Raw genomic sequence first — 115343 nt, 5'->3', positions numbered from 1 at the left:
ATTAGGCACGCTGGGCAATGCAGTACAAGCAACAGGCTTAGTTGATGAAACCATTGATACAAGCAACGAGTATTCCAAGTATGGTTTAAATCATTATCAGCTTGATTATTATGTGGACAATAGCTGGGGCTGGCTGCCGTGGAATTGGAGTGACGGCATAGGGCAATCAGTGATGTATGGACTGTATGCCATTACCAATTTCATTTGGACGATTTCTCTTTATCTTTCCAACGCCACAGGCTATTTGGTCAAAGAAGCCTACGCCTTGGATTTCATTAGTCAAACGTCTCAAGCGATTGGTGAGAACATGCAGACCATTGCAGGGATTACACCGAATGGCTTTTCCAGTTCGGGTTTTTATGTCGGCTTCCTTCTTCTTTTTATTCTGATTGTTGGAATCTACGTTGCCTATACAGGACTGGTGAAACGAGAAACGACCAAAGCTATACGAGCTGTGTTAAATTTTGTGGTGGTGTTTATTCTATCAGCTTCCTTTATTGCGTATGCTCCCGATTATATTGCGAAAATCAATGATTTTTCCAAAGATGTGAGCACTGCCAGTTTAGATATTGGGACAAAGATTGTCCTTCCCGATACGGATAGTCAAGGCAAAGACAGTGTGGATATGATACGTGATAGCCTATTTTCTGTTCAAGTCAAGCAACCGTGGTTATTACTTCAATATGGCTCAACCGATATAGAAACCTTAGGTGAAGACCGTGTGGAAAAGTTATTGGCTACCAGTCCAGATACAAACAATGGTGAAGATAGAGAAAATGTAGTGATTGAAGAAATTGAAGATCATGACAATACCTATTTAACACTCCCGAAGACCATTTCCCGATTAGGAACGGTCTTCTTTTTGTTTGTATTCAATATTGGTATCTCGATTTTTGTTTTCCTTCTAACAGGAATCATGATTTTTTCGCAAGTGCTATTTATTATTTTCGCTATGTTTTTGCCAATCAGTTTCCTATTAAGTATGTTGCCGAGTTTTGATGGCATGGGCAGGCATGCCATTACCAAGTTATTTAATGTGATTATGACAAGGGCTGGTATTACCTTGATTATTACCGTTGCCTTTAGTATTTCCACTATGCTTTATTCGCTGTCAGCAAGTTCTCCCTTTTTCATGATTATGTTTTTACAAATTGTGACCTTTGCAGGGATTTATTTTAAACTGGGCGATTTAATGAGCCTATTCTCTTTACAAAGCAACGACTCTCAAAACATGGGCAGACAAGTGTTTCGCAGACCTCGTCAAATGATGAATCGACAAACCAGAAGATTTCAACGCAGTATGAGTAAGATTTTTCGTGGAAAAGCAGGGTCAACGAAGCAAAAGACAATGACAACAAAGCAGAATCAAACCAATAAAGCTAACCATACTCGTCAAAATGAACGGACTACACCAAAGAAAGAAACAGCACTTTCCAATGTGAAAAAGCAACAAGGCGGTATCGGGCAACGATTAGGTGAAAAGACAGCCCATGTATTGGACACGAAAAATCGTCTAGTCAATAAAAGAAAGCAGGCTAAACAACAGATACAGGCGACACCAACCCATGTCAAATATGCCCTTCATCAAGGAAAAGAGAATGTCACTCATAATGTAACAGACTTTAAACAATCTATGGCAGATACCAAAGCTCAACGCAAACAACAGCGTATGAACCAGCAGGAGCAAAAACGAAAGAACATTGCTCAAAAGCGTTTGGAGCTGGATAAAGCAAAAGAAAAAAGACGAAAAGAAAACCCATCATCTCCTGTTCAGAATAACCAGCAGCATGTTCGCAAGCGTCAGCAAACCGTCACGCCTGTTTTGTCACAAAACACTAAACGTGAAAATCATCAGCGACCATTGAAAAAAGAGCAAAAACAAAAGACACCACCGAAGCAATTCAATCAGAGGAAGCTAAATAAAAGAACGGATAAGCGAGGACAACAAACATGAAGCTAAAAATAACAGTGATTTGTAGTGTGGTCTTCTCTCTCTTCTTTTTTCTCTTATTATTCCTAGTCATTTTCTTTGCAGATGATACGGACAGTGGCGAAAACAACAAGGATTCTTCTATTTCACAAGGCGGTGTGACCGTTTCACCAGAAGTGTTGGCACACCGTCCGTTGATTGAAAAATATGGTAAGGAATATGGGATTGAAGACTATGTTTCTTATATCTTAGCCATTATGCAAGTGGAATCGGGCGGTACAGCAGAAGATGTTATGCAAAGTTCCGAATCTTTGGGTTTACCGCCCAACAGTTTGAGTACCGAAGAGTCCATCAAACAAGGGGTTAAATATTTCAGTGAATTATTAACCAGTGCAGAACAACAAGGAGTGGATATAGATTCTGTTATCCAATCTTATAATTATGGCGGTGGCTTTTTAAATTATGTGAGGAGTCATGGGAAAAAATATACCTATGAATTAGCCGAACAGTTTTCTAAAGAGAAGTCGGGTGGTCAAAAAGCAGACTATCCCAATCCCATAGCCATACCTGTGAATGGTGGTTGGCGATATAACTATGGAAATCAGTTTTATGTTCAGTTGGTTTCACAATACCTAACCGACACTTCCCCAACAGAATTTGATGATGAAACCGTGCAAGTCATTATGGACGAAGCCTTGAAATACGAAGGGTTTCCCTATGTCTTTGGAGGGGCGTCGCCTACCACCTCTTTTGATTGTAGTGGCTTAATACAATGGGTGTATGACAAAGCTGGCATTTCTCTCCCTCGTGTCGCCCAAGATCAGTATGACGCTACGCAAGAAATCTCTATGGAAGAAGCCCAAGCAGGCGACCTTATCTTCTTTCATTCAACCTATAATGCAGGCACATATGTGACTCATGTGGCGATATATTTAGAGGGAAATCGCTTTTATCATGCAGGCGACCCAATCGGTTATGGCGACTTAAGCAGTCGTTATTGGCAAGACCATCTGATTGGGGCTAGACGTGTTATTCATAACTAAGAAAGGAATGAATCAAATGATTATAAAAATCGAGCGAAAAGAAAAGAAGGAGAAACCAAAGAAATCTAAAAAACCGAGCAAGCAAAGAAAAGTTCCGATGATTAAAGTTGGCACGCATAAGAAATTAACCTTTGTTTTATGGGTTTTATTGATTGGTAGTGTCGGATTTGGAATCTATAAAAATTTTACTGCCATTGACACTCATACTGTCCGTGAAACAGAAATCATTAAACAGCAGATTGTCGATACCAACCAAGTAGAAAGTTTTGTGAAATCCTTTGCGAAAGACTACTTTTCGTGGCAACAATCCCAAGAAGCCATTGATAAACGAAATGAAAAATTGACCCATTATTTGACGGAAGAATTGCAGGTATTAAATGAAGAAATGATTCGTAAGGATATTCCTACTAGTTCTAGTGTGAACGATATACAGGTGTGGCAGGTTTCTCAAGTGAATGAGAACACCTTTGAGGTACTGTTTTCTGTTGAACAAGTTATTACCGAAGACAAAGACAAGGAAACTATATCGTCTAGCTTTCATGTGGTTGTCCATATAGATGAATCAGATAATATGGTTATTATCAAAAATCCGACAATGAGTAAGAAACCTCAAAAATCGGACTACCAACCCAAACAGCTAGAAAGTGACCATACAGTAGATACAGAAACGATGGACGAAATCACTAGCTTTTTAGAAACGTTCTTCCAGCTCTATCCTACCGCCACAGAAAAAGAATTGACTTACTATGTAAGTAATCATGTGTTACCTATGATTAACAAGGAATATGTTTTCGAGGAATTGGTGAATCCTATCTTTACCAGAAAAGATAACCAAGTAATCGTGAATGTCGCTGTGAAATATTTAGATCAAGAAACAAAGGCAACCCAAATCTCGCAATTTGAGTTGATATTAGAAAAACAAGATAATTGGAAGATTGTAAAATAACAAATATTGGTACATGATTACAGATACTTTGTAATCATGTACTCTTTTTGATAAAAAATTGGAGATTCCTTTACAAATATGCTCTTACGTGCTATTATTTAAGTGACTATTTAAAAGGAGTTAATAAATATGCGGCAAGGTATTCTTAAATAAACTGTCAATTTGATAGCGGGAACAAATAATTAGATGTCCTTTTTTAGGAGGGCTTAGTTTTTTGTACCCAGTTTAAGAATACCTTTATCATGTGATTCTAAAGTATCCAGAGAATATCTGTATGCTTTGTATACCTATGGTTATGCATAAAAATCCCAGTGATAAAAGTATTTATCACTGGGATTTTTATGCCCTTTTGGGTTTTTGAATGGAGGAAAATCACATGAAAATTATTAATATTGGAGTTTTAGCTCATGTTGATGCAGGAAAAACTACCTTAACAGAAAGCTTATTATATAACAGTGGAGCGATTACAGAATTAGGAAGCGTGGACAAAGGTACAACGAGGACGGATAATACGCTTTTAGAACGTCAGAGAGGAATTACAATTCAGACAGGAATAACCTCTTTTCAGTGGGAAAATACGAAGGTGAACATCATAGACACGCCAGGACATATGGATTTCTTAGCAGAAGTATATCGTTCATTATCAGTTTTAGATGGGGCAATTCTACTGATTTCTGCAAAAGATGGCGTACAAGCACAAACTCGTATATTATTTCATGCACTTAGGAAAATGGGGATTCCCACAATCTTTTTTATCAATAAGATTGACCAAAATGGAATTGATTTATCAACGGTTTATCAGGATATTAAAGAGAAACTTTCTGCCGAAATTGTAATCAAACAGAAGGTAGAACTGTATCCTAATATGTGTGTGACGAACTTTACCGAATCTGAACAATGGGATACGGTAATAGAGGGAAACGATGACCTTTTAGAGAAATATATGTCCGGTAAATCATTAGAAGCATTGGAACTCGAACAAGAGGAAAGCATAAGATTTCATAATTGTTCCCTGTTCCCTGTTTATCACGGAAGTGCAAAAAACAATATAGGGATTGATAACCTTATAGAAGTGATTACGAATAAATTTTATTCATCAACACATCGAGGTCCGTCTGAACTTTGCGGAAATGTTTTCAAAATTGAATATACAAAAAAAAGACAACGTCTTGCATATATACGCCTTTATAGTGGAGTACTACATTTACGAGATTCGGTTAGAGTATCAGAAAAAGAAAAAATAAAAGTTACAGAAATGTATACTTCAATAAATGGTGAATTATGTAAGATTGATAGAGCTTATTCTGGAGAAATTGTTATTTTGCAAAATGAGTTTTTGAAGTTAAATAGTGTTCTTGGAGATACAAAACTATTGCCACAGAGAAAAAAGATTGAAAATCCGCACCCTCTACTACAAACAACTGTTGAACCGAGTAAACCTGAACAGAGAGAAATGTTGCTTGATGCCCTTTTGGAAATCTCAGATAGTGATCCGCTTCTACGATATTACGTGGATTCTACGACACATGAAATTATACTTTCTTTCTTAGGGAAAGTACAAATGGAAGTGATTAGTGCACTGTTGCAAGAAAAGTATCATGTGGAGATAGAACTAAAAGAGCCTACAGTCATTTATATGGAGAGACCGTTAAAAAATGCAGAATATACCATTCACATCGAAGTGCCGCCAAATCCTTTCTGGGCTTCCATTGGTTTATCTGTATCACCGCTTCCGTTGGGAAGTGGAATGCAGTATGAGAGCTCGGTTTCTCTTGGATACTTAAATCAATCATTTCAAAATGCAGTTATGGAAGGGATACGCTATGGTTGCGAACAAGGATTATATGGTTGGAATGTGACGGATTGTAAAATCTGTTTTAAGTATGGCTTATACTATAGCCCTGTTAGTACCCCAGCAGATTTTCGGATGCTTGCTCCTATTGTATTGGAACAAGTCTTAAAAAAAGCTGGAACAGAATTGTTAGAGCCATATCTTAGTTTTAAAATTTATGCGCCACAGGAATATCTTTCACGAGCATACAACGATGCTCCTAAATATTGTGCGAACATCGTAGACACTCAATTGAAAAATAATGAGGTCATTCTTAGTGGAGAAATCCCTGCTCGGTGTATTCAAGAATATCGTAGTGATTTAACTTTCTTTACAAATGGACGTAGTGTTTGTTTAACAGAGTTAAAAGGGTACCATGTTACTACCGGTGAACCTGTTTGCCAGCCCCGTCGTCCAAATAGTCGGATAGATAAAGTACGATATATGTTCAATAAAATAACTTAGTGTATTTTATGTTGTTATATAAATATGGTTTCTTGTTAAATAAGATGAAATATTTTTTAATAAAGATTTGAATTAAAGTGTAAAGGAGGAGATAGTTATTATAAACTACAAGTGGATATTGTGTCCTGTATGTGGAAATAAAACACGATTAAAGATAAGGGAAGATACTGAATTAAAAAAATTCCCCCTCTATTGTCCGAAATGCAGACAAGAAAATTTAATTGAAATAAAGCAGTTCAAAGTAACTGTGATTACAGAGCCAGACGCAAAGACGCAGAGCCGATAAAATGAGATTAATACAATCTCATTTTATCGGCTCTTTCCGTTATGTATGGATTCTTTTAATTAGTCTTCGATGTTTCTTGCTTCGTTGATACCGCTGGCTAAAGATTCCATTAAGGATAGTTCTTTGTCTGTAAAGCTATCCATGTATTTCTCTATCTGTAATCGTCGGGTGCTTTTTACCAAGTTATTAGCAGGTAAGAAAAATTCATCAACGGAAACATGAAGTAACGATACAAGGTCATAAAGAACTTGTATGCTGGGGTGTTGCCCTTTATTTTCAATATTAGTTAAGTACCGTGGGTCAATTTCAATCAATGCTCCCACTTGTTCACGAGTTAAACCTCGTTTCAATCGAGCTTCTTTAATGGCTAAACCAAAGGCTCTAAAATCATATTTATCTTCTTTTTTACGCATAGTAGACCACCTCTATACATTTTACTGTTCCTATCCAAGTGGAAACAGGTATAGAAAAACGTGTTATGTAGTTTATGAGTTCTTTTAAGAGCGCTATTATGCTTATGAATGTGATAAATCCAATCTCAAATAGAAAGGTCGCTGATTTTATTTACCCATACAACTATATAAAATTTAGTTATGCTGCTAAAAAGTAGATAAAATTGGCGACTGAATGGAGGTCACAGTCGCCATGAAAAAGATACGTCACTATCTAATTCTCTTAATTAGGTTCTTATCAAAAAAACTTACCCACCTACACTAGATAAATATGACCATCAATGTGGTTTTACAAATCGTATAGACAGAACAATTGAAGCACATGAACAGAGAAAACAATCTGTTTATGTGTTTTTTTGGCTACTTCGTGAATATCTTTTAAGATTTTTCTTCACTTATGCAACAAATCCCCCTTTCGTGTCGGGACTTAGTATGAAGGGAGATAAAGAAGTACATGCCACTCCCTTTCACGACAGAAAGGGGGTGAAAAACATGAAACCATCTTCTTTTCAAGAAACCATAGAAAATCAGTTTGACTATATCTGCAAACAAGCCATTGAAGATGAACGGAAAGATTATTTCAAACATCTAAGCAGACTGTCCAAAAAAGAAGTTTCATTTTCTGAAATAGATAACTACCTTGTCACCTCTTTTTCTACGGTTGATACGTATGTCACTGATTTTCAACTATTCACATTGTATGGATTAAGAATCAATGTTGAAAGTGATTTGTTAAGCGAAGCCTTACGCCACCTTCCAGAGAACAAGCGGAACATCATTTTACTTCATTATTTTATGGATATGAGTGATGTGGAAATTGCAGAATTACTAAATGTAAATCGTTCAACAGTTTATCGTCATCGAATAAGTGGACTAGCCATGATTAAAGAATTCATGAAGGAGTGTAAAGAATGAAAACAGCCTATCCAAGGGTTCCCTTCCCCCTCATTGTAAAGGCGACAGATGGCGACGTGGAAGCAATTAATCAGATTGTTAAACATTATCGAGGGTATACCTCAAAACGTTCTTTGCGTCGCATGACAGACGAATATGGCAATTCTCATATGGTTATTGATGAAACCCTACGTGGCAGAATGGAAACAAAACTCATCACCAAGATTTTAGCGTTCGAAATTAAATAATCTCATTTTTTCGTGGAAGCGTGTTGAACCGTTCCACGCTTCCCGATTTGGGAGGTTTGTTATTCCATCAAAGCCTACTGTATGTTCAGTATGTTTTGATAGGCTAACAAGCCAAACGTTCTTTGACAATTGAATAAAGCCAATCGAATACGTTTCGATAAGAAAAGAGCCAACGAACTAACACGCCATGATCTATGAAGATAGCGAGCGATTCATGTTAAAACTTCGTAAACAATCTTTAGCAGGATTGTTGCCATGACTTTCTTATCGTGATAATGATACTCCCGTATAGCCACAGTCCGAGCGTTAGTAGCGTCGCAGACAATGGGTACGGCTACATGAAAATCATGCAGGGGTGAAATGCCCGTGAGCTTTGCTAGAGCTGTTCGATTGCTGGGATATTCTTCTCTTGTCAATGTATTATCATAAAAATATTTGATATAATTATAGGTGAATATTGGAGTTTTCCTAGCCTATAATGGGAAAGGAGTAATAATGATAACGGTCACAAAAAAAGATTTAGTTGAGCTAGGATATGGAACTTCTTTTTCAGCAGACATCATAAAAAAAGCAAAAGAATTGATGATTACAAAAGGGCATACCTACTATCAATCTCGAAAGTTAGATAGAGTCCCTCGTGAAGCTGTTGAAGAAATTCTAGGAATTCGGTTTTCAAATGAAAACAGGTCTGAGTAGTTTTTGCACAGTAAGGAGTAAAAACTATGGTTAAAGACCCAATAAAAAAAGCAAAGAATGGAACCTATTATTTTCGTGCAAATCTAGGTTATGATTCTAAAGGAAAAAAAATTCAAAAATATCGTAGTGGATTCACTACTAAAAAAGAAGCAAGAGAAGAATATTCAAAACTACTACTGATGAAACCAGAAGAATTAAGTGAGAATAAGGATAAAATGACGTTTAATCATTATATCTTTGAAATTTTTCTTCCATGGTATAAGACACAGGTAAAGCTCAGAACATATGAAAATCGCTTACCAACTATTAAGAAACATTTCTCTTATTTTGATAAAATGGCTGTTTCCGATATTGAGCCTATTGATGTGCAAAATTGGCAACTAAAATTATCAAAGAAATGTAAGTCTTCTTATGTGAGAGCTGTTCAAGGACTATTTTCAGTTGCTATGGATCGAGCAATTGTCCTTGGGATAACCACCACAAATCCATCTAAGATTATTGGCAATGTGAAAAAGCAAAAGTCTAAAATTGAATTTTGGACAAAAGAAGAATTTGAAAAAGTAATCTCTCTAATTTATAAAGAAGATTACTATCAACACTTTTTATTTATCTCTCTGTGGTTTTTATTTATGACTGGAATGCGAATTGGTGAAGCTACTGCCATTCAATGGGAAGATATTGATTTTGACTCTGGAGTACTAACCATCAACAAAACACTTTATTACAAGAATCAATCGGATTATAGATTTGTTGAACCAAAAACAAAGGCGAGTGTTCGTCATATTGTATTAGATGAATGTACTCTAAATTATCTATCCGAATGGAAGAAAGCACAACAAAATCTAATTCAGACAGACTTTGTAATGAGCTATAACGGTATTCCTACCCAAAAACATACGCTAGCACATGCTATTGAACGCTATGCTAAGCTGGCTAGTATTCATCGAATCAGAATTCATGGTTTACGGCATTCGCATGCTTCCTTGTTAATCAGTATGGGAGAAAACCCACTCATCATTAAAGACCGTTTAGGACATGAAGATATTGAGACGACTTTAGGAACGTATGGACATCTTTATCCTAACAGTAATTTTGAGGTAGCTAACAAATTAAATGGAGCCATTTCCTTTAAAGAAGCAAAACAAAATTATGATACTTCACCAAAGAATCAATTTACTGTAGACTACTTGCGAAACAAAGAAATGAAAAAAGTGCAATAAAAGTGCAGTAAAAAAATAAGAAGAGCCAGAAACCCTTGATAAACAAGGATTTCTGGCTCTCCTACAACTACTCCCACTCAACGGTAGCTGGTGGTTTGCTTGTGATGTCGTAGACGATGCGGTTAACGTGGTCTACTTCGTTGACAATACGTGTTGAGATTTTCTTGAGAACGTCCCATGGGAGTTGTGCAAAGTCGGCTGTCATTCCATCAATAGAAGTAATAGCACGGATAGCAATGGTGTAGTCGTAAGTACGACCATCTCCCATCACACCAACAGAACGCACCCCTGTATTAACTGTGAAATATTGCCATACATCACGGTCTAAACCAGCTTTGGCAATTTCTTCACGGAGAATGGCATCTGATTCACGAACAGTTTCCAATTTTTCTTCGGTAATAGCTCCCATGACGCGGATAGCAAGTCCTGGTCCAGGGAATGGTTGACGCCAAACGATTTCATCAGGCATTCCAAGAGCAGTTCCCAAAGCACGCACCTCGTCTTTGAAGAGTGTGTTAAGAGGCTCAATCAATTGGAATTGCATGTCATCTGGAAGTCCACCAACGTTATGGTGTGATTTGATGGTTTGAGCCGTTTCGGTACCAGATTCAATAATATCAGTGTAAAGCGTTCCTTGAGCTAAGAAATCAACACCTTTAAGTTTGCTTGCCTCATCATCAAAGACATAGACAAATTCATTGCCAATGATTTTACGTTTTTTCTCTGGATCTTCAACACCTGAAAGAAGGTCTAGGAAACGTTTAGAAGCATCAACTCGGATGATATTGAGGCCAAATTTGCCCCCAAGCATGTTCATAACTTGGTCACCTTCATTTTTGCGAAGAAGTCCATGGTCGACAAAGATACACGTCAATTGCTCGCCAATTGCTTTTTGAAGGAGCACCCCAACAACGGATGAATCAACCCCTCCAGAAAGTCCTAAAAGAACCTTTTTATCTCCAACTGTTTCACGGATTTTCTCAACTTCCATATCAATGAAGTTATCCATTGACCAGTCACCTTTAGCACCACAGATATTCATAGCAAAGTTGCGGAGCATGTCGTTTNCGTATTCAGAATGACGAACTTCAGGGTGGAACTGGATACCATAGATTTTCTTATCGGTGTTTTCCATGGCAGCATATGGACAATCAACGGAGTCACCAACTAGGTGGAAACCTTGCGGAATCTCTGTAACTGCATCACCATGACTCATTAAAACAAGCTGCTGTTCAGGTGTGTTAGCAAAAAGTTCAGAATTTGATTTTAAACGAAGGTGTGATTGTCCGTATTCACGATTACCAGCATCACCAGCAGGAACAACTTTACCGCCGAGCTTATGGGTGATAAGCTGCATACCGTAACAGATACCAAGAATTGGAATCCCTAATTCAAAGATTTCTTCATCGATACTAAAAGCATCATCGGCATAAACAGAATTAGGACCACCAGATAGAACAATACCGATCGGGTTGATCTCACGAATTTCAGCAGCTGTGATTTTGTGATTCTTTAATTCTGAAAAGACTCCAAATTCACGGATACGACGTGCAATCAACTGGTTGTACTGGCTACCATAGTCAAGGACAATGATTTTTTGAACATCATTCAAAAGTGAAACGTCAGTCATGATTACCTTCCTTTTTTACGTCACATGGACATTAGTTAATTTATTCTAGCACAATTGCCTAAGTTTAGCATTAGCTTTCTTCAAAAAATAAAAGAATCACTCATCTTCGATTTATTATGATTTCTTCTCTTAAAAAATATCTTATTTATTAGAAAATATGATAAACTATTGGTATAGATGTTTTAGTTGGAAAATAAAAAGAAAGAATACTGAAAAATAATAAAGGAGTTGTGCATGATACCGGCTTACATAAGAATTCACGACAGTATCAAAAAAGGAATTGATGAAGGAAAATGGAAAATTGGTCAACGACTTCCAAGTGAACGTGATCTTTCTGAACATTTTGAAGTGAGCAGGATGACCTTGAGGCAGGCTGTAACTCTTTTAGTCGAAGAAGGTATTTTAGAGAGACGTGTGGGAAGTGGTACTTTTGTTGCCAGCAGCCGTGTCCAAGAGAAGATGCGGGGTACAACCAGTTTCACTGAAATCATCAAGTCGCAAGGAAAAATTCCTTCAACAAAATTGATTTCGTATGAGAGAAGCCATCCAAATGAGCAAGAAGCAATGCATCTCAATATCAAACCTCACTCCTACATCATCAGAATGGAGAGAATTCGTTACGCTGACCAGATTCCTGTCCTGTTCGAGGTGACCAGTGTTCCTGAAAAATTGGTTAGGGATTTTAAGAAAACGGATATTACAGAACATTTCTTTCAAACGATAACCGCACATGGTTACGAAATTGGTAAGAGCCAGCAAACCATCTCAGCCAAAGTTGCGGATGCTCAGGTAGCTGATTATTTAGAAATCAAAGAAAGTAGTGCTATTTTAGCCTTGACTCAGGTTTCTTACCTTATTGATGGACAGCCCTTTGAGTATGTTCGTAGTCAGTATGCTGGCGATCGATTTGAATTTTATTTAGAAAATAACTAGCAGAATTGTCTTAATACATCCTAGAAGCTAGTCACTAGCCTTGAATTTGTGGTAAAATAAACTTTATGGAAATTGAAAAAACCAATCGTATGAATGCTCTCTTTGAATTCTACGCAGCCCTTCTAACTGACAAGCAAATGAACTATATAGAGCTTTATTATGCTGATGATTACAGTTTAGCTGAGATTGCAGAAGAGTTCGGTGTCAGTCGCCAAGCGGTTTATGATAATATCAAACGAACTGAGAAAGTTTTAGAAGCCTATGAAATGAAACTTCATATGTATTCTGATTACATTGTTCGTAATGAAATTTTTGATGAAATCACACAGAGATATGCTGATGATGAGTATTTACAAGAAAAGATTGCTATCCTAAGTAGCATTGATAATAGAGATTGATTTGGGCATTTTTAGCCTTATCATTTTGACTAATAAGTAAGAAAGAGGATGACTAAAATGGCTTTTGAAAGCTTAACAGAACGCTTGCAGGGCGTCTTTAAAAATATTCGTGGGAAAAAGAAACTTTCTGAGAAAGAGGTTCAGGAAGTCACCAAGGAAATTCGTCTTGCCCTACTTGAAGCAGACGTTGCCCTACCGGTGGTGAAAACCTTTATCAAGCGCATTCGTGAACGTGCAGTTGGTCAGGAAATCATTGATACACTTGATCCAACCCAACAAATCATTAAGATTGTTAATGAGGAATTAACTGAAATTCTTGGTTCAGAGACTGCTGAACTTGAAAAATCACCTAAGATTCCAACCATTATCATGATGGCTGGTCTTCAAGGGGCAGGTAAAACCACCTTCGCTGGTAAATTGGCTAATAAATTAATCAAGGAAGAAAACGCTCGTCCTATGATGATTGCTGCCGATATTTACCGTCCAGCAGCTATTGACCAGTTGAAAACACTTGGTAGCCAAATCAATGTACCAGTTTTCGATATGGGGACTGAGACATCGGCAGTAGAGATTGTTAAGCAAGGTCTTGAGCAAGCCCGTCAAAATCATAATGACTATGTTCTTATTGATACAGCTGGTCGTCTGCAGATTGATCAAACCTTGATGCAAGAGCTCCGTGATGTGCAGGCTTTGGCACAGCCAAACGAGATTCTCTTAGTTGTTGACTCAATGATTGGTCAAGAAGCTGCCAATGTCGCGCGTGAATTTAACGAACAATTAAACATCACAGGTGTTATCCTAACTAAGATTGACGGTGATACGCGTGGTGGTGCGGCACTTTCTATTCGAGAAATTACTGGTAAACCAATTAAATTCACCGGTACGGGTGAAAAAATTACTGACATTGAAACCTTCCATCCAGATCGTATGTCAAGTCGTATCTTGGGGATGGGAGACTTGCTCACCCTAATTGAAAAAGCTAGTCAGGAATATGATGAGAAACGTTCCATGGAATTAGCTGAGAAGATGCGTGAGAACACTTTTGATTTCAACGATTTCATTGACCAACTTGACCAAGTTCAAAATATGGGGCCTATGGAAGATCTCTTGAAGATGCTTCCAGGGATGGCTGGGAACCCTGCCTTAGCTAATCTCAAAGTTGATGAAAAACAAGTTGCTCGTAAGCGTGCCATTGTTTCATCAATGACTCCAGAAGAGCGTGAAAATCCAGACCTTTTAAACCCAAGTCGTCGTCGTCGTATTGCCGCTGGTTCGGGTAACAGTTTTGTGGAAGTCAATAAGTTCATTAAAGACTTTAATCAGGCAAAACAAATGATGCAAGGTGTCATGTCTGGAGACATGGAAAAAGCCATGCGTCAAATGGGTATTAATCCCAATAACCTACCTAAGAATATGCCAGATATGAGTGGTATGGATATGTCTGCTCTTGAAGGAATGATGGGAAAAGGCGGCATGCCCGACCTGTCAGCATTTGGTGGTGATATGGATATGAGTCAAATGTTTGGCGGTGGAATTAAAGGAAAAGCTGGTTCATTTATGATGAAACAGGCGATGAAACGTCAAGCTAATAAAATCAAAAAAGCTAAGAAAAAACGCAAAAAATAAATAAAATATCCTTAAATCCAGTTCTTAAAAGTTCTGGATTTTTTATGGTTTATGATAAGTATTTGAATACTATATCGTCTAGTTAAAAAATCACTATTTTTGTGAAATTTTAGGTCGTTTTACTTTAAATATACATAGATTCCTATATAATAATAGTGTTTGAAAAACTTTTTAGTTTGGAGGTATCTTGCTTGACTTTCCCCATATTTCTGGAATTAGTCGAAATTAAAGCCAAAACAGCTAGTATCCTACCTTTCTTTATCGGTCTTTGTTTTTCGTCCTATTACTATGACAGCACTCATATTGACCTAGTCTTCTTGTATTTTATATCAATGGTCTTATTCAATATGTTTGTGGATGCTTGGGATAATTACAATGACTATCTTAATGCCAAGGATGATTTATACCAAAAGCAAACTAATATTATTGGGAGAGAGAACCTTTCTTTGAAGACGATCAAACGATTGATGTTTGTTCTTTTTACTTCATCTCTTCTTATTGGTCTCTATTTGGCTACACAAGTTGGCTGGCCACTCTTAGTGATGGGTGGATTTTGCTATGCTGTCGGTATCTTTTATTCTTCAGGTCCCAAACCCCTATCAAGTCTTCCTCTAGGTGAAATCTTTTCTGGTTTTACCATGGGTTTTATGATTACGCTTATTTGTGTGTATTTAAATACTTATCAAGTGTTTTCATGGCAGTTGAAGGAACTAGGTAACATTGCTTTAATTTCACTTCCTAATACACTTTGGATTGCTAACCTTATGTTGGCAAATAATCTTTGTGATTTGGAAGAAGACGAAGCTAATCACCGCTATACTTTAGTGCATTATACAGGTAAAAGAGGAGCCTTAATCCTATTTAGTATGGCAAATGTATTAGCTTTTGTATCTATAGTATGTCAATACTTTTTTGGTTTAGCCCCCTTAAGTGTTTTACTAACCCTGCTACTCATTCCATTTATCTACGGACAGAGTAAACAATTGTGGCAAAAACAGATCAAGATTGAAACTTTTCCTTGTGCTATTCGCATCTTAGCGTTGGGAGCTAGTTGTCTTGTGCTAACCTATTCAATTGGTCTTATTTTTTAGAAGGAGTCTCAAATGACAGAAGTAGTCGTTCTAGGAGCTGGTTACGCCGGTCTCAAAACTGTACGTGATTTACAAAAACAATCAGGAGATTTCAATATTACCTTGATTGATCGCAATTCATACCACTATGAAGCCACTGAGCTTCATGAAGTAGCATCTGGTAGTCACCATGCAGATAAAATTTCATTTCCTATTGTTGATGTTATTGATACTAAAAAAGTAACTTTCTTACAAGATAATGTAGAAAAAATTGATTGTGACGCTAAAACAATCCAGTTAGAAAAAACAGGTAGCATGTCTTATGATTATCTCGTTATTTCACTTGGCTTTTGTTCGGAAACCTTCGGTATTCAAGGTGTTAGAGATAATGCTCTTGAAATGGTTGATATTAACACAGCTAACCAAGTATACGAACACGTTCTATCAATGATGAAAAAATACCGCGAAACAAAAGACGCCAATCTTTTGAAACTGCTCATCTGTGGAGCCGGCTTTACTGGTATCGAGTTGGCGGGAGCTTTTGCTGATGAAAGAAAACGTTATGCTGAAATTGCTGGTGTTAAACCAGAAGAAATTTCCATCACTTGTGTAGAAGCAATGGACAGTATCCTCCCGATGTTTGATCGTGACATGGCGCAATACGCAATGGACGTTATGGAAAAACGTCATATTACTCTTATGCTTGGTGCCAAAATTAAGGAAATCCAAGAAGGAAAAGTTGTTTACACAAAAGGAGACGATGATACAACCAAGTTTGTAGAAGCTGGAACAATTGTTTGGACAACTGGTGTCAGCGGCAGTCATGTTATGGAAACATCAGGCTTTGCTCAACGCCGTGGTCGTGTAGTTGTTCAATCTGATTTACGTCATCCAAATTACGAAAATGTTTATGTTATCGGTGACGTTTCTGCCTTTATGAATCCTGAAAATGACCGTCCTTACCCCACGACAGCTCAAATCGCAACTCAAATGGGTAAACATACAGCTAAAAACTTGGCTCACCAATTAAAAGGCGAAGCAACAGAAGCCTTTACTTATAATGAGCAAGGTACAGTTGCCTCAATTGGTAATACGCATGGTCTAGGTAAAGTTGGCACGAAGTCTCTTAAAGGTTATCCAGCTTCAGCAATGAAAAAAGTTATCGTTGACAAATCACTTGTTGATATGGGCGGTTTAAAAGAACTTTTGGCCAAAGGTCGCTTTGATTTTTACCATTAATAAGGTAAAATATTGTATAGGAAAACGTTGGGAAATCCCACAGGAAAAAGGATTTCTTAACGTAAAACGTTTATTAAATTTTTCCCTGGAGGGATTTTATGACAATTGAAACTTTAGCACGTTTCCAGTTTGCCATGACAACTGTTTTTCACTTTTTCTTTGTACCTTTTAGTATTGGGACATTGATTGTGGTTGCGGTCATGGAAACTTGTTACGTGGTCACAAAAAATGAGGAGTACAAGAAGTTAGCCAAGTTTTGGGGAAACATCATGTTACTCAGTTTTGCAGTGGGTGTTGTTACGGGAATTATTCAGGAATTCCAATTTGGGATGAACTGGTCTGATTATTCTCGTTTTGTCGGAGATATTTTCGGCGCACCATTGGCGGTTGAAGCACTCTTAGCCTTTTTCCTTGAGTCAACTTTCTTGGGGCTTTGGATGTTCACATGGGATAATCCAAAGATTAGTAAAAAGTTGCATGCTAGCTTTATTTGGTTAGTGGTCTTTGGGTCACTCATGTCTGCTTTTTGGATTCTGGTTGCCAATAGCTTTATGCAACACCCAGTTGGCTACACGGTAAAAAATGGTCGTGCACAGATGACGGATTTCTTTGCGCTTATTACCAACCCTCAATTCTTCTATGAGTTTTCGCACGTTATTACTGGTGCTATTACTATGGGTGGTATTGTGGTTGCCGGTATGGCTGCCTTTCGTTTGTTAAAACGTGATACCTTAACTGATTCTGTCCAAAAACTTTACCAAAAATCACTTCGTATTGGCTTGCTGGTTGCTTTGGTTGGTTCGATTTCCGTTCTTGGAGCTGGAGATTTACAAATGAAAGCTCTCCTCAAGGATCAACCGATGAAATTTGCCGCAATGGAAGGTGATTATGAGGATTCTGGTGATCCTGCTGCTTGGACTGTTGTTGCCTGGGCAAATGAAGCAGAGCATAAACAGGTCTTTGGTGTCAAAGTACCCTACATGCTATCAATTCTGTCTTATGGTAAACCATCAGGTGCTGTAAAAGGTATGGAAACAGCCAATAAAGAGTTAATCGAAAAATATGGCGAACGTGACTATTTCCCAATGGTTAACCTACTCTTTTACGGTTTCCGTATCATGGCAGGTTTTGGTACATTGATGCTTGGTGTTTCTGTTGTTGGTCTCTGGTTAACTCGTAAAAAGAAACCAATTCTATTTGAAAAAAATTGGATGCTTTGGATTGTTGCTTTAACGACATTTGCGCCATTCTTATCAAATAGCTTTGGCTGGATTATAACCGAAAACGGACGTTATCCTTGGACTGTTTACGGTCTCTTTACTATCAAAGAAAGTGTATCGCCAAACGTATCGGTAGCATCACTTTTAACGTCTAATATTATTTATTTCTTGCTGTTTAGCGGTTTGGCAGCAGCTATGGTCACCTTTATCATTCGTGAGCTAAAACATGGTCCTGAGCATCAAGAAATCACCTTATCTAGTCCATCTAGTATTGATCCATTTGAGAAAGGAGTATATTAATGTCAGGTTTACAATTTTTCTGGTTTTTCCTAATCGGTTTACTCTTTTCAATGTTTTTCTTCTTAGAAGGATTTGACTTTGGAGTTGGAATGTCTGTTCAGTCATTAGCTCATAACGAAGAAGAAAAAGATCAAATTGTTAATACCATTGGTCCTGTTTGGGATGGTAACGAAGTTTGGCTCTTGACAGCGGGTGGTGCCATGTTTGCGTCTTTCCCATACTGGTACGCCTCACTTTTCAGTGGTTATTACCTTATCCTCTTACTTATCCTTGTTGGGTTGATTATTCGTGGTGTTTCATTCGAATTTCGTGCTAACTGTGATCCAAAACAAAAAAATCTTTGGAACTGGACCCTGACCATTGGTTCAACTATGGTACCGTTCTTCTTTGGTTTATTATTCACTAGTCTGGTACAAGGGATACCATTGGATGCTGCGGGTAATGCAAGTGCTGGTTTTACAGATTATGTTAACGTCTTCTCAGTTGTTGGTGGTGTCGCTGTAACCTTACTTTCCTACCTTCATGGTTTAAACTATATTTCCCTTAAAACAGAAGGACCAGTTCGTGAGCGCGCTCGTAACTATGCCTCACTGTTTTACTGGGTACTGTATCTTGGTCTTGTTGTCTTTGCTATCTTACTCTTTTTCCAAACAGACTTTTTCCAAAGACATACTTTGTTGACTAGTCTTTTGGTTCTCTTGATTGTTGTGTTGACAGTTATTGCACACTTTTGTGTCTTTATGAAGAAAGAATTGACTGCCTTTTTATCAAGTGGCTTTACTCTGATTGCAGTCGTAGTGCTTTTATTCCAAGGCTTGTTCCCACGCGTCATGATTAGTTCAACAAGTTCAAAATTTGATTTATTGATTGAAAATGCTTCATCATCGCCATACACGCTAAAAGTCATGTCTGTTATTGCCTTAACGCTTGTACCTTTTGTATTAGCCTATGTGGCATGGTCATATTATATTTTTAGAAAACGTGTTACTTTGCCGACCGTCAAAACTGGAGGCCATTATTAATGTTTGATAAAGCCTTAACTCGCTTGTCTGGCTTTAAACAGATTGTTGGACTGCTTGTTGGATTAGACATCCTGCAAGCTTTCTTTATTATCGGACAAGCTTATTTTTTGAGTTTATCTATCACTCGTGTCTGGGAGGGGAATCCTCTAAAGCAGCAAATCGTCTGGATTATTCTCTTTTTCCTCTGCCACTTAGGTAGACATGTCATGACCTTTTTTAAAGATAACATTTTAGATGATTTTTCAGCGAGAGAAGCCAAACTGATGCGCCAAAAACTTCTGAAGAAATTATTTGATTTAGGTCCTGTCATCGTTCAGAAAGAAGGAACTGGAAATACTATTACCATGGCTCTTGATGGGATTGATTTGGTTGAGAATTATATTCACCTCATTCTCAGCAAAATGATTAACATGAGTATCATTCCATGGATTATTTTAGCCTTTGTATTTCTTTTGGATTGGGAATCTGGTCTTACTTTACTCATTGTCTTTCCAATCATTATCATTTTTATGATTATTCTAGGGCTGGCTGCCCAAGCACGCGCTGATAAGCAGTATGAAAGTTATCAAGTCTTATCTAATCATTTTCTTGACACGCTTCGAGGGATTGATACGCTTAAATTCTTAGGTATCTCAAAGCGCTATGGCAACAGTATTTATCAGACCAGTGAAAACTTTCGTAAGGCGACCATGAGTGCCTTGAGAATTGGGATTTTATCAACATTTGCGCTGGATTTCTTTACAACTCTATCAATTGCGGTCGTAGCTGTTTTTCTTGGTTTACGTCTGATTAAGGGAGAATTTGACCTCTTGCCAGCTTTAACAGTCTTGATTTTAGCACCAGAATACTTCCTGCCCGTGCGTGATTTTTCAAGTGACTACCATGCAACCTTGGATGGTAAAAATGCCATGCAAGCCATCGGAAAGATTTTAAACCAAGACAGCATCCGTGGGCAACAAGTGGCTATCGATACTTGGAGTGCAAGCAGTCAATTGTCATTAGAAAATATTGCTATCTCCTACGAGGATAAAACAATTCTTGAAGGAACTTCTTATCAGGTTAAAGGCTTTAAAACTGTGGGTCTGATTGGGATGAGTGGTTCTGGTAAATCCAGTCTAATCAATCTAATCAGTGGCTTTTTAGATAAGCCAGCAGGAGAAATCCTTATTGATGGAGAAGAAGTGCCCAACCTTAATCAAGATGGTTGGCAAAAACAAGTTATTTACATACCGCAGTCACCGTATCTGTTCGACCTTAGCTTGAAAGCTAATATTGCCTTTTATACGCCAGAAGCGACTCTAGAAGACATTCAAGAAGCTATTCGAGTCGTTGGTTTGGAAGAGTTTGTAGAAGGGTTACCTGACGGCTTAGATACCATGATTGGTGGCGGTTCTCGCCCACTTAGTGGTGGTCAGGCGCAGCGCATTGCCCTAGCTCGTGCTTTTTTGGATAAATCACGGCGTATCATGATTCTGGATGAACCAACAGCACATTTGGATATTGAAACAGAATTGGAGTTGAAGGAGAAAATCTTGCCACTTTTCCAAAATCGACTGGTTTTCCTAGCGACCCATCGTCTGCATTGGTTGAATGATATGGATGATATTCTTGTGTTCAATGATGGTCAACTAGTAGAACAAGGTGTCTATGAAGACTTATTGGCTCAAAATGGGCAATTATATCAACTCGTAACAGCAATGGGAGGTGGTCAAGATGTTTAAATTGTCAATTTTAGAATCTTTAAAAAATGACCACTGGGTGAAGCCTTTTTTCAAGCAATATCGCAACTGGTTTTACCTAGCGCTTTTCTTAGGATTTATAACCCTCTTTAGTGGTGCAGCACTCATGTTTGTCTCAGGGCTTTTGATTTCCAAATCAGCCTCTATGCCAAGTAATATCCTCTTGGTTTATATCCCTATTGTCTTGACACGTGCATTTGGTATCAGTCGCCCCTTGTTTCGTTATCTAGAACGTTTAACCAGCCACAACTGGGTTTTGAAAATCACGTCTAAGCTACGATTAAAACTCTATCAGTCACTGGAAAAACGCGCAGCTTTCATCAAGAAAGATTTTCGTTTGGGTGACATGCTCGGTCTTTTGGCTGAAGATATTAATCACCTGCAAAATCTGTATTTGAGAACTGTCTTTCCAACACTAATTGCCTGGCTTTTATATGCCTTTATCATTCTTGGATTAGGTTATTTCTCCTGGTGGTTTGCTTTAGTCATGTTATTCTTGTTTGGGCTTTTAGTAGTTGTCATGCCGATTTATTCATTAGTCTTAAATGGTGCTCGGCAGACCAGAGAAAAAGACATCAAAAATCACCTTTATCGTGAATTGACGGATAATGTTCTCGGCATTTCTGATTGGATATTTAGCCAACGCGGGGAAGATTATGTCAGACTTCATGAAGCCAGCCAAGCCGACCTCTCAGATATTCAGGAAAAGATTAAACGCTTTAACCGAAAGCGAAATCTTCTTTTTGAAGTTATCTTTGGTCTTGTGGCAGTATTCGTCCTAGCATGGGCTAGTTACCGTTTCCCTGGCAACCATGGTGGCATGGCTAACTGGGTTGCCGCCTTTGTTTTGGCTATCTTTCCATTGGCAGACGCATTTGCTGGTTTATCAGCAGCTAGTCAAGAAACGGTCATTTATCATGATTCCATCACTCGACTAAATGATTTGGATGATGCGGTGGATCAAGAAAAGTTATCTAAAAAACTGGCGGATGAGGCGCTTGATATTGCTATTTCTAAGTTGCAATTCTATTACCAAGATAGTTCAGAGCTTATTTTGAAGGATATCAATTTGACTATTCCACAAGGTCAAAAAGTGGCTATTCTTGGACGCAGTGGTACAGGGAAATCAACCTTAGCTAGTCTTATCAGAGGTGATTTAAAAGCCAGTCAAGGAAGTGTTACGCTGGCTGGTATTGAAACTGCTGAGTTTGGTGATGCTATCGCTGATAAGATTGGTATTATGCAACAAAATCCCTATTTATTCAATACAAGCATTTTGAACAATTTGAGATTGGGCAATGACAACGCCTCCGAAGAAAAAATCTGGCAGGTTCTTGAGCAGGTCGGCTTGAAAGAAATGATTGCTAAGTTACCTCATCAATTGGCAACGCAAGTGGATGAGGCAGGTCTTCGATTCTCAGGAGGAGAGCGTCACCGTTTAGCTTTAGCACGAATATTGCTCAAACAAACGCCAATTGTTATTCTTGATGAACCGACCGTAGGTCTTGATCCTGTTACAGAGATGGGGCTTATTAACACCATCATGTCTGCTTTGAACCGACAAACAGTTATTTGGATTACCCATCATTTGAAAGGGATTGAAAAGGTTGATCGCGTCATCTTTTTGGAGCAAAGTCAACTAATCATGGATGGCAATCCCCAAGACTTGTTGTCAACTAACCAAAGATTCGCCCATCTGAAAGCAGTAGATGATGGACGGATAACACGATAAGAAAAGATGCTGGACAATATGTCCAACATCTTTTTTAAATGCTTCGTTTTAGGAGTTCCTTGGTTAATCGTGTTAGGATTTTTCGTTCTTTGTTACGCGGTAGTTTATGAATATCTTCAAGGGCTTTGTTGGTGAAACGCTGTGCTAATTCTTTGGCCTTGTCGATACCTTGATTTTCCTGGACCAAGTTTGAGACTTCCTCAATATCAGCTTGGCTTATCTTTTCTTTTTTATTAAGTAAATCCTTGAAAGCTGAGGGGTTTGTTTCCATGGCCAGTAGTAGTGGTAGCGAATAAACTCCAGTTGTTAAATCCTCTAAAACAGGCTTATTAAAACTTTCTTTATCAGCGCTGTAATCCAGAATATCATCAAGAATTTGGAAAGCCATACCAATATTATGACCGATATGGCCTGCTAAACGAATGATTTCTTTATCAGCATGTGAGAAGTAAGCTCCCTCACGGCAAGCTAAACGAAAGAGAGCGGCAGTTTTACCAGAAATGGCTCTGATGTATTCTCGAACTTTCTGGTCCTGACGATAACGAAGTTGCATTTGATCCAATTCGCCAACCAAAATTTTTTTCATGGTTTTGGCATTGACAGCCATATAAGGGGAACCATTCATGTTATTTAGAACCAAGTCAAAGAAAACAGTGAAGAGAAAGTCACCAGTATAAACAGCGATGTCCTTACCAAACTGTGATTGAATGGTAACAGTGCTACGTCTAACTGGCGAATCATCAATGACATCATCGTGGATAAGCGTTGCCATATGGAGGATTTCTAAGGAAGCTGCGATTTCTATTAGGGAAGGATCGGTTTTTGGGTTTTTAGATCCAAAACTAGTAAATAAAAAGAAAAATGCTGGTCTGAGATATTTTCCTCCAGCGTTGGTCAGAGTAACGAGAGCAGACTCTATATCGTCATTACGAACTCGAATCGATTTTTCAATTAGAAGGCAGGTTTTATTGAGATTATTTTCTAAGTCGGGATACTGTTTCCATTGAGTGGACATCGGTATCATCCTTTCCAGCTATTATACTTCATTTTACGCTAAATTAGTGAAATTCACCAGTATTATGACAGGTAAAATTTAAGAAACATGCCAACCATCAGGAAGTGATGCTTGAAATTCACGGAGTGGTTTTAGCTTGGTTAATAAATAATTTCCTGTTAAGCCAACGAAAAAACCAGAGAGAATGCCACTGAATGATAGAATTGGCAGATAATTTAAGACTAACCAAGACTGCCCAATCAAGGCAAAGACAACTAGCTGTCCGATATTATGCATGATTCCCCCCATAACTGAAATACCGATAATGCTAACACGTTTGGGTCCTAATTGCTTAATTAATAACATGGTGAGATAACTTAAAATAGTACCAGCTAAACCATATAAGAAGGTGGAAAAAGTTCCACTAAGGAAGGTGGAAACAAGCAGTCGGAAGGCAACAACTTTAGAATTATCTTTGACAGGAAGAGTAAACAGGGAAATGATAGTAACGAGATTTCCAAAGCCTAGCTTGGCACCTGGAGCAAAAGCAAAAGGAGTAGGAATAAAACGTTCAAAAAAAGAAATAACCACTGCTTGAGCAACGAGCATGGTGATGAACATTAATTTTCGATTGGAATTTGTCATAATTCTATTTTACCATAAAACTTATTTTAAAATTTTGTGAAAATAATTCCAAAGTCTATTGTTTAATACTAATTAGTTTGATATAATTGAAAACGTATTATGAATAAAAAATTAGGGGGATTTAGCTGTGACAAAAAACATCGTTGTCGTTGGTGCTGGTTATGCAGGTGTGACTGCAGCTCGCCAATTAGCTAAAAAATACAAAAAAGACAAAGATGTGTCGATTACCTTAATCGATAAAAATTCTTTCCAAACTTATATGACTGAACTGCACGAAGTTGCAGCAGGTCGTGTAGAACCTGAAGCAATCAAATACGATCTGCAACGCATCTTTAAAAAATATCCAAAAGTTAACTTGGTAACAGACAAAGTTGTATCGATTGATTACGATAATAAAAAAGTAGTTGCTGAACATCAAACGCTTTCATTTGATTACTTGCTCCTAGCTATGGGTGGTGAAGCCAATGACTTTGGAACACCAGGTGTTAAAGAAAATGGCTTTACGCTTTGGTCAATCGAAGCCGCAGAAAAACTTCACGATCATATTGTTAACTCATGCTTACAGGCGATGGGTGAGCATGATGAAGCTAAACGCCGTGCTCTTTTAACATTCACTGTTATCGGTGCTGGCTTTACTGGTATCGAAATGATTGGTGAACTTATTGATTGGGTACCAATTTTAGCTAAACGCTACAAACTTGATCCAAAAGAATTCTCACTCAAGGTTGTTGAAGCAATGCCAAACATCCTCAACATGGTAACTGAGAAAGAACAAACTAAAGCCCGTAAATACCTTGAGAAAAAAGGTGTTGAGTTGATTCTTGCAGATGGCGTTACAAGCGTTGAAAAAGATGCATTGAATCTTTCATCAGGTCGTGTTGTCCCAACTTACACCTCAATCTGGACTGCTGGAGTCAAAGCAAATACAGACACAGCAAACTTTGGTATTGAACAAGCGCGTGCAGGTCGCCTTGTTGCCAACCAATACATGGAAGCTCAAGGAAAAGAAAATGTTTATCTAGCTGGTGATGTGATGTACTACGAAGATGGCTCCCAAGAAGGTCGTCCAGTCCCTCAAATTGTACAAGCCGCTGAACAAACAGGTCATACTGCAGCGCATAATATTATCGCAGCAATTAGTGGTGGTGAAAAAGAAGCCTTCAAAGGCAAATATGATGGTTTCCTTGTCTCTATTGGTACTAAGTACACTGTTGCCTTTGTCATGGACAAATACCATGTATCGGGCTTCATTGCAAGTGCTATGAAACACTTCACTAATCTTCTATACTTCTTTACCATCCGTAGCTTTTACAATATCGGAGCTTACATGCGTCATGAATTCTTTGACGTAGCAGATGGGCGTAACATGTTTGGTAGTCACACATCAAGCAAGGGAAACCGCATGTGGTTAGTGCCACTTCGCATCTTCTACGGATCGGTTTGGTTGTTTGAAGGGGTTAAGAAGGCATTTGGTCTTTTCGGAACGCAGTCATGGTTTGGCGACAAGGTTGTCTTCCCATTTCCATGGTTACAGCAGGTAGCCGAAGCATCTTCAGGAGCTTCAGAGACAGCTGCATCATCAGAAGCAGTATCAGGAGCTTCTCAAGCAGCAGAAGGAGCAGCGCAAGCAACTGCAGAGGCTAGCCACCAAATCTTCAGCTTGAGCTATGCCTATGGTGAGGAACCAATGCAAGTCTTGAAAGAAATGCCAGATTGGTTTGCATCAATCATGAAATTCATGTTGCCAAACCAAGAAGTTGCTCTCTTCATGCAGAAAATGATGACTTGTGTTGAGATTGCGATTGGTCTTGCTCTCATTGTTGGTGCCTTTGTATGGTTGGTATCAGCTGTAACAGCAGCCTTTGTCGTCATGTTCAGCCTTTCAGGAATGTTCTTCTGGGTAAACGTTTGGTTCATTCCAGTTGCTATTGCCTTGATGGCAGGAGCAGGACGTTCGTTTGGTCTTGACTACTGGATTATGCCATGGCTCGGTCGCCTGCTTGATAAGTGGATTTACGGTAAGCCAAAACATCTCTACAGACGCTAACACAGGCCATAGGATTTCCCAAAAATCCGTGCTATAATAAGAATAAGGTTATCTTATGGTAGTTGTAATGACTAACCTGAGATAACTTTTCTTTTTAAGTTAGTTGGATAAAACTGATTATTCTACGATTGATAAGGAGTTTTGCGTGGTACATCACATTTGGGATGACTTCCCAGAGATTCAAAAAGGATTAGAATCTGTCAAATCAATTATGATCTCTGAATTATCGGTGATACATCCAGAGGTTAAAGAAAAAATTATTGCTTATATGGATGCCCCTGGAAAGTATTTACGGTCGGGCTTATGTCTCTTACTTTCTCAATCCAAGACGGGGCACATTGCAGAAGGAAAACTTTACCTTGCTGCTTATCTTGAAACCTTGCATTTAGCGACCTTGATTCATGACGATGTGATTGATGATGCAGATAGCCGTCGTGGTTTGCAAGTGATGAATAAAACATTTTCTAACCGCATTGCTATTTATGCCGGTGACTATTTATTGAGTTATGCCAATCGATTCTTATTGAAGGCTGCTAAACTGTTAGATGTCGGCGAAGAAGATCAGGCTTTGGGAAATAATAAAGTGATTGAGCGAATTCTTGCAGGGGAGTTGGCACAATTGATGAACCAATTTGACTATAAGATGACGATGAAGGCTTATTTGAAGCAAATTAAAGGTAAAACTGCCTTGCTTTTTGCACTAGCCTGTCAAGTGGGTGTTTGGGAAAAAGGAATCCCCAAGCGAGAATCCCGTTTAGCCTATAACTTAGGACTATCAATTGGTATGGCATTTCAAATTAGTGATGATCTCATTGATTATCAAATTGATGAGAAAAATTCGGGCAAACCTCGAATGCAGGATATTCAAAATGGAATCTATACGGCACCATTCTTATTTGCTAGAGAAGCTGATTATCAAATGGTTAAAGATTTCCAGTTAGATAGAAGAAAAAAATGGTCGGAAGAAGAGTTAAATACCTTTTATAATCGCTTAGAACAGACCAAAGCCTTTGAAAAGACAGAACAACTAATAAGAGCTTATCTAAGGAAAATGCAAGAGCAAAGTCAAAAACTCTTAACTGCCGACGAATCAGAACAATTGGTATCTTTCCTGTTTAAGATAATGGATAGACAATTTTAACATTATTTTCCAAAGGAGAATTGGCTTGTGCTGGTTCTCTCAGATTGAAGAAAAAGTTCATTTTGGACATTTTCTTCAATCTTTTTTCTTTGTAGCCGAAAAGCTCCTAAAAACGCTGAAATAAGAGCTTTTTTAAAAGTTTAATTCATTTGACCATATTATCTATCTCCCTGTAAGATTTCCTAAATTATCAAATTTTCAGAAGTTTAGCTACATTCGAAGAACTGGCATATGCTGGTTCTGTTTACTTATCCAGTCAACTAAAACTGAACGCTTCAAGTATTATAGTTACTGAAAAAGGAGTATAATATGTTAAAAAGAAAAGAGGTGTCTTATGAAAGTAGCTACTTTTGTACAACCGTACGAGATGACGGTAACAGAAACTGAAAAATCAAAGATTGAAGAATCAACAGATGCGGTCATTCGGGTTGTCCGTGCCTGTGTTTGCGGTTCAGATTTATGGTGGTATCGGGGGATTTCTCACAAAGAATCTGGAACTTTTGCAGGTCATGAGGCAATTGGTATTGTTGAAGAAGTCGGGAGTGATGTGACGAACGTCAAACCTGGTGACTTTGTTGTTGTACCATTTACGCATGGATGTGGTTACTGTGCAGCTTGTAAGGCAGGTTTTGATGGTAACTGCCAAAATTATAAGTCAGGTCCTATTATTGGCTATCAAGCAGAGTACATGCGCTATCGTAATGCTGACTGGGCCTTAGTAAAAATACCCGGTCAACCTGAAGATTATTCAGACGATCAATTGAAATCACTCTTAACCTTATCTGATGTCATGGCGACAGGTTTCCACTCAGCCAAGACAGCAGAAGTTAAAGAAGGTGATACCGTCGTTGTTATGGGTGATGGAGCGGTCGGCCTCTGTGGTGTTATTGGCGCTAAACTTTTAGGAGCTAAACGTATTATTGCCATGAGCAAGTACCCTGATCGTCAGGCTTTGGCTAAAGAATTCGGTGCAACTGATATTATTGAGGAACGTGGTGATGAAGCTGTTGAACGTGTTATGGAGATGACCGATGGCGCGGGAGTCGATGCTATTTTAGAATGTGTCGGTACTGAGCAATCAGTAGACACAGCCATAAAAATTGCACGTCCAGGAGCAGTTATTGGTCGTGTGGGAATTCCACAAAAAGAAGACATGAACACTAATCAGCTCTTCTTTAAGAACATTGGGCTACGAGGTGGCATTGCTTCTGTAACCACATTCGACAAGGAAATCCTACTGGAAGCTGTTCTATCCGGTCGAATCAATCCAGGGAAAGTCTTTACAAAAGCGTTTGCCCTTGATGATATTCAAGCTGCCTATGAAGCAATGGATAAGCGAGAAGCGATTAAGTCTCTGATTGTTTTTTAAAGGCAATTCCGTTAAAAAGTTGAGAAGGATTAAAGTCTCAGCTTTTTTATTTAGCCATTTAATATATAATACTTGAAAATCAAAATCAGACTAGGAAATGCGAACACAGATAGAACTAAAGTTCATCAAATCAACAAGACCTGAATTTGATTTTCAAAGAGTTTCACTAAAAATGTGATTTTCTGGAAAACTCATTGAACTAATGAATCAAGCGAGGTTAAGCACTTTCAAACTGACCATTTTATAAATTCATTGTGTGGTTTCGGTGCCAAATCCGTTGACTATACCAGTCAAAAATTGTAGATTATATACTGGGAGGAATTTATGAATAAAAAAATATCCACTAAAGTATTTATGTGGTCAGCAGGAGTGACTGTTTTATTAGTATTGCTAGGAATTGTGATTCCACAACCCTTCCAAGCAACAACACAGCACTTGAGAAATGTTATTACAACAAACTTTGGTTGGCTTTACTTGTTATTAGTAACAACAATTTTAATGTTTTGTATTTTCTTTATCGTTAGTCCACTTGGACAGATTCGTCTGGGTAATCCTAATTCTAAACCAGAACACGGTACGACATCTTGGATTGCCATGATGTTTTCAGCAGGTATGGGGATTGGTTTGGTTTTCTACGGGGCAGCGGAGCCTTTGAGTCACTTTGCCATTTCTACCCCCAATGCACCACTAGCATCACAAGAGGCTTTGGCAGACTCTTTTCGTTTCACCTTCTTTCACTGGGGAGTACATGCCTGGGCAGTGTATGCCTTGGTAGCTCTAGCCCTAGCCTACTTTGGTTTTCGTAAGAAAGAAAAATACCTCTTATCTGTTACTTTGAAACCTTTCTTTGGTGATAAAGTTGACGGTCCACTAGGAACAGTTGTTGATACCATTACCGTTCTAGCAACAGTTATTGGGGTGGCGACAACTCTTGGTTTTGGTGCTGCACAAATAAACGGTGGTTTGTCTTATGTATTTGGCATACCTAATAATCATGTTATCCAAATCATTATCATTATTATTACCACTGCACTTTTCATCATGTCAGCCTTATCAGGTCTTGGTAAAGGGGTGAAAATACTTTCGAACATCAATTTGATTTTAGCCGTTGGTTTATTAGCTTTAGCAATTATTTTAGGACCAACAGTCTCTATTTTCGATACTTTTACGGAGTCTATTGGTTTATACCTTCAAACCTTCTTTCGTATGAGTTTCCGTGCAGCAGCCTTTGACGAGGCAAAACGAACATGGATTAACAATTGGACCGTTTTCTATTGGGCTTGGTGGATTTCATGGTCACCGTTTGTAGGGGTCTTCATTGCTCGTATTTCAAGAGGACGTACAATCCGTGAATTTCTAACGGTTGTTCTTTTAGCACCAACACTTTTGAGCTTTTTATGGTTTTCTGCCTTTGGTACGCTTTCAAATACTGTTCAAGCATCTGGGGTTGATTTGACACGTTTTGCGACTGAAGAAATTCTGTTTGCTACCTTTGACCAATATCCAGTTGGTGTTGTTCTGTCAATCGTGGCTATCATCTTGATTTCAACTTTCTTTATCACATCTGCCGATTCAGCAACCTATGTTTTGGCTATGTTGACAGAAGACGGTCATTTGAACCCAACTAACCGTAAAAAATTGATTTGGGGTGTAGCCTTGGCAGGCATTGCGATTGCGCTTTTGCTTTCAGGCGGTCTAGATGCTCTTCAAAACACTTTGATTATTGCAGCCCTACCATTTTCAGTAGTCCTTGTCTTAGTTCTCTTTGCCCTTCTAAAAGAACTATATCATGAGAAAAATGAGATGGGTCTTGAAATTACGCCTGATCGACAACCTAAGAAAAATGAACCCTTCCGTTCATACGAAGATTAAAAAAATAGTCCCTGTCAATTGTAGTGGGCGACTTATAGCTAAACAGGAGAGGAGACGTTTTCGTCTTCTCTCTTTTTTATTGTGTGACTTTAGTGTGAACCGTCTCGCTTTGGAAGATACGAGACAAACAACACCCGCATAGTGGGAGCACATTGATGCTTATACAAAAAATTCCAGCTGCGTAAACAGTAAGTGAAAACTAACATCACTCATCTAGGCACTGGTTGGTGATGTGAACTGGACTTATAACCCCTATCTAACTCACCTGTTAAACAGGTAGTTATGATTGTACCTAAAGCGATGAAGGGTTTAGTTTTAACACTTTCTAAATTGTCAAACTAGTTGAACACAGTTATTCGATTCGGAAAAACTTGATAGGATGGTTGGTAACTAAACATTTCCTAGAAGTTCTATTTCTCCTACCAGCTATAGCGGATAAAAATCCTCTGACTAACCTCAGTAAGACTCATTTGCCTAGAGAATTCCTTTCGGCTAAGTTACCCATTGGAATACTGCTTTTAGTCTCTCTGCTCAGGGGAACTCAGGTTGGTGAAGAATCAATCAACATCCTGATTAGTTGAACTGGATTTCCAATTTCAAAATGGTCTCCTCCAATCATGGGGTGGAAATGCTTTATTTGACAGATGCTTCCACTAGAACAAAGTCATCTATGTTAGTCCTTTTCAGACAAATGTGGTAGCTTATCTGATCCTTAACCTCAAGGGGTTTTTATACCTAACTTAATTTTACAAATCAAACTCTTTACAACTGCCTTATAGTCAAATGAATTAACTTTCAGAACAAGGAGTTGAGACGTGGACAGTGCTTAATTTTCATTGAGTAGGCGTAGGGCAAGTCGAAAGTGGCCATGTACCAAAGTTAATTCAAAAGACTATAAAACTTGTGTTATAATAAGGTTCATAAATATTTAGGAAATAAGATTATAACAGAGCAAATCGATATTGAACATTATCATCAACTAGCCCTTCAAAAACAAGAAGTCCATCGTAAATTTCTTGCGAAACTCAAGAAAAAGCCGCCGAAAAATTTGGATAAAATCAGCAAAGAACTTCACGAACAAGTCTTTCAAGAGATTGATTGCACCAAGTGTGCCAACTGTTGTAAAGATTTAGGACCAGATTTGACAGAAGCTGATATTACCCGCATGTCAAAACTCTTTCGCATGAAATTATCAACCTTTGAGCAGACCTATCTGCGCGTGGATGAAGATGGTGACAAGGTTTTTAAAGCCATGCCTTGCCCATTTCTAGGTTCTGATAACCTCTGTGATGTTTATGATGCTAGACCCAAAGCCTGCGCAGCCTTCCCACATACCGATCGCAAACGCATCTATCAAATCAACCACCTTACCTTGAAAAACACGCTTATTTGCCCAGCTGCCTATCTTTTCGTTGAGAAGTTACGCCAACGATTAGACAACTAAGGAAAGAAAAACAATAGAAAAGTTTTGCTAAACTTGTGCCATATCCCTAAACCCACATAGTGAAGCTGCTAAAGGATGTGGATTCCATGTCTAGTTTTCACAAAAAAAGCTATTGCTAAGAGTGTTACCAAAATCTTCAGTGGACTAATCACAAGATCACCTGTGAGGAAACGTTTAACAGGGAAAAAGTGCGATTAGTTGAGGTAAAATAAATGCAATCATCAAGTGGCTGATAATAATTTTTATCCCATGACATTGAAAAGTCAAACGCTAATAGTAAGATTTTGATACAGCATGAAAAAACTTGAATGAGCTTTTTGACTAGATAAATTATGGTAGGTATCTTCGAGAAATAAGGTAGGTAGAGTTGATGCCATTCGTTGCCTGTCAATACCATATATAAGCAGTAGCCATATCAATCAAAGATTACGGAGTCATTGTGCCTGCAATAGCCTGCATTTCAGCAGATGGCGAAGAATTACAGCGATAGTAATAGATTCCCCATCATCATCTGGCTAAGTTGGAAAAACAAAGTCTAGCAGATACCAAGTGAACAGATGTTTATGATGACATCAAGCAAAAAGAAAAGTTAGTCGTAGTAAACATTCTCTCAAGTAATAGGATATAATAATATAGATGACCAACAAGTCATCAAGGAGGATTATATGGAAAATTATACACTTTCTAACGGCGTTCAAATACCCAAAATTGGATTTGGAACGTGGCAAATTTCTGATGGCGAAGAAGCTTACAACAGTGTATCACATGCCCTTAAAGTGGGTTACAACCATGTTGATACAGCTCAAATTTATGGTAATGAAGTGAGTGTCGGTAAGGCAATCGCTGACAGTGACCTTGCTCGCGAAGACATCTTCCTAACAACCAAAGTTTGGAATGACAAACATGACTACGAACTTGCGAAAGCATCTATTGATGAATCACTTGAAAAACTTGGTGTGGAATATCTTGATCTTCTCTTGATTCACTGGCCAAATCCAAAACCAATTCGTGACCATTGGAGAGAAGGAAACGCTGCTGCTTGGAAAGCTATGGAAGAAGCTTACAAAGCTGGGAAAGTACGTGCTATCGGTGTGTCAAACTTTATGCAACACCATATCGAAGCCCTTCTTGAAACAGCTGAAATCAAACCACATGTCAACCAAGTTCTTCTAGCACCGGGTTGCCCACAAGATGAGCTTGTTAAATTTTGTGAAGACAATGACATTCTTTTAGAAGCCTATAGCCCACTTGGAACTGGAACAATCTTTTCGAACGAAATCGCAAAAGAAATCGCCAAAGCAAATGGAAAAACAGTAGCACAAGTTGCTCTGCGTTGGAGCTTGCAAAAAGGCTTCTTACCACTTCCAAAATCCGTAACGCCAAAAAATATCGAATCAAACCTAAATATCTTTGATTTTGAGTTATCAGCAGAAGACCTTGCAATCTTGGATACTATCGAAGGGGTTAAAGCTCAAAAAGATCCAGACACGACTAATTTCTAAACATAATCAAAAACCAAGGTGTCTAGCATCTTGGTTTTTCTATGCCCTTAATGATTTTTTCAAAGAGCTGCAGTATGGTATAATATCTCAAAAGGAGATAAGATGACTCATTACAAATTTCTACTATTCGACCTTGATCACACACTATTAGACTTTGAGGCTGCGCAAGAGACGGCTTTAACGGAAATGCTTTTAGAGCTTGGTGTTGAGGATGTTGATGGTTATAAAGCTTACTACAAGCCTATGAATCAACGGTTATGGCGTGATTTGGAAGCTAAAAAAATCACCAAGACTGACCTAGTGAAAACACGTTTTGCACTATTGTTTGAACATTTCGGTCATCAAGTTGATGGCGAAGCTATGGCAATGCTCTATGAAAAACATATTAGTCAACAAGGTCAAACCTACCTCGGTGCCCATGAACTCTTGGAAGATTTGATTGCGACTGGTTATGAGCTTTATGGTGCAACAAATGGTATTACAGCTATCCAAGAAGGTCGGATGTCACGGTCTAGCATCAGCCCTCTTTTTAATCATGTTTTTATCTCAGAGCAAGCTGGAACAGCTAAGCCAGACCTTGCCTTCTACGATTGGATTGGCGGACATATCAAAGGTTTTACCAAAGACAAAGCCCTTATGATTGGTGATAGTCTGACAGCGGATATTCAAGGGGGACACAATGCCGGCATTGACACCATGTGGTATAATCCAAATCATCACGTTAATCACAGTGGGTTAGAGCCAAACTATGTTGTCAGTAACTATGACGATATTCGTAAGATTTTATTGCCATGAACAAGAAAAACAGAGGTCAAGCCCTCTGTCTCTGGTTGAAGAAAAAATCTATTTTGGATATTTTCTCCATTTTTTTCTTTATAGCCCAAAATATAAACTCTCAAAAAGGTTGAAATAACAGCGTTTTTGGGAGTTTTATTATTATCCGTCTTCCTGCGAGGTGTTCCGAAATCTCAAAGTTTCAGAAGGGCTACATTCTAAGACAGAGTTCAAACCTCTGCCTTTAAGTTTGGGCAATAATTAATTGAGCAAAGAAAAAAGCATCCCGTTAGGATTTCTGAGTTTATAATTAAATGTAGGTCATTGAGAAGGATGGATGGAGCCATCAAATTTGTTGGAGTCACCCTTGATAAGAAGTCCCTGTTTTTTACAACGTTTCTTGCCCATGTGTGATCGAACACACAGTGAGAAATCCATTTTACTGATTATCATTATGACGAGTTCTGCCTTTTTAATTAAGCCTACCTGTCCGAAGTGAAAGATTAAGTCTTTTGCTCAAATGCCTGATAATGAATTGCCACTTTTCTGGCTTTAACAGGTGTCATGGTACTACCACCGTACCATCAGTGTGCACTTTTACCCTCTGAAAAAGCAAGTATGACTCCTATAGTATATTCTAGATTTTTTACCAAAAAATGAAGCCATCTTTTGGTATAATAAGGTTATGAATCAACTGATTAAAAACAAGTTGGAGTTGTTGCCAAATAGCCCAGGTTGCTACCTCCATAAAGATAAAACTGGCAAAATCATTTACGTCGGAAAGGCTAAAAATCTCAGAAATAGAGTGCGTAGCTATTTTCGTGGCAGTCACGACACTAAGACAGAGATGCTGGTTTCTGAAATCGCTGACTTCGAATTTATCGTTACTGAATCAAATATCGAGGCATTGCTACTTGAGATAAACCTCATTCAAGAGAACATGCCTAAGTACAATATCAGGCTTAAAGATGATAAATCCTACCCCTTTATCAAAATAACCAATGAAACCTACCCTCGACTAATCATCACGCGTCAGGTTAATAAAAAGGACGGCGGTCTCTATTTCGGTCCCTATCCTGATGTCTATGCGGCGAATGACATCAAGCGCCTCTTGGATCGCATGTTTCCTTTCAAGAAGTGTAAAAATCCTGCTAATAAGGTTTGTTTTTATTACCACATTGGTCAATGCAATGCTCATACCGTCTGCCATACGGACAAGTCCTACTGGGATGGTTTGATTACAGATGTCAAAAATTTCCTCAATGGTCACGATGATAAAATGGTTAAGGAAATGCAAAGTAAAATGAAGACCTTTGCTGAACGCATGGAATTTGAAAAAGCAGCTGAATATCGTGACTTATTATCAGCCATCCAAACCCTTAGAACCAAGCAAAGAGTCATGAGTCAGGACATGCAAGATCGCGATATCTTTGGTTATTATACTGAAAAAGGTTGGATGTGTGTGCAGGTTTTCTTTGTTCGTCAAGGAAAATTGATTCAACGGGACGTCAACCTCTTTCCTTATTATAATGAGCCAGAAGAAGATTTTCTAACCTACATGGGACAATTTTACCAAGAGTCCAAACATATCTTACCTAAAGAGGTCTTTATCCCATCAGACATAGATGGGGAATTGGTCAAAGCTATCGTACCAAGTAAAGTCATCAAACCTCAGCGTGGAGAGAAGAAGCAGTTGGTTAATCTAGCCATCAAAAATGCCCGCGTCAGCTTGGAACAAAAATTCAATCTCTTGGAAAAAGATATTAAAAAGACCCAAGGTGCTATTGAAAATCTAGGTCGGCTTATGGGGATTGATACGCCTGTTCGCATCGAGGCATTTGATAACTCCAATATCATGGGAACTAGCCCGGTGTCAGCCATGGTAGTCTTTGAAAATGGTAAGCCAAATAAAAAAGAGTACCGAAAGTACAAGATTAAAACAGTTGATGGTCCAGATGACTATGCTAGTATGCGAGAAGTTATCCGTCGTAGGTATGAGCGCGTGAAGAAGGAAAATCTTTCAGCACCTGATTTGATTATCATTGATGGTGGTCAAGGACAGGTCAATATCGCTAAAGATGTGCTTAAAAACGAGCTCAATATGCCGATACCTGTTGCTGGTTTGCAAAAAAATGATAAACACCAGACACAGGAGCTCCTGTTTGGTGACCCCTTAGAAGTCATTGATTTACCAAGAAATTCAGAAGAGTTTTTCTTACTTCATCGCATTCAGGATGAAGTGCACCGCTTTGCTATTACCTTTCACCGTCAAGTACGGAGCAAGAATTCCTTTAGCTCAAAGCTAGATGGTATCGAAGGATTGGGACCAAAACGCAAGCAAATCCTCTTAAAACACTTCAAATCAATCACAAAAATAAAGGAAGCTAGTCTGGAAGAATTAAAATCTTTAGGAATACCAGAAAAGGTAGCCAAAAACATTGAACTCAAACTAAATACCGAAAATATGGAATAAAAAATCAGAAAAACGTCTAAGGGATTTGACATATCAGATAAGATTGTCAAAACAAAATTGTTTATTCGAATAAAATACGCTATAATATAGAATAGCAAATTTTGGAGAATTTTTATGTCTAAACATCATCGCTCGAAATCACACCGTTCGAGATCAAATGCCAACCATTGGCGGATTGCTGATTGTTTTCTAATTGGCCTATTTACGCTTATCGCAGCGACAACAACCTATCTTGTCATGTCTAATAACATTTTGAATGTTAGAGGGCTTAACTGGTTTATGGTTCTTGGATTTGTCATTGTTCTAGCCTTGGCTACTTTTTTTGTGTTAATCAGGAAGCTTCTTAAAACGACAGCAGTAGTCTTGGTTTTGCTTTCCTTGATTTCAGGGTCATTCTTATATGTCACCAAGTCAACCATTGACGCTACTAAGAGAATTAATGAGTCATCATTTTATTCCGAAGTTGAGATGTCTGTTGTAGTAAATAAAGATAGTGACATCCAGTCAATCTCTGAAGCTAAGACAGTTGATGCTCCTTCAGATATTGATAAATCAAATGTTGAAACCTTGATTAAAAACATTAAGGACAAGGAAAAGATTGACTTACCTCTAAATAAGGTTGATTCTTACCAAACAGCCTATGAAGGCATTAAGTCTGATCCTAATAAAGCCATGGTCATCAATAGTGCCTATATCCCTTTATTAGAAGATGGTAATGATGCTTTTAAAGATAAAGTCAAAACACTCTACACTTACACCGTACGAAAAGAAACTGAAAAACAGAGTAAACCGCAAAACGAAGATGTTTTAAATATTTACGTTAGTGGTATTGATACTTACGGACCAATCACGAACGTATCAAGATCAGACGTCAATATCATCATGACCATTAACCTAAAAACCAAAAAGGTTCTTTTGACGACAACTCCTCGTGATTCCTATGTCAAAATTCCTGATGGTGGTGGCAATCAATATGATAAACTGACACATGCAGGCCTTTATGGCGTTGAAACATCTGAAAAAACGTTGGAAAATCTGTACGGCATCAACATTGATTACTACGCACGAATCAACTTTACCTCATTTATGAATTTGATTGATCAACTTGGTGGCGTAGAAGTCGTAAATGATCAGGCATTTACCAGTCAGGGTTATGATTTTCCGATAGGAAAAATTTCTCTTGATTCTAAGAAGGCTTTAATTTTTGCTAGAGAACGTTACAGCCTTGAGGGAGGAGACAATGACCGCGGTAAAAATCAAGAAAAAGTAATTGCAGCCATTATTGATAAACTAACAACTTTTAAAACGATTACTAATTTTTCAAGTGTTCTAAATGGAATTGGTGATTCAGTACAAACGAATGTACCGACAAGTGTCCTTATGGACATCGCTAATAAACAACTAGAAAATAGAGGGCACTTCATGGTGACATCACAAGATGTAACTGGAACAGGCTCAACCGGTCAACTTCCTTCCTATGCAATGCCAGGTTCACAACTATACATGTATTCTTTAGATGAAGAAAGTGTTAAGAAAGCCAAAGAAAATATCGAGCAAGTGATGGAGGGGCAATGAAATGATTGACTTACACTCACATATTGTATTTGAAGTTGATGATGGTCCTAAAAGCCTTGAGGAAAGTCTATCTCTGATAGGTGAGAGCTATCGTCAAGGTGTTAGAACCATTGTAGCAACATCCCATAGACGAAAAGGAATGTTCGAAACACCAGAAGAAGTCATCCTAAAAAACTTTCAAATCGTAAAAGAAGCAGCAGAAAAACAGTATTCAGGTTTAGAATTGTTATACGGAGGCGAACTATACTACACACCAAGTCTAATTAATAAACTTGAAAAAAAATTAGTACCAACTTATAACAATCAGAGATTCATTTTACTTGAATTTAGTATGTCGACAGCTTGGAAAGAAATCCAAACTGGGGTTTCCCAAGTATTAAGATTGGGATTGACACCATTAGTTGCACATATTGAACGCTACAATGCTCTAGAATTTAATATCGAAAGAGTTAAAGAACTACAAAATATGGGATGCTATACGCAAGTAAATAGCAATCATATTTTAAAACCAAAATTGTTTGGCGATAAAGAAAAAGTCTTTAAAAAACGTGGCATCTTTTTCTTGGAAAACAATCTAATAGATTGTATCGCTAGTGACATGCATAACCTACATAGCAGACCACCTTTTATGGCTGAAGCGTACAAAATAGTACGTTCTAAAAAAGGTCGTGCAAAAGCACATGAATTGTTTTATGATACCCCCAAAATAATTATTGGCCAATAATTTAAAGGCCGAGGAGAAAAAATGCAAACATCTACTTTAGAAATCGATATTTTACAATTATTAAAGAAATTATGGAGTCGTAAATTTCTTATCTTATTAATTGCTTTGATTGGTGCTGCTATCGGGTTACTAATCAGTTTGTTTATTATTACACCTGAATACAAATCTACAACGCGGCTTTATGTTGTCAATCAATCATCAGGCACAGATAACTTGACTGTACAAGATATCCAGGCAGGTGGTTACTTGGTTAATGACTATAAGGAAATTATTACTTCTGAAGATGTGCTAACTCAAGTCATTGAAAAAGAAGGATTAGCAATGACACCGTCAAAGTTATCTTCAAAGGTTTCCGTAACTATTCCAAACGAAACACGTGTTATTTCTATCAATGTTATGGATGAAAATGCTGGAGCAGCTAGCGATATTGCCAACTCATTGCGTGAAGTAGCCTCAGAAAAAATTAAGGCAGTAACCAATGTTGAAGATGTGACAACTCTTGAAGCTGCTAAACCGGCTAACTCACCTTCTACACCAAATACAAAACGAAATATTTTACTAGGTTTTGTTGTTGGTTTGTTCTTGTCTACTATTGCTATCTTACTTCTTGAAGTACTAGATGATCGCATTAAAAGTCCAGAAGATGTTGAGGAACAAATGAAATTAACACTGCTTGGTATTGTTCCCGACATAAACCGTTTATAAGGAGAAAAGGTTAGTAATGACTAAATTAGAATTAAATAGTAAACGAAAAGTAGATATTCCAAAAACAGAAGAGTATTTTAACTCTATCAGGACAAATATCCAATTTTCTGGAAGTGATTTAAAAACAATTGTAATTTCATCCGTTCAACCCAATGAAGGGAAATCAACAACATCTACTAGTCTAGCGGTTTCTTTTGCGAATGCTGGCTTTAAAACTCTTTTCATTGATGCTGATATTCGTAACTCAGTTATGACAGGTACTTTTGTTGCGTTAGAAAAATACGAAGGCTTAACTAGTTATTTAACAGGTAATGCCGGTATTACTGAAATTTTTTGCAGTACAGACATCGATAATCTCGTGGTTATCCCATCTGGACAAATGTCTCCAAACCCTACCTCACTCTTGCAAAATAGGTACTTTGATCAACTGTTAAAAAAAGCAAGAGAGGTATTTGATTTTATTATTGTGGACTCGCCTCCAATTGGATTGGTTATTGATTCTGCAATTATTGCAAAGCAATGTGATGCAAGTTTATTAGTTGTGGAATCTGGTTCTATAAAACGTAAATTCATCCAAAAAGCAGTTGAACAATTATCTCAAAGTGGGACACCATTTTTAGGAATCATCCTTAATAAAGTTGATTTAACAATAGATAAGTATAGTTCATATGGTGCTTACGGTACTTATGGGAACTATGGGAACCACGCTAAAAAAAATAACAAGAGATCATCTAAAAAAACAAGATCACGTGTTTCAAAATAATATTAGAGTAATACGCTCTTGTTTTTAGTTGTTTTTGAGGAGACTATGGAGACATTACAAAAAATAGGATATAGATTAAGCCGAATTAATAGAAGTATAAAAAGACTGGTATTAATTGTAACTGATTTATTAATGATTTTATTCAGTACACTTTTTACTTTTTGGATTCTTCAAGACTCAAATCTAATATTTTCACAGACACATGCAATTGTATTTTCGATAATTAGTATTATTTATCTTATTGTCAGTTTTCAATTAGGGTTATTTTCTGTTTTAACACGATACACTGACTACAAGACATTAATTAATATTTCAATATCATTGTTATGTTCACATTTGGTATTATTCATATGTGAACAAATATTTCAAATGGGAATATTAATATACCGCTTTCCATTTCTTTCATTTATTTTTTCTACGGTTTTTGTTTCTACGCCTCGTATTTTATGGCGATTCATTAATGAAGAAAGATTTCAAAAGAGAAATCCCTCAGCTGAATATGTAAAAACTATCGTTTATGGCGGTGGGAAAGCAGGGCGTATTTTCATTGATTTACTAAGCCAAAGCCAAACAGATATTGATTTAATTGGTGTGATTGATGATGATCTTTATAAACAAGGAACCATCATAAATGGTGTTAAAGTACTAGGCAATCGAAATGACCTAGCTCGCCTAGTAAAAATTTTTGAAATTAAGCAAATTGTCTTAGCCATCCCCTCTTTAAATGGTTCTGACAGGGAAGCAATTCTTGATCTAACCCAAGGTTTAGGTGTTAAGTTAACAGAAGTGCCTCTGATTGAGGACACTATTTTAGGAAATATTTCTTCTCATTCGTTAAAAGAGATAGATATTGCTGATCTTCTCGGTAGAAAAGAAGTTGTGTTGGATCAATCGAGTTTGAACCAGTATTTTACGGGGAGAACTGTTCTAGTTACTGGTGCTGGTGGTTCAATCGGTTCAGAAATTTGTCGACAGGTTGCTAAATTCTGTCCTAAAAAGTTATTACTTTTAGGACATGGTGAAAATTCAATTTATCTTATCAACCGTGAATTGATTGGTTTGTATAAGGGGAAAATCGAGATTATACCTTTGATTGCTGATATTCAAGATAGGGAACTAATGTTCGATATTATGGCTACCTACAAACCTGATATTGTATACCACGCAGCAGCACACAAACATGTTCCTTTGATGGAATACAATCCTAAAGAGGCAGTGAAAAATAATATTTTTGGAACCAAAAATGTTGCTGAAGCTGCCAAAAATGCAAACATTGGTAAGTTTATCATGGTATCAACTGATAAAGCCGTAAATCCTCCGAATGTTATGGGGGCAACAAAACGTGTTGCAGAAATGATTGTAACAAGCTTAAACGAACCTGCTAAAACGCAATTTGCAGGGGTTCGCTTCGGTAATGTACTAGGCAGCCGAGGATCAGTAGTACCTCTGTTTAAGGAACAAATTGCTAAAGGTGGACCAGTTACGGTCACAGACTTCCGTATGACACGGTATTTCATGACAATACCAGAAGCCAGCCGTTTAGTTATTCAAGCGGGGCACTTGGCTAAGGGTGGTGAGATATTTGTTCTTGATATGGGTGAGCCAGTACAAATCCTAGAATTAGCTAAGAAGATGATCAAACTTAGTGGCTACACCGAGAAAGAAATACAAATTGTAGAAGCTGGTATAAGACCTGGCGAGAAACTCTATGAAGAGCTATTATCTACAGAAGAAAGAGTCAGTGATCAAATCTTTGAAAAGATATTTGTAGGTAAGGTTGAAGTGAAAAAAAGAGATGAGGTTCTAGACTTTATTTCTAACCTTGATAAGTTAGATAATGCTACTCTAAAAGAAAAACTAATCACTTATGCAAGGCAAGATTAACATTAAAAGCGGTAAATGTTTCATTTACTCCTTTTACATAATTCGATAACAGTTATCAGATTATGTAAAGGGATTACTGGGAGGTTATTGTGTATCCAATTATTAAACGTTTAATGGCTATTATTCTATCTGTGACTGCCATTATTATTTTAAGTCCAATGATGTTGTTGATTGCACTTGTCATCAAAATCGATTCAAAAGGGCCTGTTTTCTTTAAGCAAAAGCGCGTTGGAAAAAATAAAAAACATTTTATGATTTATAAGTATCGCAGTATGTATACAGATACTCCAGCTGACATGCCAACACATTTATTGAAAGATCCAAATGCAATGATTACTAAAGTTGGAAAAATACTTCGGAAAACAAGTCTAGACGAACTTCCACAACTTATCAATATTTTAAAAGGGGAAATGGCTATAGTTGGACCACGACCTGCACTTTGGAACCAATATGATTTAATTGAAGAACGTGATAAATATAAGGCAAATGATATTCGTCCAGGTTTAACCGGTTGGGCTCAGATCAATGGTAGAGATGAACTTGAAATAGATGAGAAGGCCAAATTAGATGGGTATTATGTGGACCATTTGAATTTTTTCATGGATATGAAATGTTTCATTGGAACTTTTCTAAGTGTAATAAAAAGTGAAGGCGTTGTTGAAGGTGGAACTGGGCAAAAGGATAAGGAAAAATAAATGAAAAAAGTTCTAATTACAGGCGCGAATTCTTACATAGGGACTTCTTTTGAGAAATGGTTAGAATCATCGGAAGAAGAATATAAAGTTGATACTTTAGATATGATTAATCCGAAGTGGAAAGAGTTTGATTTTTCGAATTATGATTCCATTTTTCATGTCGCAGCTATTGTACATAAAAATGAAAAAAAGATGGACCCAACCCTTTATGATAAAGTTAATAGGGATTTGCCAATTGAATTAGCAACATTGGCAAAAAGTGCTGGTGTAGGGCAGTTTATTTTTCTTAGTAGCATGAGTGTTTATGGCAATGAACAAGAAATTATTACGAAGAGCACTGTTGAAAATCCGTCAACATACTATGGAAAAAGTAAGTTAGCTGCAGAAGAAGGATTGAAGAAGTTAGAAACAGAGAGTTTTGCTGTGGTTATCATTAGGCCGCCAATGGTGTATGGACCAAATGCGACTGGAAATTACGCAAGACTTTCCAAACTCTCTAAGTTTACATTATTATTTCCAAAAATATCTAATCAAAGAAGTATGATATACATTGATAATCTACTGGAGTTTGTACGAAAATCGATAGATTTATCATTATCAGGGACATATTTCCCACAAAACAAAGAATATGTGAACACAAGCGAACTAGTTAAAACCATTCGTCAAGTCAATGGCAAAAGAACTTTATTAGTTTCCTTATTCAATCCAATTATAACGTCATTCAATAACGTCACTCAAATCAATAAATTATTTGGAAATTTGGTCTATAATCAGAATCTTTCCCAGTATGATTTTAACTATCAAATAACTGATTTTGAAACCTCAGTTCATCTTTCGGAAAAAGAATTGATTTAAGCGCAAATAACATAGGAAGTAAACATGCACGATAAGCCCTTATTAGGAAAAAAAATCCTTTTTTTCTGTCCTGCTTTTTTTGGATATGAATTAAAAATACGCGATAAAATGATTGATCTTGGAGCCGATGTTAGCTACTATAATGAACGTCCAATTGAAAAAAGTTATCAAAAGGCTTTGCTGAAGATAAATCCAAATATCTTATCACGACAAACAGAGGACTATTTTTTTAATATTTTAAATGAAGTTAAAAATATAGCTTTTGATTATGTCTTTTTTCTCAAATGTGAGATGCCGACGGAACATATTCTTGAAGCCTATCGTTTAGCCTTTCCAAAGTCTATCTTTACCCTCTATATGTGGGATTCGTTATCAAATGTCGTTGATATTAGAAAAAAATTACCTTATTTTGATAAAGTTTATAGTTTTGATTTGGCAGATAGTAAATCTCATAAGGATATCTTTTTTAGACCTTTGTTTTTTGCAGATGATTTTAAAAGAACTTTTGATAGTAAAGTAACTTATCGGTATGATGTGAGTTTCCTAGGAACTATTCACTCGGATCGATACAAAATCATTAAACAAGTCCAAGCATTTCTAGATGCTAATCGGAAATCCTACTATTTTTTTAATTTTTTACAAAGTCGCTTTATGTATTCTTTTTATTGCTTAACCAAGGCAGAATTTCGTGGAACTAAAGCGTCTGATTTTGATTTTATCAAATTATCCAGTTCTGATATTGCCGAGATAGTAGATGAATCTAAAGCCGTTTTGGATATTCAACATCCAAAACAAACTGGTTTAACCATGCGTACAATTGAAATGATTGGGATGAATAAAAAAATCATCACAACGAATGCAGCTATCAAAGAATATGATTTTTATAATCCAACTAATATCTGTGTTATTGGTCGTGATGATATTACAATTGATCCTGAGTTTTTTGAAACTACTTATGAACCTTTGTCTACCGAGATTTATGATAAATATAGTCTTAGGCAATGGGTTCTCGATGTTCTAAAATAATTAAGGTGAGACAATGAAACTACAGAAATTATGGTGGTGGTTAAGATTACAATTCCGCAAACCCTTTTTTGCCCAAGTTGGCCGATCTTCTTATTTAGCCTCTTCAATTTCACTAGTAGGAACCAAGAATATTGCCATTGGAAATCGTGTCAGAATTTTTCCAGGCAACCGGATGGAAACTTATGATGGGGGTCGTATTACAATCGGCGATAACTGCTCAATAGGTCAAAATTTTCATATAACATCAATGAAAGATAATTTAAAAATAGGAGCTAACACAACTATTCTAGGAAATGTATTTATTACTAATATCGACCATGAGTACCAAGAAATTGGGAAACATATTTTAGAGCAACCAATGGTTTATAGAGACACACAGATTGGAGAAAATTGTTTTATCGGCTTTGGAGCTTCAATTCAAGCTGGTACTATATTGGGAAAACAATGTGTAGTCGGAACAAATTCAGTCGTTCGGGGAAATTATCCCGATTATTCAGTTATTGTAGGTGCCCCAGCTAAAGTTGTAAAAATATATAACCCCGAAACCCAAATATGGGAGCGTGTATAATGATTTCAGTTATTATTCCAGCCTATAATGCCGAAAATACGATTCTTAGAGCATTGGAATCGTTAAAAAAACAGACTAGATTAGATTTAATAACAGAAATTATTATTGTCAATGACGGTTCAACAGATCAAACTGAAGAGCTTATTAATTCGTTTAAGAGTAAAAATTCTCAAATGAATATTTTAGTTATAAATCAGGCTAACTCTGGTGTTTCTGTAGCTCGAAACAAGGGACTACATGAATCAAAATCCGAATGGGTAGCACTGTTGGATTCAGATGATGAATGGTTACCTAATAAAATTGAAATTCAGTGGGATTATATCAATAAAAATTCCAACATTGATTTTATTGGAGGAAATCATATAGAGTCGCCATTAGTCATTTTAGGAAAAAAAGTGACAACATTATATAGACCATCCATCAAAGATTTATGCATAAAAGTATTCCCTCAAACATCGACAGTCCTTTTCAAAAGACAAATTTTTGAAGAAATTGGAGGATTCGATATATCTAGGTCCTATTGTGAAGATGCTCAATATTTCTATAAAATTGCCCTTAACTATAGTTATTATTATATCCCAGAACAATTAAGTATCTACGATGGTGGGAAGCAGGGATTTGGAAGTTCAGGACTATCAGCAAATATCAAAGAAATGAATAACGGAATGAAAATGAATTATTTTGAGTTGTATGAACAGAAACATATAAAATTATCATTTTTTCTATTCATTTTAGTTTTTAATGAGCTGAAATATTGGAGAAGAATATTGTTAGCAAGGTTGGCTAAATGAGTAAGAGGTTATTGATATATTTAAACAGCATGAATGCATTTGGTGGGATTGAGAGGGTTATTGCCAATCTTTCGAATCACCTTTGTAACTACTATGACATTACGATATTAGTGAAAGATGAGCCGATTTCCGCCTATCAATTGGATCAACGTATTACTCTGGACTCTTTACATGTTCCTTTAGAGATGGATATGACGTCTCGGTTTAGACGTATCCTAAGTGTTCCGGTAAATGCTATTAAATCAGTTCGAGCATTGCGAAGATATTTCAAAAATCATACTTTTGATGTCATTTATACAGCATTTCCGATGAATGGTTTAGAGATTTACCTTTCAAAAAAATACTATCGTAATAAGTTGATAGCGTCAGAACATGCATCTTATTATGCTTACAATAAGATTTATAGACTTGTTAAGCAGTATTTATACCCACGCTTACAAGCAATTTCTGTGCCAACTACAATGGATACCAATATTTATCAAGATTTAGGGTATCAAGCATTTTATATGCCACATCTGACGACATTTGCTCCCAGCCTCACTCAGCCAGAAGATACTAAAACGATTATTAATGTAGGACGTCTGACTAGTGATAAACAGCAACTCCTTTTACTTCAAATTTGGGAAAAGGTTAATGAGAAATTGCCGGGTCATGAGTGGAAATTACAGATTATTGGCAGCGGAGAAGAAGAAGAAAGCCTTAAAACTTACATTCAAACGAGTGGCTTAACCAATGTTGAAATGATTCCTCACACGACTAGAATTGCAGATTACTATAAGAATGCAGAGCTTTTTGCTTTTACGTCAAAGATGGAAGGATTTGGTATGGTTTTACTTGAAGCAATGTCCTTCGGTGTTCCTTGCATTTCATTTGATTGCCCTAGTGGCCCACGTGATATGATTTCAAATAATCAAAATGGTTACTTAGTGGAACCCTTTGATTTGGAGGCGTATGCCGAATGCATTTGCCAATATATACAATTAGATAGTTCTTCGAAGAATCGATACAAAGAAGCAGCTAAAGAGACAATTATCAACTGGGATAATGATGCAATTATTTCCTCTTGGTTAGAATTAATTTCAAAAATGGAGAAAAATAAATGAAGACGATTGCTTTTTACCTTCCTCAATTTCATGCTATTCCTGAGAATGACGAGTGGTGGGGCAAGGGATTTACAGAATGGACAAATATGAAGGCAGCCAAGCCTTTATTTGAAGGTCATCAACAGCCACGTATTCCTTTGGATAATAACTATTACGATCTCTTGGATGAAAAAACGATGGAGTGGCAGGTCAAGCTAGCTCAAGAATACGGTTTATATGGGTTCTGTTTTTATCATTATTGGTTTGATGGACACATGTTGCTTGAAAAACCAATGGAAATGATGTTAAAAAATGAAAATATCAATTTCCCTTATACTATTTGTTGGGCGAACGAGCCTTGGACCAATGCTTGGAAATCTGATGAAGATTCTAAAACCTTGATTGCACAACGCTATGGTGATGAGAAAGAATGGAAGGCTCACTTCGACTACTTATTGCAATTTTTTAATGACAAAAATTATATTACAGTTGATGGTAAGCCTTTGTTAGTCCTTTATCGTCCTGAGATTGTGGATTGTCTGAATGATATGCTTGACTATTGGCAGGGTTTGGCAATTGAAGCTGGTTTCCCAGGTTTGTGTTTTGCCTACCAGCAGGTTTCTTATTATCTTTTGGAAAATAAAGATGAAAGTCGTTTCACTTATCGCATCGAGTATCAACCTGGTTACGCCAGATATGACGCCCAGAAGAATGCTGGTGGCATGACAAGTAAGCTATTGTCCGTTAAAACAGCTATACGAAATACTGCTTCAAAGATTGATAAGACATTTGGGACCAATATTGCTGCTAATTTGACTAAATCGGGTACAAGTTTTGAAGATTATGATGAGCTTTGTCAGGCAATCATTAATCGTCATGGTGAAGATGAAAAATCAGTTGCGGGTATGTTTGTAGGCTGGGACAACACCCCAAGAAGAGGGGTAAGAGGACGTGTCTGCCTAGGATCGACACCAGAAAAATTCCAACATTATATGGCAGAACAGGTTAAAAACGTGAAAGAAACTTATTCAAATGACATGATATTTATTTTTGCTTGGAATGAGTGGGCAGAAGGTGGCTACTTAGAGCCTGATGAAGAGAACCGTTATGCTTATTTAGAGGGATTGAGGGAAAGTTTAAAAGATGCATAATCATAACAAAATTAGTCTCTCTCTACCAGTAAGTGCATGGTTGCTACTTATTACGGTCTTTTCAGGGATTGTTATCAATATTGTAGTGAATATCTTGCCACTGAGTTTGGAAGAAAAGTTAATTATTTCGTTTGTCTTTGTGATAATTGCCTATAGTCAAATTTTTTTGACCTTAAAGATACTGTATAAGAATGTCAAATTTATTCATATCTTTTTACTATTGACAATACCTTTCTCATACGGACAACATTTTATTGCACTGTTTGATAGAGATTATTTATTTCAAAATCAAGATTATCATATACTAGATGGTCTTTTAGCAGATAGCAGTATTATTAATGCTTCATTTTTTATTATATTATTCCTTATTTTATTGACATTTGGCTATATCATTGTCAATAAACAGGAGAACTATTCTCAAGAAATGATAACTAGAGAAGAAAAAACAACAGATAAAATTTTACTTTTTGTTGGGTTGATTTTTCTTGCGATTTCTTTCATTCCTGCTTTCAAAGAAGTTCTAGGACAGTATAATTTAAGTAAAACTTATTCTTATTTGGCTAGAAGAAATTTAGAACACGAAAGCAACTACTTTCAACTTTTAGGAATATCATCAAGAGATACTTATTTAGCAGAATGGTTTTTACCTAGCCTATATATGATATTAATTTCCTTGAAAACTAAGCGAGCTCGAGTGATTCCTTATTTCATTTTGTTGGGTTATAGTTCTATATATTTATTGACAGGTTCGCGATTTATTTTGTTAAAGATGACTACGGTTGTCTTCCTTATTGAATATTTTTGGCATCACTCTTTTTCCAAACAGGCCTTAAAGAAAATTTTTATATTAGCTCTTCCATTGGCAATAGTATTTAGTGTCATGACCAAGTTACGAGGGACAACAGATTACAACTATGCATCAATTGCTGACGGCTTAGCAAATTATTTTAAAAGTAGCCCGTTAAATTCAACATTATGGGAAACAGGGATTACATTTACATCAGTGAGTAACGTTATTGATAAGGTTCCCAACAGCTTACCTTTCTTTGCAGGGAAATCCTATTTGGGGGCAGTTTTAATTTTATTACCTGCGTTTCTGAGATTTGGATTTACGGAGCGCTATACTTTTACAATAAGTAGTACATTGTCTCCCCTTTATTATAGAAGTAAATTATTTGGTTACGGATCTTCTATCTATGCTGAGCAATATTACAATTTTGGATATTTATCTCTAATAATCGCCATCTTTATAGGGATGATGTTCGGGTACTTTGAAAGAAAAGTTCATCAAAATAGTTTTAAAAATAAGAGTAGTTCGTTTCTTATCTATTCCTTTATTTTAGGAGAACTTATTTATTCGGTTCGTAATGATCTCTATGCTATTCCAAGGGTGACTTTTATTAGCTTAGGAATTCCACTCATTGTAGTTTGGCTCGTTCGTGAATTAATTAATAAGAGTATGTACCATAAAGGTGACAATCAGGAGGTGTCATAAAATGAAGATATTAGTAACAGGAGCAAATGGTTTTCTTGGCTTAGGCATTGTAACAGAGTTGCTAAACCGTGGTTGTGAAGTTGTCGCGACTGATTTTGATACGAGTCGGGTTGACGATAGAGCAACAAAAGTAGCGTGTGATTTATTTGATGTTAGTGATCTCTATCACTATTTCGGTGAACCAGATACGGTATTGCACTTAGCATGGCAGGATGGTTTTATACATCAAGCAGATAGTCATATTTTGAACTTGCCAAAGCATCACCTTTTTTTAAAAAACTTATACGATAGCCCAGTGAAACAAATTGCTGTTTTAGGGACAATGCATGAAGTTGGTTTTCATGAAGGAAGTGTTGATGAAGATTCAGTATGCAAACCGTTGAGCTTATACGGTATTTCTAAAAATGCTTTGCGATTGGATGCAGAGTACCTAGATAAAAACAATCCTAAAAATTTGCAATGGTTACGTGGTTTTTATATTGTGTCAAATACAGCTCAAGGCTCGTCTATTTTCTCAAAACTCTATCAGGCAGCACAAGAAGGGAAAAAAACATTTCCATTTACTCTTGGCTTAAATCAATTTGATTTTATCGATTACCCAGATTTCTGTGTTCAAGTTGCTGCGGCTGTTTTACAATCTGAAGTTACTGGGACAATCAATATTTGTTCAGGTAGACCAGAAAAACTAGCAGATAGGGTAGAACGTTTTATTACTGAAAATCAGTTGGACATTTCTTTAGAATATGGGGCATTTCCAGACAGACCGTATGATTCGAAAGCTATTTGGGGAAATAATCATAAAATTACAGAAATTATGTCTAAGGATGCTAAGAATAGTGAGTATTTTGGAGAATAACCATGAAATTTGATACTAAGTATCTAACTTATAGAGGTAAGTTAGCGTACAAAATATTAAAAAAATTATATTTGAAAAATTCTCTAACTCGTAAATTATTTTATCAATACATTAATAGATATGAGGGAGGGCAATTCTATTCAACAACTTTGCGTAGAATTTTTAAAGAAACCAGAAATATTGATGTTCAAATTGGGAGTTATGGCTGTTTTACTGATGGTTTTCGTCCTAATGTCACTATTGGTGCATATTGTTCAATTGCCCCTGGTGTCCAGCGTTTAGTTGGAAATCATCCATATGATAATATTTCTACCTATCCATTGTTCTATAAAAAAGATTTTGGGGCGTTAACAGAGACTCGATATGACGAAAAACAGTTATCAATAGGACACGATGTGTGGATAGGTGTTAATGCAATTATTACTGGGAATGTACAAAATATAGGTAATGGAGCCATCATCGGTGCAGGAGCGGTTGTAACACATGATGTCGAACCGTATACAATTGTTGCAGGGGTACCTGCACGACAGATTGGTGTCCGTTTTTCAGAGCCTATTCAGGAACAACTGGAAAAATCCAAATGGTGGGAGCTCACTCCGGATGAATTAGCCCCGATGGCAGAGTTGGCAAATCAACCTGAAGCATTTATAAAAAAAGTCACTGAGAAGGTGAGAGACACTAGAGAATGACAGAAGAAAAGCAGCTTATAAATTATAAAAAAATAAGCACCTATTATATGATAGGAACCTTATTAAATCAAGGAATTTCATTTATTACCGTTCCTATCTTCAGTAGATTGTTAAGTCCATTTGACTATGGTATCGTAAACACTTATACATCGTGGGTTGCGATTGTTTCAATGATTATTAGCTGCGCGGTTTATATGGGGATTCGCTCAGCTTTTATTGAGTACGAAGAGAAAATCGATGATGTAATGTCTAGCCTAACCAGTTTAACCTTATTAAATGGTTGCATAGGTCTCTTGGTCAGTCTAGTGGTAATAAGCCTTGGAGTTGGGTCTCCCTTATTGATTTTACTGGGGTTGGGTAATGCGTTAGGTCAAGCTTTATTGCAAAATTATTCGATGTATCTCATGATGAGATACGAATATCAATTTAGAACATTTTTATTGATTGTACCTAATTTACTTGCGGTTATCATTTCTCTAGTAGCCGTCGTATTCCTTTTCTCGGATGTCCCTTATTTGGGAAGAATTTTGCCAATGGCTTTAACGCAACTAGCTTTTGGTATCTTTGTGACTTTCTTAGCTTATCGGAAAAGTTTAAACCTTTGGAATAACAGATATGTAACATTTGCTTTGAAAATTTCGCTTCCCTTGGTATTACATGGGATTGCGCTCAATTTACTCTCTCAGTCAGACCGTTTGATGATTACAGCCTTTAGAACAGCTAGTGAAACTGGAATTTATAGCTTGGTCTATAATTTAGGAATGCTGGCAACTGTTATTACGACAGGTTTAGATGGTGTTTGGATTCCATGGTTTACAAATCGTTTGAAGCAAGGAGAAGTTGAAATAATTAACCAACAGGTGAAGTATTATATTACATTCATGACTTTAGCGATGTCAGGATTAGTATTGGTTGGTCCAGAAATTGTAAAAATACTTGCAGATAGCAAATACTGGTCTGGTATTGCCATCGTTCCACCTATTGTATTAGCTAATTTTTTGGTTTTTGCCTATACTTTATATGTTAATGTTGAACATTACTACAAAAAGTCGGTATATATCACTTCTTATACCTTGATTGCAGCAGCATGTAATATCGCGACAAATTATTTCTTTATTCCTAAATATGGTTATGTTGCAGCAGCTTTTACGACACTGTTTTCATATGGAGTATCCTTTTTCTTGCATGCTAGATATTCAAAAATGTTAAATCCACATCTCTATCCAATGACTTACTTTGCACGACCATTTTTCAGTCTGGTTATCGTGGTTGCTATTTTTTACCTCTTTATGGACAATCCACTTGTGCGTTGGGCAATAGCGATTGTTTTAGTTATTTATGAAGCATGGTACAATCGTGAGATTCTCTTAGCACAAGTAAAAAGCTTCAAGTGAAATTGAGCAAGTAAGAATTTTGAAACAGAAAGATAAAATATGACAAGGATAATAACTTATTTAAAAAATGGTTTTCTTAATGGCTTGGTCTGTCTTTTGAATGTCTTCATTCGCAGGGACAACTCGATTATTTTGATTGGTAGTTGGATGGGAGAAAAGTTTGCAGACAATTCTCGTTTTTTGTACCAATATCTTCATCACGAAAAAAACCGTTTATCATTGAAACGCGTCATTTGGGTCACTCGAAGTGAGCAACTTTTACAAGAACTATCGGAAATGGGATATGAAGTTTACCTTTGCGGAACTAGACAAAGTTTTTACTGGCATCTAAAAGCCGGTGTCCATATTGTCTGTAATGCAATTTATGTACTGCAAAATGGTCGTTTTCAACCCGATATTGAAACCTCGCTATCTTATGGAGCAAAACGCATTCAACTTTGGCATGGCATTGCCATAAAATCTGTTGGAGCGGCTTCCAACGAAACAAAGCAAAATCATCATTTGGCAGAAAAAACTAGTATTTCATGGCTAAAAACCTTTCTTTCTAGAGGAGGATGGGCAGATTACTACTTGTTATCAACAAGTGAAAAGAACAAAGAAGACAATTATCAAATTTCACGTTGTCCTAGAAACAATATTTTTATTTCATCATATCCTAGAACATTTGAATGCCTAGAGTTGCTTCCAAAAGAGATGGATGTATTAAATGAGATAAATCAATTTAAAACTAAAATCATTTATTTACCCACTTTTAGAAGTACTTATAATCATTATCAGCATCCTTTGACAAATGAAAAATTAGTGAACTATCTTGAAGAAAATCAAATTCTTTGGATTGAAAAACAGCATTCTGCTTCTAATTTTTCTACAGCCGATTTTAAGTCGCTAAAAAATGTATATTTTTTAAATGAAAATTTTGATGTCAATGTTTTGTATGAACATGTAGACGGAGTTGTATCGGATTACTCATCAGCAGTTTTTGATGCGGTATATCGGAATGTTCCAATTGTGATGTACACACCTGATGTTGAAGAATTTAGAACAGGTGATGTTGGTCTCTTATTTGATTTAGAAGATTATTGTAGTTCTTTGATGGTGGAAACTTCAGAAGAATTACTAGATATGATTGATGATGTTCGTCAAAATTACTTTACTGATAAGCGTATTTCTGATTATGAAAGAATTATGACTCTTTTCTATGACAATCGCCAATCCACATATGAAGAATTTTGGAAAGATATTATCAGTCTTTAACAGAAAGGATTAATTATGAAACGTGTAATCACTTATGGAACATTTGATTTGCTTCATTATGGACATATTAACTTATTAAAAAGAGCCAAGTCACTAGGAGATTATCTTATTGTTGTTATTTCTACGGATGAGTTTAATTGGGTAGAAAAGCAGAAAAAGTGTTATTTCTCTTATGAACAACGTAAATCTTTAGTAGAAGCGATTCGTTATGTAGATTTGGTTATTCCTGAGACTAACTGGGAACAAAAGAAAACGGATATGCATGAATATCATATTGATACTTTTGTCATGGGAAATGACTGGAAAGGAAAATTTGATTTTTTGCGAGATGAAGGAGTAGAAGTTGTTTACTTAGATAGAACTCCCGAGATTAGTACTAGTCAGATAAAATATGATTTAAAAAAATAATTTTGAAGTACATAGGAAAAAAAGAACAGATAGACTTGATATAATCCTTATCAAAGGCTCATTGTTAACTGTAGCGGGTGACTTACACAAAAAGGGAGCATTACAGCCTTTTGAATTAAGGTTGAGACATGGTCACTTTCGACTTGCTATTCTTATTCAATGAAAATCAAAAGCAGACTAGGCGACACAGATAGCAGATAGAACTGTCTTCATTAAATCAAGTCAACAAGGTCTGCTTTTGATTTTCGAAGAGTATCAAGTACTGTTCTGCGTCTTTTTTTGTTCCTTGTCTGAAAGTTAATTCATTTGACTATAGGATAGGGAGCCAACTGAAAAGTCATTAAACTGGATGGCTTTTTATTATGCTTGAGGTAATGGAATGCTTGAAAATCAGTTGACGTTAGAAGTGAATCCTTATTCTAGTTTATATAATGCCGTTGTTTCCAAGACACGCTTTTTACGCCAGTTAAGCAGACTGTGTGATTTTGGTTTTATTGATGGATAGAGGATTTACTTGTATGAGCTTGTTTCGACAAGAAACTGTATTTGCCAACTAAAAATTGGATAGATTTAGTCAAAAGAAATGAGGTCTTATCGTGATTAGAGCATATACCATTGAAGGGAAAAGAATAGTCCCTCTCTTTTAGAGTCTCGAGATGTACTTTAATAAGCAATTTTCTTGGAAGGTTGATGTTTGGTAAGCATCCAATAATAAGAATCAAGGAGTCACTACAAAGTGGCTTTTTAAATATCGTGAAATCCTTTCCATTTCGTGGTATAATGAGGTACTGAAATTGAGAATTTCTCGCTATATTTTAGTTGATTAGGTCAGTTTTTTGACTCATAAGTAAAGGAGTATGTTTATGTCTACTATTGATTTTAAAGCAGAAGTTGATAAGCGCCGTGAGGATATGATGGCGGATTTGTTTACTCTCTTGAGTATTAACTCTGAGCGTGACGATAGTCAAGCGGATGCGCAGCACCCATTTGGACCTGGTCCTGTTAAGGCTTTGGAAGCATTCTTGGAGATTGCCAAGCGTGATGGTTATAAAACACGCAACATCGATAACTATGCTGGTGAGTTTGAATTTGGTAATGGTGATGAAGTCATGGGGATTTTTGGTCACCTTGATGTAGTTCCTGCGGGTTCTGGTTGGGATACTGATCCCTATACACCTGTTATCAAAGATGGTCGTCTCTATGCACGTGGGGCATCTGATGATAAAGGGCCTACAATGGCTTGCTACTACGGGCTTAAAATCATCAAAGAACTTAGTCTTCCTGTTTCTAAAAAAGTGCGCTTTGTGGTAGGTACTGACGAAGAGTCTGGTTGGGCTGATATGGACTATTACTTTGCGCATGCTGGTGTTGCAAAGCCTGATTTTGGTTTTTCTCCGGATGCTGAGTTTCCAATTATCAATGGTGAAAAGGGTAATATCACTGAATACCTTCATTTTTCAGGTGATAATAATGGTGCCGTCATTCTTCACAAATTTGAAGGTGGTCTGCGTGAAAACATGGTTCCTGAATCAGCAACAGCACTTATTTCAGGAGACATTAATTTTGAAGACCTGTCTGAAAAACTACGTGTCTTTAATGCCGAGAACAATCTAACAGGTGAGATTTCTCAAGATAACGATGGCAATGTGTCAATTACTGTTAATGGTAAATCTGCCCATGGATCGATGCCATATAAGGGTGTTAATGGTGCAACCTTCCTTGCTAACTTCTTGAAAGAATTAGCGTTTGAAGATGGAGCTCGCGCCTTTATTAATATCACAGCTGATGTCCTTCATGAAGACTTTGAAGCTGAAAAGCTTGGCTTAGCCCATACTGATGAAAAAATGGGTTCAGTAAGCATGAATGCTGGTGTCTTCTCATTCTTGAAAGAAGAAGCGGACAATACCATCGCACTTAATTTCCGTTACCCTAAAGGAACAGATGCCCAAACCATCAAAGCTGGTCTTGAAAAACTTGAAGGTGTTGAAAAAGTGACCCTTTCTGAACATGAACACACACCTCACTATGTGTCGGTTGAGGACCCATTGGTTGAAAAACTTCTTTCAGTCTATGAAAAACATACTGGACTTAAAGGTCACGAACAAGTTATCGGTGGTGGTACCTTTGGTCGTCTCCTAGAACGTGGCGTTGCCTTTGGTGCTCTCTTCCCAGATTCTATTGATACCATGCATCAGGCTAATGAATTCTCAGATGTTGAAGAGCTCTTCACGGCAGCAGCTATCTATGCAGAGGGAATCTACGAATTGATTAAATAAGAGTGGAAAGGGGACTAGTGAATAGTCCTCTTTTTATAATGATATAGACTTTTGAATTAACTTTGATACATGGTTATTTTCGTCTTGCCGTATTCATACTCAATGAAAATCAAAAGCAAACTAGGTAACGCCGATGTGAAGTTCATCAAAATCCAGTCAATAAGGTCTGTTTTTGATTTTTGAAGAGTGTTAAGTATTGTTCTGCATCTTTTCTATTCCTTGTCTGAAAGTTAATTTATTTGACTATATTTGAAAATTAAAAAAATTGAAACTGATTTTTAAACCAAAAAACGGTATAATAGAAATTGTTACTAATATCAGGAGTATAATTATGATTGAAGTTATTGGACCCGATTTAGCTAAATATCACCAACAAAAGTTAGGAGACTATCTTGCCGCTAATCAGAGAGACTCCAAAGATGCGGCTGTTTTTACTGGAGATTCGATTATCGAATTTTTTCCTTTAAAGAAATTTTTTGGTCGAGAACAAGCTATCTTAAATCGTGGCATTGCTGGAGTAGATACGAATTGGCTTAAAGAGCATATCAAAGAACAAGTTCTAGATTTAGAACCTGATAAGCTTTTTATTTTAATTGGAACTAATGATTTGGGGCTTGGTTATGATGATAATCATGTTCTTAACAATATCGAGACAATTTTGGAGACTGTTCAGTTTGAATCGATTGCTACCAAGGTCTATTTACTCTCGATCTTACCAGTTAGCCACAAAAAAGAGTATCAATCCAAGGTGAAAATCCGAAACAATCATGATATTCAGGCGTTAAACCGCCAACTTGAAGAACAACTTTTGGCTGAATATATTGATCTTTATCCCTATTTGCTAGATAAAGATGGTAACTTGGCTGATGAGTATACGACTGACGGTTTACACCTCAGTCAAAAAGGTTATGCTGTGATTGCTGAACAATTGAAATTATATTTATAGAATCAAAGGAGAATTCGTGAAAATTACAAAAAAAGAAGTGGGTTATATCGTTCTGACGTTCTTTCTCTGCTTTGGGATTTACCAGAATTGGGAAAGTGGTGCTGGGCTGATAAAAACCTTCTGGAATGCTTTAAAACCCTTTTTAGTAGGTGCAGGGATTGCCTACATTGTTAACATTGTCATGTATGTCTATGAAACTTGGTTTTGTAAGTTTATCAAGACGCCATTTTTATTAAAAATTAAGCGCCCCATCTCAATGATTTTGGCTTATCTGACTTTTATTTTAGTGGTCGTTTGGATTTTTTCAATCGTCCTCCCAGATTTGATTTCAAGTCTAAAAATGCTTTTGAAAATTGACACTCAAGCGGTTTCAAAAATAATTGCAGAGCTTAACGACAACAAAGTGATCAATCGTATTTTGGATGTCTTTGGTCAAAATTCTGATATCAGCTCAACCATTTCCAAATCTACACAACAAATCACTAACCAATTGCTGTCAGTTCTAACTAATGTCTTGACGTCTGTCTCTAATATCGCCTCCACAGTCATCAATGTTTTTGTCAGTCTTGTTTTTTCAATTTATGTTCTGGCAAACAAGGAAACATTAATTCGACAAGCGAGAACTTTGACAGAGCTTTATACTGGTAAATGGGCTTCAAAGATTTTCTATGTAACTGAAATCCTGCATGACCGTTTTCATAATTTCTTTGTAGGGCAAACTATTGAAGCCATTATTCTCGGCACTTTAACAGCTATTGGTATGGTTATTTTTAGTTTTCCGTACGCTGTAACCGTGGGTGTTTTGATTGCTTTCACTGCCTTAATTCCGATCGTTGGGGCATTCATTGGAGCTGGAGTGGGATTCATTTTAATTGCAACGAAATCTTTCCAACTAGCTGTCTTTTTCATCATTTATTTGGTGATACTGCAGCAGATTGAAAGTAATCTCATTTATCCTAAAGTTGTTGGGAATTCGATTGGACTTCCAGGTATGTGGGTCCTCTTGGCTATTACTGTTGGTGGCGCTGTCAATGGTATTTTGGGAATGCTGGTTGCAGTTCCAATTGCAGGGACCCTCTATCAGGTGCTTAAAGACAATGTCAAAGAAAAGCGAAAGAAACAAGAAAATCAAGTTAGACCACCGCATTATTAAATGGTTTATAAATTTTTTAAAATTAAATCAATTGGGAACTAGTTTTGCCCAACCTCTTTGAACAGACATGCCTTAATTGGCATGTTTTTAGTTTATGAAAGGTAGAGAAGAAGCACCGAATCAGTACTCGCAGGTTGAAGAAAAAGTCCATTTTGGATATTTTTCTCCAATCTTTTTTCTTTGTAGTCCAAGAAAAACTCTCAAAAATGTTGAAATAACTGTATTTCTAAAAGTTTAATGATTATCTGTCTCCCTACACAATTTTCCAAATTCTCAAATTTCCAGAGGCTTTTCTACCTTCTGAAAGTACCGAATCGGTACTTGCTTTTTTAGTTGATTAGGAATTAGCCTTATTTTAACTTTGCTATGTTGTTTCGTGTGTTTTTAAGATTGGAATAGGGTGGGATTGACTCGCAAGCAAAGATTAGTTTGTTCCAAAATCAAATGTTTACGTTTAAGATTTTTATAACTAACCACGAGTAAATATGATAGATAATAAGTTCACAAGATGGTTTTTGGTTGACTTAGGGGTGGGATTTATGTGACAATAGTTATAAAGTAGTGAAAGGGGACGTCAAAAATGATTATTGGTATTCCAAAAGAAATTAAAAATAATGAAAACAGGGTTGGGCTAACGCCAGCGGGAGTTTTGGCTTTCAAACAAGCAGGACATGATGTTTGGGTTGAAAAGGAAGCGGGTGTTGGGTCTGGCTTTTCTGATGAAGACTATCTTGCTCAAGGGGCTGATATAAAACAAACGGCTAAGGAAACTTGGGCAGCTGATATGGTTATCAAAGTTAAAGAACCATTAGCTTCTGAATATGTCTATTTCCGTCCAGATTTACTTCTATTCACTTATCTCCACCTAGCTCCAGCTCCTGAGTTAACTAATGCCTTGCTAGATGGTGGTTTAGCTGCTGTAGCATACGAAACAGTAGTTGACCGTGGGACATTGCCACTTCTTAACCCGATGAGTGAAGTTGCAGGACGTATGGCGACTCAACTGGGAGCACGTTATCTGACAAAGATTGAGGGCGGAGCTGGTATTCTTTTAGGTGGTGTGCCAGGTGTCAAAAAAGGTCGCGTAGTGATTATTGGAGGCGGTAATGTTGGTGCTAATGCAGCCCAAATGGCTGTCGGCTTAGGAGCAGACGTCACTATTTTGGATGTTAATCCAACACGCCTAGCGCAATTAGACACACAATTTGATGGCAAAGTTCAAACCTTGATGTCAAATACCCTTAATATTACAGAAGCAGTTGCAGAAGCTGATTTACTGATAGGAGCGGTTCTTATTCCTGGAGCCCGTGCTCCTAAGCTAGTTACTAAGGAAATGGTATCTACCATGAAACCTGGCTCAGTAATCATTGATGTCGCTGTCGATCAAGGTGGTATTATTGAAACAGCTGATCGAGTGACGACACATGATGCGCCTACTTATGTGGTTGATGGTGTCATTCATTATGCAGTGGCAAACATGCCAGGTGCGGTCGCAAGAACATCTACGCTTGCGTTGACAAATGCTACATTGCCTTATGCGCTTGAGTTGGCTAATAAAGGTCTTGAAACGGCAATCGCTGAAAATCCAGCTCTTCGATCAGGACTTAACATTTATCATGGAAAAGTGACTAACGAAGCAGTTGCTCAAGCCCATGATTTACCTTATCACGCTGTTTAAAAACGCTTAATGGTATGTTAGAAGTAAATGCGCTTCTAAGGATTTCAAATCACTAACACTACCCCGAAAATGAAAAGAGTCAGTGAAGTGGACTGTTAAAAGAAATTGGCATTTCGAAATTGTTCTGAGACACAGTAACGGAGAAAATCAATGAGAAAGACCGATATAGCAGTCAATTAGACTTAAGACAAAGCCTTGAGAATTGAGTTTCCAAGGCTTTTTAGTATTTTTAGGCTCATTGTCAACTGTAGTGGGTAACTTATAGCTAAGCACGAGAGGGGATCGTGAGTACAAGAGTAACCCTAAAATCTGCACGGTATGTCCGTTATTGTCAATCTGAATAGAAAATATAGTTTTTAAAATTAACTTTGGTACATGGTTTGCCGTACTCATGCTCAATAAAAATCAAAAGCAGACCTGTTGATTTGATGAATTCTAGTTCTATTTGCATCGGTGTCTTCTAGTTTGATTTTGATTTTCGAAGAGTATCAAGTACTGTTCGCGTTTCAACTTCTTGTTCTGAAAGTTAATTCATTTGGCTATAAAATGCCTCAAATCAGCATATTAAAAGTTTTTCAAGTTAACATACTAAAACATTAAACATCAAAACTGATAGTTGTCTTCCGGTCGAGAAGCTAGACAAAAATTCAGTTTTTTTGTATTATTTTTACGAATAAATAGATAGGACAATCAAAAGACAAGGGGTTTATTTTATGTATCACGTTACTATTCCAGATGAAGCTTTGCTGCCTCGTGAGCGTTTGGTTCAACTAGGCGCTGAAAAACTCAGCAATCAAGAATTATTAGCTATATTATTACGAACAGGAACGAAAAAGGAGCCTGTGATGGCTCTTTCTCAATCTATTTTATCCGAACTTAATAGCTTAGCTGATTTGCATGATTTATCATTGCAAGAGCTACAAAATATTCATGGTATCGGGCTAGCTAAATCAACTGAATTCAAAGCCATGCTTGAACTGGCTAAAAGAATTCATGCTTCAGAAAGCAAGCGTTCTGAGAGAATTATGGGAAGTCAGCAAGTTGCCAAGAAAATGATGCTAGAGATAGGAAGGCAGAAGCAAGAGCATCTGGTTGTTCTCTATCTGGATACACAAAATCGTATCATTGAACAACGAACCATTTTTATTGGTACAGTCAGACGATCTGTTGCTGAGCCACGCGAAATCCTTTATTATGCCTGTAAAAATATGGCAACGTCAATTATTTTAGTCCACAATCATCCCTCAGGTACGGTCGACCCAAGTGAGAACGATTTACGTTTCACCGAGAAATTAAAACGTTGCTGTGATGATATGGGGCTGGTTTTGTTGGACCACTTGATTATTGGAAACAGGGATTACTTCAGTTTCCGAGAAGAGTCTGATGTGCTTTAAAGGTCATTGGCAACAAATCAAATCATCACTCTACGACTAATCAGAAATTTTAGATAACACTGACATTAGATAAGGGGATTATGATGTTTGAGATGAACGAATCACTTCAATAGGTATCAGCCCGTAGAGCGTTAACTATGATTTCTCATTCATTGACTATGATCTAGGCACAAAGAAAATGCATGAAATCACTTTCTGATGACATGCATTTTTTTATATCGTCAAATGAATTAGCTTTCAGAAGAGGAAGTGAGACGCGGACAGTACTTGATTTTCATTGAGTATGAATACGGCAAGTCGAAAGTGACCATGTATTAACGTTAATTCAAAAGACTATAGTTTCACCAAATTATAGTCTTCTAGAGGTCGTCCCGCATTTTTGTTGCTATTATAACAAAGTTTTATGATAAAAAATATAGTTTTATGAAAATACGCGTTCTAAAACCGAAACTTTCTTCCTGCGTTTGTCGTGATTCACTGGTTAAATCATTAACAGTCTGATCTTGGAAAGAGTTAATCTCATCCTGATTACAATAAATAGCTTAAAAGGGAGGATTCTAGTTACCAGTATCACTAGATAAAGTAATCTGTTGGGGACAATCCAGCTAGTATTTTTCAAGGTCTCGATGAAGGCTGCCACTAAAGGCAAATTTTATTCATTGAGATCTGTGGTAAACAGTGACAACCGTTTTTTTTGTTTGAGAGTTTCAGCAAAAAGAGTGGCTTCAAATAGATTTCGTTCTTTAAAGAAGTTATTATTTTTTTAGCTTGACTTTCTTACCTATAGAAGGCTAGGTTAACATTTTGCCCACCTGATAGAGACACGGCGGGCAGCGTCAGAAATGTGAAGTCTAAGTGGCATACCAAAAGCTTTTTTGAAACCTTTCATAAAACCATGAGGAGCTAATCTCTTAAAATGCTATGTTCAGGACTAACTTGATGATTCGTATCAATTTCGATACGAAGCTGCTTAGCTATGGATTAACCTTGCTTTTGATTCATGAAGTAGAGAAGTGTTTGCAATTCGCTTGTAAGGTCAACGTATTGCACGACGACTTCTTTTGGCACAGATAGGTGGACCGGTGAGAAGCTCAAGATACCTTTAATACCAGCTTCGACTAACTGATCAGCAACTTCTTGCGCCTGAAGACTTGGAACTGTAAGGATAGCTGTTTCAATATCAGTATCTTTGAGAGTCTCTTTAATGGTAGAGATGCCATGAATTGGAATACCGTCTGGAGAAGTTGTTCCCACGATTTCATTATCATCTCGGTCAAAGGCAATAGCAATCTGCATTTTGTTGCGGTCATGGAAGCGGTAGTGCATAAGGGCACGACCGATATTACCAACACCAACTAAGGTAACGTTAGTTGTAGAGTGGTCATCTAGAATATCAGCGAAGAAATTCATTAATTTCTTAACATCATATCCAAAACCACGACGACCTAATTCACCAAAGTGTGAGAAGTCACGACGGACTGTAGCAGAGTCAATTCCCATTGCATCTGCGATTTGTTTAGAACTTGCTTTTTCAATATTGTCAGTGTTAAAACGTTTAAAAATACGGTAATAAAGTGATAAACGTTTGGCTGTTGCTTTTGGGATTGTTTTTTCAACAGACATGGCTGTCTCCTTTTCTAAGATGTATTTTGACTTTGATAAATACATCACTTGTTTAAAATGATTTTACTTACTTATTTTAAATAATCCTTGTGAAAAATGCAACTTTAATGTCTGGAATTAGTGATTTTATGTGAAAAATAAACAAATAAAAGTGGTGAAAACATTAGAACGTTTATTGTTCTAGAAAGTTACTAAAGTGAAAAGAGCGGTTTATACTTAATAAAAAATAGATGTTTCATAGTTACTGTAAAACTAGATTTATCTTTTAATCAATGAAACCGATTAAAATTGCTTTTGCACCACAAACGCTCACGAATCAAGGCTTTAAAACGCTTGATGAAGAGATGAAAAGTGTCATCCAAAAGAGTATTGAGCTGGCTTAATACTCTTTAAAAATCACATTCGAACCTTGTTGACTGGATTTTCAGAACTTTAGTGCTATCTGTGTCGGAACCGTCTAGTCTCATTTGGATTTTCAGTGAGTATAAAATCAATTCTTCATAGAAATTGAATTGAAATCCATTTTTGATTTTTGTTTAGTGTTAATTAAGGCTAGACTGATATAGTTGACAATAAAAGAGAAGCTAGGAAATACTATCCTAGCTTCATTTTTGATGGTATTATAATCTTTTGCATTAACTTTGACATATCGTCACTTTCGACTTGCCGTACTCAGGTACTGTTCTGCGTCTTTCTGTTCTTTGTTTGAAAGTAATTCATTTGACTAAAATTTAAATCTTTTTGTCAAGGGCATAAAAGAGGTTTCCGAAGTTACCAGAGTAGTCGATTTCCTCACCTTTGTATAGAACTTTTATCACAGGGAAATGGTCAGAAATACCAACCATACAAGTCATTTGGGCTTGGCGGTAGGCATCATAACTCTCATAGCTAATTTCTTTTTCTTGTTTTGCATCATTTAGATAGGTAATAATTAGCATCAAAATTTCCTCTATTGCTCTTTTTTGGTGAATACTTGACGTTCTACGAGACTATCCATTAGGAAGTAGAATTTATCTTGTAGGATTTTATGGTCGTCAGATTTAAAGATATTGACTAAACGAAGACCAGATTGGTCAGTAATATTGAGTTTAAAGCCTGTTAGTTCTTTATGAATGACGATTTTTAAGAGGAATCCTTTGCCAGAGTTGGGAACTTCCTCCAAAAGTCGACTAAGTTCATAGTGACCGACTTTGCTTTCTGAGAAGGTCAAATCTTTAAGCGTGTATTTTTTAATGTTTGGGTCAATTGTATAAGTATATTGACAATCTTTTAGTGAAATTGATTTTTCAAAAGCCATTCTAGTCTCCTAATAATGATTTTAGCAGGTTAGCCAAGCCGATGACTTCTTCTTCAGTATTTAATTCTGAAAAGCTGATTCGGATGGATTCTTGAAGTTTGGGTGAGTCATCTCCATATTTAGCAGCCAAGACATGACTGGGATCAACTGTGCCTGCTGTACAAGCTGAACCAGTGGAGACGGAGTAGCCCTGTAAATCAAGCTGGGTTAAAAGGACGCCATTGTTGGCACCCGGAAAACCAATGTTTAACACATGCGGTATCGCTTTAGCCTTACTATTTAAATAGAAATCTAGTCCAGATAACTGTTCTAAAAAGGCTTGATTTAGGCGTGTGACCTTGTTCCAGTTCTCATCTAAATGGTCATGACTATCAGCTAAAGCCTTAGTCATTCCTGCAATGCCTATGAGATTTTCAGTGCTGGCACGATGCTTATCTTCTTGCTCTCCACCGTGTAAGAGTGGGTCAAATAGCATGCGATTATTATACAGAATTCCGACACCTTTAGGTCCATGGAACTTATGAGCTGAGATGGACATGAAATCAATGCCTAATTTTTCAGGCTCTAGAAGGATTTTTCCAGCCACTTGAACAGCATCAACGTGAAAGGCAGCAGAGTGATCTTTCAATAAGTCACCAACTTTAGCAATTGGCAGCATATCTCCAGTCTCATTATTGGCATACATGAGACTGACCAGAATAGTATCTTCTCGCAAGGCAGCCCTTAGATCTTCAAGGCGAATGTCCCCATTAACTGGTTGCAGGTAGGTCACCTCAAAGCCAAAGTGTTTTTCCAAATACTCCAAAGTGTGTAAGACAGAGTGATGCTCAAGGGCTGATGTAATAATGTGCTTACCCTTTTCCTGATGGGCAAGGGCATAACCTTTTAAGGCAGTATTATTACTCTCTGTTCCGCCAGAAGTGAAGATGATATTATTTGGAGTCGTGCTTAGAAGTGATGCCACTGTCTGTCGGTACTCTCTTAATTTCTGGCTAGCCAATCGTCCGTGCGTGTGAATGCTTGATGGGTTTGCTAACTGGAGTGTCATTGCTTGTGTCATCTCAGCGATAACAGACTCTGTTAAGGGAGTAGTTGCAGCGTTATCCAAGTAAATCAAAATGTATTAATCCTCGTTGTGGTGAAATGTAAAGAGTGGGCTGAGTGGTTGGCGCTCTTGGATGCGAACAATAGCATCGGCAAACAACTCACTAGCTGTGATGTATTTTGCGTTGTTAGGGATACGTTCTTTAGACAAAACAGAGTCTGTCAAAAGAATTTCTTTGATAGGAGCAGCTTCCAGAATATCGGCAGCTCCACCTGCAAAGAGACCATGACTTGATACAGCGTAAATTTCAGTGGCGCCACCGCGTTCAACAATCTTACTTGCTTCTGCGAATGTTTTACCAGTATTTAGAATATCATCAATAAGGATTGCTTTTTTACCAGCTACATCACCAATGATGTAGCCTTCTTCACGATGACTATCGTCTTCTTGTGCGTAATCAATGATAGCAATTGGTGCATCGAGGTATTCTGCTAGGCTACGGGCACGCTTGATGCCAGAATTTTTAGGGCTGACAACAACTACATCCTGTCCTGACAAACCTTTATTGACATAATGTTCAGCAAATAATGGTGTTGTGAAGAGATTATCAACTGGAATGTTGAAGAAACCTTGAACTTGAACAGCGTGTAAATCAAGAGTTACAACACGATTAACGCCAGCTTTAACCAACATATTAGCAACAAGTTTAGCTGTGATAGGTTCACGAGATGCGGCAACACGGTCTTGTCGTGAATAACCAAAGTATGGCATAACAACAGTGATTGAATTGGCACTTGCACGTTTGCAAGCATCAATCATAATAAGCAATTCCCAAAGGTTATCATTAACAGGGAAGCTGGTAGACTGAATGATGTAAATGTCATCACCACGGACACTCTCTTCAATGTTAATCATAATTTCACCATCAGAGAACTGACGTGAAGAAAGTTTTCCAAGAGGAATGCCTGAGGCTTCAGAGATTTTTTCAGCAATATCATTATTGGATGTTAATGAAAAAAGCTTCATTTGAGGGTTGGCGTTGTTTTGTGCCATGACAAAATGCTCCTTATATAATTAGTTCCACTATATTTTACCAAAAAAACAGGAAAAATACAGGAATACTAACTAGTTAACATCTTGAAGACTAATCAATAGCAAATAGAACTAATTAGTGATAAAATTATTTTTAAATAACATTGGAACAGGAGACAAAGCATGGAGAAGATTAGAGGTATTCATCACATTAGCGCCATGGTTGGTGATTTAGAAAATGTGTTACAGTTTTATCGGGAGATTCTTAATTTAAGATTGGTTAAACAAACAGTCAATTTTGATGATAGGACTGGTTATCATCTCTATTTTGGAAGTCAATCAGCACCGCTTAGTTCTTTGATGACTTTCTTTCCTCAACAAAATAAAACAGGCATAAAAGGGACAGGTCAAGTGGGAAAAATAGCTTTTAAAATCCCAACTAATCAATTAGACTATTGGAAAAATCGACTAAAGTCCTTTGGTATCAAATATAAGGAAGGGAAGTGGTCCCAATTCAAAGCTCTTTATATTAGTGACTATGATCAATTAGAATTAGCCTTGGTTGCTTCGGCAGAAGTGTCCAATATTGCTGACATACAAGGTTTTCATGGTCTAAGTATTTACTCCAGTCATCCACGAGCTTCAAAAGAATTTTTAGAAACTAAGATGGGGTTTATAGCAGTCAAGGAAGATGAAAATTACCACTATTTAGCCATCTCAGGAGACAAGCAAGAAGAGCTACTCATTGAGAAAGAACTCTTGGAAGCAGGGGCTTGGGGAGCAGGAACAGTCCACCATGTTGCTTGGTCTTTGACGGATGAAAAAGAAGAAAGAGATTGGCGGAAGTATTTGATTAAAAATGGTCGTGATGTGACAATTCTTAGAGACCGAAAATACTTTAAATCTATCTACTTTAGAGAACCCGGTCAGGTTATTTTTGAGATGGCAACACAAGTTCCAGGGCTTACGGTTGATGAAACTAAAGAAAGTCTTGGAAAAAGCCTTCAGTTACCACAAAAATATGAATCACGTCGTAAAGAGATTGAAAACAGGCTACCTAGATTGAATTAGGGATGATTAACGATGATGATAAAAAAGAGCAGAAGTAGTTTTCTGCTCAGGTTGAAGAAAGAAGTCATTTTTGGCAATTTCTTCAACCTTTTTAGTTTTCTTGAGGAAAAAACTAAAAAGGTGCTACTATAATCAAATGAATCAGCTTTCAGACAAGAAAACGGATGAAGCGGACAGTACTTGAGTACGTCGAGTCGAAAGTGACCATGTCTCAAAGTTAATTCAAGAGGCTATAAATACTCTTCGAAAATCCACTTCAGCCCTTGTTGACTTGATTTGATGAACTTCATTCCTATCTGGCATGTCTGATTTTCATTGAGTATAAATCAACTTTTCTATGAGTTTGTTTAAGTTACAATCACGTCTTACTTTTTAATATCTTTATTGTTTAGAGGGGGTATATATATTTTTGAGCTGAAAAAGTTTTCAGCTTTTTTATCGTTTATTTTGAAGGGTGGCAACAAAGCGGGAAACTTTGCTTTTAGCGTATTTAAAACTAATATTGTGAGTGTGGAGGTAATCGTCAAAATCTTTTTGCCCTTGTTTGGCATCTTCAACTTCTAGTTCTAGTTCGTAATCGATGCGATTAGCATAGTGATTTTTATCAAGAGCAAGAAGACCAATTGGTAAGCGGGTTTCACGGCGGATAGTTGTTAAATGACCTAAAACAGATAGCCTTTCAAGAGGAATGTTTTTTTCTGTGAGGAGTTCGCTCACTTTGCAATCGGGAAATCGCCCGCTATCCATGATTTCTCTAGCTTCTTCTTTGGTTAGCTTAACGTTATATTCCATTGTGCCGACTTTTTCGGGGATTTTTAAGGTTAATTCTGCTAACTTGTCGAAGGTTCTGATACGAAGAGATAGTTTTTTAGCACGCATGTCTCCCTCAGGGGTATCAAAATAATAATTGGTCTGGGTGACAGGATTGACATGCATCAAGAGGTTTTGCAGATGATTGAACTCTGCTTTATTGAGCATGGTCTTATATTCGATTTCGAGATTACTCATAGACGGTTTAATTTCCTTTTTTGGTCTGAATATTATGTTATAATAATGATTAGATTCATTTTATAAAAAAGTCCTCTTTTTTACAAGAATGTGCCGTAAAACAAGATGGAAAGGTAGATGGGAGGGTCATCAATAGCAATGGATTGGGAAGAATTTTTAGACCCCTATATTCAAGCCGTTGGCGAATTAAAAATTAAATTGAGGGGTATTCGTAAACAATACCGCAAGCAACAAAAGCATTCTCCTATTGAGTTTGTTACTGGACGAGTTAAATCGGTAGAGAGCATTCAAGAAAAAATGGCTTTGCGAGGTGTTCTTTTAGAAAATATTGCACAGGATATTCAAGATATTGCAGGGCTTAGAATCATGGTCCAATTTGTTGATGATGTTGATGAAGTTTTACAGCTATTACGACAACGCCATGATTTAAAAATTGTTCAAGAGCGAGATTATATTCGTCATATGAAGTCGAGTGGTTATCGTTCCTACCATGTTGTGGTTGAGTATCCCGTTGATACCATTGACGGACAAAAGACTGTTTTGGCAGAAATTCAAATCAGGACTTTGGCTATGAACTTTTGGGCAACGATTGAGCATTCTTTGAACTATAAGTATCGTGGGGATTTTCCAGAAGATATTAAGCAACGCTTGGAAGTAACAGCCAAAATTGCACTTGAGCTTGACGAAGAGATGAGGAAAATTAGAGAAGACATTCAAGAAGCACAACTGCTTTTTGATCCAGCGAATAGAAGTTTAAGTGATGGTATAGGAAACAGTGATGACACAGACGAATATTACAGATAAGCCGATGAGGGTGGCGATTATCGCAAATGGTAAATATCAAAGCAAGCGCATTGCTTCAAAATTATTCAATAGTTTACGTGAGGCGCCAGATTTTTATTTGAGTAAGCAGAATCCTGATGTTGTGATAACTATAGGTGGCGATGGTATGCTGTTGTCTGCGTTTCATATGTACGAGAAAGAGCTGGATACAGTCCGTTTCGTCGGTATTCATACAGGACATTTAGGCTTTTACACGGATTATCGTGATTTTGAAGTGGAGAAGTTGATTGACAACTTGAGACACGACAAGGGGGAGAGTATCTCCTACCCTATTCTTAAAGTTAAGGTCACTCTGGATGATGGTCGGGTTTATCGCTCACGCGCCTTGAATGAAGCGACCTTGAAACGCATTGAAAAAACAATGGTTGCGGACGTTATGATCAATAAAGTTAAGTTTGAGCGTTTCCGTGGTGACGGGATTTTAGTATCGACGCCAACAGGAAGCACAGCTTACAATAAATCTCTGGGAGGAGCCGTTCTTCATCCAACGATTGAAGCTCTTCAAATGACCGAAATTTCAAGCATCAATAACCGTGTTTTTCGTACACTAGGGTCATCTCTCATTATCCCTAAGGATGATCGTATTGTTCTTGTTCCAAAACGTTTGGGGACTTACACGGTTTCGATTGATAACAAGACCTATCATCATAAAAATATCGCTAAGGTGGAATTTTACATCTCTAATCATAAGATTAATTTTGTGTCAACGCCTAGTCATACTAGTTTCTGGGCAAGGGTTAAGGACGCCTTTATTGGGGACTTGGATTCATGAGGTTTGAATTTGTTGCCCACAGACCAGGCAAGGTCAAATCCCTCTTAAAAGAGCACGATATCTCGAAAGGTCTTCTGGCGAAAATCAAATTCAAGGGTGGCCGTATCTGGGTTAACAATGAGGAACAAAATGCTATTCACATTGTTGAAATTGGGGATGTGATAGCTGTTGATATTCCTGATGAATTGCCTTATGAAAAATTGAAACCTATTGAGGCATCTCTGGCTATTGTATCGGAAGATGACCATTTTTTGGTACTTAATAAACCTTCGGGGGTTGCTAGCATTCCTAGTGTCAACCATTCTAATACCATGGCAAATTTTGTCAAAGGCTATTTCATGAAAAACAAGTACCCAAATTTGCAGGTTCACATTGTAACACGTTTGGATCGTGATACTAGCGGGCTTATGTTGTTTGCTAAGCATGGCTATGCGCATGCTCGTTTGGATAAGCAGTTACAGAAGAAGGCTATTGAAAAACGTTATTTTGCTCTTATTTCCGGTAAGGGAGAACTTGAGAAGCAGGGTGAGATCATTGCGCCGATTGCACGTGATGAAGACTCTATTATCACCAGAAGGGTTCACCATTCAGGGAAGTATGCCCACACGGCCTATGAAGTAGTAGCCTCGTATGGGGATGTTCATCTGGTTGATATTCGCCTTCATACAGGACGCACCCACCAGATACGAGTTCACTTCGCTCACATTGGTTTTCCTCTTTTGGGAGATGATTTATACGGAGGTCGTATGGATTTGGGAATTGAGCGGCAAGCCTTGCATTGTCATACCTTATCATTTTTTGATCCTTTCAGAGAAGAGAGGGTGACTCATGAACTTGGCTTGACAAATGATTTCGAAAACGTTATCATGTCATTAGAAAATAATAATAGATAGAGGTATTTTTAAATAATGGAAGGTATTCGTTCACTTTTTGGTGGTTTGCGTGAGAAGGTTGCTGGAAAACATGTTAAAATCGTCTTTCCAGAAGGGAATGATGAGCGTGTTGTTCGTGCAGCAGCTCGTTTGAAATTTGAAGGTTTGGTTGATCCAATCATCCTAGGTAAACCAGAAGAAGTAAAAGCTTTGCTAGCGAAATTAGGTTTTGAAGATCCGAAATCTGAAATTATTGATCCAGAAACTTACGAAGATTTTGAAGCAATGAAAGAAGAGTTTGTAAAAATTCGTAAAGGGAAAGCAACTCCAGAAGATGCTGATAAGATGCTTCGTGATGTGAACTATTTTGGTGTTATGTTGGTTCAAATGGGACTCGCTGATGGTATGGTATCTGGAGCTATTCACTCAACAGCTGATACTGTTCGTCCAGCTCTTCAAATCATTAAGACGAAACCAGGGATTTCTCGCACATCAGGTGTGTTCTTGATGAACCGTGAAAATACTAACGAACGTTATATCATGGCTGACTGTGCTATCAACATTGATCCAAACGCTCAAGAATTAGCTGAGATTGCAATTAATACAGCGCAAACAGCAGCTATCTTTGATATTGAGCCTAAAGTAGCTATGTTGAGCTTCTCAACAAAAGGTTCTGGTAAATCACCACAAGTTGACAAAGTAGCTGAAGCAACTAAATTGGCTAAAGAGCTTGCACCTAATCTCGCCTTGGATGGTGAGTTGCAGTTCGATGCAGCCTTTGTTCCAGAAACAGCAGCAATTAAAGCACCAGATAGCGAAGTCGCTGGTCAGGCAAATACATTTGTCTTCCCAGACCTTCAATCAGGAAATATTGGCTACAAGATTGCACAACGTTTAGGAATGTTTGATGCTATTGGACCAATTCTTCAAGGACTTAACAAACCTGTCAACGACCTTTCTCGTGGTTCAAGTGCTGATGATATTTACAAACTTGGTATCATTACAGCAGCCCAAGCACTGGAAGAAAAATAATTTTAAAAGCTGAGTTTTTACTCGGCTTTTATCGTATCAAAATGCAAGGAGTATATTATGGTAAAAACAGCATTAGTAACAGGAGCAACAGCTGGTTTTGGAGCTTCAATTGCAAGAAGCTTAGTCGCAAAAGGTTATCAAGTCGTTGGAACAGGTCGTCGCCTAGAGCGTTTAAATGCTCTAAAAAAAGAGTTGGGTGATGCTTTTGTTCCACTTCAAATGGATTTGCAATCAAAAGAAAACATTTCTGAAGCACTGGAGGAGCTTTCAGAGGCATTTCAAAGGATTGATGTACTGGTAAATAATGCGGGGTTGGCTTTGGGGCTTGAAAAGGCTAATGAAGTAAATTTCGATGATTGGGAAACGATGATTATGACCAATGTTATGGGATTAACCTACTTAACTCGCCAAATATTGCCTGGCATGGTAGAGCGTCAGTCTGGTTACGTGATTAATATCGGTTCGATTGCTGGGAACTACCCTTATCCAGGTGGCAATGTCTACGGTGCGACGAAAGCTTTTGTTAAGCAATTTTCTCTTAATCTCCGAGCTGATTTAGCCGGAACTCATGTCAGAGTAACAAATCTTGAGCCTGGTCTTGCTGGCGGAACAGAGTTTTCAAAAGTTCGTTTTAAAGGTGACGATGACAAGGCAAGAAAAATCTATGAAAAAGCTAATAGTCTTCAACCAGAAGACATTGCTAGAACGGTGGTTTGGTTGCTAGAACAGCCTGAACACATGAATGTCAATCGTATCGAAATCATGCCAACTTCTCAAAGTTTTGGTGCTCTGCCGGTTTATAAAGAAGATTAAATCAACAAGAAAATAAACGCCACGAACAATCTAGAATGTCATCCGTTTTGAAAATCAAATTCAGATCTTGTTGCCTTGATTTTATGAAGCTCAGTTCTATCTTCATTGGCGCTACCTAAGCTGATAGTTTAGTCTTTTGAATTAACTTTGAAACATTGTTACTTTCAACTTGCCGTAGTTAAGTACTGCTCGCGTCTTAGTTCCTTGTTTGACAGTTAATTCATTCGACTATATTAGTACAACAATGTAAAAGAAATACTAAAAAAGTGAAGCTGATAAGATTCAGCTTCACTTTTTTAATTGTCATCTATTTTTGTGATTTGGTGGTAGATTAGATACCATTTTTCTTTACGCCGCCAGAGGCTCATGTGCTGTTTGTTTTCCAGAGTGTAGGTCAGTAATTTAGTTTTTTGACTGATGTTTTTAACTTGGAAGTTGGTGAAGTTGGCAGGGTAAAAGATTTTCTTATCAATAACTTGGGCCTTGTTAAGAGCTTGCCCATCAGCTTCGATAGTAAAGAAATCTTCAGAGATGTATTGTTCAAAATCTGGAATCTTGGAAAGAATGATCATTTCATTTTTGTATAGTTTTTTAACCACATTTCCAAAAATTTCATCCTCAGGAATAGCAGCGGGTTCTACATGAATATCTATATCATACACTGAGAATCGTTCACTGAGCATTTTTTCAACTTGTTCTGTAATGTCATGACTTTCATAGACAGAAAGGTCTGGATTCATTTCTAGGACAATATCTAGATAAATATTACTACCGTATGTCCGGCCACGTTGTGATTTGACTGCAGCTATTTTGGGAATTTCTAAGATGGCTGCTTCATATTTCTTAAGTTGGGACTGATCAAAACCATCAGAAAGGCTAAATGTCGCCTCCATAAATATCTCGTAGGCTGTCCTTAGGATAAAGCATGTGATAATAACAGCGACTAATTTATCAATAATAGGAAAATTTAGGGAGGTCGCGATAATGGCGACAGAAGTTCCTAAAGAAGTAAGAGCATCAGAGAGGTTATCTTTTGAGGCGGCCACTAGGGCGCTAGATTTTACTTTTTTGGAAAGGGATTTATTGTAAAAATAAACACCAAACATAACAAAGGCTGAAATAACGCCAACAATAGCACCAAGGGGATCGATGGCAGTTTCTTTTCCTGAGATGATTTTTTGGATGGTTTGGATTAACACTTGAAAACCAACTAAAAACATGATGAAAGATGTAATGAGGCTGGAAAGGTCTTCAATCTTCCAGTGACCAAAGCGGTGGTTTTCATCCGCTGGTTGACTGGCTAGGTGGAGTCCAATTAAGAGGGTAACGTTTCCGACGATATCAGATAGGTTATTAAAACCATCGGCGATTAATGATGATGAATCAAGCCAGTAACCGGAAATTAGTTTTCCGATGGTAAGGACGATATAAGCAGAAATGCTAAGGATAGGACCTCGTTTGGCCAATCGTAAATTTTCAGAAGGATGTGACATGAAAGCTCCTCTATTTTTCTTAACTTAACCATTATAGCATAAGAAAAACACCAGTTTTCTGATGTTTACTTCTTATTTTTGTTTAGTGAAATATTTCTTAGTTTCACTGACGATAATAGGCGATAAGCCAAGCAATGCTATCAAGTTAGGGAAGGCCATAAGACCGTTAACAATATCTGCTAAAACCCAGATAGTTTCAAGACTGATATAGCCACCAAGAGCAATCATGATAACATACAAAATGCGATAGACAATGATTGATTTACCACCAAAGAGGAATTCGAAACAGCGCTCTCCGTAGTATGACCAGCCAAGGATTGTGGTAAAGGCAAACAGTACAAGACTAATAGTCAAAGCGATTTGACCAATATTACCGAAAACTTGTTCAAAAGCAAATTGTGTTAAGATGGCGCCATTTAAATCAGTTGACCAACCATCTGTAACGATAATGCTCAAACCAGTTAAGCTACAAATAATGATGGTATCAATAAAGGTACCTGTCATTGAAATCAATCCCTGTTCAACGGGTTCATTGGTACGAGCAGCAGCTGCGGCAATAGGAGCAGAACCCAAACCAGATTCATTAGAGAAGACCCCACGAGCCACTCCTGATTGAATGGCTAACATGAAACCCGCACCTGCAAACCCACCCAGAGCAGCTTGCCCTGTGAAGGCTGATTTGAAAATAAGGATGATACTTGGAATAAAGTTGTCAGCGTGGAAAATGATAACCACAATAGCAGCCAAGATGTAAATGCCTGCCATAAAGGGAACCAGTTTTTCAGAGACTTTTGAAATGGATTGAATCCCACCAAAGATAATGACGGCTACAAGCACAGCTAAGATAGGACTAATAATTTGTGGCGAAACGCCAACAGTGTTTTTAAGTGAATCTGTAATGGAATTGACTTGTGTAAATGTACCTGATCCTAGAAGAGCCACCATAGATCCAAAGATTGAGAAGATAACCGCTAGCCATTTCCATTTTTGTCCCAAACCATTGGTGATGTAGTACATTGGCCCACCGGCTTTTTCCCCATTTTCGTCTGTGATACGATATTTGATAGCAAGGAGTCCTTCAGCGTATTTGGTTGCCATTCCAAAGAAGGCAGCTACCCACATCCAAAAGAGAGCTCCTGGTCCACCAAGTTTAATAGCAGTAGCAACACCAACAATGTTACCAGTACCTACTGTTGCAGCAAGTGCGGTTGTCAAAGCAGCGAAACTGGAGATGTCTCCATCACCATTACTATCGTCTGAAAAAATCAGTTTAAGAGCAGTGGGGAGTTTGAAAATTTGAATAAATCCAAGTCGGCTGGAAAGGAAGATACCAGTTCCAACCAAAAGGATTAGTAACGGAGGTCCCCAAACGTATCCATCAATAGATGAAAGTAATTCGTGCATGTCTGTTTTTTCTTTCTATAATGATTATTAATGATTATTGCAAAAATTTTATAAATTGCCGCTGTCTATTATATAGTGACTTGAAATGTTTTGTCAAATAGAGAAAACACTATAGACAATAGGTAGTGTCAGTTAGTTTTTAGTAAAATAACGATTTGTTTCCTTAATGATGATTGGAGAAAGCGCTAAAAGTGCGATTAAGTTAGGGATTGCCATGAGACCGTTAACGATGTCAGCCAAAATCCAAATCAGATCAAGGCTGAGAAAACCACCAAGACTAACCATGATAACGAAAATCAAACGATATAGTGGTAGATATTTTACACCAAATAAAAATTCAAAACAACGCTCACCATAATAAGACCAACCAAGAATTGTAGTGAAAGCAAAGAGTACAAGCGAGATAGTTAAAGCCAGAATTCCCCATTGACCGAAAATTTCAGCAAAGGCAGCTTGGGTAAGAGGAGCGCCATCAAGAGACGTTGTCCATTGACCGGTTACTAATATCGTTAACCCCGTTAGAGTACAGATAATAATGGTGTCTATAAAGGTACCTGTCATTGAAATTAATCCCTGTTCAACAGGTTCGTCTGTTTTAGCAGCGGCAGCAGCGATTGGTGCTGAACCTAGTCCAGATTCGTTTGAGAAAACCCCACGCGCGATCCCTTTTTGGATGGCTTCTTTTACCACGGTACCTGTGAAACCACCGACAGCAGCGGTTTTAGTAAAGGCTGAGGTAAAAACAAGTGAGACGGTGGCAGGAACATTTTTGTAATGGAAGGTAATAACTAATAAGGCAGCCATAATGTAAAGTCCTGCCATAAAAGGCACAACTTTTTCTGAAATTTTTGAGATTGACTGAATTCCACCGAAGATAATGAGGGCGGTCAAGACACCTAAAATAGGGCTAACCAGTTTAGGTGAAACACCAAAACTATTTTCCAAAGAAGACGTAATAGAATTGACCTGCGTAAAGGTTCCGATACCAAACCAAGCAACTAAGACACCGGCGACAGCAAAGAAGATGGCTAAAGGTTTCCATTGGTGTCCCATTCCGTTTATGATATAGTGCATTGGTCCACCAGAGACTTCACCATTAGCATCCTTGCTGCGGTATTTAATCGCAAGAAGACCTTCAGCGTATTTGGTGGCCATACCAAAGAAAGCAGCTACCCACATCCAAAAAAGAGCACCAGGACCACCACTTTTAATAGCAGTCGCCACACCGACGATATTTCCTGTCCCAACTGTTGCGGCTAAGGCAGTTGCCAGAGCTGCGAAGCTGGAAATGTCGCCTTCCCCCCTATCATCAGTAAAAATGAGTTTAATGGCTTTTGGTAACTTAGTGATCTGAATGAGGTTCAATCTGGCTGAAAGGTAAATCCCCGTACCGACTAAAAGAATAAGGAGGGGTGGTCCCCAAACCAAACTATCTAGCTGAGAGAAAAAAGCAATCATAACAAACTCCTTAACCGATAGAGCGTCTATTAAACAAAAGTAAGATACGAAAAAACCATCTCTACTGAGATGGTTGTATGGTTACTAACGTAATAGACGATGATAGCTAAAAAGCCGTCACAAAACAGAACCTAAAAAACAGGTTTGTTTCATTTGGTCTTTGCCTTCTGTCCTTTTGCCTGAGAGATTGGGCATTGCCTTGCCCCTTCGGCGCCTCACTAAAGAGGTCTCTCCAGAAGTCCGTCAGTATACCAGTCCCACCTCTTAAGAGGTACCTGAGAGTTTAACTCCTTCGGCGATAGTTGTCAGACTATCTTCTCCTGATTAACATCTTTCGGTATATATTATTTTGATTTATCATAATCTAATCTATATGACTTGTCAAGTGTATTTTTAGGAAAATTTAAAAATAACATAGAAGCCGAACAATACAAGGATGTTAGGAAGAGTGGAAAATTTTTAAGAGATTTTACAAGCTAAAAATGGTAAAATATTAAATGATTTTACAAAAAGAAAGAGGACCTTATGAATCCTTTATTGAATGGAATGAATGATCGTCAAGCAGAAGCGGTACAAACTACAGAAGGACCGCTTTTAATTATGGCAGGGGCGGGATCTGGTAAAACGAGAGTTTTGACACATCGTATTGCCTATTTGATCGATGAGAAATTTGTTAATCCTTGGAATATTTTAGCCATTACCTTTACCAATAAAGCTGCGCGTGAGATGAGAGAGCGTGCTATGGCTCTTAATCCAGCAACTCAAGATACTTTAATAGCTACTTTCCACTCCATGTGTGTGCGTATTTTGCGTCGTGAGGCTGATCATATTGGTTACAACCGCAACTTTACCATCGTCGATCCTGGTGAACAACGCACGCTCATGAAACGGATTCTCAAAAACTTCAATTTAGATCCTAAAAACTGGAATGAGAGGGCTATTCTAGGGACTATTTCTAACGCCAAAAACGATCTGTTAGATGAAAAAGCCTATGAGATGCAAGCTGGTGATATGTACACGCAAATCGTTGCCAAATGCTACAAAGCCTATCAGGAAGAACTTCGTCGCTCTGAGGCGATGGATTTTGATGATTTAATCATGATGACTTTGCGTCTTTTCGACCAACATCCCGATGTCCTTGCCTACTACCAACAACGTTATCAGTACATTCACGTTGACGAGTATCAAGATACTAACCACGCCCAGTATCAATTAGTTAAATTGCTGGCGTCACGTTTTAAAAATATTTGTGTTGTTGGGGATGCTGACCAGTCTATTTATGGATGGCGTGGCGCCGATATGCAAAATATCTTAGATTTTGAAAAAGACTACCCTCAAGCCAAAGTTGTTTTATTAGAGGAAAACTATCGCTCGACCAAGAAAATTCTCCAAGCCGCAAACGAAGTCATTAACAATAACCGAAATCGCCGTCCTAAAAAACTCTGGACACAAAACGCTGACGGTGAACAGTTGGTCTATTATCGCGCAAATAATGAGCAGGAAGAAGCGGTCTTTGTCGCTTCAACTATTTCCAATATGGCGCGTGAAATGGATAAGAATTTCAAAGACTTCGCCGTTCTTTATCGGACAAATGCCCAGTCTCGTACTATTGAGGAGGCTCTGCTCAAGTCCAATATTCCTTACACTATGGTTGGAGGAACCAAGTTCTACAGCCGCAAGGAAATTCGCGATGTGATTTCTTATTTGAATGTCATTGCCAATACGGCTGATAATATTTCCTATGAGCGAATTGTCAATGAGCCTAAACGTGGTGTTGGTCCTGGAACGTTAGAAAAAATCCGTACCTTTGCAAACACTCAAAACATGAGTTTACTCGATGCTTCCGAGCAAATCATGCTTTCAGGTATCAAAGGAAAAGCAGCGCAAGCGGTATGGGACTTGGCAAATATGCTCCTAAATCTCCGAGCTGATTTGGACAAATATAGCATTACAGAGTTGGTTGAAGCTGTTTTGGAGAAATCCGGCTACCTAGAAGCTTTGCAATTGCAGAACACTCTGGAAAGTCAGGCTCGTATTGAAAATATCGAAGAGTTTCTCTCCGTAACCAAAAACTTTGATGAAACCAATGAGGATGGCTCTGATGATGAAACAGGCATTGACAAACTCGGTCGTTTCCTTAATGATTTGGCGCTGATTGCCGACACAGACGATGGAAAAGAAGAAGTTGCTGAAGTAACTCTGATGACACTTCATGCTGCCAAAGGTCTTGAATTTCCCGTTGTCTTTCTGATTGGTATGGAGGAAGGCGTCTTTCCTCTATCTAGAGCAGCAGAAGACCCAGATGAGTTGGAAGAAGAACGTCGTCTTGCTTACGTTGGCATTACACGAGCCGAAGAAGTTCTTTTCATGACCAATGCCAATACGCGGACACTCTTTGGTAAGACCTCTTATAATCGTCCGACACGCTTCCTTAGAGAGATTTCAGATGATTTACTCCAGTACCAAGGCTTGGCGAGACCGGCAAATTCTTCTTTTGGGGTCAAATACACTAAGAATCAACCGACCCAATTTGGTCAAGGTATGAGCCTATCGCAAGCACTTCAAGAGCGCAAGGCTCAGGCGCAACCTCGTTCTGCAGTTCAGCCCTACACCTCAACTAAGGAGCCACTACCATTCAAAAAATCAAGCCAATCTAAATCAGAAGAAGTTGATTGGCAAATTGGTGATATTGCCTATCATAAAAAATGGGGAGACGGCACTGTCTTAGAAGTCTCGGGCTCAGGGTCAACTCAGGAATTAAAAATCAAATTTCCAGAAGTCGGTTTAAAAAAACTACTAGCATCAGTTGCCCCCATTGAGAAAAAATAATAATTAAAGGGAACTTAGTCGATGACTAGGTTCTTTTTGAATGTAAAACCGAATAATTTAGGACAGAAGCATTAAAATAGTAGTCTTTTGAAAAGAAAAGGTTTACAATAATGGTAAAAAGTAAGAAAGGTTGGTTTTGCTAATTTTTATTAGCTAAATGACACGAAGATTACTATGAAATTTGTTTTCGATATTGATGGTACCATATGCTTTGATGGGCAGACTATCAATGAAAAAATCTTGCAAGCTCTCCAATTAGTAAAAGAATCTGGTCACGATTTGATTTTTGCTTCAGCTAGATCTTATCGCGATTGCGAAAATCTTCTAGGGTCTAAATTTTCAAAGGAAAAAGTTATCGGGCTTAATGGTGGGTTGTTTTATGATAAGGGGGAACTGGTGACCAAGTGGCATCTAGGGCAAAAGGATTTTAAAGATATTCTTTCTTATTGTAAAGAGTACAATCTCCCATATTTCATTGACGATGCTTTAAATTTTGCTGTCTCTCAGAGAAAAATGATCCCGTTTATTTCTTCTGTTGATGAGAGTGGACAAGGCAAAGAAGTAACTCTTTCTGAGATGACCTACGCCATTAAAATGGTCATTTATCTTGGAAATCATCCTGATTTGGAAGAAGACTTGCTTGTTCATTTTGAACGTTTTGATGATGTTACTGTTTCCTACCATGAAAATGAAAAGTGTCTTTACATTACACCTAAAGGGATTTCAAAAGCAGCAGCACTAAAAGAACTTGATTTGCTTCCCTATATAGCTTTTGGGAATGATAAGAATGATATTGAACTCTTTAATGAAGCCCTGTATGCTTACCAAGTAGGCAATTATCAACCTTTAAAGCAGTACAGCGATCAAGTTTTGGAGCCAACTGCGGAAGTTGTTGCAAGTACCATCAAGGATTTGCTTGAATCTTTTCAAGAGTCGAAATGACTTATATATGGTAGAGAAGTGAAATTATAACACTAATATTCAATCATTTGAAAAAATTTTATTGAAAATAGAGCATATTAATTGTTTTCTGGACGTAATAGTGTATAATAACAATATAAATTAAATGAAATGTGGTCAGTTTTAGAAATACCATTGGAAAAGCATAGAGAACGTTTTCTTTGTTTGAGTGTTATCTCTAAAAAAGTAACATACACACTCACTTAATTTATAAGTGGTCACTTAGACCATTTCTCGAGAAAGTTGTTGCATTGTTAAAATGATACTTTGATGAAGGTATCTTGTTTAGTTCACATGGAGATGTGAGTAGAAAGGGTTTATATTATGTCATTTTTATGGTCACTTATCGTTGGAGCACTTATTGGTGCGATTGCAGGAGCAGTTACTAAAAAAGGTGGTTCAATGGGTTGGATTGCCAATATCCTCGCCGGTATTGCTGGTTCTTGGGTTGGTCAATCTCTCTTTGGTTCTTGGGGACCTAGTTTAGCAGGTATGGCACTTATCCCGTCAATCCTTGGGGCAGTGATTGTTGTCATTGTTGTATCATTCGTGCTTTCAAAAAATAAATAATATTTTATAAAGGAGGAGTTATGGCAAAAGGATGGAAAGTTCTGTATAGCCTTGTCGGGATTGTACTTCTCACGGTGCTTGGGAATGTCATCTTGCTTAATCAGCGTATCTTGCGTCTTCCAGCTCTATCTTGGTTACCTGTCAATTTTCGTGTCAATAGCATTTGGCAAGAATTATTATCAAGGTATTTTCTATGGGCTGCGACTGTACTCTTTGTACTCGTGATTATTGCGATTGTAGTCGTTATTTTCTTCCCACGTCGTTATAGTGAGATTGAGCTTACCGACAACAAAGGTAAGTTAAAACTTAAGAAGTCAGCAATTGAAGGCTATGTCAAGAGTCTTGTTGAATCAGAAGGTTTAATGAAAAATCCTAAAGTAACGGCAAATCTTTACAAGAAAAAATTCAAAGTTGATGTTAAAGGTCAAGTTGTTCCTCGATCAAATGTCATTACGAATACAGAAAAACTTAAGAAAGATTTGGAAGTTGGACTCAAAGCCTTCTTTGGCGTGGAACACGATGTTGATTTCAGTGTCAAAGTCAAAGATGTTATTGAGGAAAAGACAATTAAAACTGGTCGTGTAGAATAGGAGTAAAGCATGGAAATATTTGAAAAGTACAAATACCCCATCATTGGTGGAGGGGCAGCTTTCTTCTTAGCACTTCTACTAGTGACATTCGGATTTTTTAAAACATTATTCATCTTAGTTCTTGTTGCGGCAGGTAGCTTTGCTGGTTACTTTGTTCAGGAAACAGGACTAATTGATCGTTTCTTGGAAAATTTTAAATAAATTTTAAATAAATAACTAAGTCATTATTCTTTATATATAGAAAGAGGTATATTATGGTACAAAATCATTCAGTAAACAACAACACAGTGGATCCAAAAGCTATTCGTGGTCAGCTAACTTACGAAGATAAAGTTATTGAAAAAATTGTTGGACTAGCCGTTGAACATGTGAATGGCTTACTTGCAATCAATGGTGGCTTCTTCTCAAATATCAAAGAAAAGTTAGTCAATACTAACAATGTGACAGACGGTGTTAACGTTGAAGTTGGTACAAAACAAGTTGCCGTTGATTTAGACGCTGTTGTTGAATATCAACAACACGTGCCAACTATTTTTGACCAAATCAAAAAAGTTGTTCAAGAAGAAATTACTAAAATGACTGATCTTGAAGTTGTTGAAGTTAATGTTAACGTTGTTGATATTAAGACACGTGAACAACACGAGGCTGATTCAGTAAGTCTTCAAGACCGTGTGGCAAATGGTGCACAAGCAACTGGTCAATTTGTTTCAAACCAATACGATAATGCTAAAGGTGCTGTAAGTAATGGTGTTGACCGTGTTCAAGAACAAGCTGAGCCACGTGTGAAATAATAAAGGCGCTAGCCATAAGATAATTTTAGGAGGAAGAAAGATGTCTGAAGAAAAATTCGATGCTAAAGTAGATAAAGTCTCTGGTGGCATTAAAGAAGGTCTTGGAAAAGTAACTGGTGACAAACGTACAGAATCTGAAGGTAAAGTCGAAAAAGTGACTGGTGATATTAAAGAAAAAATCGCTGACGCTAAAGATACTGTAAAAGGTGCTATTGACGGCCTTAAATCAAAAAATGACAAATAGGAATAGGTAGTATTATGACTGAAATTAAAAGTACAGTAACTTATGATGAAAAAGTGATCCAAAAAATCGTTGGTCACGCTCTTGAAAACATTGATGGGCTATTAGATGTTAGTGGAGGATTCTTCTCAAACGTCAAAGAAAAGTTAATTAATTCCGAAGATGTAACAACTGGCGTTAACGTTGAAGTTGGTAAAGAAGAAGTAGCTACTGATCTTGATGTTATCGTTGAATACGGCAAAGACATTCCTGCCATTGCTGAAGGTATTAAAGAGATTATTGCTCAAAATGTCGAAACGATGACTCATCTTAAAGTTATTGAAGTTAACATTAATGTTGTTGACATTATGACTCGTAAGGAGTTTGAAGAAGCTTCTGTGACTGTTCAAGACCGTGTTGAAGCTGGCTATGCTAAGACAAAAGAAGTGACAGCTACTGGTTATGAGCGTGCGAAAGAAGCAACAGCTGCTGGTTACGAACGTACCAAAGAAGCTGCTCAAAATGCGGGTGAGTACATTTCAGAAAAATCAGGAGAAGCTCGTGATTATGCATCTGAAAAGGCTGCTCAAGCTAAAGAGTTTACTGTTGAAAAAGCTTCTGAAGCTAAGAAATACGCTTCAGAACAAGCAGAAAAAGCTAAAGACGCTATGTCAACTGACTCATCTGAAGGTGTTACCTACACAGCTTCAGTGGATGGCGATGTAGTTGTTGCTGATTAATAGCAATAGAATAACTAATTCATCTTTAAAGGTGATTTAGTGGCGGAAGGTTGGGAGAAATCCTAATCTTTTGTTTTATATTGTGAAGTGTTGAGCGAAAAGATGAGTAGATGATGTAAGAATTTTATGGTAAGTTACGGCATTTCAGGAAAATGATAGGTTTGCAGATTGCTCCCTATTGTCAAGACTTGGATAAGGTGATAAAATCAAGTCGGAGGATAAAATAATGCGGAGAGTCAATTCAGAAGTAAAAAGTTCCAGATATCAACAAGTTGCTGTCGCAGTTGCTAAACGAATTGCTGATGGCGATTACGAAGTTGGTGAGAAATTAAAATCAAGGTCAACATTAGCAAGTACCTTTAATGTCTCTCCAGAAACTGCTCGTAAGGGGTTAAATATCTTAGCTGATATGCATATTGTCAGTTTAAAACACGGTAGTGGTGCGATTGTATTGTCAAAAGAGAAGGCTGAATACTTCTTGAAAAATTACGAAACCACTCATTCTGTCGCAATGCTAAAGAATAAAATCCGTGAAAATATTAAAAAGCAAGCTGATGAGCTAGAGGATCTTGCTGATTTAGTTGATGAGTATTTACTGCAAAGTCAATCTGTCAGCCGTAAGTATCCTTTTACGCCCTATGAAATCATTTTAACTGAAGAAGCTAGCCATTTGGGGGAATCCATTCGCGATTTAAATATTTGGCATCAAACCGGTGCAACTATCGTTGGAATAGAACGTCAAGGAACCCTCATATTGTCACCGAGTCCTTATGCGGTTTTAGAAGCAGGGGACCATATCTTCTTTGTTGGAGATGATCTCGCTTATTCGCGTTTGAAGAATTTATTTAATCTCAACGTCTGATTATCAGTTTAACCTCAAAACCAGATTTATCTGGTTTTTTACTTGCTTTAGTACCTTATTTGTATTAAAATACTAATATCAACAGAAGGAGAGCTTTTCCAATTATGGAATCAAATAAATCAGGTCATCAGTCCCTTTTAAAAGATATTGCTAGTATTTTTAAAGGAAGAGCAGTCTCTTCAAAAGCTGAAGGAGAACGCATCGCCATTATCAATATTGTTGATATAAAGGATGGACTTGTTGAATATCCCAATTTAAAAACATACGATGAGGATGAACGCTTAGTATCTAAATACTATTTACAAGCAGGTGATGTTCTAATTTCTTCCAAAGGAACTCAGCTAAAACTTGCTGTATTTGACGAGCAGTCTAGGCCAGTAGTAGCATCATCTAATTTTACGATAATCAGACCATCAGCTAAAGTTAGAGGTCATTATCTTAAATTGTTTTTTGAAACAGAAGCTGGTCAGGAATTACTAAAAGCAACTGACCGAGGAAAATCTGTTATGAATCTCTCAACCAAGGAAATCGGAGAAATTCCTGTCCCTATGTTGCCTATCGTTAAGCAGGATTATGCTATTGGTCGTTATTTACGAGGGCAAGCTGATTTCCAACGTAAGTTTGAACGTGCCAATCAAGAGTGGCAATATATTCAAGAAGAAGTGAAGCGAACACTGTTTCCATAATAAACAAGAAAGCACTGAATATCATTGCTTTTTTTGCTATAATAAAACCAAAATGAGTGAGGAGTTTGAGATGAATGAAATAAAATGTCCCCATTGTCAGACAGTGTTTACAATTAACGAAACAGAGTATAGTCAATTATTAGAGCAAGTAAGGACTAAAGAATTTGAGCATGATCTTTTGGAAAGACTGGCGTCAGAAAAACGCCTTATTGAAGAACAATCTAAAAACGCCTTACAATCTGAGTTAGGGAAAAAAGAAAAAGAAATTGCTGCTTTAGAACATCGACTAGAGACGTTTGAAAGCAATCAGGCTATTGAGTTGCAGGATGCAATGACTCAGAAGAATGAAGAAATCAATAACTTAAAACAAAAAATTGATAAACTTGCAGCAGATAATGCCTTGGCTCTAGCTCAAGCCTTAGCTCAAAAGGATAGGGAAAATCAAGATTTACAATCCCAAATAGATCTTCTTAGTTTGGAAAAAGATAGAGAAAAACAAGATGCCTTAACCCAACTTCAGCAAGAAAAAGACCAGATAGCCAATCAACTCTTACTTCAAGAGCAAAAACAGGAGTTGGATAAACAATCTTTGCTAAGTCGACACCAAACAGAATTAGCGCAAAAAGATGAACTTATCGCTTACTACAAGGATTTTAAAGCAAAACAATCAACTAAGATGATTGGGGAGAGCTTGGAGCAACATTGTGAGTATGAGTTTAACCGTCTTCGCATGACCGCCTTTCCAAATGCACAATTTGGAAAAGATAACGACGCTAAAACAGGCTCAAAGGGCGATTATATCTACCGCGAGTTTGATGACAATGGTATCGAAATCATTTCAATCATGTTTGAGATGAAAAATGAAGGTGATGAAACAGCCTCTAAAAAGAAAAATGAACATTTCTTCAAGGAATTGGACAAGGACCGCCGTGAAAAGGGATGCGAGTATGCCATTTTGGTTTCACTTTTAGAAATGGATAACGATCTTTACAATAACGGCATTGTCGATGTTTCCTACGAATATCCAAAGATGTATGTGGTTCGCCCACAATTTTTCATTCCAATCATTACATTACTGCGTAATGCAGCGCTCAATTCATTGCAATATAAGCAAGAGCTGGCCTTAGTAAAAGAACAACATATCGATATTACACACTTTGAAGAGGATTTGGATGTCTTTAAAAATGCTTTTGCTAAGAACTACCAATCAGCAAGTAAGAATTTCCAAAAAGCTATTGATGAAATTGATAAATCCATCAAGCGAATGGAGGCAGTCAAGGCAGCTTTGACAACTAGTGAGAATCAATTGCGACTAGCGAATAATAAATTGGAAGATGTGTCAGTTAAGAAATTGACACGAAAGAATCCGACCATGCGAAAGCAATTTGAAGATCTCAAAAACAAATGATATTTTGATACTAAAAGAGGTTTGCGATGCATAATACGATAGATTTTAAAAAACCAGTCGCTGATATTTTAAAAGAACATCCAGAGCTTCAGGAGATACTGGTGGATTTAGGGTTTAAACCTCTAGCAAATCCTGCTATGGTAAATACAGTTGGTAAGGTGACGAGTTTAAAGGCTGGGTCGACATTAGCTCATATCCCAATCGAAAAAATCAGAGAAACACTGATAATGCATGGATATGATATAGAGGAATAAGTTATGAGTGAAAATCGTATTGAGATACTAAAAGAGATTTTACTTGAACTTCATCATGGCGCAAGTGCTGATTCCGTTCAGGAACGCTTTAATCAACATTTTACGGGAGTCTCAGCATTAGAGGTTTCAATGATGGAACATGAGCTGATGTCCTCGGACACAGGAATCACTTTCGAAGACATCATGGGTTTGTGTAATGTCCATGCTAATCTTTTCAAAGGTGCCGTTCAGGATGTAGAAGTGGCAGATGCGGATCAAGAAGGACACCCCGTTTATGTTTTTAAACAAGAAAACCTTGCTCTTCGGGCTGCCATGCTCCGCATTCGTCGCATTTTAGATAATTTAGCTAAACCTGAAAATGTAGCATTTGCTGATCAATTAACAAAAGGTTTAAAGCACCAGATGATGCTTTTAGGCCAATTTGATAATCATTATACTCGAAAGGAAGAACTTTTTTTCCCGATTATGGAGCGTTATGGTCACGATGCCCCACCTAAGGTCATGTGGGGTGTGGATGATAATATTCGTGACTTGTTTGCTGAAGCGAAGAATGCTATGGATTTCTTACCTGACACGTCCCTTGAAATGATTAAAGAAAAATTCGAAGCATTTGCAAGTGAATTCGAAGAAATGATTTTCAAGGAAGAATCTATCTTATTGATGATCCTTTTAGACACTTTCACACAAGATGATTGGCTTACCATTGCTAAAGATAGCGACAAATATGGTTATGCTATTATTAAGCCGACGCAAGAATGGCAACCTCATAGGGAAGACTTTTTACAAACAAATGAGCAGACTGTAGATGATGTAGAGGCTAAAACACAAGAGAATGAGTATTCCAATACTAAAACTATAGAAACGGACGCAGGTACTTTATCGATTACCTTTACACCTAAGGAAAAGGAAGAGGTTATTGATAGAAACACACCGCAGCCTTTTGGGAATGGCTATTTATCGGTTGAACAAGCCAATCTAATACTTAATCATTTGCCGATGGAAATTACCTTTGTTAATAAAGAGGACATCTTCCAATATTATAATGATTATGCACCGACCGAAGATATGATATTTAAACGTAATCCCAGCCAAGTTGGGCGACATGTTGAGCTTTGTCACCCTCCAAGGGTTCTGGAAAAAGTCAAAAAAGTTATAGAACTTCTTAAATCGGGGCAAAAAGACAAGGTAACCATGTGGTTTAAGTCTGAAAAAAGAGAGATTTTTGTGCACATTACTTATGCGGCAGTACGTAACGCTGATGGAGAATTTGAGGGCGTTTTAGAATATGTTCAAGAAATCCAAGATTTCAGAGCAATAGATACAGATTTTAATAGAGATGTTTTATAAGCAAAAGTAATGAGGGTGGCGACACATAATCCTATTAATTGGAGATTCTTGTGTCTCACTCTTTTTTTGCTTTATGTTATAATAACTATTATGATTAACGGAATTATTAACCTAAAAAAAGAAGCTGGGATGACCAGCCACGATGCTGTTTTTAAACTTCGTAAAATATTACATGAAAAAAAGATAGGTCACGGAGGAACCTTGGATCCCGACGTCACGGGAGTTTTACCAATCGCGGTAGGAAAGGCAACTCGAGTGATTGAGTTTATGACAGAAGCTGGAAAAGTTTATGAGGGAGAAGTAACTCTAGGCTTCTCTACAACGACAGAAGATGCTAGTGGTGAAATGGTAGAGCGCACACCAATCACAGATGATTTAACACAAGAAGCAGTTGACACTGCTATGCAGACCTTGACTGGGCAGATTATTCAAGTTCCTCCCATGTATTCTGCAGTGAAAGTTAATGGAAAAAAATTATATGAGTATGCCCGTGCCGGTGAAACCATTGAACGTCCTGAACGTCATGTTGTTATTAAAGAATTCGTGAGAACCTCCCCTTTAGAATTTGGTGATGAATGGGTCAGATTCTCTTTCAAAGTTGCTTGCAGCAAGGGGACCTATGTCAGAACTCTTTCAGTTGATCTTGGAAAGCGCCTTGGCCTTGCCAGCCACATGTCGCGGTTGCAACGAACAGCATCTGCTGGTCTAGAACTATCTGAAGCGTATAATCTGAAAGAAATTCAGGAAATGTTTGAGAATGATGATTTGAGCTTTCTTTTACCGATTGAATATGGTGTATCTGATTTACCCTCAGTCGAATTAAGTGAAGATGATGTTGCTGAAATCCGATTTGGCAGATTTATCAAAATAGACAGTCAAAAAGAGACTCTAGCGGCTTATTATGATGACAAAGTTGTGGCAATTTTAGAAAGACGAGAAGACTTGTACAAACCAAGAAAAGTACTACTATCATGAAAATAAAAACGATACACTCTTACCAAGAAATTAGTGAAACTGAAAAAACAGTCCTTGTTTTAGGTTATTTTGACGCTCTACATCAAGGGCATAAAGCACTGTTTGAACAGGCGAAAGAAATTGCAAAGCAAAAGGGGCTAAAAGTTCTAGTATTAACCTTTCTTGAGTCTCCTAAATTAGCTTTTTGCCGATATACTCCTGATTTGTTACTCCATATTACCTATCCAGAAAAACGTTATGAAAAGTTTGAAGAATATGGCGTTGATACCCTTTATTTAACAGATTTTACCAGTGATTTTGCCAAAGTAACATCCGATCAATTCATTGATACTTATATTAAGCAGCTGAATCCGGATTCCATTGTCGTTGGATTTGATTATCATTTTGGTCACAATCGAACAAACGCTGATTATCTCTCCAGAAATTTTGAAGGCAATGTAGTGACAGTGGCGGAAGTAACAGATGGAAATCAGAAAATTAGCTCCACCCGAATTCGTGACTTAATCCAAGAAGGTAGGGTCAGTGATGCCAATAAATTGCTTGGTTATGATTTTTCAACCAGAGGAATTGTTGTTCACGGTGACGCTCGTGGTCGAACGATTGGTTTTCCAACTGCTAACTTAGCCCCCATCGATAGAACACACATCCCTTCTGACGGTGTTTACGTGACGGATGTTCTTGTCAAAGGTAAGCAATACCGATCTATGACTAGCATAGGAGAAAACGTAACCTTTGGTGGTACTGAGTTGCGGTTAGAGGTCAATATCTTTGATTTTTCAGGGGATATATACGGTGAGGAAATCGAAATATTCTGGTTGGAAAAGATTCGAGAAATGGAAAAATTCAACGGTATCGACGATTTGGTTGAACAATTGAAAAGTGACCAAGAAATTGCGATAAATTGGCAAAAAGCATAGCCAATCCACTTATTTTTTTGTATAATAAAAAAATAAGTAGATTGATTAATGAGGCGGTATATGATTACTTTATTTTTATCACCAAGTTGTACTAGTTGTCGTAAAGCGCGTGCTTGGTTAGAAAAACATGACGTTGAATACGAAGAACACAACATTATTACAAGTCCTCTGACTCAAGAAGGCTTAATGTCTATCTTGTCATTCACTGAGAATGGTACGGAAGACATTATTTCAACACGCTCTAAAGTTTTTCAAAAATTAGATGTAGATGTGGATGATTTATCAATTTCGGAGTTGATTGAACTCATCGCTTCAAATCCTAGTCTTTTACGCCGACCAATTATCATGGACGCAAAACGCATGCAGATTGGCTTTAACGAGGATGAAATCCGTGCATTTCTCCCTCGTGACTATCGCAAACAAGAATTGCGTCAAGCGACTATCCGTGCTGAAATCGAGGGAAGACATGCCCAATAACAATTATTCATACCCACTTGATTTATCCTGGAGTACTGAAGAAATGACTTCAGTGCTTCATTTTTTTAATCAGGTGGAGAAAGCTTACGAGAGTAAGGTCGATGGGAAAGTATTACTAGAAGCTTATAAGGATTTTAAAAAAGTAGTTCCTTCAAAAGGTGAGGAAAAACGTTTGGATAAAGACTTTGAGCGAGTGAGTGGCTACTCAACATATCGAACGGTTCAAGCAGCAAAATCACAATCTGAAGGGTGGGTGAAGCTTGGAAAGTAAATTTTTATTTGCAAAATCCCTGATTAAAGAAGCTGGTTTGTTTATTAAGGAAGCCATGAATCAGGATTTTGATATAGAAGAAAAAGCTGATGAAACTGACTTGGTCACCAGTTTAGACAAGCAATGTCAGGGACTAATGATTAAATCTATCCTAAAAGCCTATCCAGATGATTATTTTCTAGCAGAAGAAGATGATGTTACCCATCCGATTTCTGAAGGGAATGTTTGGGTTCTTGATCCGATTGACGGTACTGTTAATTTTATTGCACAACAAGATAATTTTGCCATTATGATTGCCTATTACGAAAATGGAGTTGGTCAGTTTGGCTTGATTTTGGATGTCATGCAGGATGTTCTTTACTCAGGTGGTGGGCAATTTGATGTCTATGCCAATGATATAAAGCTTGAAAGCTATCAACATCGTTCTTTTAAGCGTAGCCTAGTTGGCGTCAACGCTCAAATGTATTTAGAAAATACTAACGGTCTTCGAGAATTCACCAAAACTGTTCTTGGCGTACGCGTCTATGGTGGTGCAGGTATCAGTATGGCTCAAGTCATGTCTGGAAAACTTCTAGCTTATTTCTCTAATATTGCTCCTTGGGATTATGCAGCTGCAGCAATTATGGGTGAGAGACTGGGTTATTGTTTATTGACAGTAACGGGCCAGAAAGTTGATTTTAAAAATCGACAAAAGGTGATGTTTGTTCCAAAAGAAGAATTGCCAGTTATTCAAAAACTGGTCCATTAAAAAAGATTAAGAAAGTGAAGCACTGAGGGCTTCAACATAGAAGACAAAGTCCTTAGAATTAAGGTTCTAAGGGCTTTTTGATATGCTTAGGAATACCATATCAGAAAAAGAGTTTGTGAGGTATCGTATGTTTTATAAAGAAAAGCCAGACTATAGTCAAATGAATTAACTTTCAGACAAGGAACAGAAAAAGACGCAGAACAGTACTTAACACTCTTCGAAAATCAAAAATAGATGTTATTGACTTGATTTGATGAACACCAGTTCTATCTGCTATCTGTGTCGCTTAGTCTCCTTTTGATTGTCATTGAGTATAGGTAGGACAAGTCGAAAGTGACCGTGTGTCAACGTTAATTCAAAAGACTATGTCATTGCAATCAGCATGATTTTTGTAGGTCAATAGTTAGGAATTTGTTATAATATGTCTATGGAATTACCACAAGATTTTATCAATAAATACCAAGGTATACTTGGAAATGAGGCTCAGCCTTTTTTTGCGTCGTTTGACGAAACTGCTATCTCAGGTTTTCGAACGAATCCTTTAAAAGAACAACAAGTTACGTTTGATGAACCGATACCTGATACGCCGTGGGGGCATTACGGAAAAATATCTGGAAAGTCTGTTGAACACGTAACCGGATTGGTGTACTCACAGGAGCCGGCTGCTCAGATGGTTGGTCAAGTTGCCAGTCCTAAACCCGGTATGAAGGTTCTAGATTTAGCAGCTGCTCCCGGAGGGAAAACAACGCACTTATTAAGTTATTTGAACAACACTGGTCTTTTAATCAGCAATGAGATAAATACCAAGCGAAGTAAGATTCTGGCTGAGAACATTGAACGATTTGGTGCAAGGAATGTCGTTGTAACTAATGAATCAGCGGAACGATTGGCGAAAGTGTTTCCAAATTATTTTGACTTGATTGTTTTTGATGGGCCATGTTCTGGTGAAGGAATGTTTCGAAAAGATCCAGATGCGATGGCTTACTGGCATGAAGATTATCCAAATGAATTAGCCGACTTACAGAAAACTATTTTATCTGAGGCTATAACAATGCTAGCACCAGGAGGCGAGCTGGTCTATTCAACATGTACATGGTCACCAGAGGAAAATGAAGATGTTGTTTCTTGGCTTTTGGAAAGTTTTGATTATTTAGAACTCATTCCGATTAGACCAATCAACGGTATGACTGACAGCGAATTGGTTCCAGGAACTGTGCGCATGTACCCTCATCGGTTTAAAGGGGAGGGACAATTTATCGCTAAATTCAAAAATCTACGAAGCCAGTCAGGTAGCCCGAAAACAAAAAATAAGAAAAAAACAAGAGCAAGCTCTTTAACTAAAAATCAAGCCGAACTTTGGAATCACTTTTCAAATGAACACTTGGCTATTGACCTAGCCGGTTCTTACGAAACTTTTGGTGATCACCTTTATCTTCTGCCAGCTGGTCTACCCGACTTATCTAAAATAAGAATCGCTAGAAATGGTCTTCATTTGGGAACATTCAAGAAGAAGAGATTTGAACCGTCTTTTGCTTTAGGAATAGCTTTAAAGCCATCTGAGGTAGTACAGAATATAGAAATTACTATAGAACAGTTTTTGATTTATGTTTCTGGAAATCAAGTGATTTTAAATCAGAATTACCCCAACGGATGGTATCAAATCGTCGTAAATGGGAATGGTTTAGGATTTGCTAAGGTTGTTGGAAATCAGTTGAAAAACTATTACCCAAAAGGTTTACGATTTCAAGCATAACTGTTATTGAATACAATTTGATTCAAAAAGAAAGTCAGTTGATAGACTTCTTGATATAATAATTGTGTGAGTTGTCAGACAATATCAGAATGACAATTCACTGACATGTCAAATTGATTTCGCTTTTCGGAGGAAAGAAAATGAAAAAGAAAAAGCTACTCACACTTGTGGGAGTGCTTGCTGCAGTATTATTGTTCCTTTCTGGTTGTGCCAGATGGATTGATAAGGGGGAAACGTCAACAGCAGTTGGTTCGACCGCCTTGCAGCCACTTGTGGAAGCCGCGTCTGATGAGTTTAGTAAGCAAAATATTGGTAAAACTATCAATGTTCAAGGTGGTGGTTCTGGTACAGGACTTTCTCAAGTTCAATCAGGTGCCGTCCAAATTGGCAATAGTGATTTGTTTGCGGAGGAAAAAGATGGCATTGATGCCTCTAAGCTAGTCGATCATCGTGTAGCTGTTGCAGGTCTCGCTGTTATTGTTAACAAAGAAGTTTCAGTCGATAATCTTACCACAGAACAGCTACGTGATATTTTTTCTGGAAAAATTTCCAATTGGAAGGAAGTTGGGGGAAAAGATTTAGATATTTCTATTATTAACCGTGCGGCTAGCTCAGGTTCACGTGCAACATTTGATAGTGTTATTATGGGTGATACCAACGCCAAAAAGAGTCAAGAACAGGACTCAAATGGTATGGTTAAATCCATTGTTTCTCAAACGCCTGGAGCAATTTCATATCTAGCATTTGCCTATTTAGATGACAGTGTTAAAACGATGAAACTTAATGGTTTTGAACCGTCTCCTAAAAACGTGGCTTCAAATGATTGGCCAATCTGGTCATATGAACATATGTATACAAAAGGTGAGCCAAAGGCTCTAACGAAAGAATTTTTAGACTTCATGATGTCTGAAGAAGTTCAGTCAAATATCGTTGCTGGAATGGGATACATTTCTATTAACGATATGAAAGTTGAGAAAACTGCTGATGGTAAAGTCTCACCAAAATAAAGGAGTAGAAATGAAGAATCAGGAATTGGCTAAGAAATTAGTCGCACCTTCAAAAAACTCTCGTCTTGAGAAGTTTGGTAAGACCATTACTTTTCTATGTCTTGCTTTAATTGTTTTTATCGTTGCGATGATTTTGATTTTCGTCGCTCAAAAAGGTCTTTCAACATTCTTTGTTGACAAAATCAATGTCTTTAAATTTTTATTTGGTTCAGACTGGCAACCCGGTGTGAAAGGTCCAGATGGTAAACCCCTCATGGGGGCACTACCGATGATTATGGGATCTTTTATCGTTACCATCTTGTCAGCATTGGTTGCAACCCCCTTTGCTATCGGAGCAGCAGTCTTTATGACGGAAGTTTCTCCTAAGTATGGTAGTAAAATCCTTCAACCAACCGTTGAATTATTGGTTGGTATTCCTTCTGTCGTTTATGGATTTATTGGTTTGCAAATTGTTGTACCTTTCGTTCGCTCCATCTTTGGAGGAACTGGATTTGGTATCTTGTCAGGAGTGTTTGTTCTTTTTGTTATGATTCTCCCAACCGTTACTTTCATGACAACTGACAGTCTTCGTGCAGTGCCTCGCCACTATCGTGAAGCAAGTATGGCTATGGGAGCAACACGTTGGCAAACCATTTGGCGTGTCGTTTTAAATGCGGCTCGTCCGGGGATTTTTACAGCGGTCATCTTCGGAATGGCTCGTGCTTTTGGTGAAGCACTAGCTATCCAAATGGTTGTTGGTAACTCTGCTGTTGTTCCAACGTCATTGACGACACCAGCAGCAACTCTGACATCAGTTTTGACAATGGGAATCGGTAATACCGTTATGGGAACAGTTCAAAATAATGTTCTCTGGTCACTTGCCTTGGTCTTGCTCTTTATGAGTCTTGCCTTCAACACCCTCGTTAAATTCATCACAAGAGAGAGAAAGAGAAACTATGAACGCTAAAAAAATGGATAAATTAGCAACTGGTGTTCTCTACACCATTGCAGCGATTATCGTCGCAATCTTGGCATCGCTCATCCTCTTTATTTTGGTTCGCGGTTTGCCTCATGTCAGCTGGTCCTTCTTGACTGGCAAATCTTCTTCGTATGAAGCAGGTGGTGGTATTGGAATTCAACTTTACAATTCGTTATTCCTATTGGTTACAACCTTGATTATTTCAGTTCCTTTGTCAATGGGTGCAGGAATTTATCTTGCGGAATACGCTAAAAAAGGTCGTTTGACAAACTTTATTCGTACCTGTATCGAAATTTTGTCATCATTACCATCAGTCGTTGTTGGCTTATTTGGTTATTTGATCTTCGTTGTGCAGTTTGAATATGGCTTTTCAATTATTTCCGGTGCCCTTGCTTTAACTGTCTTTAACCTTCCACAAATGACGCGTACCGTTGAAGATAGCCTTCGTACGGTTCATCATACACAACGTGAGGCTGGTCTAGCGCTAGGCTTATCACGCTGGGAAACTGTTTTGCATGTTGTTGTTCCAGAAGCATTACCAGGTATTGTGACAGGTATTGTCTTAGCCTCAGGGCGTATTTTTGGGGAAGCGGCAGCCTTGATTTACACAGCGGGTCAGTCAGCACCAGCCCTAGATTGGTCAAACTGGAATCCTCTCAGTGTAACCAGCCCGATCTCACCTTTCCGTCAGTCTGAGACCTTAGCTGTTCATATCTGGAAGGTTAACAGTGAAGGAACAATTCCAGATGGAACTCTTGTTTCTGCAGGGTCAGCAGCAGTCTTATTAATCTTTATTTTGATTTTCAACTTATCTGCTCGCTTTATTGGTAAGAAATTACACGAAAAACTAACATCAGCAACCTAATAAGGAGTTCATATGCCTGAGTATAATTGGGATGAAAGACATATCATTACTTTCCCTGAGGATAATCTCATTTTATCAACCAATGACTTGCATGTTTATTATGGTAAAAATGAAGCTATCAAAGGAATTGATATGCAATTCGAAAAAAATAAAATTACAGCCTTGATTGGTCCATCAGGATGTGGTAAATCAACCTTCTTGCGTAGTTTAAATCGTATGAATGATACCATTGATATTGCCAAAGTTACTGGTGAAATCATGTATCAAGGCATTGATGTCAACGCACCAGAAATCAATGTTTACGAAATGCGTAAGCATATTGGGATGGTTTTCCAGCGCCCCAACCCATTTGCAAAATCTATTTACAATAACATCACCTTTGCACATGAACGTGCTGGTGTTAAAGACAAGAAAGTCCTTGATGAGATTGTTGAAACTTCTTTGCGACAAGTAGGGCTCTGGGATAAGGTGAAAGATGACCTTCATAAATCAGCCTTTACACTTTCTGGTGGTCAGCAACAACGTTTGTGCATTGCTCGTGCTATTTCGGTAAAACCGGAGATTCTTTTGATGGATGAGCCTGCGTCAAATTTGGACCCAATTGCAACCATGCAACTGGAAGAAACCATGTTTGAATTGAAGAAAAATTACTCAATCATTATCGTAACGCACAACATGCAACAAGCTGCACGTGCGAGTGATTATACAGCCTTTTTCTATCTAGGTGACTTGATTGAATATGATAAAACAAAAAACATTTTCCAAAATGCTAAGTTACAGTCAACAAGTGATTATGTTTCAGGACGTTTTGGATAGGAAGGAGAACGAATGACAAACCCAATTTTACAAGTCCGCGATTTGTCGGTCTATTATGAAAAGAAAAAAGCTTTGAATAGTGTGTCACTCGATATTTTTCCAAACGAAATCACAACCCTAATCGGACCATCGGGTTCTGGTAAGTCTACCCTTCTTAGAGCAATTAACCGCATGGGAGACTTGAATCCAGAATGGTCTCTAACAGGCTCTATCAGTTACAATGGACATAATATCTATAGCCCTAGGACAGATACTGTAGATTTGCGTAAAGAAATTGGCATGGTGTTTCAACAACCGAATCCCTTTCCAATGTCAATTTACGAAAATGTTGTTTATGGTTTACGTATCAAGGGGATAAAAGACAAAGCAGTTCTTGATGAGGCCGTTGAAAAATCTTTGATTGGTGCGTCAATCTGGAACGAAGTCAAAGATCGTCTTAATGATTCTGCACTTGGTTTATCTGGTGGGCAACAGCAGCGTGTTTGTGTTGCGCGTGTGTTGGCAACTAGTCCACGTATCATTCTCTTAGATGAGCCGACATCAGCCTTGGATCCTATTTCAGCAGGGAAAATCGAAGAGACCTTATACGGACTTAAAAAAGATTATACAATGGTTGTTGTGACACGTTCAATGCAGCAAGCATCACGTATTTCAGATCGCACAGGTTTCTTCCTTGATGGTAATTTAATTGAATTTGAAGATACTAAGACCATGTTTATGAAACCAAAACATAAAGAAACAGAAGACTATATTACTGGTAAATTTGGATAATCCAAATCAATGAAAGAGGTAGCCTATGTTACGTACACAATTTGAAGAAGAATTAGATAAACTACACAATCAATTTTATGCTATGGGAACAGAAGTCTTGGCGCAGATTAATAAAAGTGTTCGTGCTTTTGTTAGCCATGACCGTGACTTAGCTCAAGAAGTGATTGATGAAGATGAAGTGGTTAACAATTATGAAACAAAACTTGAAAAAAAATCACTTGAAATCATTGCCTTGCAACATCCAGTCTCACAAGACTTACGAACGGTTATTACTGTTTTAAAAGCTTCTAACGACGTTGAGCGTATGGGTGACCATGCTTCATCTATTGCTAAAGCAACCATCCGAATGAAGGGTGAAGAGCGTGTTCCTCAAGTAGAAGCAGAAATTAGCAAGATGGGCAAGGCTGTTAAACGCATGTTAGAAGATGCTCTCAATGCTTATATCAGTGGTGATGAAGCCACTGCACGTGAAGTTGCTGTTAAAGACGAAGAAATTGATGAGTATTTCAGAGAGATTCAGCATCAAGCGGTAGAAAGTATTAGGGAAAACCCTGAAGCAGCTTTTGCTGGTAAAGAATATTTCCAAGTTCTCATGTATTTAGAGCGTATTGGTGATTATGCTCGCAATATTTGTGAGTGGGTAGTCTACCTTAAAACTGGCAAGATTATCGAATTATAAATCACTTTATGATATAATTAAGGGTGTTGGATTCAACATCCTTTTCTTTTTATTTGCTTGTTATGATTAATCCTGAGGGATAATCTAACCAATTAAAAAGTTACTTAGGGAAATTCCCAGCTAATATTAAGGAGTATTATGAAAGTAGTTGAGCACTTGATTGAAACGTTTATTCCAGAAAACTATAATCTATTTCTTGATTTAAATCGTCAGGAAAAACAATTTTCAGGTAATGTTGCTATCACAGGAGAAGCACTAGACAATCAGATTGCCTTGCATCAAAAAGAGTTGCACATCGAATCTGTAAAACTAGATAATGAAACACTTACTTTTGAGGTTGACCACGAAAACGAATGTGTCCGTATTGACTCACCTGATACAGGTATTATGACGCTTGTCATTGAATTTTCGGGTAAAATCACTGACAACATGACTGGTATTTACCCTTCTTATTACACTGAAAATGGTGTGAAAAAAGAAGTTATTTCAACACAGTTTGAAAGTCATTTTGCTCGAGAAGCTTTCCCATGTATTGACGAACCTGAGGCGAAAGCGACATTTGATTTATCATTAAAATTTGACCAAGAAGAAGGGGAGATTGCCCTTTCTAACATGCCTGAGTCAAATCCAGAACTTCGTCAAGAAACAGGTGTCTGGAGCTTTGAAACAACACCAAGAATGTCTTCTTATTTGTTGGCTTTCGGTTTTGGGGACTTGCAAGGAAAAACACAAAAATCTAAAAATGGTACTGAAGTAGGAGTCTTTTCAACCAAAGCCCATCCTTTAAAATCACTTGATTTCGCACTGGATATTGCTGTTCGCGTCATTGACTTCTATGAAGATTATTTTGGCGTAGCTTACCCAATTCCATTGTCATACCATCTAGCGCTTCCTGATTTCTCCGCAGGAGCTATGGAGAACTGGGGACTTGTTACTTACCGTGAAGTTTACCTTTTGGTGGATGAAAATTCTACGGTAGCAAGTCGTCAACAGGTTGCCCTTGTCGTTGCCCATGAGCTGGCTCACCAATGGTTCGGTAACCTTGTAACCATGAAATGGTGGGATGATTTATGGTTAAACGAAAGTTTTGCCAACATGATGGAATACGTTTCTATTGATGCTATTGAACCCTCATGGAATATTTTTGAAGATTTCCAAACAAATGGTGTACCACATGCCCTCAAGCGTGATGCAACCGATGGTGTTCAATCAGTACACGTCGAAGTAAGTCACCCAGATGAAATCAATACCCTGTTTGATTCGGCTATTGTCTACGCAAAAGGTAGTCGTCTCATGCACATGTTGCGTCGTTGGCTTGGTGATGATGCCTTTGCAGCTGGTTTAAATGCCTACTTTAAGAAACATCAGTATCAAAATACAATAGGTTATGACTTATGGAGAGCCCTATCAGATGCTTCTGGTAAGGATGTTGCTGGCTTTATGAATTCTTGGCTTGAGCAACCAGGTTACCCAGTTGTGACAGTATCTGTTGAAGATGATAACTTAGTTCTCAGTCAAGAACAATTCTTTATCGGTGAAGGTGAAAAAGTTGGTCGTTTATGGCAGGTTCCGCTTAACAGCAATTGGACTGGTCTCCCAGATACACTGACTGAAGCACGCCTAGTCATTCCAAATTATAGCCAATTAGCTGCGCAAAACGAGGGCGCCCTTCGTTTAAATACTGAGAATACAGCTCATTATATTTCAAATTATAAAGGTCAAGTTTTAGAGGCAGTTCTTAATGATTTGAATGGTTTAGATGCTACAAGTCAACTGCAAGTAACCGAAGAACGTCGTTTATTAGCTGAAGGTGGCAAAATTTCTTATGCTGAGTTAGTTCCTCTCATCGAACGATTAGCAAAAGCAGACTCATACATGGTTATCTCTGCAATCAATTCTGTTTTGAACGGTCTTGATAAGTTTATTAATGAAAACAGTGAAGAAGAGGCTGCGAAACACGACTTGATTCGTCGGATTTTCCATGATAAATTTGAACGCTTAGGCTTCCTTCCAAAACCAGGAGAAACTGATGAGGACGAAATGGTTCGTCAATTAGTTTTAGCACAGTTGATTGAAGCGCGTGATACAGAAGTAACAGTGGAAGCTAGTCGATTATTTGGACAGTATCGCGATGATTTAGAGAAAATTCCTGCATCCATTCGTACGGTACTACTAGTCAATGAATTCAAATCGGCTGAAACCGCTGAACTTTTAAAAGAATATATTGACTATTACGTTAATACCAATGATGGAACCTTCAAACGTCAATTGTCTCAAGCTATTGCCAATACTAAGAGTGACGAAAATCTTTCAACTATTTTAGGTTTCTTAAAAGATAAAGATGTCATCAAACCACAAGATTTGTCATCTTGGTACGGTGCTCTTTTAAGTCACAGATTCAGCCAAGCTACAGTATGGAATTGGTCAAAAGATAACTGGGACTGGATAAAAGCAGTTCTTGGTGGTGATATGAGTTTCGATGCTTTTGTCATTATTCCTTCTCACTTATTCAAAACAGCAGAAGCCTTTGAGGAATATAAAGCGTTCTTTGAACCTCAGTTAGATGACATGGCAATTAGCCGTAATATCACTATGGGAATAAAAGAAATCTCAGCTCGACTTGATCTAATCAGTAAAGAGAAAGAAGCAATTTCAAACGCTCTTTTGCAATAAGTCAAACTCAGTCTATCTAACTAAGAAGCGGATCTAACACAGTGAAATCCTGATGTTGGATTCGTTTTTTATAAACCAAAATGGGGTAAATGAAGAGACTTTAGCTTTAGTTAAGCATACTAAATTATAATAATGAAAATGTTAGAATAATAGTGACATATCATTATTAATGACTCACGCCATACGCATGAAACAGATATTTCTGAATTATAGTAAAGATGATACTTATCTCAAGAAAATTGAAATATTGAAATTTAGAAAACTTCTTTTTCATGCTAAAAAACTTTCATGTGTTTGTCGTGACTAATGACTTATTAGGTGGCTTAGCTAGTAATATTTAGGTATAATGTAAGGACAAAGGAGAAATGCTTTATGATAAAATTACTCTTGGTTGAAGATGACTTGAGTTTATCCAATTCAGTGTTTGATTTTCTGGATGATTTTGCGGATGTGATGCAAGTTTTCGATGGGGACGAAGGTCTTTACGAAGCCGAATCTGGTGTTTATGATCTTATCTTATTAGACCTCATGCTTCCTGAAAAGAATGGCTTTCAGGTTTTGAAAGAACTGCGAGAAAAAGGAATCACAACGCCAGTTCTCATCATGACAGCTAAAGAAAGTCTAGATGATAAAGGTCATGGGTTTGAGCTAGGTGCTGATGATTATTTAACAAAACCATTTTATCTTGAAGAGTTGAAAATGCGCATTCAGGCACTGTTGAAACGTTCTGGGAAGCTAACAAACAATACACTTGTCTACGGAGATATTAGTGTTGACACTTCTATCAATAGTGTTACCGTTAATGGGGAAAATGTAGAACTTTTAGGAAAAGAATTTGAGTTATTAATGTATTTCCTACAAAATCAAAACGTTATTTTACCTAAAACACAAATTTTTGATCGCCTTTGGGGTTTTGACAGTGATACCACCATTTCAGTTGTTGAAGTTTACGTTTCAAAAATTCGTAAAAAATTAAAAGGCACAAGCTTTGCAGAAAACTTACAAACGCTAAGAAGTGTTGGCTACATTTTAAAAGATGCATAAATATATACAACAAAAAATACATTCGGACAATTTTAGTCCATTTATTCATTTCACAGCCGTTTTCACAGCGATTTTCTTTATCATGACGATTATAATCCTTCAGATTATGCGTCTTGGGCTGTATTCATCAACGGATAGTAGTTTAAAGCAGGCTAGAAATGTCACTTCAACTTATATTGATATGACCATGTTGCGTACCTACTCTTTTACGTCAGTTGAAAATGGTATTGATATTACGATTGATCCTATTAAAATTAAGCCTGATGATAATTTAGTAGCGGCATTAGATGTGATTGTTTATGACAAATATGGAAATATCCTAAATACGCTTGATGCCTATTCTAAATTTTCAAAAGTGACTTTGAAAAAATCACAGTTAAATACCATTGTTAAGCGCAAACTTTTAAACGCTTATGGACATCCTGAAAACTATCGTAGTGTTACCCTAGAAATCTCAGAACCTGCCTATCCTCAAGCTAAATATATCAGCTTTTTAGCCAGTACAAGGCAATTAGATGAAGCCTACGATCGCTATGTCAAAGTAGTGGTGACAGTTATGATGATTTTTTGGTTCATATCTGTTATCACTAGTGTTTATTTGGCAAAATGGAGTCGTAAACCTATCATTGCCAGCTATGAGAAACAAAAAAGTTTTGTTGAAAACGCCAGTCATGAATTAAGAACACCACTTACAGTTCTACAAAATCGCCTGGAAAACTTATTTAGGAAGCCAAATGATACCATTTTGGACCATAGTGAAAACATAGCGGCAAGTCTCGATGAAGTTAGAAACATGAGACTATTAACGACAAATCTTTTGAATCTGGCAAGAAGAGATGATGGTATCCATCCTGAAATAGAAGAGTTGGCGCCTTCTTTTTTCGATGATATTTTCAATAATTATCAACTGATTGCCGAAGAAAACGGTAAGAAATTGCAACCAACTAATCAGATAAGCCGTCCGATAAAATCAGATAAAACTTTGATGAAGCAGTTGGTGACAATCTTATTTGATAATGCTTTAAAATATACTGATGATGATGGCATCATAGCTATTTCAGTAGAAAATAAAGGGCGCCGATTGTTACTAAAAGTATCCGATAACGGTCCAGGTATATCTGATAATGATAAACAAAAAATTTTTGATCGATTTTATCGGGTTGACAAGGCGAGAACAAGACAGTCTGGAGGGTTTGGATTGGGGTTATCATTGGCTAAACAAATTGTTGATGCTCTTGGAGGAGAAATTTCTGTCAAGGATAATTCGCCCAAAGGCACCATCTTCGAAGTTCTTATATAGTCAAATGAATTAACTTTTAAACAAGGAACAGAAAAGACACAGAACAGTACTTGACACTCTTCGAAAATCAAAAGCAGACCTTATTGACTTGATTTGATGAACTTCAATTCTATCTGCTATCTGTGTTGTCTAGTCTGCTTTTGATTTTCATTGAGGATGAGTACAGCAAATCGAAAGTGACCATGTATCAAAGTTAATGCAAAAGCCTATAAATCGAAAGCTAAGTGCTATCTAGGTACTTAGTTTTTTTGTAGTCGGCAATAGAAGTTTTAGATAAACAAAAAGAGTCGTCATTTGACGACTCGATTCTAGATTGATTAACCAAGTTTTGCAGCAAGACGCGCTTTATCACGGCTAGCTTTGTTTGCATGGATCAAACCTTTTGATTTTGCTTTATCGATGCTTGAAGAAGCAGCGCGGAAAAGCTCTTCAGTTGGATTTGCTTCAAAAGCTTTAACTGCAGAACGCATAGCTGATTTTTGTGCTGAGTTTTTTTCGTTACGTTTAACGTTGAGTTCAGCGCGTTTGATAGCTGATTTAATATTTGCCAAAGTATTCACCTCCATATTTACTAACTCTATTATTATATAAGAAAATGATGGCTTTGACAAGCCTTTATCACTTTTTGAGGTAAATTTCATCGATTTTATGATTGTGAGATTTATGCAAGATAATATCTGCGCGATTACGTGATGGTTCGATATAATTTTTTAAGTTGAGAAGATTGATGTTTTTCCATGTGGTTTTTGCAATATCTAATGCTTCGTGATTGCTCAATTGCGTGAAACGGTAATAGTAGTTATCTTTATCTTCTTTAGCAATTAAGAGCAGTTGTGAGAAACGCTCCAAATACCATTCTTCGATATGTTCAACGTTTGCATCAATATAAATGGAAAAATCAAAATAATCAGCCATATAAAGGCGTTCATTTTGAGGATTCTGAAAAACATTGATACCTTCGACAATTAAGAAATCTGGCGCAGCAAGAGACAGCGTCTGATCGGGGACAATGTCATAAATTTCATGGGAATAAATAGGAATATCAACTGTTCCGCCATTTTTAACACTATCCAAAAAGTGAAGAAGTCGAGGCATGTCGTATGATTCTGGAAAACCTTTTCGATTAAGAATTCCTTTATCAATCAAGGTCTTATTAGGGAATAAGAACCCATCAGTTGTAACCAATTCTACTTTGCTTCTTGGATAAGTCCGACTTAATAATAATTGTAGTAACCGACTTGTAGTGGATTTACCAACAGCCACGGATCCAGAAACACCGATAATAAACGGGCGCTGATTGGGCTCATCTTGTAAGAAAAGACTTTTAGAAAAAGCTAGGTCGTCAATGCTTTTTTTGTAAATCTTGATGAGATTGATTAGTGGAAGGTAAATATCTTTAACATCCCCTAAATCAATTTTGTCATTTAAACTTCTGAGTGCCTCAAGCTCTTCAGAGGTGAGTAGTGCAGGTGTATGGCGATGAAGTTGTTGCCAATCCTGTCTAGAAATATTTTTAAAATTGATTAAATCATGAATCATAATATAAACTCCTGCCCAACATTATAACAATAAAAAAGAAAAATGAAAACAGTTTCAAAAAAACTAGTACAAAAGGAAAAACTATGATAAAATAAATAACACAGAAGCGAATAGAAAAGAGAAAAAATGGCAAACATGTATTACGAGGAAAATCCTAATAGCAGTCATGATATTCAAGAGTTGAAAGTGACACTTTTAGGAAAAAATTTCCGCTTTAAGACTGATGCAGGTGTCTTCTCAAAGAAAATGATAGATTTCGGAAGTCAAGTATTATTAAACACACTGGACTTTGAAGCTGGTGATAGCTTGTTGGATCTGGGTTGTGGCTATGGTCCACTTGGCATTGCCTTAACTAAAGTTCAAGGCGTGAAAGCTACCATGATAGATATTAATAATCGTGCGCTTGATTTAGCAAAAGAAAATGCTCAAGCAAACAAGGTAGACGTAGAGATTTATCAGTCTAACATCTTTGAGAAAGTCACTGGAAATTTTGACCATATCATTTCTAATCCCCCCATCCGTGCTGGTAAAGAGGTTGTTCATACGATTTTGGAAGAATCTTTTGACCATCTCAATGAAGGTGGAGATTTGACAATTGTTATTCAAAAAAAACAGGGTGCTCCGAGTGCCAAGGCGAAAATGGAAAAAGTCTTTGGTAATGTTGACACTCTGAAAAAGGATAAAGGCTATTACATTTTAAGGAGTGTCAAAGAATGAGAGCAGTAGATTTAATCCAAAAAAAACGCGATGGGCTTGAACTCACAACTGAAGAAATTAGTTGGTTAATTGATGGCTACGCATCTGGTCAAGTTCCAGATTACCAAATGGCAGCATGGGCGATGGCAGTTTACTTCAAAGGGATGTCAACTCGTGAAACTAGTGATTTAACAATGGCTATGGTAGCTACTGGTGATCAAATTGATCTCTCCGCTATTGAAGGTATCAAGACAGACAAACATTCAACTGGCGGTGTAGGAGATAAAGTTACCTTGATTTTGGCGCCTTTAGTAGCTAGTTTTGATGTTCCTGTCGCTAAGATGAGTGGTCGAGGATTGGGTCACACTGGAGGAACTCTTGATAAACTAGAGTCTATTAAAGGCTATCAAATTGAAAGATCACAAGACGAGTTTATCAAGCAAGTTCAAGAGATTGGCATATCAGTCATCGGACAATCTGATCAATTGGTTCGTGCGGATAAATTGCTCTATGCCCTTAGGGATGTGACAGCTACCGTAGATATTATTCCTTTGATTGCAAGTTCTGTTATGAGTAAGAAAATCGCTGCAGGTTCAGATGCAATCTTACTTGATGTTACAGTCGGCGAAGGTGCTTTCATGAAGACAATTGAGGAAGCAGAAGTATTGGCTGAAACAATGGTTGCCTTAGGAAAGGCTGTCGGTCGTAAAACGGTTGCGGTTATTACTGATATGAGTCAACCAGTTGGGCAAGCAATAGGAAATCGTTTGGAGGTGCTGGAAGCACTTGAGATTATGAAAGGGCAAGGCCGTGCTGATGTGACGCATTTCATCTGTGAACTTGCTCAAATCATGCTCAGCTTAGCTGGAAAAGACGTTGATTTGGAAACTATTTACGACCACTTGGTCAATGGCAAAGCACTGACAAAATTTGAAGAAATGGTAGCCGCACAAGGTGGTGATTTAACTGATTTACACCGTCAATCTTCAGCTGAGTTTATTACTGATATAAAAGCAGACAAGGATGGTTTTATCGAAGCATTACCTGCATTAGAATTTGGATTATTCGCTATGAGATTAGGAGCAGGGCGTGCAGTAAAAACCGACTCTCTGGATTATGAAAGCGGTATAGTGTTCGTGAAAAAAGTTGGTGATAGTGTTAGCAAGGACGAAATCGTCGCAAAAATCTATTCAAACCAAAAATTAACTGAAAATCTGCTTACAGAATTCAAAAAAAATGTTAAAATAGGTATGATCGAAAATCAACCTAAAGAAATTGTAAAAATTATATCTTAGGAGATATGTAGAATGAAAGTAAATCGTTTGATTGACCACACTCTATTAAAACCAGAAAGCACACAAGAGCAAGTTGATAAACTTATTGCAGAAGCAAAAGAGTATGAATTTGCAAGTGTTTGTGTTAACCCAACCTGGGTCAAGTATGCCAGTGAAAAATTAAAAAGTACACCAGTTAAAGTTTGTACTGTAATCGGTTTTCCTCTGGGAGCAAACACCAGTGACACAAAAGCTTTTGAAACTAAAAATGCCATCGAAAATGGTGCCGATGAGATTGATATGGTTATCAATATTGGTGCAGCTAAAGATGGAAACTTTGATTTAGTAGAGTCAGATATTGCAGCTGTTGTCCAAGCAAGTGGTGATAAGCTTGTCAAGGTCATCATTGAAACATGTCTTTTATCAGATGATGAAAAAGTTAAAGCATGTAAGGCTGCAGTTTCAGCAGGAGCGGATTTTGTCAAAACCTCAACTGGATTTTCAACTGGTGGAGCAAATGTGCATGATGTTGCTCTAATGCGTAGCACAGTGGGACCAGATATTGGTGTTAAAGCTTCAGGTGGTACTCGTTCTCTTGAAGATGTTAAACAGTTTGTTGAAGCGGGAGCTACTCGAATTGGAACATCATCTGGTGTTGCGATTGTCCAAGGAGAGTTAGCTGATGGAAACTATTGATCTCATCACTTTAGCTAAAGAAGCTAGCAAAAACGCTTATGTTCCCTATTCACACTTTCCAATTGGAGCGGCTGTTTTAACGAAATCAGGCCAAGTTTTTCAAGGATGTAATATCGAAAACATCAGTTTTGGATTATGTAATTGTGGAGAGCGTACAGCTATTTTTAAAGCAGTTTCAGAAGGTTATCGCGAGCTGGAAGCAATAGCCGTTTATGGTACAACAAAAGAGCCAGTTTCGCCTTGTGGCGCTTGTCGTCAAGTTATGGTTGAGTTTTTCGAACCGACCTCTAAAGTTATCTTAATTTCACAAAATGGTAAGACAGTCGAGATGACAGTCGAAGAGTTACTTCCATACTCTTTCACAGATTTAGATTAATCTGTTTATTGTTGACCTTTTTGGTTATTAGCTCGCAACTTAGTTGCAATATTTTTTAGGAGGATTCATTAAGATGAATAAAAAGATTGTTGGTATTGGTCTTGCATCAGTAGCTGTGCTTACTCTTGCTGCATGTGGAAATCGTGGTGGTTCAAAATCAGGCGGAGATGATGCTAAACTTAAAGTTGCTATGGTAACTGATACTGGTGGTGTTGATGACAAATCATTTAACCAATCAGCTTGGGAAGGACTTCAAGCTTGGGGGAAAGACAATGGTTTGAAGAAAGGTAAAGGATTTGACTATTTCCAATCAACTAGTGAATCTGATTACGCTAATAACTTAGATACAGCTATTTCAAGTGGTTATCAACTTGTTTTTGGTATTGGATTTGCTCTTCATGATGCTATCGAAAAGACTGCTAATGATAATCCAGATACAAACTTTGTAATCATCGATGACGTCATCGAAGGAAAAGATAACGTTGCAAGTGCAACATTTGCTGATAACGAAGCTGCTTATTTAGCAGGTATTGCTGCTGCTAAAACAACTAAAACTAAAAAAGTTGGTTTTGTAGGTGGTATGGAATCAGATGTTATCACTCGTTTTGAAAAAGGTTTTGAAGCAGGTGTAAAATCAGTTGATGATTCGATTGAAATTAAAGTAGACTATGCAGGTTCATTTGGTGATGCAGCAAAAGGTAAAACCATTGCTGCTGCCCAATACGCAGGTGGCGCAGATATTGTCTACCAAGTTGCTGGGGGAACAGGTGTTGGTGTCTTCAGTGAAGCAAAATCACTTAACGAAGGCAAAAAAGAATCTGAAAAAGTTTGGGTTATTGGAGTTGACCGTGACCAAAAAGACGAAGGTAAATACACTTCAAAAGATGGAAAAGAGTCTAACTTTGTTTTAGCTTCTACACTTAAAGAAGTTGGTAAAACAGTTGAACTTATTTCAGGTCAAGCCCAAGATAACAAGTTCCCTGGCGGTGATGTAACAGTTTATGGTCTTAAAGACGGCGGTGTAGATATTGCTACAACAAATGTTGATGAGGCAACTGTTAAAGAAATCGAAAAAGCCAAAGAACAAATTAAATCAGGTGAAATTAAAGTACCTAAAAAATAAGTCTTGAAAAGGGCGACCTTGGTCGGTCGTCTTTTTTTGAACTGAGATTTTATATCTCAGTAAAGTCCATCACCATTAGCATGGTTGATTTTAGTGAAATATAACTTCCATTGAAAGGAAACACCTTATGGCACAGAATGTCATTGAAATGAGAGGAATTACCAAAATTTTTGGTGATTTTGTCGCAAATGATAACATCAATTTGAATTTGCGAAAAGGCGAAATCCATGCCCTTCTAGGGGAAAATGGAGCGGGTAAGTCAACATTGATGAATATGTTGGCAGGTCTTTTAGAACCTACAAGTGGGGAGATTGTTGTTAATGGTCAATCTGTATCTATCGATTCACCATCAAAATCATCTCACCTTGGTATCGGAATGGTTCACCAACACTTTATGCTCGTTGAAGCATTTACCGTTGCTGAAAACATCATTCTAGGAAATGAAACCACTTCAGGCGCATCACTTGATATGAAGAAGGCTCATAAAGAAATTATGGAGCTATCTGAGCAGTATGGTCTTGCTGTTAACCCTAAGGCAAAGGTTGCTGATATTTCTGTCGGAGCTCAACAACGTGTTGAAATCTTAAAAACCTTGTACCGTGGTGCTGATATTCTTATTTTTGATGAACCAACGGCTGTTTTAACGCCTGCAGAGATTGCTGAGCTGATGGTAATCATGAAAAATCTGACTAAAGAAGGAAAATCAATTATTTTGATTACTCATAAGTTGGATGAAATTCGTGCAGTAGCTGATCGTGTAACTGTTATTCGTCGTGGTAAAAGTATTGAAACAGTCGAAGTTGGCGATACTACTTCACAAGAACTAGCGGAGATGATGGTTGGTCGTTCAGTATCATTTACGACAGCTAAAGAACCATCTGTACCTGGTGACGTTGTGTTGTCCATTGAAAGTTTGGTTGTTAATGAAAATCGTGGCGTTCCAGCTGTCAAGGACCTGTCTCTTGAGGTAAGAGCAGGTGAAGTAGTTGGAATAGCTGGTATCGATGGAAACGGTCAAAGTGAGCTAATTCAGGCTATCACAGGCTTGCGTAAGGTAAAATCTGGTCGTATTACAATTAAAGGACAAGATGCTACTAAAATGTCTTCTCGTAAAATCACTGAACTAAGTGTAGCTCATGTTCCTGAAGACCGCCATAGAGACGGTTTAGTATTGGATATGACCTTGGCTGAGAATTTTGCTTTGCAGACATACTACAAAGAACCATTAAGTAAAAATGGTGTATTGAATTACAACAAAATTAATGAATATGCCCAAAAATTGATGACTGAGTTTGATGTTCGTGGTGCCAGTGAATTAGTTCCTGCAAGAGGATTTTCGGGAGGAAATCAACAAAAAGCAATCATTGCTCGTGAGATTGATCGCGATCCAGATCTCTTAATTGTTAGTCAACCAACTCGAGGACTTGACGTTGGAGCTATTGAATACATTCGTAAGCGTATCATTGAAGAACGTACTAATGGCAAAGCAGTCTTAGTTGTCAGTTTTGAACTTGATGAAATTTTGGACTTATCTGATAGAATTGCTGTTATTCACGATGGTAAAATTCAAGGTGTTGTAACCCCGGCAACAACTAGCAAGCAAGAACTAGGTGTTCTTATGGCTGGAGGTACTATTGAGAAGGAGGAGAGTCATGTCTAAAAAAATGCAACACATTGCCGTTCCGCTTATCTCTGTTATTTTGGGACTGGTTTTGGGAGCAATCATCATGCTCATCTCTGGCTACGATCCTATATGGGGATATGAAGGCTTGTTTCAAATTGCCTTTGGCAGTGTGAAAAATATCGGTGAAATTTTCCGAGCCATGGGACCTTTAGTCCTCATCGCTCTTGGATTTACCGTTGCGAGTCGAGCAGGTTTTTTCAATATTGGTCTATCAGGTCAAGCCTATGCTGGATGGATTGCCGCAGGCTGGTTCGCCCTATCACATCCCGACTTACCACGTCCAATAATGATTTTAATGACTATCATTATTGCAGTTCTAGCTGGTGGTATTGTTGGTGCAATTCCTGGTTTTTTACGCGCCTATCTTGGTACTAGTGAAGTTATCGTGACAATCATGATGAACTATATCATTTTGTTTGGGGGAAATGCTGTTATCCAACGTGTTTTCTCAAAAGATATTATGAGAACAACAGATTCATCGATTTATGTTAGTCAAAATGCAACTTATCAGTCACACTGGCTAGGTGCTTTAACCAATAATTCACGCTTAAACATTGGAATTTTCTTTGCATTGATTGCAGTTGTTGTTATCTGGTTTTTACTCAATAAAACAATTCTTGGTTTTGAAATTCGTTCAGTTGGTCTAAACCCTCATGCAAGTGAGTATGCGGGTATGTCGGCTAAACGTACCATTATCTTGTCAATGATTATTTCAGGAGCTCTCGCTGGTCTCGGAGGTGTTGTTGAAGGGTTGGGAACATTTGAAAATGTCTATGTCCAAAGTAGTTCTCTAGCCATTGGTTTCGATGGTATGGCGGTTAGTCTCTTAGCATCAAACAATCCAATTGGAATTATCTTCGCAGCCTTCTTATTTGCTGTCCTTAACGTTGGTGCACCCGGCATGAATATTGCTGGTATTCCACCAGAGCTAGTTAAGGTTGTGACAGCTTCTATTATCTTTTTTGTCGGTGCTCATTATCTTATCGAACGATTCATTAAACCTAAAAAACAAGTGAAAGGTGGTAACTAATCATGAGTTTGATGACAATGTTGACTTTATTGGTTAGCTCAATGCTAATTTATGCAACACCTCTCATTTTGACAAGTATCGGTGGAACCTTCTCTGAACGTTCTGGTGTTGTCAATGTTGGTCTGGAAGGTATCATGGTAATGGGTGCTTTCTCTGGTATTATATTTAATTTAGGATTTTCAGATGTTTTAGGAAAAGCAACGCCTTGGGTTGCAACAATCGTAGGTGGTCTAGTTGGGGTTTTATTCTCATTGATTCATGCGGTTGCGACAGTTAATTTCCGAGCTGACCACATTGTTAGTGGTACCGTACTTAATTTGATGGCTCCTGCCCTATCTGTTTTCTTGGTTAAAGTATTGTATGGAAAAGGACAGACAGATAATATTTCCAGAGCATTTGGTAAGTTTGATTTTCCAGTCTTGTCGCAAATTCCTATTATTGGCGATATTTTCTTCAAAGGCACTAGTTTGGTAGCTTATATAGCTATTATTATTTCATTCCTTTCATGGTATATTTTGTATAAGACAAAATTTGGTCTTCGTTTGCGTTCTGTAGGGGAACATCCTCAAGCTGCTGATACCTTAGGAATTAATGTTTACCGTATGAAATATTATGGTGTCATGATTTCAGGTTTTCTTGGGGGAATGGGAGGAGCAGTATATGCTCAATCCATCTCAGTTAACTTTGCGGGAACAACGATTCTTGGTCCTGGATTTATCGCTTTGGCGGCCATGATTTTTGGTAAATGGAACCCAGTAGGTGCCATGCTATCAAGTCTCTTCTTTGGTGTTTCTCAGAGTTTGGCTGTTATTGGTAATCAGTTGCCATTTTTATCAAAAATTCCAACAGTTTATCTTCAAATTGCACCATATGTTCTTACAATTATTGTTTTGGCAGCTTTCTTTGGGCAAGCAGTTGGTCCGAAAGCTGGTGGTAAAAATTACATCAAGTCAAAATAAGTTTATTAAGAGAGAAGATTTTCTCTCTTTTTCTTTTGTTAAGATTCTTAATTTTGTAGGCTAAACGCATGACGAAAGTTTCGGTTTCAGAGAACATATTTTCATAAAAAATATAGTTTTTATGGTGAAAATTTGTTATAATAGTGATGAAAATGAGAGATTACTTATGCGATAATGTAAATTTTGTGAAAGTATTTTTAAAAATGCACGCAATCAGAAAATGTTTTCATGTATTTTCTTCCTACATTTATCGTATTAATTTTACAGTGAAAACTGGTCAGGGGATTCTCTTTTTGATATAATAGAAACCGTTATCATACACATGCATACATGCATTTTGTTTGTGATTTAACGAGCAAATAAATTGGTGTACGTTGCTGTTTGTGTTATACTTAACAAGTAAAAAAATTATATTGGAGATTTTTATATGTCTAAAATTGTTGTCGTAGGTACTAACCACGCTGGTACAGCTGCTATTAAAACAATGTTGTCAAACTACGGTTCTGAAAATGAAATCGTAACCTTTGACCAAAACTCAAACATCTCTTTCTTAGGATGTGGAATGGCTTTATGGATTGGTGAACAAATTGATGGTCCTGAAGGTCTTTTCTATTCTGACAAGGAAGAGCTTGAAAGCATGGGTGCAACTGTGTATATGGAATCACCTGTCACTCATATTGACTATGCTAAAAAAGAAGTAACAGCGATTGTTGATGGTAAAGAACATGTTGAATCTTATGATAAATTGCTTCTAGCAACTGGTTCGCAACCAATTGTTCCACCAATCAAAGGTGTTGAAATCAAAGAAGGTTCACGTGAATTCGAAGCAACTCTTGAAAATCTTCAATTTGTTAAACTTTATCAAAATGCTGAAGATGTTATCAACCGTGTTGAAAAACCTGGTATTTCACGTGTAGCAGTTGTTGGTGGTGGTTACATCGGTGTTGAACTTGCTGAAAGTTTCAAACGTAAAGGCAAAGAAGTAGTCCTTGTCGATATTGCTGACACAGTTATGGGAGCTTACTACGACCGTGATTTCACAGAATTGATGTGCAAAAACCTTGAAGACAACGGTATCAAACTTGCTCTTGGTCAAGCTGTTCAAGCTGTTGAAGGAAATGGGAAAGTTGAGCATCTCGTAACTGACAA

106 protein-coding genes, 2 pseudogenes and 1 riboswitch (2 of these 109 cut by a window edge) are annotated in these 115343 nt (G+C 37.5%); of the genes and pseudogenes, 93 read left to right on the top strand and 15 right to left on the bottom strand.

Going from position 1 to position 115343, the window contains the following annotated elements; all coding sequences use genetic code 11:
• From A3IA_RS0100800 to A3IA_RS12380, 6 genes and pseudogenes are all read left to right on the top strand, one after another.
• Positions 1-1954 carry the 3' portion of a CD3337/EF1877 family mobilome membrane protein gene (locus tag A3IA_RS0100800; RefSeq protein WP_000192390.1) on the top strand. The gene continues 74 nt to the left of window position 1, outside the view, so only the last 1954 of its 2028 coding nucleotides appear in the window; its start codon lies off the left edge, out of view; the stop codon is at positions 1952-1954.
• Entirely contained in the window at positions 1951-2973 is a 1023-nt protein-coding gene (locus A3IA_RS0100795) for a bifunctional lytic transglycosylase/C40 family peptidase (protein WP_000768374.1), read from the top strand. The genes A3IA_RS0100800 and A3IA_RS0100795 overlap by 4 nt, the downstream gene beginning before the upstream one ends.
• Positions 2974-2989: 16 nt before the next feature.
• Entirely contained in the window at positions 2990-3919 is a 930-nt protein-coding gene (locus A3IA_RS0100790) for a conjugal transfer protein (RefSeq protein WP_000584387.1), read from the top strand.
• Between the two features lie 313 nt (positions 3920-4232).
• A pseudogene (locus A3IA_RS13610) lies at positions 4233-4280 on the top strand (hypothetical protein); the annotation flags it as partial.
• Between the two features lie 15 nt (positions 4281-4295).
• Positions 4296-6215, top strand: a complete 1920-nt coding sequence (tet(M), locus tag A3IA_RS0100785; protein WP_000691727.1) for a tetracycline resistance ribosomal protection protein Tet(M) — start codon at positions 4296-4298, stop codon at positions 6213-6215.
• Positions 6216-6333: 118 nt separating this feature from the next.
• Positions 6334-6501, top strand: a complete 168-nt coding sequence (locus tag A3IA_RS12380) for a cysteine-rich KTR domain-containing protein (protein ID WP_000336323.1) — start codon at positions 6334-6336, stop codon at positions 6499-6501.
• Positions 6502-6560: 59 nt separating this feature from the next.
• Here A3IA_RS12380 and A3IA_RS0100780 read toward each other — a convergent pair whose 3' ends face one another.
• Positions 6561-6914, bottom strand: a complete 354-nt coding sequence (locus A3IA_RS0100780) for a helix-turn-helix transcriptional regulator (protein ID WP_001227347.1) — start codon at positions 6912-6914, stop codon at positions 6561-6563.
• A gap of 531 nt (positions 6915-7445) precedes the next feature.
• Here A3IA_RS0100780 and A3IA_RS0100775 point away from each other — a divergent pair.
• The 4 genes from A3IA_RS0100775 (at position 7446) to A3IA_RS0100760 (ending at position 10011) form a co-directional block, all read left to right on the top strand.
• On the top strand, positions 7446-7868 hold the full coding sequence (locus A3IA_RS0100775; protein ID WP_000804878.1) for an RNA polymerase sigma factor: 423 nt from the start codon (positions 7446-7448) through the stop codon (positions 7866-7868).
• The gene (locus A3IA_RS0100770) at positions 7865-8095 is read left to right on the top strand and encodes a helix-turn-helix domain-containing protein (protein ID WP_000845144.1); all 231 of its coding nucleotides are present in this window, start codon (positions 7865-7867) and stop codon (positions 8093-8095) included. Before A3IA_RS0100775 ends, A3IA_RS0100770 begins: the two co-directional genes overlap by 4 nt.
• 495 nt (positions 8096-8590) lie before the next feature.
• Positions 8591-8791, top strand: a complete 201-nt coding sequence (locus A3IA_RS0100765; protein WP_000633909.1) for a DUF3173 domain-containing protein — start codon at positions 8591-8593, stop codon at positions 8789-8791.
• Between the two features lie 26 nt (positions 8792-8817).
• On the top strand, positions 8818-10011 hold the full coding sequence (locus A3IA_RS0100760; protein ID WP_000237798.1) for a site-specific integrase: 1194 nt from the start codon (positions 8818-8820) through the stop codon (positions 10009-10011).
• Between the two features lie 67 nt (positions 10012-10078).
• Here A3IA_RS0100760 and guaA read toward each other — a convergent pair whose 3' ends face one another.
• Positions 10079-11641, bottom strand: coding sequence for a glutamine-hydrolyzing GMP synthase (guaA, locus tag A3IA_RS0100755; RefSeq protein ID WP_018379460.1), 1563 nt, complete (start codon positions 11639-11641; stop codon positions 10079-10081).
• A gap of 234 nt (positions 11642-11875) precedes the next feature.
• Between guaA and A3IA_RS0100750 the strand changes: the two genes are divergently transcribed.
• The 9 genes from A3IA_RS0100750 to cydC all read left to right on the top strand — a co-directional run bounded on the left by A3IA_RS0100750 (position 11876) and on the right by cydC (position 22920).
• On the top strand, positions 11876-12574 hold the full coding sequence (locus tag A3IA_RS0100750) for a GntR family transcriptional regulator (RefSeq protein WP_018379459.1): 699 nt from the start codon (positions 11876-11878) through the stop codon (positions 12572-12574).
• Between the two features lie 65 nt (positions 12575-12639).
• Positions 12640-12972 carry a putative DNA-binding protein gene (locus tag A3IA_RS0100745; RefSeq protein ID WP_018379458.1) on the top strand — a complete coding sequence of 111 codons (333 nt, stop codon included), beginning with the start codon at positions 12640-12642 and terminating at the stop codon, positions 12970-12972.
• A 57-nt stretch (positions 12973-13029) separates the two neighbouring features.
• The gene (gene ffh, locus A3IA_RS0100740; protein WP_018379457.1) at positions 13030-14598 is read left to right on the top strand and encodes a signal recognition particle protein; all 1569 of its coding nucleotides are present in this window, start codon (positions 13030-13032) and stop codon (positions 14596-14598) included.
• Positions 14599-14789: 191 nt separating this feature from the next.
• Positions 14790-15689, top strand: a complete 900-nt coding sequence (locus tag A3IA_RS0100735; RefSeq protein ID WP_018379456.1) for a prenyltransferase — start codon at positions 14790-14792, stop codon at positions 15687-15689.
• A 12-nt stretch (positions 15690-15701) separates the two neighbouring features.
• Positions 15702-16907 carry an NAD(P)/FAD-dependent oxidoreductase gene (locus A3IA_RS0100730; protein WP_018379455.1) on the top strand — a complete coding sequence of 402 codons (1206 nt, stop codon included), beginning with the start codon at positions 15702-15704 and terminating at the stop codon, positions 16905-16907.
• A gap of 98 nt (positions 16908-17005) precedes the next feature.
• Positions 17006-18427, top strand: coding sequence for a cytochrome ubiquinol oxidase subunit I (locus tag A3IA_RS0100725; RefSeq protein ID WP_018379454.1), 1422 nt, complete (start codon positions 17006-17008; stop codon positions 18425-18427).
• Positions 18427-19449, top strand: coding sequence for a cytochrome d ubiquinol oxidase subunit II (cydB, locus tag A3IA_RS0100720; protein ID WP_018379453.1), 1023 nt, complete (start codon positions 18427-18429; stop codon positions 19447-19449). Before A3IA_RS0100725 ends, cydB begins: the two co-directional genes overlap by 1 nt.
• On the top strand, positions 19449-21170 hold the full coding sequence (gene cydD, locus A3IA_RS0100715) for a thiol reductant ABC exporter subunit CydD (RefSeq protein WP_018379452.1): 1722 nt from the start codon (positions 19449-19451) through the stop codon (positions 21168-21170). The genes cydB and cydD overlap by 1 nt, the downstream gene beginning before the upstream one ends.
• On the top strand, positions 21163-22920 hold the full coding sequence (gene cydC / locus A3IA_RS0100710; protein WP_018379451.1) for a thiol reductant ABC exporter subunit CydC: 1758 nt from the start codon (positions 21163-21165) through the stop codon (positions 22918-22920). The genes cydD and cydC overlap by 8 nt, the downstream gene beginning before the upstream one ends.
• A 34-nt stretch (positions 22921-22954) precedes the next feature.
• Here cydC and A3IA_RS0100705 read toward each other — a convergent pair whose 3' ends face one another.
• Together A3IA_RS0100705 and A3IA_RS0100700 are read right to left on the bottom strand one after the other, a co-directional pair.
• Positions 22955-23935 (bottom strand): polyprenyl synthetase family protein, encoded by a 981-nt coding sequence (locus A3IA_RS0100705; protein WP_018379450.1) that lies wholly within the window; start codon positions 23933-23935, stop codon positions 22955-22957.
• Between the two features lie 78 nt (positions 23936-24013).
• Positions 24014-24559: a Gx transporter family protein gene (locus A3IA_RS0100700; protein ID WP_026217480.1), complete on the bottom strand. Its 546-nt coding sequence runs from the start codon at positions 24557-24559 to the stop codon at positions 24014-24016.
• Between the two features lie 127 nt (positions 24560-24686).
• Between A3IA_RS0100700 and A3IA_RS0100695 the strand changes: the two genes are divergently transcribed.
• From A3IA_RS0100695 to radC, 31 genes are all read left to right on the top strand, one after another.
• On the top strand, positions 24687-26606 hold the full coding sequence (locus A3IA_RS0100695) for an NAD(P)/FAD-dependent oxidoreductase (protein ID WP_018379448.1): 1920 nt from the start codon (positions 24687-24689) through the stop codon (positions 26604-26606).
• A 145-nt stretch (positions 26607-26751) separates the two neighbouring features.
• Positions 26752-27747: a polyprenyl synthetase family protein gene (locus tag A3IA_RS0100690; protein WP_018379447.1), complete on the top strand. Its 996-nt coding sequence runs from the start codon at positions 26752-26754 to the stop codon at positions 27745-27747.
• A gap of 334 nt (positions 27748-28081) precedes the next feature.
• A complete protein-coding gene (locus A3IA_RS0100685) occupies positions 28082-29116 on the top strand; it encodes a zinc-dependent alcohol dehydrogenase family protein (protein ID WP_018379446.1) in 1035 nt (344 codons plus the stop codon).
• Between the two features lie 324 nt (positions 29117-29440).
• Positions 29441-30988: a BCCT family transporter gene (locus tag A3IA_RS0100680; RefSeq protein WP_018379445.1), complete on the top strand. Its 1548-nt coding sequence runs from the start codon at positions 29441-29443 to the stop codon at positions 30986-30988.
• 943 nt (positions 30989-31931) lie between these two features.
• The gene (locus A3IA_RS0100675) at positions 31932-32432 is read left to right on the top strand and encodes a YkgJ family cysteine cluster protein (protein ID WP_026217479.1); all 501 of its coding nucleotides are present in this window, start codon (positions 31932-31934) and stop codon (positions 32430-32432) included.
• A gap of 665 nt (positions 32433-33097) precedes the next feature.
• A complete protein-coding gene (locus A3IA_RS0100670; protein ID WP_018379443.1) occupies positions 33098-33934 on the top strand; it encodes an aldo/keto reductase in 837 nt (278 codons plus the stop codon).
• Between the two features lie 102 nt (positions 33935-34036).
• Entirely contained in the window at positions 34037-34729 is a 693-nt protein-coding gene (gene pynA, locus A3IA_RS0100665) for a pyrimidine 5'-nucleotidase PynA (protein ID WP_018379442.1), read from the top strand.
• Positions 34730-35393: 664 nt separating this feature from the next.
• Positions 35394-37181, top strand: a complete 1788-nt coding sequence (gene uvrC, locus A3IA_RS0100660) for an excinuclease ABC subunit UvrC (protein WP_018379441.1) — start codon at positions 35394-35396, stop codon at positions 37179-37181.
• Positions 37182-37295: 114 nt separating this feature from the next.
• Positions 37296-38756: an LCP family glycopolymer transferase CpsA gene (gene cpsA, locus A3IA_RS0100655; protein WP_018379440.1), complete on the top strand. Its 1461-nt coding sequence runs from the start codon at positions 37296-37298 to the stop codon at positions 38754-38756.
• 1 nt (position 38757) lies between these two features.
• Entirely contained in the window at positions 38758-39480 is a 723-nt protein-coding gene (locus A3IA_RS0100650) for a CpsB/CapC family capsule biosynthesis tyrosine phosphatase (RefSeq protein ID WP_018379439.1), read from the top strand.
• 21 nt (positions 39481-39501) lie between these two features.
• The gene (locus A3IA_RS0100645; protein ID WP_018379438.1) at positions 39502-40185 is read left to right on the top strand and encodes a Wzz/FepE/Etk N-terminal domain-containing protein; all 684 of its coding nucleotides are present in this window, start codon (positions 39502-39504) and stop codon (positions 40183-40185) included.
• Between the two features lie 16 nt (positions 40186-40201).
• A complete protein-coding gene (locus tag A3IA_RS0100640) occupies positions 40202-40948 on the top strand; it encodes a tyrosine-protein kinase (RefSeq protein ID WP_018379437.1) in 747 nt (248 codons plus the stop codon).
• 45 nt (positions 40949-40993) lie between these two features.
• Positions 40994-42832 carry a polysaccharide biosynthesis protein gene (locus A3IA_RS0100635; RefSeq protein ID WP_083902697.1) on the top strand — a complete coding sequence of 613 codons (1839 nt, stop codon included), beginning with the start codon at positions 40994-40996 and terminating at the stop codon, positions 42830-42832.
• 89 nt (positions 42833-42921) lie between these two features.
• Positions 42922-43527: a sugar transferase gene (locus A3IA_RS0100630; protein WP_018379435.1), complete on the top strand. Its 606-nt coding sequence runs from the start codon at positions 42922-42924 to the stop codon at positions 43525-43527.
• Positions 43528-44382, top strand: coding sequence for an NAD-dependent epimerase/dehydratase family protein (locus tag A3IA_RS0100625; protein WP_018379434.1), 855 nt, complete (start codon positions 43528-43530; stop codon positions 44380-44382).
• A 24-nt stretch (positions 44383-44406) separates the two neighbouring features.
• Positions 44407-45408, top strand: coding sequence for a WaaS/CpsH family glycosyltransferase (locus A3IA_RS0100620; protein ID WP_018379433.1), 1002 nt, complete (start codon positions 44407-44409; stop codon positions 45406-45408).
• Positions 45409-45421: 13 nt separating this feature from the next.
• Positions 45422-45976 (top strand): acyltransferase, encoded by a 555-nt coding sequence (locus A3IA_RS0100615; protein ID WP_018379432.1) that lies wholly within the window; start codon positions 45422-45424, stop codon positions 45974-45976.
• Positions 45976-46767 (top strand): glycosyltransferase family 2 protein, encoded by a 792-nt coding sequence (locus A3IA_RS0100610; RefSeq protein WP_018379431.1) that lies wholly within the window; start codon positions 45976-45978, stop codon positions 46765-46767. Before A3IA_RS0100615 ends, A3IA_RS0100610 begins: the two co-directional genes overlap by 1 nt.
• A complete protein-coding gene (locus A3IA_RS0100605) occupies positions 46764-47870 on the top strand; it encodes a glycosyltransferase (protein WP_083902696.1) in 1107 nt (368 codons plus the stop codon). The genes A3IA_RS0100610 and A3IA_RS0100605 overlap by 4 nt, the downstream gene beginning before the upstream one ends.
• Complete coding sequence (locus tag A3IA_RS0100600) at positions 47867-49000, top strand: glycosyltransferase WbsX family protein (protein WP_018379429.1); 1134 nt, start codon at positions 47867-47869, stop codon at positions 48998-49000. The genes A3IA_RS0100605 and A3IA_RS0100600 overlap by 4 nt, the downstream gene beginning before the upstream one ends.
• Complete coding sequence (wzy, locus tag A3IA_RS0100595) at positions 48993-50495, top strand: O-antigen polysaccharide polymerase Wzy (protein ID WP_018379428.1); 1503 nt, start codon at positions 48993-48995, stop codon at positions 50493-50495. Before A3IA_RS0100600 ends, wzy begins: the two co-directional genes overlap by 8 nt.
• 1 nt (position 50496) lies before the next feature.
• The gene (locus tag A3IA_RS0100590; protein WP_018379427.1) at positions 50497-51351 is read left to right on the top strand and encodes an NAD-dependent epimerase/dehydratase family protein; all 855 of its coding nucleotides are present in this window, start codon (positions 50497-50499) and stop codon (positions 51349-51351) included.
• Positions 51352-51353: 2 nt separating this feature from the next.
• Positions 51354-52040 carry a CatB-related O-acetyltransferase gene (locus A3IA_RS11545; RefSeq protein ID WP_018379426.1) on the top strand — a complete coding sequence of 229 codons (687 nt, stop codon included), beginning with the start codon at positions 51354-51356 and terminating at the stop codon, positions 52038-52040.
• Complete coding sequence (locus A3IA_RS0100580) at positions 52037-53434, top strand: lipopolysaccharide biosynthesis protein (protein ID WP_018379425.1); 1398 nt, start codon at positions 52037-52039, stop codon at positions 53432-53434. The genes A3IA_RS11545 and A3IA_RS0100580 overlap by 4 nt, the downstream gene beginning before the upstream one ends.
• Positions 53435-53473: 39 nt before the next feature.
• Positions 53474-54688 (top strand): CDP-glycerol glycerophosphotransferase family protein, encoded by a 1215-nt coding sequence (locus A3IA_RS0100575; RefSeq protein WP_018379424.1) that lies wholly within the window; start codon positions 53474-53476, stop codon positions 54686-54688.
• 15 nt (positions 54689-54703) lie between these two features.
• Positions 54704-55096, top strand: a complete 393-nt coding sequence (gene tagD, locus A3IA_RS0100570; protein WP_018379423.1) for a glycerol-3-phosphate cytidylyltransferase — start codon at positions 54704-54706, stop codon at positions 55094-55096.
• 863 nt (positions 55097-55959) lie between these two features.
• Positions 55960-57372 (top strand): dipeptidase PepV, encoded by a 1413-nt coding sequence (gene pepV, locus A3IA_RS0100565; protein WP_018379422.1) that lies wholly within the window; start codon positions 55960-55962, stop codon positions 57370-57372.
• Positions 57373-57703: 331 nt separating this feature from the next.
• On the top strand, positions 57704-58318 hold the full coding sequence (locus A3IA_RS0100560) for an SGNH/GDSL hydrolase family protein (protein WP_018379421.1): 615 nt from the start codon (positions 57704-57706) through the stop codon (positions 58316-58318).
• Positions 58319-58334: 16 nt separating this feature from the next.
• Positions 58335-59471 carry an AI-2E family transporter gene (locus A3IA_RS0100555; protein ID WP_018379420.1) on the top strand — a complete coding sequence of 379 codons (1137 nt, stop codon included), beginning with the start codon at positions 58335-58337 and terminating at the stop codon, positions 59469-59471.
• Between the two features lie 580 nt (positions 59472-60051).
• Entirely contained in the window at positions 60052-61149 is a 1098-nt protein-coding gene (ald, locus tag A3IA_RS0100550) for an alanine dehydrogenase (protein WP_018379419.1), read from the top strand.
• A 713-nt stretch (positions 61150-61862) separates the two neighbouring features.
• Positions 61863-62543 (top strand): RadC family protein, encoded by a 681-nt coding sequence (gene radC / locus A3IA_RS0100540; protein WP_018379417.1) that lies wholly within the window; start codon positions 61863-61865, stop codon positions 62541-62543.
• Between the two features lie 981 nt (positions 62544-63524).
• On the opposite strand, the gene A3IA_RS0100535 is transcribed toward radC, so the two are convergent.
• From A3IA_RS0100535 to A3IA_RS0100515, 5 genes are all read right to left on the bottom strand, one after another.
• Positions 63525-64166 carry a redox-sensing transcriptional repressor Rex gene (locus A3IA_RS0100535; protein ID WP_018379416.1) on the bottom strand — a complete coding sequence of 214 codons (642 nt, stop codon included), beginning with the start codon at positions 64164-64166 and terminating at the stop codon, positions 63525-63527.
• A 731-nt stretch (positions 64167-64897) separates the two neighbouring features.
• A complete protein-coding gene (locus tag A3IA_RS0100530) occupies positions 64898-65104 on the bottom strand; it encodes a DUF4649 family protein (protein WP_018379415.1) in 207 nt (68 codons plus the stop codon).
• Between the two features lie 11 nt (positions 65105-65115).
• Positions 65116-65463 (bottom strand): DUF1831 domain-containing protein, encoded by a 348-nt coding sequence (locus tag A3IA_RS0100525; protein WP_018379414.1) that lies wholly within the window; start codon positions 65461-65463, stop codon positions 65116-65118.
• Between the two features lies 1 nt (position 65464).
• Positions 65465-66580 carry a cysteine desulfurase family protein gene (locus A3IA_RS0100520; RefSeq protein WP_018379413.1) on the bottom strand — a complete coding sequence of 372 codons (1116 nt, stop codon included), beginning with the start codon at positions 66578-66580 and terminating at the stop codon, positions 65465-65467.
• Positions 66581-66586: 6 nt separating this feature from the next.
• Positions 66587-67561: a ribose-phosphate diphosphokinase gene (locus A3IA_RS0100515; protein ID WP_018379412.1), complete on the bottom strand. Its 975-nt coding sequence runs from the start codon at positions 67559-67561 to the stop codon at positions 66587-66589.
• A 162-nt stretch (positions 67562-67723) separates the two neighbouring features.
• Here A3IA_RS0100515 and A3IA_RS0100510 point away from each other — a divergent pair, with 162 nt between their 5' ends.
• On the top strand, positions 67724-68611 hold the full coding sequence (locus A3IA_RS0100510; RefSeq protein ID WP_018379411.1) for a VOC family protein: 888 nt from the start codon (positions 67724-67726) through the stop codon (positions 68609-68611).
• 435 nt (positions 68612-69046) lie between these two features.
• On the opposite strand, the gene A3IA_RS0100505 is transcribed toward A3IA_RS0100510, so the two are convergent.
• Positions 69047-69619, bottom strand: a complete 573-nt coding sequence (locus A3IA_RS0100505) for a CYTH domain-containing protein (RefSeq protein WP_018379410.1) — start codon at positions 69617-69619, stop codon at positions 69047-69049.
• Between the two features lie 132 nt (positions 69620-69751).
• Between A3IA_RS0100505 and yjbM the strand changes: the two genes are divergently transcribed.
• The 5 genes from yjbM to A3IA_RS0100480 are packed head-to-tail and all read left to right on the top strand — an operon-like array spanning position 69752 to position 73951.
• On the top strand, positions 69752-70423 hold the full coding sequence (yjbM, locus tag A3IA_RS0100500; protein ID WP_026217477.1) for a GTP diphosphokinase: 672 nt from the start codon (positions 69752-69754) through the stop codon (positions 70421-70423).
• Positions 70398-71234, top strand: coding sequence for an NAD kinase (locus tag A3IA_RS0100495; RefSeq protein WP_018379408.1), 837 nt, complete (start codon positions 70398-70400; stop codon positions 71232-71234). Before yjbM ends, A3IA_RS0100495 begins: the two co-directional genes overlap by 26 nt.
• The gene (locus A3IA_RS0100490; protein WP_018379407.1) at positions 71231-72127 is read left to right on the top strand and encodes an RluA family pseudouridine synthase; all 897 of its coding nucleotides are present in this window, start codon (positions 71231-71233) and stop codon (positions 72125-72127) included. Before A3IA_RS0100495 ends, A3IA_RS0100490 begins: the two co-directional genes overlap by 4 nt.
• Positions 72128-72142: 15 nt before the next feature.
• The gene (pta, locus tag A3IA_RS0100485; protein ID WP_018379406.1) at positions 72143-73138 is read left to right on the top strand and encodes a phosphate acetyltransferase; all 996 of its coding nucleotides are present in this window, start codon (positions 72143-72145) and stop codon (positions 73136-73138) included.
• A 57-nt stretch (positions 73139-73195) separates the two neighbouring features.
• Positions 73196-73951 (top strand): SDR family oxidoreductase, encoded by a 756-nt coding sequence (locus tag A3IA_RS0100480; protein ID WP_018379405.1) that lies wholly within the window; start codon positions 73196-73198, stop codon positions 73949-73951.
• A 296-nt stretch (positions 73952-74247) separates the two neighbouring features.
• Here the strand turns inward: A3IA_RS0100480 and A3IA_RS0100475 are convergent, their stop codons facing one another.
• The 3 genes from A3IA_RS0100475 to A3IA_RS0100465 all read right to left on the bottom strand — a co-directional run bounded on the left by A3IA_RS0100475 (position 74248) and on the right by A3IA_RS0100465 (position 78306).
• Positions 74248-75444, bottom strand: coding sequence for a cation diffusion facilitator family transporter (locus A3IA_RS0100475; RefSeq protein WP_018379404.1), 1197 nt, complete (start codon positions 75442-75444; stop codon positions 74248-74250).
• 72 nt (positions 75445-75516) lie between these two features.
• A complete protein-coding gene (locus A3IA_RS0100470) occupies positions 75517-76848 on the bottom strand; it encodes an alanine/glycine:cation symporter family protein (RefSeq protein ID WP_018379403.1) in 1332 nt (443 codons plus the stop codon).
• 132 nt (positions 76849-76980) lie between these two features.
• Positions 76981-78306 carry an alanine/glycine:cation symporter family protein gene (locus tag A3IA_RS0100465; protein WP_018379402.1) on the bottom strand — a complete coding sequence of 442 codons (1326 nt, stop codon included), beginning with the start codon at positions 78304-78306 and terminating at the stop codon, positions 76981-76983.
• Between the two features lie 157 nt (positions 78307-78463).
• Positions 78464-78552, bottom strand: a riboswitch (glycine riboswitch).
• A gap of 279 nt (positions 78553-78831) precedes the next feature.
• Here A3IA_RS0100465 and pcrA point away from each other — a divergent pair.
• The 28 genes and pseudogenes from pcrA to A3IA_RS0100325 all read left to right on the top strand — a co-directional run bounded on the left by pcrA (position 78832) and on the right by A3IA_RS0100325 (position 104817).
• Positions 78832-81135 (top strand): DNA helicase PcrA, encoded by a 2304-nt coding sequence (gene pcrA, locus A3IA_RS0100460; protein WP_018379401.1) that lies wholly within the window; start codon positions 78832-78834, stop codon positions 81133-81135.
• Between the two features lie 174 nt (positions 81136-81309).
• Positions 81310-82077, top strand: coding sequence for an HAD-IIB family hydrolase (locus tag A3IA_RS0100455; RefSeq protein ID WP_018379400.1), 768 nt, complete (start codon positions 81310-81312; stop codon positions 82075-82077).
• 342 nt (positions 82078-82419) lie between these two features.
• Complete coding sequence (locus A3IA_RS0100450) at positions 82420-82665, top strand: GlsB/YeaQ/YmgE family stress response membrane protein (protein WP_018379399.1); 246 nt, start codon at positions 82420-82422, stop codon at positions 82663-82665.
• A 20-nt stretch (positions 82666-82685) separates the two neighbouring features.
• Positions 82686-83255: an alkaline shock response membrane anchor protein AmaP gene (gene amaP, locus A3IA_RS0100445; RefSeq protein WP_018379398.1), complete on the top strand. Its 570-nt coding sequence runs from the start codon at positions 82686-82688 to the stop codon at positions 83253-83255.
• A 9-nt stretch (positions 83256-83264) separates the two neighbouring features.
• Positions 83265-83456 carry a DUF2273 domain-containing protein gene (locus A3IA_RS0100440; RefSeq protein WP_018379397.1) on the top strand — a complete coding sequence of 64 codons (192 nt, stop codon included), beginning with the start codon at positions 83265-83267 and terminating at the stop codon, positions 83454-83456.
• A 53-nt stretch (positions 83457-83509) separates the two neighbouring features.
• Positions 83510-84046: an Asp23/Gls24 family envelope stress response protein gene (locus tag A3IA_RS0100435; RefSeq protein WP_018379396.1), complete on the top strand. Its 537-nt coding sequence runs from the start codon at positions 83510-83512 to the stop codon at positions 84044-84046.
• A 40-nt stretch (positions 84047-84086) separates the two neighbouring features.
• The gene (locus tag A3IA_RS0100430) at positions 84087-84290 is read left to right on the top strand and encodes a CsbD family protein (RefSeq protein ID WP_018379395.1); all 204 of its coding nucleotides are present in this window, start codon (positions 84087-84089) and stop codon (positions 84288-84290) included.
• 14 nt (positions 84291-84304) lie between these two features.
• A pseudogene (locus tag A3IA_RS12370) lies at positions 84305-84829 on the top strand (Asp23/Gls24 family envelope stress response protein); the annotation flags it as partial.
• A 403-nt stretch (positions 84830-85232) separates the two neighbouring features.
• Complete coding sequence (locus A3IA_RS0100420; RefSeq protein WP_018379393.1) at positions 85233-85868, top strand: GntR family transcriptional regulator; 636 nt, start codon at positions 85233-85235, stop codon at positions 85866-85868.
• Between the two features lie 104 nt (positions 85869-85972).
• A complete protein-coding gene (locus tag A3IA_RS0100415) occupies positions 85973-86554 on the top strand; it encodes a restriction endonuclease subunit S (protein ID WP_018379392.1) in 582 nt (193 codons plus the stop codon).
• 70 nt (positions 86555-86624) lie between these two features.
• Positions 86625-87962: a DUF2130 domain-containing protein gene (locus A3IA_RS0100410; protein WP_018379391.1), complete on the top strand. Its 1338-nt coding sequence runs from the start codon at positions 86625-86627 to the stop codon at positions 87960-87962.
• Between the two features lie 26 nt (positions 87963-87988).
• Positions 87989-88216, top strand: a complete 228-nt coding sequence (locus A3IA_RS0100405) for a DUF1858 domain-containing protein (RefSeq protein ID WP_018379390.1) — start codon at positions 87989-87991, stop codon at positions 88214-88216.
• A 3-nt stretch (positions 88217-88219) separates the two neighbouring features.
• Positions 88220-89563, top strand: coding sequence for a DUF438 domain-containing protein (locus tag A3IA_RS0100400; RefSeq protein ID WP_018379389.1), 1344 nt, complete (start codon positions 88220-88222; stop codon positions 89561-89563).
• A gap of 90 nt (positions 89564-89653) precedes the next feature.
• A complete protein-coding gene (truB, locus tag A3IA_RS0100395) occupies positions 89654-90538 on the top strand; it encodes a tRNA pseudouridine(55) synthase TruB (protein WP_026217476.1) in 885 nt (294 codons plus the stop codon).
• Complete coding sequence (locus A3IA_RS0100390) at positions 90535-91455, top strand: bifunctional riboflavin kinase/FAD synthetase (protein WP_018379387.1); 921 nt, start codon at positions 90535-90537, stop codon at positions 91453-91455. Before truB ends, A3IA_RS0100390 begins: the two co-directional genes overlap by 4 nt.
• Positions 91456-91515: 60 nt before the next feature.
• Complete coding sequence (locus A3IA_RS0100385; RefSeq protein ID WP_018379386.1) at positions 91516-91932, top strand: Spx/MgsR family RNA polymerase-binding regulatory protein; 417 nt, start codon at positions 91516-91518, stop codon at positions 91930-91932.
• Positions 91922-92203, top strand: coding sequence for a UPF0223 family protein (locus tag A3IA_RS0100380; RefSeq protein WP_018379385.1), 282 nt, complete (start codon positions 91922-91924; stop codon positions 92201-92203). The genes A3IA_RS0100385 and A3IA_RS0100380 overlap by 11 nt, the downstream gene beginning before the upstream one ends.
• Complete coding sequence (locus A3IA_RS0100375; protein WP_018379384.1) at positions 92193-92951, top strand: inositol monophosphatase family protein; 759 nt, start codon at positions 92193-92195, stop codon at positions 92949-92951. Before A3IA_RS0100380 ends, A3IA_RS0100375 begins: the two co-directional genes overlap by 11 nt.
• A gap of 427 nt (positions 92952-93378) precedes the next feature.
• Entirely contained in the window at positions 93379-94704 is a 1326-nt protein-coding gene (locus A3IA_RS0100370; RefSeq protein WP_026217474.1) for an RsmF rRNA methyltransferase first C-terminal domain-containing protein, read from the top strand.
• 140 nt (positions 94705-94844) lie between these two features.
• Positions 94845-95711, top strand: a complete 867-nt coding sequence (locus A3IA_RS0100365; protein WP_018379382.1) for a phosphate ABC transporter substrate-binding protein PstS — start codon at positions 94845-94847, stop codon at positions 95709-95711.
• 10 nt (positions 95712-95721) lie between these two features.
• The gene (gene pstC / locus A3IA_RS0100360; protein ID WP_018379381.1) at positions 95722-96657 is read left to right on the top strand and encodes a phosphate ABC transporter permease subunit PstC; all 936 of its coding nucleotides are present in this window, start codon (positions 95722-95724) and stop codon (positions 96655-96657) included.
• Positions 96647-97534 carry a phosphate ABC transporter permease PstA gene (pstA, locus tag A3IA_RS0100355; protein ID WP_018379380.1) on the top strand — a complete coding sequence of 296 codons (888 nt, stop codon included), beginning with the start codon at positions 96647-96649 and terminating at the stop codon, positions 97532-97534. Before pstC ends, pstA begins: the two co-directional genes overlap by 11 nt.
• A gap of 12 nt (positions 97535-97546) precedes the next feature.
• On the top strand, positions 97547-98350 hold the full coding sequence (gene pstB / locus A3IA_RS0100350) for a phosphate ABC transporter ATP-binding protein PstB (RefSeq protein WP_018379379.1): 804 nt from the start codon (positions 97547-97549) through the stop codon (positions 98348-98350).
• 12 nt (positions 98351-98362) lie between these two features.
• Entirely contained in the window at positions 98363-99121 is a 759-nt protein-coding gene (gene pstB / locus A3IA_RS0100345) for a phosphate ABC transporter ATP-binding protein PstB (RefSeq protein ID WP_018379378.1), read from the top strand.
• Positions 99122-99146: 25 nt separating this feature from the next.
• Entirely contained in the window at positions 99147-99800 is a 654-nt protein-coding gene (gene phoU, locus A3IA_RS0100340; RefSeq protein ID WP_018379377.1) for a phosphate signaling complex protein PhoU, read from the top strand.
• Positions 99801-99938: 138 nt separating this feature from the next.
• A complete protein-coding gene (locus A3IA_RS0100335) occupies positions 99939-102473 on the top strand; it encodes a M1 family metallopeptidase (protein WP_018379376.1) in 2535 nt (844 codons plus the stop codon).
• Between the two features lie 372 nt (positions 102474-102845).
• On the top strand, positions 102846-103517 hold the full coding sequence (locus A3IA_RS0100330; protein WP_018379375.1) for a response regulator transcription factor: 672 nt from the start codon (positions 102846-102848) through the stop codon (positions 103515-103517).
• The gene (locus A3IA_RS0100325) at positions 103510-104817 is read left to right on the top strand and encodes a sensor histidine kinase (protein ID WP_018379374.1); all 1308 of its coding nucleotides are present in this window, start codon (positions 103510-103512) and stop codon (positions 104815-104817) included. Before A3IA_RS0100330 ends, A3IA_RS0100325 begins: the two co-directional genes overlap by 8 nt.
• A 317-nt stretch (positions 104818-105134) precedes the next feature.
• On the opposite strand, the gene rpsT is transcribed toward A3IA_RS0100325, so the two are convergent.
• Both rpsT and coaA read right to left on the bottom strand, forming a co-directional pair.
• Positions 105135-105383 carry a 30S ribosomal protein S20 gene (gene rpsT / locus A3IA_RS0100320; RefSeq protein ID WP_018379373.1) on the bottom strand — a complete coding sequence of 83 codons (249 nt, stop codon included), beginning with the start codon at positions 105381-105383 and terminating at the stop codon, positions 105135-105137.
• Positions 105384-105435: 52 nt separating this feature from the next.
• Positions 105436-106356 carry a type I pantothenate kinase gene (gene coaA / locus A3IA_RS0100315; RefSeq protein WP_018379372.1) on the bottom strand — a complete coding sequence of 307 codons (921 nt, stop codon included), beginning with the start codon at positions 106354-106356 and terminating at the stop codon, positions 105436-105438.
• Positions 106357-106482: 126 nt separating this feature from the next.
• Here coaA and A3IA_RS0100310 point away from each other — a divergent pair, with 126 nt between their 5' ends.
• The 9 genes from A3IA_RS0100310 to nox form a co-directional block, all read left to right on the top strand.
• Positions 106483-107073: a class I SAM-dependent methyltransferase gene (locus A3IA_RS0100310; RefSeq protein WP_018379371.1), complete on the top strand. Its 591-nt coding sequence runs from the start codon at positions 106483-106485 to the stop codon at positions 107071-107073.
• Entirely contained in the window at positions 107070-108347 is a 1278-nt protein-coding gene (locus A3IA_RS0100305; RefSeq protein WP_018379370.1) for a pyrimidine-nucleoside phosphorylase, read from the top strand. Before A3IA_RS0100310 ends, A3IA_RS0100305 begins: the two co-directional genes overlap by 4 nt.
• A 12-nt stretch (positions 108348-108359) precedes the next feature.
• The gene (gene deoC / locus A3IA_RS0100300; RefSeq protein WP_018379369.1) at positions 108360-109022 is read left to right on the top strand and encodes a deoxyribose-phosphate aldolase; all 663 of its coding nucleotides are present in this window, start codon (positions 108360-108362) and stop codon (positions 109020-109022) included.
• Positions 109009-109398, top strand: coding sequence for a cytidine deaminase (locus A3IA_RS0100295; protein ID WP_018379368.1), 390 nt, complete (start codon positions 109009-109011; stop codon positions 109396-109398). Before deoC ends, A3IA_RS0100295 begins: the two co-directional genes overlap by 14 nt.
• Before the next feature lie 73 nt (positions 109399-109471).
• Complete coding sequence (locus tag A3IA_RS0100290; RefSeq protein ID WP_018379367.1) at positions 109472-110521, top strand: BMP family lipoprotein; 1050 nt, start codon at positions 109472-109474, stop codon at positions 110519-110521.
• Positions 110522-110648: 127 nt separating this feature from the next.
• A complete protein-coding gene (locus A3IA_RS0100285; RefSeq protein ID WP_018379366.1) occupies positions 110649-112181 on the top strand; it encodes an ABC transporter ATP-binding protein in 1533 nt (510 codons plus the stop codon).
• The gene (locus tag A3IA_RS0100280) at positions 112174-113235 is read left to right on the top strand and encodes an ABC transporter permease (RefSeq protein WP_018379365.1); all 1062 of its coding nucleotides are present in this window, start codon (positions 112174-112176) and stop codon (positions 113233-113235) included. Before A3IA_RS0100285 ends, A3IA_RS0100280 begins: the two co-directional genes overlap by 8 nt.
• A gap of 2 nt (positions 113236-113237) precedes the next feature.
• Positions 113238-114194: an ABC transporter permease gene (locus tag A3IA_RS0100275; RefSeq protein ID WP_018379364.1), complete on the top strand. Its 957-nt coding sequence runs from the start codon at positions 113238-113240 to the stop codon at positions 114192-114194.
• 427 nt (positions 114195-114621) lie between these two features.
• Positions 114622-115343, top strand: the 5' portion of a protein-coding gene (gene nox / locus A3IA_RS0100270) for a H2O-forming NADH oxidase (RefSeq protein ID WP_018379363.1). The gene runs 646 nt beyond the window's last position; the window shows 722 of its 1368 coding nt (coding positions 1-722); it begins with the start codon at positions 114622-114624; its stop codon lies beyond the right edge, outside the window.

The organism is Streptococcus thoraltensis DSM 12221, from assembly GCF_000380145.1.
Taxonomy (GTDB): domain Bacteria; phylum Bacillota; class Bacilli; order Lactobacillales; family Streptococcaceae; genus Streptococcus; species Streptococcus thoraltensis.
Note: the sequence above shows the minus strand (reverse complement) of the source record. Positions and strands in the feature narration are given on the sequence as shown.

What these genes read in the sequence shown, in the direction of transcription:
- A3IA_RS0100795 (WP_000768374.1), top strand. Translation starts at nt 1,951, where the DNA reads ATGAAGCTAAAAATAACAGTGATTTGTAGTGTGGTCTTCTCTCTCTTC.
- A3IA_RS0100790 (WP_000584387.1), top strand. Translation starts at nt 2,990, where the DNA reads ATGATTATAAAAATCGAGCGAAAAGAAAAGAAGGAGAAACCAAAGAAA.
- A3IA_RS0100780 (WP_001227347.1), bottom strand. Translation starts at nt 6,914, where the DNA reads ATGCGTAAAAAAGAAGATAAATATGATTTTAGAGCCTTTGGTTTAGCC.
- A3IA_RS0100775 (WP_000804878.1), top strand. Translation starts at nt 7,446, where the DNA reads ATGAAACCATCTTCTTTTCAAGAAACCATAGAAAATCAGTTTGACTAT.
- A3IA_RS0100770 (WP_000845144.1), top strand. Translation starts at nt 7,865, where the DNA reads ATGAAAACAGCCTATCCAAGGGTTCCCTTCCCCCTCATTGTAAAGGCG.
- A3IA_RS0100765 (WP_000633909.1), top strand. Translation starts at nt 8,591, where the DNA reads ATGATAACGGTCACAAAAAAAGATTTAGTTGAGCTAGGATATGGAACT.
- A3IA_RS0100760 (WP_000237798.1), top strand. Translation starts at nt 8,818, where the DNA reads ATGGTTAAAGACCCAATAAAAAAAGCAAAGAATGGAACCTATTATTTT.
- A3IA_RS0100750 (WP_018379459.1), top strand. Translation starts at nt 11,876, where the DNA reads ATGATACCGGCTTACATAAGAATTCACGACAGTATCAAAAAAGGAATT.
- A3IA_RS0100745 (WP_018379458.1), top strand. Translation starts at nt 12,640, where the DNA reads ATGGAAATTGAAAAAACCAATCGTATGAATGCTCTCTTTGAATTCTAC.
- ffh (WP_018379457.1), top strand. Translation starts at nt 13,030, where the DNA reads ATGGCTTTTGAAAGCTTAACAGAACGCTTGCAGGGCGTCTTTAAAAAT.
- A3IA_RS0100730 (WP_018379455.1), top strand. Translation starts at nt 15,702, where the DNA reads ATGACAGAAGTAGTCGTTCTAGGAGCTGGTTACGCCGGTCTCAAAACT.
- A3IA_RS0100725 (WP_018379454.1), top strand. Translation starts at nt 17,006, where the DNA reads ATGACAATTGAAACTTTAGCACGTTTCCAGTTTGCCATGACAACTGTT.
- cydB (WP_018379453.1), top strand. Translation starts at nt 18,427, where the DNA reads ATGTCAGGTTTACAATTTTTCTGGTTTTTCCTAATCGGTTTACTCTTT.
- cydD (WP_018379452.1), top strand. Translation starts at nt 19,449, where the DNA reads ATGTTTGATAAAGCCTTAACTCGCTTGTCTGGCTTTAAACAGATTGTT.
- cydC (WP_018379451.1), top strand. Translation starts at nt 21,163, where the DNA reads ATGTTTAAATTGTCAATTTTAGAATCTTTAAAAAATGACCACTGGGTG.
- A3IA_RS0100705 (WP_018379450.1), bottom strand. Translation starts at nt 23,935, where the DNA reads ATGTCCACTCAATGGAAACAGTATCCCGACTTAGAAAATAATCTCAAT.
- A3IA_RS0100700 (WP_026217480.1), bottom strand. Translation starts at nt 24,559, where the DNA reads ATGACAAATTCCAATCGAAAATTAATGTTCATCACCATGCTCGTTGCT.
- A3IA_RS0100685 (WP_018379446.1), top strand. Translation starts at nt 28,082, where the DNA reads ATGAAAGTAGCTACTTTTGTACAACCGTACGAGATGACGGTAACAGAA.
- A3IA_RS0100680 (WP_018379445.1), top strand. Translation starts at nt 29,441, where the DNA reads ATGAATAAAAAAATATCCACTAAAGTATTTATGTGGTCAGCAGGAGTG.
- A3IA_RS0100670 (WP_018379443.1), top strand. Translation starts at nt 33,098, where the DNA reads ATGGAAAATTATACACTTTCTAACGGCGTTCAAATACCCAAAATTGGA.
- pynA (WP_018379442.1), top strand. Translation starts at nt 34,037, where the DNA reads ATGACTCATTACAAATTTCTACTATTCGACCTTGATCACACACTATTA.
- uvrC (WP_018379441.1), top strand. Translation starts at nt 35,394, where the DNA reads ATGAATCAACTGATTAAAAACAAGTTGGAGTTGTTGCCAAATAGCCCA.
- cpsA (WP_018379440.1), top strand. Translation starts at nt 37,296, where the DNA reads ATGTCTAAACATCATCGCTCGAAATCACACCGTTCGAGATCAAATGCC.
- A3IA_RS0100650 (WP_018379439.1), top strand. Translation starts at nt 38,758, where the DNA reads ATGATTGACTTACACTCACATATTGTATTTGAAGTTGATGATGGTCCT.
- A3IA_RS0100645 (WP_018379438.1), top strand. Translation starts at nt 39,502, where the DNA reads ATGCAAACATCTACTTTAGAAATCGATATTTTACAATTATTAAAGAAA.
- A3IA_RS0100640 (WP_018379437.1), top strand. Translation starts at nt 40,202, where the DNA reads ATGACTAAATTAGAATTAAATAGTAAACGAAAAGTAGATATTCCAAAA.
- A3IA_RS0100635 (WP_083902697.1), top strand. Translation starts at nt 40,994, where the DNA reads ATGGAGACATTACAAAAAATAGGATATAGATTAAGCCGAATTAATAGA.
- A3IA_RS0100625 (WP_018379434.1), top strand. Translation starts at nt 43,528, where the DNA reads ATGAAAAAAGTTCTAATTACAGGCGCGAATTCTTACATAGGGACTTCT.
- A3IA_RS0100620 (WP_018379433.1), top strand. Translation starts at nt 44,407, where the DNA reads ATGCACGATAAGCCCTTATTAGGAAAAAAAATCCTTTTTTTCTGTCCT.
- A3IA_RS0100615 (WP_018379432.1), top strand. Translation starts at nt 45,422, where the DNA reads ATGAAACTACAGAAATTATGGTGGTGGTTAAGATTACAATTCCGCAAA.
- A3IA_RS0100610 (WP_018379431.1), top strand. Translation starts at nt 45,976, where the DNA reads ATGATTTCAGTTATTATTCCAGCCTATAATGCCGAAAATACGATTCTT.
- A3IA_RS0100605 (WP_083902696.1), top strand. Translation starts at nt 46,764, where the DNA reads ATGAGTAAGAGGTTATTGATATATTTAAACAGCATGAATGCATTTGGT.
- A3IA_RS0100600 (WP_018379429.1), top strand. Translation starts at nt 47,867, where the DNA reads ATGAAGACGATTGCTTTTTACCTTCCTCAATTTCATGCTATTCCTGAG.
- wzy (WP_018379428.1), top strand. Translation starts at nt 48,993, where the DNA reads ATGCATAATCATAACAAAATTAGTCTCTCTCTACCAGTAAGTGCATGG.
- A3IA_RS0100590 (WP_018379427.1), top strand. Translation starts at nt 50,497, where the DNA reads ATGAAGATATTAGTAACAGGAGCAAATGGTTTTCTTGGCTTAGGCATT.
- A3IA_RS11545 (WP_018379426.1), top strand. Translation starts at nt 51,354, where the DNA reads ATGAAATTTGATACTAAGTATCTAACTTATAGAGGTAAGTTAGCGTAC.
- A3IA_RS0100580 (WP_018379425.1), top strand. Translation starts at nt 52,037, where the DNA reads ATGACAGAAGAAAAGCAGCTTATAAATTATAAAAAAATAAGCACCTAT.
- A3IA_RS0100575 (WP_018379424.1), top strand. Translation starts at nt 53,474, where the DNA reads ATGACAAGGATAATAACTTATTTAAAAAATGGTTTTCTTAATGGCTTG.
- tagD (WP_018379423.1), top strand. Translation starts at nt 54,704, where the DNA reads ATGAAACGTGTAATCACTTATGGAACATTTGATTTGCTTCATTATGGA.
- pepV (WP_018379422.1), top strand. Translation starts at nt 55,960, where the DNA reads ATGTCTACTATTGATTTTAAAGCAGAAGTTGATAAGCGCCGTGAGGAT.
- A3IA_RS0100560 (WP_018379421.1), top strand. Translation starts at nt 57,704, where the DNA reads ATGATTGAAGTTATTGGACCCGATTTAGCTAAATATCACCAACAAAAG.
- ald (WP_018379419.1), top strand. Translation starts at nt 60,052, where the DNA reads ATGATTATTGGTATTCCAAAAGAAATTAAAAATAATGAAAACAGGGTT.
- radC (WP_018379417.1), top strand. Translation starts at nt 61,863, where the DNA reads ATGTATCACGTTACTATTCCAGATGAAGCTTTGCTGCCTCGTGAGCGT.
- A3IA_RS0100535 (WP_018379416.1), bottom strand. Translation starts at nt 64,166, where the DNA reads ATGTCTGTTGAAAAAACAATCCCAAAAGCAACAGCCAAACGTTTATCA.
- A3IA_RS0100530 (WP_018379415.1), bottom strand. Translation starts at nt 65,104, where the DNA reads ATGCTAATTATTACCTATCTAAATGATGCAAAACAAGAAAAAGAAATT.
- A3IA_RS0100525 (WP_018379414.1), bottom strand. Translation starts at nt 65,463, where the DNA reads ATGGCTTTTGAAAAATCAATTTCACTAAAAGATTGTCAATATACTTAT.
- A3IA_RS0100515 (WP_018379412.1), bottom strand. Translation starts at nt 67,561, where the DNA reads ATGGCACAAAACAACGCCAACCCTCAAATGAAGCTTTTTTCATTAACA.
- A3IA_RS0100510 (WP_018379411.1), top strand. Translation starts at nt 67,724, where the DNA reads ATGGAGAAGATTAGAGGTATTCATCACATTAGCGCCATGGTTGGTGAT.
- A3IA_RS0100505 (WP_018379410.1), bottom strand. Translation starts at nt 69,619, where the DNA reads ATGAGTAATCTCGAAATCGAATATAAGACCATGCTCAATAAAGCAGAG.
- A3IA_RS0100495 (WP_018379408.1), top strand. Translation starts at nt 70,398, where the DNA reads ATGACACAGACGAATATTACAGATAAGCCGATGAGGGTGGCGATTATC.
- A3IA_RS0100490 (WP_018379407.1), top strand. Translation starts at nt 71,231, where the DNA reads ATGAGGTTTGAATTTGTTGCCCACAGACCAGGCAAGGTCAAATCCCTC.
- pta (WP_018379406.1), top strand. Translation starts at nt 72,143, where the DNA reads ATGGAAGGTATTCGTTCACTTTTTGGTGGTTTGCGTGAGAAGGTTGCT.
- A3IA_RS0100480 (WP_018379405.1), top strand. Translation starts at nt 73,196, where the DNA reads ATGGTAAAAACAGCATTAGTAACAGGAGCAACAGCTGGTTTTGGAGCT.
- A3IA_RS0100475 (WP_018379404.1), bottom strand. Translation starts at nt 75,444, where the DNA reads ATGTCACATCCTTCTGAAAATTTACGATTGGCCAAACGAGGTCCTATC.
- A3IA_RS0100470 (WP_018379403.1), bottom strand. Translation starts at nt 76,848, where the DNA reads ATGCACGAATTACTTTCATCTATTGATGGATACGTTTGGGGACCTCCG.
- A3IA_RS0100465 (WP_018379402.1), bottom strand. Translation starts at nt 78,306, where the DNA reads ATGATTGCTTTTTTCTCTCAGCTAGATAGTTTGGTTTGGGGACCACCC.
- pcrA (WP_018379401.1), top strand. Translation starts at nt 78,832, where the DNA reads ATGAATCCTTTATTGAATGGAATGAATGATCGTCAAGCAGAAGCGGTA.
- A3IA_RS0100455 (WP_018379400.1), top strand. Translation starts at nt 81,310, where the DNA reads ATGAAATTTGTTTTCGATATTGATGGTACCATATGCTTTGATGGGCAG.
- A3IA_RS0100450 (WP_018379399.1), top strand. Translation starts at nt 82,420, where the DNA reads ATGTCATTTTTATGGTCACTTATCGTTGGAGCACTTATTGGTGCGATT.
- amaP (WP_018379398.1), top strand. Translation starts at nt 82,686, where the DNA reads ATGGCAAAAGGATGGAAAGTTCTGTATAGCCTTGTCGGGATTGTACTT.
- A3IA_RS0100440 (WP_018379397.1), top strand. Translation starts at nt 83,265, where the DNA reads ATGGAAATATTTGAAAAGTACAAATACCCCATCATTGGTGGAGGGGCA.
- A3IA_RS0100435 (WP_018379396.1), top strand. Translation starts at nt 83,510, where the DNA reads ATGGTACAAAATCATTCAGTAAACAACAACACAGTGGATCCAAAAGCT.
- A3IA_RS0100430 (WP_018379395.1), top strand. Translation starts at nt 84,087, where the DNA reads ATGTCTGAAGAAAAATTCGATGCTAAAGTAGATAAAGTCTCTGGTGGC.
- A3IA_RS0100420 (WP_018379393.1), top strand. Translation starts at nt 85,233, where the DNA reads ATGCGGAGAGTCAATTCAGAAGTAAAAAGTTCCAGATATCAACAAGTT.
- A3IA_RS0100415 (WP_018379392.1), top strand. Translation starts at nt 85,973, where the DNA reads ATGGAATCAAATAAATCAGGTCATCAGTCCCTTTTAAAAGATATTGCT.
- A3IA_RS0100410 (WP_018379391.1), top strand. Translation starts at nt 86,625, where the DNA reads ATGAATGAAATAAAATGTCCCCATTGTCAGACAGTGTTTACAATTAAC.
- A3IA_RS0100405 (WP_018379390.1), top strand. Translation starts at nt 87,989, where the DNA reads ATGCATAATACGATAGATTTTAAAAAACCAGTCGCTGATATTTTAAAA.
- A3IA_RS0100400 (WP_018379389.1), top strand. Translation starts at nt 88,220, where the DNA reads ATGAGTGAAAATCGTATTGAGATACTAAAAGAGATTTTACTTGAACTT.
- truB (WP_026217476.1), top strand. Translation starts at nt 89,654, where the DNA reads ATGATTAACGGAATTATTAACCTAAAAAAAGAAGCTGGGATGACCAGC.
- A3IA_RS0100390 (WP_018379387.1), top strand. Translation starts at nt 90,535, where the DNA reads ATGAAAATAAAAACGATACACTCTTACCAAGAAATTAGTGAAACTGAA.
- A3IA_RS0100385 (WP_018379386.1), top strand. Translation starts at nt 91,516, where the DNA reads ATGATTACTTTATTTTTATCACCAAGTTGTACTAGTTGTCGTAAAGCG.
- A3IA_RS0100380 (WP_018379385.1), top strand. Translation starts at nt 91,922, where the DNA reads ATGCCCAATAACAATTATTCATACCCACTTGATTTATCCTGGAGTACT.
- A3IA_RS0100370 (WP_026217474.1), top strand. Translation starts at nt 93,379, where the DNA reads ATGGAATTACCACAAGATTTTATCAATAAATACCAAGGTATACTTGGA.
- A3IA_RS0100365 (WP_018379382.1), top strand. Translation starts at nt 94,845, where the DNA reads ATGAAAAAGAAAAAGCTACTCACACTTGTGGGAGTGCTTGCTGCAGTA.
- pstC (WP_018379381.1), top strand. Translation starts at nt 95,722, where the DNA reads ATGAAGAATCAGGAATTGGCTAAGAAATTAGTCGCACCTTCAAAAAAC.
- pstA (WP_018379380.1), top strand. Translation starts at nt 96,647, where the DNA reads ATGAACGCTAAAAAAATGGATAAATTAGCAACTGGTGTTCTCTACACC.
- pstB (WP_018379379.1), top strand. Translation starts at nt 97,547, where the DNA reads ATGCCTGAGTATAATTGGGATGAAAGACATATCATTACTTTCCCTGAG.
- pstB (WP_018379378.1), top strand. Translation starts at nt 98,363, where the DNA reads ATGACAAACCCAATTTTACAAGTCCGCGATTTGTCGGTCTATTATGAA.
- phoU (WP_018379377.1), top strand. Translation starts at nt 99,147, where the DNA reads ATGTTACGTACACAATTTGAAGAAGAATTAGATAAACTACACAATCAA.
- A3IA_RS0100335 (WP_018379376.1), top strand. Translation starts at nt 99,939, where the DNA reads ATGAAAGTAGTTGAGCACTTGATTGAAACGTTTATTCCAGAAAACTAT.
- A3IA_RS0100330 (WP_018379375.1), top strand. Translation starts at nt 102,846, where the DNA reads ATGATAAAATTACTCTTGGTTGAAGATGACTTGAGTTTATCCAATTCA.
- A3IA_RS0100325 (WP_018379374.1), top strand. Translation starts at nt 103,510, where the DNA reads ATGCATAAATATATACAACAAAAAATACATTCGGACAATTTTAGTCCA.
- rpsT (WP_018379373.1), bottom strand. Translation starts at nt 105,383, where the DNA reads ATGGAGGTGAATACTTTGGCAAATATTAAATCAGCTATCAAACGCGCT.
- coaA (WP_018379372.1), bottom strand. Translation starts at nt 106,356, where the DNA reads ATGATTCATGATTTAATCAATTTTAAAAATATTTCTAGACAGGATTGG.
- A3IA_RS0100310 (WP_018379371.1), top strand. Translation starts at nt 106,483, where the DNA reads ATGGCAAACATGTATTACGAGGAAAATCCTAATAGCAGTCATGATATT.
- A3IA_RS0100305 (WP_018379370.1), top strand. Translation starts at nt 107,070, where the DNA reads ATGAGAGCAGTAGATTTAATCCAAAAAAAACGCGATGGGCTTGAACTC.
- deoC (WP_018379369.1), top strand. Translation starts at nt 108,360, where the DNA reads ATGAAAGTAAATCGTTTGATTGACCACACTCTATTAAAACCAGAAAGC.
- A3IA_RS0100295 (WP_018379368.1), top strand. Translation starts at nt 109,009, where the DNA reads ATGGAAACTATTGATCTCATCACTTTAGCTAAAGAAGCTAGCAAAAAC.
- A3IA_RS0100290 (WP_018379367.1), top strand. Translation starts at nt 109,472, where the DNA reads ATGAATAAAAAGATTGTTGGTATTGGTCTTGCATCAGTAGCTGTGCTT.
- A3IA_RS0100285 (WP_018379366.1), top strand. Translation starts at nt 110,649, where the DNA reads ATGGCACAGAATGTCATTGAAATGAGAGGAATTACCAAAATTTTTGGT.
- A3IA_RS0100280 (WP_018379365.1), top strand. Translation starts at nt 112,174, where the DNA reads ATGTCTAAAAAAATGCAACACATTGCCGTTCCGCTTATCTCTGTTATT.
- A3IA_RS0100275 (WP_018379364.1), top strand. Translation starts at nt 113,238, where the DNA reads ATGAGTTTGATGACAATGTTGACTTTATTGGTTAGCTCAATGCTAATT.